At 48.6% G+C, this 91,689-nt stretch carries 96 protein-coding genes and 3 tRNA genes; 36 read left to right on the forward strand and 63 right to left on the reverse strand.

What is annotated here, in order from left to right; all coding sequences use genetic code 11:
• Nucleotides 1–65: 65 nt before the first annotated feature.
• Entirely contained in the window at nt 66–908 is an 843-nt protein-coding gene (locus tag AC3ZFK_RS01920) for an esterase/lipase family protein (protein ID WP_487541340.1), read from the forward strand.
• A 264-nt stretch (nt 909–1,172) separates the two neighbouring features.
• Nucleotides 1,173–1,499 (forward strand): HU family DNA-binding protein, encoded by a 327-nt coding sequence (locus AC3ZFK_RS01925; RefSeq protein WP_487506176.1) that lies wholly within the window; start codon nt 1,173–1,175, stop codon nt 1,497–1,499.
• Between the two features lie 45 nt (nt 1,500–1,544).
• Here the strand turns inward: AC3ZFK_RS01925 and gltA are convergent, their stop codons facing one another.
• Nucleotides 1,545–2,807 carry a citrate synthase gene (gene gltA / locus AC3ZFK_RS01930; protein ID WP_487506186.1) on the reverse strand — a complete coding sequence of 421 codons (1,263 nt, stop codon included), beginning with the start codon at nt 2,805–2,807 and terminating at the stop codon, nt 1,545–1,547.
• A gap of 170 nt (nt 2,808–2,977) precedes the next feature.
• On the opposite strand from gltA, the gene AC3ZFK_RS01935 reads away from it, so the two are divergent.
• Entirely contained in the window at nt 2,978–3,556 is a 579-nt protein-coding gene (locus AC3ZFK_RS01935) for a hypothetical protein (RefSeq protein WP_487506175.1), read from the forward strand.
• 11 nt (nt 3,557–3,567) lie between these two features.
• Here AC3ZFK_RS01935 and dnaQ read toward each other — a convergent pair whose 3' ends face one another.
• The 3 genes from dnaQ to AC3ZFK_RS01950 are packed head-to-tail and all read right to left on the reverse strand — an operon-like array spanning nt 3,568 to nt 5,319.
• Nucleotides 3,568–4,245, reverse strand: a complete 678-nt coding sequence (gene dnaQ, locus AC3ZFK_RS01940; protein WP_487506174.1) for a DNA polymerase III subunit epsilon — start codon at nt 4,243–4,245, stop codon at nt 3,568–3,570.
• The gene (rnhA, locus tag AC3ZFK_RS01945; RefSeq protein WP_487506173.1) at nt 4,242–4,676 is read right to left on the reverse strand and encodes a ribonuclease HI; all 435 of its coding nucleotides are present in this window, start codon (nt 4,674–4,676) and stop codon (nt 4,242–4,244) included. Before rnhA ends, dnaQ begins: the two co-directional genes overlap by 4 nt.
• Nucleotides 4,669–5,319: a class I SAM-dependent methyltransferase gene (locus tag AC3ZFK_RS01950; protein ID WP_487506172.1), complete on the reverse strand. Its 651-nt coding sequence runs from the start codon at nt 5,317–5,319 to the stop codon at nt 4,669–4,671. The genes rnhA and AC3ZFK_RS01950 overlap by 8 nt, the downstream gene beginning before the upstream one ends.
• A 205-nt stretch (nt 5,320–5,524) precedes the next feature.
• On the opposite strand from AC3ZFK_RS01950, the gene AC3ZFK_RS01955 reads away from it, so the two are divergent.
• Together AC3ZFK_RS01955 and asd are read left to right on the forward strand one after the other, a co-directional pair.
• A complete protein-coding gene (locus AC3ZFK_RS01955; protein ID WP_487506171.1) occupies nt 5,525–6,892 on the forward strand; it encodes a transglycosylase SLT domain-containing protein in 1,368 nt (455 codons plus the stop codon).
• The gene (gene asd / locus AC3ZFK_RS01960) at nt 6,889–7,779 is read left to right on the forward strand and encodes an archaetidylserine decarboxylase (protein ID WP_487506170.1); all 891 of its coding nucleotides are present in this window, start codon (nt 6,889–6,891) and stop codon (nt 7,777–7,779) included. Before AC3ZFK_RS01955 ends, asd begins: the two co-directional genes overlap by 4 nt.
• On the opposite strand, the gene epmA is transcribed toward asd, so the two are convergent.
• Together epmA and efp are read right to left on the reverse strand one after the other, a co-directional pair.
• Nucleotides 7,767–8,729, reverse strand: coding sequence for an EF-P lysine aminoacylase EpmA (gene epmA / locus AC3ZFK_RS01965; RefSeq protein ID WP_489433717.1), 963 nt, complete (start codon nt 8,727–8,729; stop codon nt 7,767–7,769). The two genes, asd and epmA, sit on opposite strands and share 13 nt — an antisense overlap.
• Nucleotides 8,707–9,276 carry an elongation factor P gene (efp, locus tag AC3ZFK_RS01970; RefSeq protein WP_487506168.1) on the reverse strand — a complete coding sequence of 190 codons (570 nt, stop codon included), beginning with the start codon at nt 9,274–9,276 and terminating at the stop codon, nt 8,707–8,709. The genes epmA and efp overlap by 23 nt, the downstream gene beginning before the upstream one ends.
• 36 nt (nt 9,277–9,312) lie before the next feature.
• Here efp and epmB point away from each other — a divergent pair, with 36 nt between their 5' ends.
• Entirely contained in the window at nt 9,313–10,326 is a 1,014-nt protein-coding gene (epmB, locus tag AC3ZFK_RS01975) for an EF-P beta-lysylation protein EpmB (RefSeq protein ID WP_487506167.1), read from the forward strand.
• On the opposite strand, the gene der is transcribed toward epmB, so the two are convergent.
• The 19 genes from der to AC3ZFK_RS02070 all read right to left on the reverse strand — a co-directional run bounded on the left by der (nt 10,323) and on the right by AC3ZFK_RS02070 (nt 27,154).
• A complete protein-coding gene (der, locus tag AC3ZFK_RS01980; RefSeq protein WP_487506166.1) occupies nt 10,323–11,771 on the reverse strand; it encodes a ribosome biogenesis GTPase Der in 1,449 nt (482 codons plus the stop codon). The two genes, epmB and der, sit on opposite strands and share 4 nt — an antisense overlap.
• Before the next feature lie 12 nt (nt 11,772–11,783).
• Nucleotides 11,784–12,968: an outer membrane protein assembly factor BamB gene (gene bamB, locus AC3ZFK_RS01985; protein WP_487506165.1), complete on the reverse strand. Its 1,185-nt coding sequence runs from the start codon at nt 12,966–12,968 to the stop codon at nt 11,784–11,786.
• A complete protein-coding gene (locus tag AC3ZFK_RS01990; RefSeq protein ID WP_487506164.1) occupies nt 12,968–13,597 on the reverse strand; it encodes a YfgM family protein in 630 nt (209 codons plus the stop codon). Before AC3ZFK_RS01990 ends, bamB begins: the two co-directional genes overlap by 1 nt.
• Before the next feature lie 67 nt (nt 13,598–13,664).
• Nucleotides 13,665–14,933, reverse strand: coding sequence for a histidine--tRNA ligase (gene hisS / locus AC3ZFK_RS01995; protein WP_487506163.1), 1,269 nt, complete (start codon nt 14,931–14,933; stop codon nt 13,665–13,667).
• Nucleotides 14,934–14,947: 14 nt separating this feature from the next.
• Nucleotides 14,948–16,024: a flavodoxin-dependent (E)-4-hydroxy-3-methylbut-2-enyl-diphosphate synthase gene (ispG, locus tag AC3ZFK_RS02000; protein ID WP_487506162.1), complete on the reverse strand. Its 1,077-nt coding sequence runs from the start codon at nt 16,022–16,024 to the stop codon at nt 14,948–14,950.
• Nucleotides 16,021–16,884 (reverse strand): helix-turn-helix domain-containing protein, encoded by an 864-nt coding sequence (locus AC3ZFK_RS02005; RefSeq protein ID WP_487506161.1) that lies wholly within the window; start codon nt 16,882–16,884, stop codon nt 16,021–16,023. The genes ispG and AC3ZFK_RS02005 overlap by 4 nt, the downstream gene beginning before the upstream one ends.
• The gene (locus AC3ZFK_RS02010; protein ID WP_487506160.1) at nt 16,881–17,351 is read right to left on the reverse strand and encodes a tetratricopeptide repeat protein; all 471 of its coding nucleotides are present in this window, start codon (nt 17,349–17,351) and stop codon (nt 16,881–16,883) included. The genes AC3ZFK_RS02005 and AC3ZFK_RS02010 overlap by 4 nt, the downstream gene beginning before the upstream one ends.
• Nucleotides 17,352–17,446: 95 nt before the next feature.
• Nucleotides 17,447–18,538 carry a dual-specificity RNA methyltransferase RlmN gene (gene rlmN, locus AC3ZFK_RS02015; protein ID WP_487506159.1) on the reverse strand — a complete coding sequence of 364 codons (1,092 nt, stop codon included), beginning with the start codon at nt 18,536–18,538 and terminating at the stop codon, nt 17,447–17,449.
• Nucleotides 18,522–18,950 (reverse strand): nucleoside-diphosphate kinase, encoded by a 429-nt coding sequence (ndk, locus tag AC3ZFK_RS02020; protein WP_487506158.1) that lies wholly within the window; start codon nt 18,948–18,950, stop codon nt 18,522–18,524. The genes rlmN and ndk overlap by 17 nt, the downstream gene beginning before the upstream one ends.
• A gap of 89 nt (nt 18,951–19,039) precedes the next feature.
• A complete protein-coding gene (iscX, locus tag AC3ZFK_RS02025; RefSeq protein WP_487506157.1) occupies nt 19,040–19,240 on the reverse strand; it encodes a Fe-S cluster assembly protein IscX in 201 nt (66 codons plus the stop codon).
• Nucleotides 19,241–19,350: 110 nt separating this feature from the next.
• Nucleotides 19,351–19,689 carry an ISC system 2Fe-2S type ferredoxin gene (gene fdx / locus AC3ZFK_RS02030; RefSeq protein ID WP_487506156.1) on the reverse strand — a complete coding sequence of 113 codons (339 nt, stop codon included), beginning with the start codon at nt 19,687–19,689 and terminating at the stop codon, nt 19,351–19,353.
• Nucleotides 19,686–21,560, reverse strand: coding sequence for a Fe-S protein assembly chaperone HscA (gene hscA / locus AC3ZFK_RS02035; protein ID WP_487506155.1), 1,875 nt, complete (start codon nt 21,558–21,560; stop codon nt 19,686–19,688). Before hscA ends, fdx begins: the two co-directional genes overlap by 4 nt.
• A gap of 9 nt (nt 21,561–21,569) precedes the next feature.
• Nucleotides 21,570–22,091: a Fe-S protein assembly co-chaperone HscB gene (gene hscB, locus AC3ZFK_RS02040; protein WP_487506154.1), complete on the reverse strand. Its 522-nt coding sequence runs from the start codon at nt 22,089–22,091 to the stop codon at nt 21,570–21,572.
• 5 nt (nt 22,092–22,096) lie between these two features.
• Complete coding sequence (gene iscA, locus AC3ZFK_RS02045) at nt 22,097–22,420, reverse strand: iron-sulfur cluster assembly protein IscA (RefSeq protein WP_487506153.1); 324 nt, start codon at nt 22,418–22,420, stop codon at nt 22,097–22,099.
• A gap of 29 nt (nt 22,421–22,449) precedes the next feature.
• A complete protein-coding gene (locus AC3ZFK_RS02050; protein ID WP_487506152.1) occupies nt 22,450–23,688 on the reverse strand; it encodes an IscS subfamily cysteine desulfurase in 1,239 nt (412 codons plus the stop codon).
• Between the two features lie 115 nt (nt 23,689–23,803).
• The gene (locus AC3ZFK_RS02055; protein WP_487506151.1) at nt 23,804–24,970 is read right to left on the reverse strand and encodes a cysteine desulfurase family protein; all 1,167 of its coding nucleotides are present in this window, start codon (nt 24,968–24,970) and stop codon (nt 23,804–23,806) included.
• A 23-nt stretch (nt 24,971–24,993) separates the two neighbouring features.
• Entirely contained in the window at nt 24,994–25,452 is a 459-nt protein-coding gene (locus tag AC3ZFK_RS02060) for an Rrf2 family transcriptional regulator (RefSeq protein ID WP_487506150.1), read from the reverse strand.
• Nucleotides 25,453–25,531: 79 nt separating this feature from the next.
• Nucleotides 25,532–26,365, reverse strand: a complete 834-nt coding sequence (gene cysE, locus AC3ZFK_RS02065; RefSeq protein ID WP_487506149.1) for a serine O-acetyltransferase — start codon at nt 26,363–26,365, stop codon at nt 25,532–25,534.
• A 45-nt stretch (nt 26,366–26,410) separates the two neighbouring features.
• On the reverse strand, nt 26,411–27,154 hold the full coding sequence (locus AC3ZFK_RS02070) for an RNA methyltransferase (RefSeq protein WP_487506148.1): 744 nt from the start codon (nt 27,152–27,154) through the stop codon (nt 26,411–26,413).
• A 180-nt stretch (nt 27,155–27,334) separates the two neighbouring features.
• Between AC3ZFK_RS02070 and AC3ZFK_RS02075 the strand changes: the two genes are divergently transcribed.
• Nucleotides 27,335–28,132 carry an inositol monophosphatase family protein gene (locus AC3ZFK_RS02075; protein WP_487506147.1) on the forward strand — a complete coding sequence of 266 codons (798 nt, stop codon included), beginning with the start codon at nt 27,335–27,337 and terminating at the stop codon, nt 28,130–28,132.
• 116 nt (nt 28,133–28,248) lie between these two features.
• Here AC3ZFK_RS02075 and rimI read toward each other — a convergent pair whose 3' ends face one another.
• The 7 genes from rimI to ilvB form a co-directional block, all read right to left on the reverse strand.
• Nucleotides 28,249–28,707: a ribosomal protein S18-alanine N-acetyltransferase gene (rimI, locus tag AC3ZFK_RS02080; RefSeq protein ID WP_487506146.1), complete on the reverse strand. Its 459-nt coding sequence runs from the start codon at nt 28,705–28,707 to the stop codon at nt 28,249–28,251.
• On the reverse strand, nt 28,700–29,158 hold the full coding sequence (locus tag AC3ZFK_RS02085; RefSeq protein WP_487506145.1) for a DNA polymerase III subunit psi: 459 nt from the start codon (nt 29,156–29,158) through the stop codon (nt 28,700–28,702). The genes rimI and AC3ZFK_RS02085 overlap by 8 nt, the downstream gene beginning before the upstream one ends.
• 73 nt (nt 29,159–29,231) lie before the next feature.
• Nucleotides 29,232–30,770, reverse strand: a complete 1,539-nt coding sequence (locus AC3ZFK_RS02090; protein ID WP_487506144.1) for a 2-isopropylmalate synthase — start codon at nt 30,768–30,770, stop codon at nt 29,232–29,234.
• The gene (gene pssA, locus AC3ZFK_RS02095; RefSeq protein WP_487506143.1) at nt 30,763–31,578 is read right to left on the reverse strand and encodes a CDP-diacylglycerol--serine O-phosphatidyltransferase; all 816 of its coding nucleotides are present in this window, start codon (nt 31,576–31,578) and stop codon (nt 30,763–30,765) included. Before pssA ends, AC3ZFK_RS02090 begins: the two co-directional genes overlap by 8 nt.
• Before the next feature lie 142 nt (nt 31,579–31,720).
• The gene (gene ilvC / locus AC3ZFK_RS02100) at nt 31,721–32,737 is read right to left on the reverse strand and encodes a ketol-acid reductoisomerase (RefSeq protein WP_487506185.1); all 1,017 of its coding nucleotides are present in this window, start codon (nt 32,735–32,737) and stop codon (nt 31,721–31,723) included.
• A gap of 103 nt (nt 32,738–32,840) precedes the next feature.
• Nucleotides 32,841–33,335 (reverse strand): acetolactate synthase small subunit, encoded by a 495-nt coding sequence (gene ilvN / locus AC3ZFK_RS02105; RefSeq protein ID WP_487506142.1) that lies wholly within the window; start codon nt 33,333–33,335, stop codon nt 32,841–32,843.
• 13 nt (nt 33,336–33,348) lie between these two features.
• The gene (ilvB, locus tag AC3ZFK_RS02110; protein ID WP_487506141.1) at nt 33,349–35,037 is read right to left on the reverse strand and encodes a biosynthetic-type acetolactate synthase large subunit; all 1,689 of its coding nucleotides are present in this window, start codon (nt 35,035–35,037) and stop codon (nt 33,349–33,351) included.
• Between the two features lie 201 nt (nt 35,038–35,238).
• Here ilvB and AC3ZFK_RS02115 point away from each other — a divergent pair, with 201 nt between their 5' ends.
• Together AC3ZFK_RS02115 and AC3ZFK_RS02120 are read left to right on the forward strand one after the other, a co-directional pair.
• The gene (locus AC3ZFK_RS02115) at nt 35,239–35,583 is read left to right on the forward strand and encodes a phenylpyruvate tautomerase MIF-related protein (protein ID WP_487506140.1); all 345 of its coding nucleotides are present in this window, start codon (nt 35,239–35,241) and stop codon (nt 35,581–35,583) included.
• Between the two features lie 11 nt (nt 35,584–35,594).
• Nucleotides 35,595–37,307: a proline--tRNA ligase gene (locus AC3ZFK_RS02120; RefSeq protein ID WP_487506139.1), complete on the forward strand. Its 1,713-nt coding sequence runs from the start codon at nt 35,595–35,597 to the stop codon at nt 37,305–37,307.
• A gap of 45 nt (nt 37,308–37,352) precedes the next feature.
• On the opposite strand, the gene AC3ZFK_RS02125 is transcribed toward AC3ZFK_RS02120, so the two are convergent.
• The 3 genes from AC3ZFK_RS02125 to AC3ZFK_RS02135 are packed head-to-tail and all read right to left on the reverse strand — an operon-like array spanning nt 37,353 to nt 40,816.
• On the reverse strand, nt 37,353–37,673 hold the full coding sequence (locus AC3ZFK_RS02125; RefSeq protein ID WP_487506184.1) for an HU family DNA-binding protein: 321 nt from the start codon (nt 37,671–37,673) through the stop codon (nt 37,353–37,355).
• Nucleotides 37,674–37,704: 31 nt separating this feature from the next.
• Nucleotides 37,705–39,522 (reverse strand): MFS transporter, encoded by a 1,818-nt coding sequence (locus tag AC3ZFK_RS02130; RefSeq protein WP_487506138.1) that lies wholly within the window; start codon nt 39,520–39,522, stop codon nt 37,705–37,707.
• A complete protein-coding gene (locus AC3ZFK_RS02135) occupies nt 39,515–40,816 on the reverse strand; it encodes a mechanosensitive ion channel family protein (protein ID WP_487506137.1) in 1,302 nt (433 codons plus the stop codon). The genes AC3ZFK_RS02130 and AC3ZFK_RS02135 overlap by 8 nt, the downstream gene beginning before the upstream one ends.
• A gap of 208 nt (nt 40,817–41,024) precedes the next feature.
• On the opposite strand from AC3ZFK_RS02135, the gene AC3ZFK_RS02140 reads away from it, so the two are divergent.
• Complete coding sequence (locus AC3ZFK_RS02140; protein WP_487506136.1) at nt 41,025–41,435, forward strand: HIT domain-containing protein; 411 nt, start codon at nt 41,025–41,027, stop codon at nt 41,433–41,435.
• A 2-nt stretch (nt 41,436–41,437) separates the two neighbouring features.
• On the opposite strand, the gene AC3ZFK_RS02145 is transcribed toward AC3ZFK_RS02140, so the two are convergent.
• From AC3ZFK_RS02145 to AC3ZFK_RS02185, 9 genes are all read right to left on the reverse strand, one after another.
• Nucleotides 41,438–41,800 (reverse strand): MerR family transcriptional regulator, encoded by a 363-nt coding sequence (locus AC3ZFK_RS02145; RefSeq protein ID WP_487506135.1) that lies wholly within the window; start codon nt 41,798–41,800, stop codon nt 41,438–41,440.
• A 21-nt stretch (nt 41,801–41,821) separates the two neighbouring features.
• Nucleotides 41,822–42,124, reverse strand: a complete 303-nt coding sequence (locus AC3ZFK_RS02150) for an integration host factor subunit alpha (protein ID WP_487506134.1) — start codon at nt 42,122–42,124, stop codon at nt 41,822–41,824.
• 219 nt (nt 42,125–42,343) lie between these two features.
• Nucleotides 42,344–44,728: a phenylalanine--tRNA ligase subunit beta gene (gene pheT / locus AC3ZFK_RS02155; protein WP_487506133.1), complete on the reverse strand. Its 2,385-nt coding sequence runs from the start codon at nt 44,726–44,728 to the stop codon at nt 42,344–42,346.
• 28 nt (nt 44,729–44,756) lie between these two features.
• Nucleotides 44,757–45,779: a phenylalanine--tRNA ligase subunit alpha gene (gene pheS, locus AC3ZFK_RS02160; RefSeq protein WP_487506132.1), complete on the reverse strand. Its 1,023-nt coding sequence runs from the start codon at nt 45,777–45,779 to the stop codon at nt 44,757–44,759.
• Nucleotides 45,780–45,863: 84 nt separating this feature from the next.
• The gene (rplT, locus tag AC3ZFK_RS02165; protein WP_487506131.1) at nt 45,864–46,217 is read right to left on the reverse strand and encodes a 50S ribosomal protein L20; all 354 of its coding nucleotides are present in this window, start codon (nt 46,215–46,217) and stop codon (nt 45,864–45,866) included.
• Between the two features lie 15 nt (nt 46,218–46,232).
• Nucleotides 46,233–46,430, reverse strand: coding sequence for a 50S ribosomal protein L35 (gene rpmI / locus AC3ZFK_RS02170; RefSeq protein WP_487506130.1), 198 nt, complete (start codon nt 46,428–46,430; stop codon nt 46,233–46,235).
• A gap of 94 nt (nt 46,431–46,524) precedes the next feature.
• Nucleotides 46,525–47,055, reverse strand: coding sequence for a translation initiation factor IF-3 (gene infC, locus AC3ZFK_RS02175; RefSeq protein WP_487506129.1), 531 nt, complete (start codon nt 47,053–47,055; stop codon nt 46,525–46,527).
• Nucleotides 47,056–47,139: 84 nt separating this feature from the next.
• Nucleotides 47,140–49,053 carry a threonine--tRNA ligase gene (gene thrS, locus AC3ZFK_RS02180; RefSeq protein WP_487506128.1) on the reverse strand — a complete coding sequence of 638 codons (1,914 nt, stop codon included), beginning with the start codon at nt 49,051–49,053 and terminating at the stop codon, nt 47,140–47,142.
• Between the two features lie 65 nt (nt 49,054–49,118).
• Nucleotides 49,119–49,195, reverse strand: a tRNA-Val gene (locus AC3ZFK_RS02185).
• Nucleotides 49,196–49,289: 94 nt separating this feature from the next.
• Between AC3ZFK_RS02185 and AC3ZFK_RS02190 the strand changes: the two genes are divergently transcribed.
• Nucleotides 49,290–49,376 (forward strand) — tRNA-Leu (locus tag AC3ZFK_RS02190).
• 69 nt (nt 49,377–49,445) lie between these two features.
• Nucleotides 49,446–49,985 (forward strand): hypothetical protein, encoded by a 540-nt coding sequence (locus AC3ZFK_RS02195; RefSeq protein WP_487506127.1) that lies wholly within the window; start codon nt 49,446–49,448, stop codon nt 49,983–49,985.
• A gap of 73 nt (nt 49,986–50,058) precedes the next feature.
• Here AC3ZFK_RS02195 and AC3ZFK_RS02200 read toward each other — a convergent pair.
• The 3 genes from AC3ZFK_RS02200 to AC3ZFK_RS02210 all read right to left on the reverse strand — a co-directional run bounded on the left by AC3ZFK_RS02200 (nt 50,059) and on the right by AC3ZFK_RS02210 (nt 51,571).
• Nucleotides 50,059–50,143, reverse strand: a tRNA-Leu gene (locus AC3ZFK_RS02200).
• Between the two features lie 61 nt (nt 50,144–50,204).
• Nucleotides 50,205–50,774 (reverse strand): Tll0287-like domain-containing protein, encoded by a 570-nt coding sequence (locus AC3ZFK_RS02205; protein WP_487506126.1) that lies wholly within the window; start codon nt 50,772–50,774, stop codon nt 50,205–50,207.
• 41 nt (nt 50,775–50,815) lie between these two features.
• Nucleotides 50,816–51,571, reverse strand: a complete 756-nt coding sequence (locus tag AC3ZFK_RS02210) for an FKBP-type peptidyl-prolyl cis-trans isomerase (RefSeq protein ID WP_487506125.1) — start codon at nt 51,569–51,571, stop codon at nt 50,816–50,818.
• Between the two features lie 78 nt (nt 51,572–51,649).
• Here AC3ZFK_RS02210 and purT point away from each other — a divergent pair, with 78 nt between their 5' ends.
• The gene (purT, locus tag AC3ZFK_RS02215) at nt 51,650–52,834 is read left to right on the forward strand and encodes a formate-dependent phosphoribosylglycinamide formyltransferase (protein ID WP_487506124.1); all 1,185 of its coding nucleotides are present in this window, start codon (nt 51,650–51,652) and stop codon (nt 52,832–52,834) included.
• Nucleotides 52,835–52,903: 69 nt separating this feature from the next.
• Here purT and AC3ZFK_RS02220 read toward each other — a convergent pair whose 3' ends face one another.
• Nucleotides 52,904–53,296 (reverse strand): hypothetical protein, encoded by a 393-nt coding sequence (locus tag AC3ZFK_RS02220; protein WP_487506123.1) that lies wholly within the window; start codon nt 53,294–53,296, stop codon nt 52,904–52,906.
• A 270-nt stretch (nt 53,297–53,566) separates the two neighbouring features.
• Between AC3ZFK_RS02220 and nosZ the strand changes: the two genes are divergently transcribed.
• The 16 genes from nosZ to AC3ZFK_RS02300 all read left to right on the forward strand — a co-directional run bounded on the left by nosZ (nt 53,567) and on the right by AC3ZFK_RS02300 (nt 70,052).
• The gene (gene nosZ / locus AC3ZFK_RS02225; RefSeq protein WP_487506122.1) at nt 53,567–55,864 is read left to right on the forward strand and encodes a Sec-dependent nitrous-oxide reductase; all 2,298 of its coding nucleotides are present in this window, start codon (nt 53,567–53,569) and stop codon (nt 55,862–55,864) included.
• A gap of 158 nt (nt 55,865–56,022) precedes the next feature.
• The gene (locus AC3ZFK_RS02230; protein WP_487506121.1) at nt 56,023–56,343 is read left to right on the forward strand and encodes a c-type cytochrome; all 321 of its coding nucleotides are present in this window, start codon (nt 56,023–56,025) and stop codon (nt 56,341–56,343) included.
• Between the two features lie 93 nt (nt 56,344–56,436).
• The gene (locus tag AC3ZFK_RS02235; RefSeq protein ID WP_487506120.1) at nt 56,437–57,162 is read left to right on the forward strand and encodes a c-type cytochrome; all 726 of its coding nucleotides are present in this window, start codon (nt 56,437–56,439) and stop codon (nt 57,160–57,162) included.
• A gap of 125 nt (nt 57,163–57,287) precedes the next feature.
• Nucleotides 57,288–58,499 carry a hypothetical protein gene (locus AC3ZFK_RS02240; protein ID WP_487506119.1) on the forward strand — a complete coding sequence of 404 codons (1,212 nt, stop codon included), beginning with the start codon at nt 57,288–57,290 and terminating at the stop codon, nt 58,497–58,499.
• 123 nt (nt 58,500–58,622) lie between these two features.
• Nucleotides 58,623–59,951, forward strand: a complete 1,329-nt coding sequence (nosD, locus tag AC3ZFK_RS02245; RefSeq protein ID WP_487506118.1) for a nitrous oxide reductase family maturation protein NosD — start codon at nt 58,623–58,625, stop codon at nt 59,949–59,951.
• Nucleotides 59,948–60,772 (forward strand): 4Fe-4S binding protein, encoded by an 825-nt coding sequence (locus AC3ZFK_RS02250; protein ID WP_487506117.1) that lies wholly within the window; start codon nt 59,948–59,950, stop codon nt 60,770–60,772. The genes nosD and AC3ZFK_RS02250 overlap by 4 nt, the downstream gene beginning before the upstream one ends.
• Complete coding sequence (locus AC3ZFK_RS02255) at nt 60,769–61,746, forward strand: NapH/MauN family ferredoxin-type protein (RefSeq protein ID WP_487506183.1); 978 nt, start codon at nt 60,769–60,771, stop codon at nt 61,744–61,746. The genes AC3ZFK_RS02250 and AC3ZFK_RS02255 overlap by 4 nt, the downstream gene beginning before the upstream one ends.
• Complete coding sequence (locus tag AC3ZFK_RS02260; protein WP_487506116.1) at nt 61,743–62,600, forward strand: ABC transporter ATP-binding protein; 858 nt, start codon at nt 61,743–61,745, stop codon at nt 62,598–62,600. The genes AC3ZFK_RS02255 and AC3ZFK_RS02260 overlap by 4 nt, the downstream gene beginning before the upstream one ends.
• A complete protein-coding gene (locus tag AC3ZFK_RS02265) occupies nt 62,597–63,124 on the forward strand; it encodes a protein NosL (protein WP_487506115.1) in 528 nt (175 codons plus the stop codon). Before AC3ZFK_RS02260 ends, AC3ZFK_RS02265 begins: the two co-directional genes overlap by 4 nt.
• Nucleotides 63,121–63,948 carry an ABC transporter permease gene (locus tag AC3ZFK_RS02270; RefSeq protein WP_487506114.1) on the forward strand — a complete coding sequence of 276 codons (828 nt, stop codon included), beginning with the start codon at nt 63,121–63,123 and terminating at the stop codon, nt 63,946–63,948. The genes AC3ZFK_RS02265 and AC3ZFK_RS02270 overlap by 4 nt, the downstream gene beginning before the upstream one ends.
• A 26-nt stretch (nt 63,949–63,974) precedes the next feature.
• Nucleotides 63,975–64,643 (forward strand): c-type cytochrome, encoded by a 669-nt coding sequence (locus AC3ZFK_RS02275; RefSeq protein WP_487506113.1) that lies wholly within the window; start codon nt 63,975–63,977, stop codon nt 64,641–64,643.
• Nucleotides 64,633–65,652 (forward strand): o-succinylbenzoate synthase, encoded by a 1,020-nt coding sequence (menC, locus tag AC3ZFK_RS02280; RefSeq protein ID WP_487506112.1) that lies wholly within the window; start codon nt 64,633–64,635, stop codon nt 65,650–65,652. Before AC3ZFK_RS02275 ends, menC begins: the two co-directional genes overlap by 11 nt.
• Complete coding sequence (locus AC3ZFK_RS02285; protein ID WP_487506111.1) at nt 65,649–66,071, forward strand: acyl-CoA thioesterase; 423 nt, start codon at nt 65,649–65,651, stop codon at nt 66,069–66,071. Before menC ends, AC3ZFK_RS02285 begins: the two co-directional genes overlap by 4 nt.
• Complete coding sequence (menD, locus tag AC3ZFK_RS02290) at nt 66,064–67,836, forward strand: 2-succinyl-5-enolpyruvyl-6-hydroxy-3-cyclohexene-1-carboxylic-acid synthase (protein WP_487506110.1); 1,773 nt, start codon at nt 66,064–66,066, stop codon at nt 67,834–67,836. The genes AC3ZFK_RS02285 and menD overlap by 8 nt, the downstream gene beginning before the upstream one ends.
• Nucleotides 67,833–68,654, forward strand: a complete 822-nt coding sequence (gene menB / locus AC3ZFK_RS02295; protein ID WP_487506109.1) for a 1,4-dihydroxy-2-naphthoyl-CoA synthase — start codon at nt 67,833–67,835, stop codon at nt 68,652–68,654. The genes menD and menB overlap by 4 nt, the downstream gene beginning before the upstream one ends.
• A 27-nt stretch (nt 68,655–68,681) precedes the next feature.
• The gene (locus AC3ZFK_RS02300) at nt 68,682–70,052 is read left to right on the forward strand and encodes an isochorismate synthase (RefSeq protein ID WP_487506108.1); all 1,371 of its coding nucleotides are present in this window, start codon (nt 68,682–68,684) and stop codon (nt 70,050–70,052) included.
• Here AC3ZFK_RS02300 and AC3ZFK_RS02305 read toward each other — a convergent pair.
• From AC3ZFK_RS02305 to AC3ZFK_RS02320, 4 genes are read right to left on the reverse strand one after another with little or no spacing between them, the layout of a single operon-like run.
• The gene (locus AC3ZFK_RS02305) at nt 70,022–71,008 is read right to left on the reverse strand and encodes an AMP-binding protein (protein ID WP_487506107.1); all 987 of its coding nucleotides are present in this window, start codon (nt 71,006–71,008) and stop codon (nt 70,022–70,024) included. The two genes, AC3ZFK_RS02300 and AC3ZFK_RS02305, sit on opposite strands and share 31 nt — an antisense overlap.
• Nucleotides 71,005–71,733, reverse strand: coding sequence for a bifunctional demethylmenaquinone methyltransferase/2-methoxy-6-polyprenyl-1,4-benzoquinol methylase UbiE (ubiE, locus tag AC3ZFK_RS02310; protein ID WP_487506106.1), 729 nt, complete (start codon nt 71,731–71,733; stop codon nt 71,005–71,007). Before ubiE ends, AC3ZFK_RS02305 begins: the two co-directional genes overlap by 4 nt.
• Nucleotides 71,730–72,572 carry a hypothetical protein gene (locus tag AC3ZFK_RS02315; RefSeq protein ID WP_487506105.1) on the reverse strand — a complete coding sequence of 281 codons (843 nt, stop codon included), beginning with the start codon at nt 72,570–72,572 and terminating at the stop codon, nt 71,730–71,732. Before AC3ZFK_RS02315 ends, ubiE begins: the two co-directional genes overlap by 4 nt.
• The gene (locus AC3ZFK_RS02320; RefSeq protein WP_487506104.1) at nt 72,569–73,444 is read right to left on the reverse strand and encodes a 1,4-dihydroxy-2-naphthoate polyprenyltransferase; all 876 of its coding nucleotides are present in this window, start codon (nt 73,442–73,444) and stop codon (nt 72,569–72,571) included. Before AC3ZFK_RS02320 ends, AC3ZFK_RS02315 begins: the two co-directional genes overlap by 4 nt.
• A 98-nt stretch (nt 73,445–73,542) precedes the next feature.
• Between AC3ZFK_RS02320 and AC3ZFK_RS02325 the strand changes: the two genes are divergently transcribed.
• The 3 genes from AC3ZFK_RS02325 (at nt 73,543) to AC3ZFK_RS02335 (ending at nt 75,737) form a co-directional block, all read left to right on the forward strand.
• Nucleotides 73,543–73,890, forward strand: coding sequence for a hypothetical protein (locus AC3ZFK_RS02325; protein ID WP_487506103.1), 348 nt, complete (start codon nt 73,543–73,545; stop codon nt 73,888–73,890).
• The gene (locus AC3ZFK_RS02330; protein WP_487506102.1) at nt 73,887–75,344 is read left to right on the forward strand and encodes a metal ABC transporter solute-binding protein, Zn/Mn family; all 1,458 of its coding nucleotides are present in this window, start codon (nt 73,887–73,889) and stop codon (nt 75,342–75,344) included. Before AC3ZFK_RS02325 ends, AC3ZFK_RS02330 begins: the two co-directional genes overlap by 4 nt.
• Nucleotides 75,345–75,446: 102 nt before the next feature.
• A complete protein-coding gene (locus tag AC3ZFK_RS02335; RefSeq protein ID WP_487506101.1) occupies nt 75,447–75,737 on the forward strand; it encodes a DUF2249 domain-containing protein in 291 nt (96 codons plus the stop codon).
• Nucleotides 75,738–75,741: 4 nt separating this feature from the next.
• On the opposite strand, the gene AC3ZFK_RS02340 is transcribed toward AC3ZFK_RS02335, so the two are convergent.
• Both AC3ZFK_RS02340 and AC3ZFK_RS02345 read right to left on the reverse strand, forming a co-directional pair.
• Nucleotides 75,742–76,428 carry a c-type cytochrome gene (locus AC3ZFK_RS02340; RefSeq protein WP_487506100.1) on the reverse strand — a complete coding sequence of 229 codons (687 nt, stop codon included), beginning with the start codon at nt 76,426–76,428 and terminating at the stop codon, nt 75,742–75,744.
• A 6-nt stretch (nt 76,429–76,434) separates the two neighbouring features.
• The gene (locus AC3ZFK_RS02345) at nt 76,435–77,013 is read right to left on the reverse strand and encodes a bacteriohemerythrin (RefSeq protein WP_487506099.1); all 579 of its coding nucleotides are present in this window, start codon (nt 77,011–77,013) and stop codon (nt 76,435–76,437) included.
• A gap of 152 nt (nt 77,014–77,165) precedes the next feature.
• Here AC3ZFK_RS02345 and AC3ZFK_RS02350 point away from each other — a divergent pair, with 152 nt between their 5' ends.
• Nucleotides 77,166–77,852 (forward strand): Crp/Fnr family transcriptional regulator, encoded by a 687-nt coding sequence (locus AC3ZFK_RS02350; RefSeq protein ID WP_487506098.1) that lies wholly within the window; start codon nt 77,166–77,168, stop codon nt 77,850–77,852.
• Here AC3ZFK_RS02350 and AC3ZFK_RS02355 read toward each other — a convergent pair.
• From AC3ZFK_RS02355 to AC3ZFK_RS02370, 4 genes are all read right to left on the reverse strand, one after another.
• On the reverse strand, nt 77,841–78,200 hold the full coding sequence (locus AC3ZFK_RS02355; protein WP_487506097.1) for a cupredoxin domain-containing protein: 360 nt from the start codon (nt 78,198–78,200) through the stop codon (nt 77,841–77,843). The genes AC3ZFK_RS02350 and AC3ZFK_RS02355 overlap by 12 nt on opposite strands.
• 1 nt (nt 78,201) lies before the next feature.
• Nucleotides 78,202–79,887 (reverse strand): NapC/NirT family cytochrome c, encoded by a 1,686-nt coding sequence (locus AC3ZFK_RS02360; RefSeq protein ID WP_487506096.1) that lies wholly within the window; start codon nt 79,885–79,887, stop codon nt 78,202–78,204.
• 78 nt (nt 79,888–79,965) lie between these two features.
• Nucleotides 79,966–81,594, reverse strand: coding sequence for a cytochrome D1 domain-containing protein (locus AC3ZFK_RS02365; RefSeq protein WP_487506095.1), 1,629 nt, complete (start codon nt 81,592–81,594; stop codon nt 79,966–79,968).
• Between the two features lie 83 nt (nt 81,595–81,677).
• A complete protein-coding gene (locus AC3ZFK_RS02370; RefSeq protein WP_487506094.1) occupies nt 81,678–83,423 on the reverse strand; it encodes a cytochrome D1 domain-containing protein in 1,746 nt (581 codons plus the stop codon).
• 270 nt (nt 83,424–83,693) lie between these two features.
• Between AC3ZFK_RS02370 and cobA the strand changes: the two genes are divergently transcribed.
• The 3 genes from cobA to AC3ZFK_RS02385 are packed head-to-tail and all read left to right on the forward strand — an operon-like array spanning nt 83,694 to nt 86,037.
• Nucleotides 83,694–84,500 (forward strand): uroporphyrinogen-III C-methyltransferase, encoded by an 807-nt coding sequence (cobA, locus tag AC3ZFK_RS02375; protein ID WP_487506093.1) that lies wholly within the window; start codon nt 83,694–83,696, stop codon nt 84,498–84,500.
• Between the two features lie 15 nt (nt 84,501–84,515).
• Nucleotides 84,516–84,866 (forward strand): c-type cytochrome, encoded by a 351-nt coding sequence (locus AC3ZFK_RS02380; protein WP_487506092.1) that lies wholly within the window; start codon nt 84,516–84,518, stop codon nt 84,864–84,866.
• On the forward strand, nt 84,856–86,037 hold the full coding sequence (locus AC3ZFK_RS02385) for a cytochrome D1 domain-containing protein (RefSeq protein ID WP_487506091.1): 1,182 nt from the start codon (nt 84,856–84,858) through the stop codon (nt 86,035–86,037). The genes AC3ZFK_RS02380 and AC3ZFK_RS02385 overlap by 11 nt, the downstream gene beginning before the upstream one ends.
• 85 nt (nt 86,038–86,122) lie before the next feature.
• On the opposite strand, the gene napH is transcribed toward AC3ZFK_RS02385, so the two are convergent.
• The 5 genes from napH to napA form a co-directional block, all read right to left on the reverse strand.
• Nucleotides 86,123–87,016, reverse strand: coding sequence for a quinol dehydrogenase ferredoxin subunit NapH (gene napH, locus AC3ZFK_RS02390; protein WP_487506090.1), 894 nt, complete (start codon nt 87,014–87,016; stop codon nt 86,123–86,125).
• Between the two features lie 18 nt (nt 87,017–87,034).
• The gene (gene napG, locus AC3ZFK_RS02395; protein WP_487506089.1) at nt 87,035–87,817 is read right to left on the reverse strand and encodes a ferredoxin-type protein NapG; all 783 of its coding nucleotides are present in this window, start codon (nt 87,815–87,817) and stop codon (nt 87,035–87,037) included.
• 90 nt (nt 87,818–87,907) lie between these two features.
• A complete protein-coding gene (locus AC3ZFK_RS02400; protein ID WP_487541324.1) occupies nt 87,908–88,480 on the reverse strand; it encodes a NapC/NirT family cytochrome c in 573 nt (190 codons plus the stop codon).
• A gap of 98 nt (nt 88,481–88,578) precedes the next feature.
• Nucleotides 88,579–89,016 carry a nitrate reductase cytochrome c-type subunit gene (locus AC3ZFK_RS02405; protein ID WP_487541322.1) on the reverse strand — a complete coding sequence of 146 codons (438 nt, stop codon included), beginning with the start codon at nt 89,014–89,016 and terminating at the stop codon, nt 88,579–88,581.
• A gap of 13 nt (nt 89,017–89,029) precedes the next feature.
• The gene (gene napA / locus AC3ZFK_RS02410) at nt 89,030–91,591 is read right to left on the reverse strand and encodes a nitrate reductase catalytic subunit NapA (protein WP_487541320.1); all 2,562 of its coding nucleotides are present in this window, start codon (nt 91,589–91,591) and stop codon (nt 89,030–89,032) included.
• Nucleotides 91,592–91,689 lie beyond the last annotated feature (98 nt).

Genomic DNA, 91,689 nt, shown 5'->3' on the forward strand with positions numbered 1-91,689 from the left:
TAGTCAACGTTTTAGAGCTTTCCTAAATGATTGACTTAACAGAGTAAACATATAATCATCAGGCCATGAAAATAAAGCTATTCAGTTTGCTGCCACTCTGGCTGTCGTTACTTGCAAGTGTACCGGCAGAGGCTGAGGTTGCTGTCCTGTTGCATGGCCTACTCAACAATAGCTCATCATGGGAACGCAGTGGTGCCATTGATGCACTCCAGCAGATGGGGTGGGAGCGGGCCGGGAGAGCCCAGGCAGGAGGTCCTACAGGGGTACTGATTTCACGTCCACCGCTAAAAAATCGTGGCAATCGAATCCTCTACCTTGCAGATATCCCCACACTGATTCCGCTTGAACAACAGAGCGAGCTACTGGAACAGATGCTGACCACCATATCCAACAACCACCCTGATGAACCAATATATCTGATTGGACACTCTGCAGGCGGAGTTGTCGCACGTATGGTTGTAGTAAGAAACAGAGTGCCAAACATCAACTCACTAATCACTATTGCCTCGCCCCATCAGGGATCCCCATACGCAAACTTTGCCTATGACCTTGCAACCCTGCCATTCCCCTTAAGCCTGTTACCCAAACTGATGGCTCACGACAAGTACCAGGTACTGAGAAGGTCTCGTCCCATGATAAAGGGTTTGACTCTGGCACGTCCTGGAACGCTACTGCACTGGTTAAATCAACAGCCCCATCCTGATATCAACTATTTCTCCATAATCCGCAGACAACCCCCATCAGAGGTTAATGATGCGCTGGTCCCTTTCTGGAGCCAGGATATGAACAACATACCAAAACTGCGTGGGCGCTCGGCAGCCATTCCAACTTTTGCACCACACCGTATAATCATGGATGATGGTTACCTGCTGGGTGGTCTACTTAACCGGCTAGTCACAAAAAAATAGGATGAAGATCATGTTATCTTCACACTCTCATTGCAGTTGATAGCTGTCTCCTGATGCTACCCCTGTTTTTGCCGATGCTCACCACCCATGATCGCTGTAAACTGATATTGAACAGGGTTAGATGAGTTTTTTTTTAAAATAACGAAAAAATCACTTCCCTTTTCATAACGGAGAGGACACAATGCATGCTCCTGTAGATTCATCACAATATCCTGTTGAAAATTTACCGGACAATTTTCAAACGAAAGAAGGAGAAACGCTGTAATGGCACCTAAAACTACTGCTGTAAAAGACGCATTCACCAAGGCTCAAACTATCGCTACTATTGCAGACGATACTGGTCTTTCCAAGAAGGCTGTATCTGATGTTCTGGCTAGTCTGGGAACAATCATTGAGCGTCATGTTAAACCACGTTCTGCTGGTCGCTTTGCTCTTCCAGGAATCATGACTATCAAACGTTACAAGAAGAAGGCTACCAAGGCTCGTGAAGGTCGTAACCCACAAACTGGTGAGTCTCTGACTATTGCTGCAAAGCCAGCGCATAATGCGCTCAAGATAACTCCAGCAAAAGCGCTGAAAGATATCGTGTAAGGTACTGCATCACCTTGATAAAAAAACCCGCAGTAGCGGGTTTTTTTATGTCCGTTCTTCAACCTTTTTGTAGGGACGTGGAGTAGCTCCACTATAAAGCTGGCGTGGACGTCCAATACGCTGGGATGGATCATCCAGCATCTCACTCCACTGTGCTATCCAGCCCGCAGTACGAGCCATGGCAAAGATAACTGTAAACATATTAAGCGGGATCCCAAGTGCCTTGAGAATAAGTCCTGAATAGAAATCCACATTAGGGTAGAGCTTTCTCTCTACAAAGTACTCATCTTCTAGTGCAATGCGCTCAAGCTCCAGAGCAGCCTCAAACAGTGGGGTATCCTTCTGGTCAAGCTCATCCAGCACATTATGGCAGGCTTCACGAATGATACGGGCTCGTGGATCATAATGCTTATACACCCTATGTCCAAACCCCATCAGCCTGAACTTGTCATCCTTTGATTTGGCTCGCTCTACATAAGAAGGTATAGCAGACTTTGTCCCGATCTCCTCCAGCATGTGGATCACTGCCTCATTTGCACCACCATGGGCTGGCCCCCAGAGTGAGGCGATACCGGCTGCAATTGAGGCAAATGGATTTGTGCCTGAACTTCCAGCCAAACGTACTGTAGATGTGCTGGCATTCTGTTCATGATCTGCATGGAGGATGAAAATTAGATCCATAGCTTTAGCTGCAACTGGATTCACCTTGTAGTCAACCGCAGGGGTTGCAAACATCATGTGGAGGAAATTTTCAGCGTATCCGAGACTGTTATCAGGATAGATGAATGGCTGCCCTACCGAATACTTGTAACTGTAGGCTGCTATTGTTGGCATCTTTGCAATCAGTCTGTGGGCAGAGATCTCGCGATGTTTGGGGTTCCTGATATCAATAGAGTCATGGTAAAAGGCAGAGAGTGCTCCAACTACACCAAGAGTAATGGCCATGGGGTGTGCATCATAGTGCATCCCTTCATAGAAGCGTCTGATCGCTTCGTTAACCATCGTATGCTCCTTGATAGTTTTCTCAAACTTTTCAAGCTGTTGTCCGGTTGGTAGCTCACCATCAAGCAGCAGGTAACAGGTCTCCAGATAACTGCTGTTGTCTGCTAACTCCTCAATGGCATATCCACGATAGAAAAGCTCCCCCTTGTCACCATCAATATAGGTGATGCTACTACGACAACTGGCGGTAGAGAGGTAACCGGGGTCATAGGTGAACATGCCGGTTTCGTTATAGAGCTGCTGAACATCTATTACATCCGGCCCGTAACTTCCTTCGATAACCGGAAGCACGACCACATCATCCATTTTATGATGATCATGATGGTCTCCTGACTCCACATTACGATTCAGACATATCTTCTTGTTCGTCATCAATATCTCTCCTCTATCATTATCTCTCCCCACAGTGTAGATTACTCCATAATCAGAATGACACAATTTATTACGACAGTTTTTTTACTCTTGGATCAAGCAGAATGGAAAGGTTTCTATTTGTCTATAGCTGGCTCAGCTCACTGACTGAAGGACGCTTCTTCAGGACAGGGTTCTCCAGCCTTCTCAGATTAAGCGCAATCGCACTTACGATCTATCTGATTGGTGATGCCATTGAGACCTGGCAGAAACTACTATCTGCAGACAATCAATCAGCGGGGATACTTCTTCCTGTAATTGTCCAGATTATCCTTTTTGTTGCAGGATACATGATGGTTCACCTTATGCTGTTGCGTGCAGCAGAGATTCGCTCTCTTTATGATCCACGTTATGCACTATCAGAGATCGTTACCGTACTGGCAAGACTTACTGGTGAGCTGCTATTTGTCATTACCCTGACAGTTACCATGATCACTGCGCTACAGACAATGGGGCTTCAGACCGGGATTCTGCTACCGGAACTACATAAGGTTCTTGCCCCTCTGCTCGAGCAGAGCAGCCTGGCATGGATTATAGGAACAGGGGCACTACTCGGTTTTATGCTACTGGTTGCAGGATACCTGGCAAGCGAGATTCTTGAGATGGTAATGAAGATGTCCAGAAACTCCGAACGCAGGCTATAGTCTTAATCTCATTACCAGATTTCACTACCGATCTTTTTTAGATAATCATGGTGTGCGGCCAGCTCATCAGCTGATGGCTTGATAACCCGCAAGTGGGGACGATCACTGGAGATGGGACGAATGGGCTCCACCCCGCCAAATTCTGCCAGTCCATCAAGGTCAAGCCCGGTCTGCCCTCCAGTCATGGAGAGATAGACCTCGGCCAGAATCTCCGAATCCAGCAGCGCACCATGCAAGGTACGTTGCGAGTTATCAATATCCAGACGCCTGCAGAGCGCATCAAGACTGTTTTTCTGCCCTGGATACTGTTTACGTGCCATCTGTAAACTGTCAGTAATCGTACATATCTCTTCCAGAGCTGGATGAGACGGATCCCACAACTTCAGTTCATGGTTTATAAAACCGACATCAAATGGGGCATTGTGAATAATGAGCTCTGCACCCTTCACATACTGAATAAAGTCATTTACTACATTCTCAAACCTTGGCTTGTCTTCAAGGAACTCATTGCTAATACCGTGCACCTCCATGGCTCCTGCATCAACCTCACGATCCGGCTGAATATACTGATGGTAGTGGTTGTCAGTAAGTCTACGGTTGACCATCTCAATACAACCGATCTCGATAATACGGTGCCCCTGTGACGGCTCCAGACCGGTTGTCTCCGTATCCAGTACTACCTGTCTCATAAGTTATTCGCCTCATCCATTCCCCTGTTCGCAAGCTCATCTGCAATTTCGTTTTCACGGTGGCCACTATGCCCCTTTACCCAGGCCCACTCCACCTGATGCATCTGCACCAGACTGTCCAGTTGTTGCCACAGATCAACATTCTTTACAGGTTTCCTGGCCGCAGTTTTCCAACCATTTTTCTTCCAGTTGTGAATCCATTCGGTGATGCCGCTTTTGACGTATTTTGAGTCTGTTGTAATCCGTAGTGGAACTGAACGTTTAACTGCCTCCAGTGCATGAATCACGGCTGACAGCTCCATACGATTATTGGTGGTATTGGATTCTCCACCCCACAGCTCCTTTTCCACCTCACCGTAACGCAGAAGAGCTCCCCACCCTCCAACTCCAGGGTTTCCTCTACAGCCACCATCTGTAAATATCTCAACCATAATTTCTTGATGCCACTGTGGCACGTTGTCTCCACCGTGAATGAATTCTGCTTAATGGGGTAACCCTTCTCTTGGCCACTAGCTGGTAGGCCCCTGTATTTAATCTTGACCTTCGCCATGAGAGGGTCAAAATCGGCAATATCCGTTGCTCTCTCACCTCATACCCCAAAAGAGCCAACCAATCCATGATCTTTCTTCTGGAGAGGCAGGTTGTCTCTTTACCAATACCAAGCAACCCCTGAATACTCCATGGTGAGAACCCATAAATCAGGAGCTCTCCATCTTCGTCAAGCACTCTGGTTACCTCACGCAATACCTGATGCGGATTGGCAGAATACTCCAGAACATGGGGCAGGATGACGGCAGTAAGTGACTCTGTTGCAATTGGCAACGCCTCACTTTCACCCTCCACAACAGCCCAGCTCTGCTCCTCGTAGATGGCTGTCGCCATTACAAAAGAGTGGTGAACCTCTTTCGCTTGCCTTGCAAAATTCTCCTTTGCCACCCCCAACTGCATCAGATGCATTCCATATACATTCGTTAATGCATCCCTATTCCACTCCCTCTCTTGTTGCAGCAAAAAATTGCCTGCCTCAGAGGTAAACCACTGCTCAAACTGATGACTGGAATTTAATCTTCTCAAGGCAAATATATGGAATCTGATCTGTATAAGGAAGCTCTGATTAAATCACTTCGTGACCCAATCAGATCTCCCGCACAAGTTATCCTATGGGGGAAGGGTTATGGTTCAGTATGTTACAATAACACCTGTAGAGCCCTTCCCCCAACCCCCCATCCCATTAATCTTTTTCAGAGGTGCTCTAAGCTTTGGATATAATACCAGAGCCATGACACAGTTCATAAAGGAAAAACAGCGCATTATTGGTAGAGGGATAATCTCACTACCCCTTATCCTGTTTGTGCTTCTATCTCTCTTCTCCACACTCAACAGCGCCTCTGCTGCACCATCAAGCAGCTCACTGTGGGATGAGGTGCGTAGTGGCTTTACTCTGAAAGAGAGAAAGGATCCACGCCTGATTCAGCATATTCTCTGGTTCAAGAATAATCCGGAATATCTGACCAGGGTACTGAACCGGGCCACTCCGTATCTCTATCATATTGTAAAGAGAGCAAAGAAGAGAAAACTCCCGCTGGAGCTTGTACTGTTACCGGCAATAGAGAGTGCATTCCGGGTTTATGCATACTCACCGGGAAATGCCTCTGGTCTTTGGCAATTTATTCCATCAACCGGCAAGAGCTACGGCCTCAAACAGAACTGGTGGATTGACGAGAGGCGCTCTCCGCTGGAGTCCACAGAAGCTGCCTTCTACTTTCTGCAGGATATGGCCAGAGAGTTTAATGGAGACTGGCTACTGGCACTAGCGGCATACAATACTGGTGCCGGAAATGTTCGCAAGGCGATGCGCGCCTATAACAAGGAGAGAGGACAAGTTGCCAATACCCACGTTGATTTCTGGGAACTAAAACTACCCAGAGAGACCAGGGGGTATGTTCCACGTCTATTGGCACTGGCTCGTTTCATAGAAGAGTCTGACAAGTATGGATATACATTGCCAGCAATACCAGACCATCCTCTAACCATCGCTGTAGAGACAAAACAGCAGATTGACATCTCGCTTGCTGCAAAACTTGCGGAACTCCCGCAGCAGGATATCTATCAACTCAATGCAGGACTCAACAGATGGGCAACACCACCTAATGGTCCTCACCAATTACTCCTTCCACACACTAATGCCGTTCTATTCAACGACAACCTCCAAAAGATAGATCGCAAGATGTTCACAAAATGGGATCGGCACATTGTGGCTGCCGGGGAGTCACTGAGTGAGATTGCCGAACAGTACAATTCAAATATTATCGCCATTCAGCAACGCAACAAGATTGATGGCCACACCATACTTACTGGAGATGCTCTTTTTATCCCTTCACCAATGGACCCATCCACCAGAAAACTGATGGACGACATATCCAAACACCCATCAGAACAGCCATACTTTATTGCCAAAATGGCCACCCAAACCATCACCTATAAAGTCAAACCAGATGATACCTTGAGTGAGATTGCAGAACAGTTTTATATATCCACAAAGGAGCTGATGCGACAGAATGGCATCAATGATGGCGACATCCTCAAAGCAGGAACAGTGCTTGCCATAACAATCAATGTTACCGAGACCTCACCAACCAGACCATGAACAAGCTGCTACAGAAACTGACAGATACCCTCTTCCTGCTAATAGTGGCAGCTCTTCCTCACCATCTGCTTTCACGTATTGTTCATGCAATTACCAGATCAGAAAACCGGCTACTATCACAAACACTGATTCGACTCGCCTGCAATCTCTACAAGATTGATCTGTCCATCGCTGCCAACCCTGAGATAAAAAGCTACCGCTCATTCAACTCGTTTTTTACCAGGGAGCTCAATCCAACATCCAGACCATTTTCCGGGGACGCAACAACACTAATCAGCCCTGTGGATGGAACTGTCAGTCAGCAGGGGGAGATCTGCCAGCAGGCCATATTTCAGGCAAAGGGACACAGTTTCAACCTTACAACCTTGCTTGGAGGCATCTCGGAACGTGCGACACCGTTCATGGATGGAAAATTCTCTACCATCTACCTCTCCCCTAGAAACTACCACCGTATTCATATGCCAACAGATGGCACTCTACGGGAGATGATCTATATCCCTGGTCGCCTCTACCCGGTGAATAACCCATCTACTCGTACCGTACCGGGCCTGTTTGCCAGAAACGAACGGGTAGCCACTCTATTTGATACGGCTGCGGGACCAATGGCGATGGTATTGGTTGGTGCACTCTTTGTAGGAAGCATTGAAACTGTATGGGCTGGAGAGATTACCCCACCGGGAACGAAATTTGTTCATACATGGAAATATGATGGGGATGGCGCAGAATCCATAACCCTGAAAAAAGGTGAAGAGATGGGACGCTTCAATATGGGATCCACAGTTATTCTTCTCTTTGGAAAAGAGGCCATCAATTTTGCAGACGAATTCCAAAGCGGTCTCCCCCTAAAGATGGGAGAGAGTATAGGAGGGTTTGATCAGACTGATTGATAAGGAAATGGCATTACCTCACTTATATGCTCTTTTCCCATTGATACCATCATTAGGCGCTCGACTCCCACAGCAACCCCAGAACACTCCGGCAACCCATCCTCCATGGCCGCAAGAAATTTCATATCTATTGGCACTATATCCATGCCATCCTCAGCACGCATCCCAAGTTCTCTCTCAAAACGTTTGCGCTGCTCTGCCGCATCTGTCAACTCACGGAAACCATTCGCAATCTCTATGCCATTCAGCATTAACTCAAAACGTTCTGCCACCCTTGGGTCATCCGGACTTATTCGTGCCAAAGCAGCCTGTGATGATGGATAGTGCGTAAGGAAAAAAGCGGCATGCGAAAGGCGCGGGATTACTGCCAGAACAAGAAAGTAGTCAATCCAGCCGTCCCACTCCAGATCCATCTCTCCAGCTGATGGCAACCCCATTGCAACAGCTACATCCTTAAGTTGTTCTGCTGTTGTAGAGAGAAGATCATCAATTCCCACCACCTGATGAAATGCCTCTGCAACAGTAAACCGCTCAATGGAGGGTAGATCAACAAAGTTGCTCACCAGCTCTTCTACCTCATCCATCAACTGCTCCATGGTGAAGTCAGGTCGATACCACTCAAGCATCATAAACTCTGGGTTATGATGCGGGCTTGCCTCTTCCGATCGAAACACTGGAGCCAATTGAAATATCGGACCTGTCCCTGCAGACAACAACCTCTTCATGAATAGCTCGGGTGAGGCCTGAAGGTATAGCGGTATCCCTATTGCTGTCTCGGTAGAGAAGGAGTCAATATGTGGATCCGTTGTCGCAGCAGTAGAGAGGATCGGGGTCTCTACCTCCAGCACATTACGCTCGGAGAAAAATGTGCGTATTGCACCAATAAAGGTTGCACGCTCTCGCAGCAACCCTACAGAATTATCATCATCACTCTTTGACACGAGCGACATACTCCCCAGTTCTTGTATCAACTCTGATCACCTCATTCTCTGCAACAAATAGTGGAACCCTTACTACAGCACCACTCTCCAATGTGGCTGGTTTGCCACCACCACCTGATGTATCTCCGCGCAGACCAGGATCTGTCTCGGTAATCTGCAACTCCACAAAATTTGGAGGAGTAATGGAGATGGGGTTGCCGTTCCACAATGTAACCAGACACATCTCCTGCCCCTTCAACCACTTTTCAGTATCACCCATAGCTGCATGGTCTGCTGCAATCTGTTCAAAACTATCAGGATGCATAAAATAGAACAGATCCCCATCTGTGTATGAGTACTGATACTCCTCCTCATGTACATCAGCACGCTCCAGGGACTCTCCTGACTTAAAGGTACGCTCCAATACCTTTCCGGCAATAAGTGATTTCAGTTTTACCCGATTAAATGCCTGTCCCTTCCCAGGTTTTACAATCTCGTTCTCAATAATGGAGCATGGTGCCCCATCAATCATAACCTTGAGCCCATTCCTGAATTCACTTGTACTTACTGTTGCCATAGCATCAAACCTGTAATTATTGGAAAATAGCCGACTATGATACCCGCTTCCCAAGTTATTGTGCAGTCCGATTCAACCTCTTCGTGGCAGGAGGAGATCGCTCAATCACTGCGCACAAAAAAAGAGCTTGTAGAGATGCTCGAACTATCAACAGACAACTTTTCAACAGTTGCAGATGGAGAACAGCAGTTCCCCATAAGGGCAACTACAAGCTATATACACCGCATAGAGAAGGGCAACTCTGACGATCCACTACTTAAACAGATAATGCCCTCAGTCGATGAGCTGGATATTGTGGATGGATACGGAACCGACCCGGTTGGTGATAGTGGAGCAATATGTGGCAACGGGGTTTTACAGAAATACCATGGCAGGGTTCTGCTTATTACAACCTCAGCCTGCGGCATCCACTGTCGCTACTGCTTTCGTCGTCACTACCCATATCGAGACCATACGCTGTCTGCCTCAAACGCCATGGATGCCATTGACCAGATAAGGTCAGACCATACCATCCATGAGGTTATCCTGAGCGGAGGAGATCCTCTTATGCTCAGCAACAACCGGCTTAAGAAACTAATATCAAAACTGGAGACGATTCCTCACCTGCAGACCCTCAGAATCCACAGCAGAATGGCAGTCATTCTACCGAGCAGGATTGACAGCTCCCTGCTCACGTTACTCAAGGAGACGAGACTAAAGGTGGTCATGGTCATCCATAGCAACCATCCAAATGAACTGGACAGGGATGTTGAATCATCATTGAGAGCCATTGGTGATTCAAGAGTCACTCTATTGAATCAGTCCGTGCTGCTCAAGGGGGTGAATGATCGGGTATCGACACTTGAATCACTAAGCCACAGACTATTCGAGTGTGGGGTTCTTCCATACTACCTGCACATGTTGGATCGTGTTCAGGGTAGTCACCATTTCGAGGTTCCGGAGAGTACCGCATCTCTTCTCCTGGAAGAACTTGGCAGCCTTCTTCCTGGCTATCTTGTACCCAAACTTGTACGTGAGATTGAGGGAGAGCCCAGAAAAACCCCCGTTTAACGTCTTTTTTTGGTGAAATCCTTCAATCGTTGACGTTTACGAACCTGACGATCAGTAAGCTTGTTTTTCCTTCCCGCATAAGGGTTGCTTGAGGTTCTGAACTCAAGCCGAACCGGGGTGCCATCAAGCCTGAATGCCTTGCGAAACTGATTCATCAGATAACGACGGTATGCATTGGGAACAGAACTCAGCTGATTTCCATGAATCACTATCCTTGGAGGATTCTGCCCGCCCTGATGAGCATAACGCATCTTTATGCGATGACCATGAACCAGCGGTGGCGGATGTGCGGTAACGCTCTGTTCAAGTATTCTGGTCAACTCTGGAGTCTTCATCTCTTGCGTGGCTGAGCGATAGGCATCATTTACACTATCAAAAAGATCCCTGATTCCACTACCATGTAGCGCGGAGATGGTGTGGATGGTTGCATAATCCAGGAAGTGAAGACGACGCTCCAGCTCATCCCTGTTGCGCTCACGATCTGATGGATCCATGCCATCCCATTTATTGAATGCAATAACCAGGGCGCGGCCTGAATCGATAATCATACCCAGCAGAGTGGCATCCTGATCTGTCATTCCCTCTCTGGCATCCATTACCATAATGACAACATTGGAACGTTCAATAGCCTGAAAGGCCTTAATGACGCTGAACTTCTCGATAGCTTCATGAATCTTGCCGCGCCTTCTGACTCCAGCCGTATCGATCAAAAGATACTCTTTCCCATCCTCTTCAAACGGAACTTCAATACTATCCCTGGTTGTACCCGGCATATCATATGCGAGCAATCTATCCTCACCTATTAAACGGTTTATCAAGGTTGATTTACCAACATTTGGACGCCCCACAACAGCAACTCTGATGTTTGACTGATCCTCCTGATCACTATCTACAGTATGAGAAAATGGTTTAAGAACATTCTCTACCAGACTGAATATACGATGGTTATGTGCTGCAGATATTGCGTAAGGCTGACCTAGCGCCAGCGCATGAAATTCTGCTCCAGCAATATTCTCATCCAGCCCTTCTGTCTTGTTCACAACCAGGTGGACCGGCTTTCCCAACTGACGCAGTTGACGACCAATTGCCTCATCAGCAGCTGTCAGCCCACCACGACCATCCACTAAAAAGAGAACTGCATCTGCCTCCTCTACAGCAATCCATACCTGGTCCTCCATCAGAGACTCTATCCCTTCTGGATCATCACTCAGGCCACCGGTATCAACCACCATATAACGACGAGACTGGCCATCATCTCCATCAATGAGAGCAATCCCGTATTGGCGGTCCCGAGTCAATCCTGGAAGATCGGCCACCAGCGCATCACGGGTTCCTGTCAAGCGGTTGAAAAGGGTAGATTTACCAACGTTAGGGCGCCCCACCAGAGCAATAACCGGAATTGAGGTGCGAACGGATACTTCCTCATCCTGCGGACAGTCAGACATTTAAGCTAGCCTCTAGTCCTGAGTTACTGCAGAGAGCTTTCCGCCATTGCCGTAACTGATAACCTGATTCCGAAATGGGAGCGGTGTAGCGGAGACCCCGTCAGAATCGGTCTTTACTCTGCCTGCAAAATGGCCGTCTTCACCAGAGATCCAGTGCAGATAACCCTCAGCATCACCAACCACAAGATTTGTTCCAGAGACCAGAGGAGATGTCAGGTTGCGATTCTTCAATCCATCCTGTTTCCACAGTGCGCTCCCATCCTTGCGATCAAACGCCCATACATTTCCTTCTGCATCAGAGAGAAACAGGTACGGCCCATAAACTGTCGGAGCAGTCACTCCACTCAGCTTTCTCTTCCAGACCAGATCACCCTGCTCCCCATTTATAGCAGCAAGATCCCCTTGGTAACTAATTACATATACAACCCCATCAGCAACAGCTGGGTCTGCATCAATATCGACCATGCGTTCAATTTCCGTACGCCCCCTTGGAGAGGTAACACTCTTGACCCAGAGTTCACGCCCGTCCTGCAAACCAAGTGCAACCACCTCACCTCCATCAAGACCGGCATACACTATGTCACCAACTATTACTGGAGAGCTGGTTCCTCTCAGAGTGAGAACTGGTACCTCACGCTGGTATCGCCATATCTCCAGACCATCTTCTGCATTAACTCCGACCAGTTTTCCATCCACAGTACGAACCACAACAACACCGGCAGCGACCGCTGGAGGGGAGAGGATCTCGCTTAACAGCGAAATGGACCACCGATCTTGACCACCAATTCTATCCAGAGCAACCAGATTACCTGACTCGGTTCCAACATAAACATTACCTTCTCCTGTGGCCACTCCGGTCATAACCACCTCATCAAGCTCCCGCTCCCACACAGTGCTACCAGATGACAGCTTTACTGCGCTGACTGTACCATCGACAGACGCCGCATAAACCATCTCTCCAGATATCTTGTGCTTTAGATCTACCCACAATCCATCGGTTCCAGACCCCATAGATTTGTTCCAGGAGATTTTCGGATTCACCTTTTCAACAATATCTTCCAGAGATGCCGGGGCGTCGGGATCGTCATCACCTATCCACCCACCAACCTTGTCTCCTACTGAGTTGATTGTTGAGCATCCCGCCAGTACAACACCAGCCAGAAACAGGGATAACCATCTGATCCAGCGAAGCTGCATTACTGAGTCACCTCGGAGAGCTTCATCTCAAGAAGTGCTCGACGCTGATCTGTAGAATCTGCCAATTGAATTGCCTCAACATAAGCACTCTGAGCAGCTACGTGATCTCCCTTACGACTCAATGCATCACCTTTAATCTCGCTAAAGTGAGACGCATAAATACCATGCTCCTCATCAGAGAGTCGCTTCAGTGCGCTCTCTACATCACCCTCAGCAAGGTACAACCTGGCCATTCCAAGCTGAGCCAACTGACGCGGAGATTCAAAATTACTATTTTCCAATACCCACTGAAAGTGAACTCTTGCCGCAGCACCGTCTCCTCTCTCAACCTGCAGTGCAGCCAGCCCCAATGCACCATTAGCCGCATAAATTGTTCCTGGATATTGATCCATCAACTGGTTACCAAAACTCTCTGCCTGCTCGCTCTCTTTTTGAATAAGTGCGCTCTGCATCTGCTCAAAATATTGTGATGCCGCCATCCCCTGACTATCTACATACCCACTATACCCCTGCCAACCAAACAACAAGGCGAGGCCGATAACAACTCCGGCAACCGTAGAAGTTCCGTTCTCCTTCCACCACTTTTTCAGAACCTCAATCTCTTCCTGGTCCGCTGTATTGAATTCCATCTCTATCCTCTCTATCTCATCTATCGCCTACTCTGAATTTCCGTTTTCACGAAAACCACACTGGCACCTAATTATAACGTGACAATATGTTTGCCACATCATCTACTGAAACTGTTTGTTGCTCACTTTTGCCATGCAGATCCTTAATTGTGACCATTCCGCTAGCTGCCTCATCATCACCAATAACCAGTGCGAGACGAGCACCAGATCGATCTGCGCGCTTAAACTGGGTCTTGAAACTTCCTCCACCAAGGTTGGTTATCAATCTCAAACCCGGGACTGCACTTCTGATCATCTCTGCAACACCCAGCCCGACTGATGTTGCCTGCTCCCCGGCCAGGACCAGATATGCATGCGGTTTCTCTTCGCCAAAAGATAGTGACTGCTCCCTCATCAACTCAACCAGACGCTCCAGACCTATCGCAAAGCCTACTGCTGTTGTTGCCTTGCCTCCAATCTGTTCCACCAACCCATCATAACGACCACCTGCACAGATTGTCCCCTGAGCACCAAGTAGGTCTGTAACCCACTCAAAAACTGTTCTACCGTAATAATCCAACCCTCGCACCAGCCGTGGATTAACCTCATAACCGATATTCATGCTGTCCAGTGTTGTTTTTAGTTGTTCAAAATGGAGAAGATCCTCCTCGTCCAGAGAATCCTCAAGTACCGGAGCCTGTTCAATAACACTCTGCATTTCCGGATTTTTACTATCTAGAATACGCAGTGGATTACTCTCCAGCCTGCGCAGACTATCTTTATCAAGTTTATCCTGATGCCCTTTGAAGTATTCAACCAGGATATTCCTGTAGCGCTCACGGGAGTGTGCGGACCCCAATGAGTTGACCTGCAAGGTTACGCTATCTATCCCCAACTGTTGCCAGATTCGTGCTGAGATCGCGATCAGTTCAGCATCCACATCTGGCCCTTCAAGGCCAAATACCTCTACCCCCATCTGATGAAACTGACGATAACGTCCACGCTGAGGGCGTTCATGACGAAACATTGGGCCCATATACCAGAGACGCTGTGCCTGCCCCCTGAGCAGACTATTCTCTATTACCGCACGTACACACCCTGCAGTTCCTTCAGGCCTCAAGGTAAGGCTGTCACCATTGCGATCTTCAAAAGTGTACATCTCCTTTTCCACAATATCAGTAACCTCACCAATTGAACGCTTGAAAAGTTCCGTCTTTTCAACAATTGGCATACGAATCTCCTGGTAGCCATACTCTTTTAGCGTACTACGCATCACCCCTTCTACAAACTGCCAAAGTGGAGAGTTCTCGGGCAACAGATCGTTCATCCCTCGAATAGACTGTATTTTATTGCTCATCGGTTACTACTCACCTAATTGTTACCAAGTTGTTCCCGGATTTGACGCTCCAACACATCAACCAGCTCCTCGTTACCAGCCTTATGGTCAGGAATACCATTCAGGTAGATCAGATTTGGATCACCTCCGGTTACTGCAACCTGTACCTCTTTGGCCTCACCGGGCCCATTAACTACACATCCTATTACTGCCACATTGATCGGCTCAATCACATCCTCCAGACGCTCCTCCAGCCTGTTTACAGTATCAATGACATCAAAATTTTGCCGTGAACATGATGGGCAGGCAATAAGGTTTACCCCTTTGCTACGCAGATGAAGGCTCTTCAAAATATCAAAACCTACCTTTATCTCTTCAACCGGATCCGCCGCCAGGGAGACCCTAATTGTGTCTCCAATACCCTCGGACAGCAGTAATCCAAGCCCTATCGAGGACTTGACTGCCCCACTACGCAAACCACCCGCTTCTGTAATTCCGAGGTGGAGCGGTTGTGTAATCTGATCTGCCAGCAATCGGTATGCTGACACAGTCATAAAAACATCCGAGGCCTTCAGACTTATCTTGAAGTCCTGGAAATCGAGCTTATCAAGGTACTCTATATGACGAAACGCAGACTCCACCATTGCCTCCGGAGTTGGCTCCCGATACTTTTTCTGCAGATCTTTTTCCAGGGAACCGGCATTAACACCGATTCGAATCGGAATATCATGATCACGTGCAGAGGCAACCACCTCTCGTACCCTCTCCTCCTTGCCTATATTGCCTGGATTAATCCTCAGACAGTCCACCCCAAGTTCAGCAACACGCAATGCAATCTTGTGATCAAAGTGGATATCTGCAACCAGAGGAACTGATACCCTCTGTTTTATTACTCCAAAAGCCTCAGCCGCATCCATATCCGGCACAGAGACTCTTACAATATCAGCCCCCACCTGTTGTAACGCCTCTATCTGGGCAACCGTTGACTCCACATCTAATGTATTGGTGTTGGTCATGCTCTGTACAGAGATTGGGGCATCACCACCAACCGCAACTCCACCCACGTGGATCTTGCGAGAGACTCTACGTGACACAGGAGAGAGCGATGTCACTCATTGCTCTCCAGAACAAACTGGACTGTACCATCATCATTGATGTAGTTAAGAAAATCGAATGGCTTGCCATTGAATTTAATATCAACCCTGCTGGCTCCCAAATCAACCTTCAAAGGCAGTGGCCCCTTGAAATCCTTGATAGTGCCTGCATCCAGACTTCTCTTTACCAATACCCGTCCAAGACCGTCGGTAATTCTGGTCCATGCACTATCTATATACTGAATAGTCACAACTCCATCATTAACAGCTGGTTTGGTTGGTTTCACAGGTTTGGCGGCCTCTGTTTCCGTTGCCTCCGGACCACCGCTCTCAATATTTTCTGTCGATACCGATTCAACCACTACAGGCTGCTCATCCGCGGGATCACCTCCTGACAACAGCCAGAAAACCAGAACCAATGACAATAGTATGACAACGGGTGGCAATGGATTCTCTTTTACTTCATTAACCGGATCTTTTACAAAACTTCTGCCCCAATTACCTGCCGACTCAACAATTGATCCCAGCCTGGAGGCGAGATCAAAAGATGGTCTCTCGGCTTTATCTCCGCCAATCTCTCTGGGGGGGGTGGTACCTAGTGAGGAGACATTAACACTTGTCTCTTTTGCACCTGTCTCAACCTTTAGGTAACGCGCATAGTTTCTGATAAATCCTTTGAAAAATACATCTGGAAGAGCTCTTGGTGGCTTTCTTCCCTCTTCAATGGCCACAAGAACCGACTCTTCCACCTTGAGCTGGTGAGAAACATCAGCCAGCTCGACCCCCTGCTCCAATCTGGCCTCACGCAGGCGCTCCCCCAATGGCTTCTCGAACAACTCACCCTGATCAACCACACCATTTTTGTTTTTCTCGCTCATTTCATCTCATCTCCACAAATTTCACTATTCCTGGTAGCAACATCCGGGGTTTTGTAGTCAGGATTATTGATCGCCATACCGAAGTAGATGGCCGCCTCCCGGTGACGCCCCTGACGACACAGCAACACACCATATCCATTCTGTGCCTCCGGATATGGCTTGTCCTCTCTCATTGCCCGCATAAAGTGCTGTTCGGCTCTCTCCTCACTCCCCTTTTTCAGATACAACAGTGCCAATGCATACTGTATCTCAGGATCATCCGGCTTGATTGATTGCGCCTTTTCCAGGTTAACCAGAGCCATATCCATATACCCCTGCTCCATATAAGCAACCCCCAATTCCAGCTGTAATTGTGCCACCTTTGCCGACTTTTTTTGGGATTTTATGGTTGTTGCACAAGAAGATAAAACAGTCGCTACCATTATGACAAAAACCAGCCTCAAAACCAGAGATACTTTAGCCTGCATTATCCTGAGGAACCTCTGAAAAAGCTTGATGGGAGCGAACAACCACATACTGTTATTTATATTTAATGTCATTAGCTTGCGACAATTTGTAGCGGTCAACTGTGGAGTTCAGGATTATCAGACCTTCTGGTTCGATCCTTGAACTGTCCAGCCAACTGGCCACATGCCGCCTCAATATCCTCCCCTCTGGTTTTTCTGGTGACTGTTGTAATGCCAGCCTGAATCAGAACAGAACGGAACCTGTCAATAGCCTCTGATGATGGACGTTCATACTGCCCACCAGGATATGGATTGTATGGGATCAGATTAACCTTGGAAGGCACTGTACGTAACAGCGAAACCAGTGCCGCTGCATCCTCTCTACTGTCATTAATGCCGCCCAACAAAATATACTCGATAGTAACCCGACTTCTCGGAGAACCATCGACATAACGTCTACATGCATCCATCAACTCCTCTAACGGATATTTCCGGTTGATGGGGACAAGTTGATCCCTCAGCTTATTATTTGTAGCATGGAGCGAGACTGCAAGACTGACATGACACGTCTCCTTGAGACGATCCATCATTGGAACCACTCCAGAGGTGCTAAGGGTTATTCTTCTGCGAGAGAGTCCATAGGCGAAATCCTCCTTCATCAACTCCATGGCGGAGACCACGGAGTCGAAATTCAGCAACGGCTCCCCCATTCCCATCAACACTACATTGGTGATAACTCGCTGATGTGACCCTGGGCCCTCACGCCCTAGCAGCCTGTCTGCCACCCACAGTTGCGCAATAATCTCTGCAGAAGAGAGGTTACGGCTGTAACCATGTTGTGCTGTATTACAGAATGTACAGTTAAGTGAGCACCCAACCTGAGAAGAGATGCACAAGGTACCACGCCCCTTCTCCGGGATGAAAACGGTCTCTACCGAATTCCCGTCCTCCAGTTCAAGTAGCCACTTGCGAGTACCATCAGTAGAGATGCGGTCGGCAATAACCTCTGGAATCTGAACAACAGATATATCCGTTAGCTTCTCACGCAGAGTTTTGCTCAGATTTGTCATTTGAGCAAAATCTGCAACCCCCTGCTGATGGATCCATTTCAGCACCTGAGAAGCACGAAAGGCCTTCTCACCATGCTCGGCAAAGAAGGCCTCCAGTTGTGTACGGTTTAACCCCAGTAAATTAACGGGTGCGTTCACAGACTCCCTCTGGGAAGAAATATTCGATCTCCTGTGCTGCAGTCTCAGGAGCATCGGAACCATGTACGGCATTCTCGTCCAGGGTATCGGCAAAGTCTGCACGGATAGTGCCTTCAGCCGCCTCCTGTGGATTGGTAGCCCCCATAATCTCACGATTCTTGGTGATCGCACCCTCCCCCTCCAGAACCTGAACCATTACAGGGCCAGAAGTCATGAACTCAACCAGGTCATTGTAGAAAGGACGCTCCTTGTGCACAGCATAGAAGCCACCAGCCTGCTCTTTGGTCATATGCACCATTTTCGAGGCAACGATACGCAGACCGTTAGACTCAAAACGGGAATAGATCTTGCCAATTACATTCTTGGCTACAGCATCTGGTTTGATAATCGAAAAAGTGCGTTCAATCGCCATGGGTTCTTTTCTCCATAAAAAATCGACCCGCATCAATGCGGGCCTCAGTCATAAAAATTCAGCTCAAAATCCGAGCGCAGATTTTACCACTAATCACGCTCTTCGATCCACGACATCTGAATCGCCTCCAGCACTTTTTCCCCACCATGGTCAGGGTTGTCGGAAAACCCTTCCAGCTCCAACACAAAACGGTGCAGATCAACGAAGTTAATCGTCATCGGATCCATATCCGGATAGGCCTCATCCAATTCAATGGCAATATCATGTACATCTGTCCATCTTAAATTCATCTTAAAACTCTCATTTAATAGCTCAGGAAGCTCTTATCAGGTCATCCCCGCGCAGGCAGGAGACGAAGTAACCGAGGCACGAGGCGGGCTGATTACCTGGAGACGACTACTTAATTGTTTTCAGAAACCATGTTAATAGTATATTTAGGTATCTCAACCACCAGATCCTCATCTGCAACCACCGCCTGACAACTCAACCTGGAATCAAGGTCAAGCCCCCAAGCCTTGTCAAGCATATCATCCTCAGCCTCCTCATTCTCATTCAGAGAGTCCCCACCCTCTCGAACGTAACAGTGACAGGTGGTACAGGCACAGCTTTTTTCACAAGCATGTTCAAGCTCTACATCATTCTCCAACAGCGCATCAAGTATGGTTGTTCCAATCTCCGCCTCAATAACAGCCCCCTCAGGACAGAGCTCTTCGTGTGGCAATACAATTATCTGCGTCATTTCCCCTCTCCTATCTCATCCACACTTTTTCCAGATAAGGCATCATGAACTGAGCGATCCATTCTTCGAGCCGCATAAAATTCGCTCTCTCTATTGGTTTTCTCAATGGCCTTTTCTATCTCATCTCTATTGTCACCCAAGGAGATTTCACGCAGTCTGGCAATCAACTCTTCAAGTCGGGCCCTCTCATCACCACTCAATAAGGAGTCACCATCCTGCTGGAGTGCTGCCTCTAATGCGACAATGGTTCTGTCAGCTTCCACCTGTTGCTCTCGCAACATTCTCATATCACGGTCAGCCTCGGCAAAACGGTAAGAATCCTTTAGCATACCTTCTACTTCACCATCGCTTAGTCCATAGGATGGTTTTACCTCAATCTCCGCCTCCACCCCGCTATTCTCTTCTCGTGCAGAGACAGAGAGCAAGCCGTCTGCATCAACCTGAAAAGTTACCCGTATCCTGGCCGCCCCAGCCACCATTGGTGGAATGCCTCTCAACTCAAAACGGGCCAACGAACGGTTATCCTCAACCATCTCACGCTCACCCTGAACAACATGGATCGACATTGCTGTCTGTCCATCCTTGAAAGTGGTGAACTCCTGCGCTCTGGCAACCGGTATTGTGGTATTTCTGGGGATTACCACCTCTGTCATTCCACCCATAATCTCCAGACCAAGAGAGAGTGGTGTCACATCAAGCAGCAACAGCTCACCATCCTTTTTGTTGCCAACCAGAATATCAGCCTGAATGGCGGCACCTAGAGCTACCACACGTTCGGGATCGATTCCCTGCAGTGGAGTCTGCTCAAAAAACGTCTCCATCTCTTTTCTAACCAGAGGAACTCTTGTAGAACCTCCAACCAACACTATCTCGTTAATCTCATCTCTCTCTACACCGGCATCACGTATTGCGCGTCGCACAATTCTCATGGTCTTCTTAACAACTGGCGCAACCAGCTCATCAAATTGCTCTCTTGTAAGCACCCCCTGCCACACCGCTGAATTACCATGTTGCAGAGTCAATTCAACCTCTTCAGATTTGGTCAATGCCTCCTTTGCATTGCGGGCCTCTGTCAACAGATACTGAAGAGACAAGGTCTCATCTCCTGCCTCTCTACTCATCCACTCCGCAACCAGATGATCCATGTCATCTCCGCCCAACACCGCATCACCACCAGTTGAGAGCACCTCAAAAACCCCACGGGTCAGGCGCAGAATTGAGATATCAAAGGTGCCTCCACCAAAATCATAAACGGCATGGATCCCCTCTGGCTGTGAATCCAGGCCATATGCAACTGCTGCTGCAGTTGGCTCGTTAAGCAGGCGCAACACATTCAATCCTGCCAATTTTGCAGCATCCTTGGTTGCCTGACGCTGCGCATCATCAAAGTATGCAGGAACTGTAATAACAACCCCCTCCAGATCACTACCCAGAGTACTTTCTGCACGTCTGTTGAGAACAGAGAGGATCTCTGCCGAAACCTCAATAGGGCTAACCGCACCTGCAGCTGTCTTGATTCTTGGGACTGATGATTGGGTCTCAATAAACGAGTATGGATACTGCCTTGATACGTCTTTAAGCTCTTCAACACTCTTGCCCATGATGCGCTTGATTGACACTAGTGTATTAATTGGGTCATCTACAGCAGATTCACGCGCTAAATATCCAACGGTTGGGGCTTTCGACCCTGCATGATATCTAACTACAGATGGAAGCATATGCTCTCCATTATCATCTGGCAGGGTTTCGGCAGATCCACTACGCACAGAGGCAACCAATGAATTGGTTGTGCCCAAATCAATCCCTGCTGCAAGATGATGCTGATGTGGTGCGGACGATTGTCCAGGTTCGGAAATCTGTAACAGTGCCATGGAGACCTCTTAAATTAAATCATCCAGCATGGTTTCTGCCTGATGGTAGAGACGGCTGAAGAATTGCATTCTCTGGATAGTTTGACGTGCCTCTTCATGCGAGCTCTCCCATTGCCGGGTAAATTGTTCACCCTGTTCTCTGATGCGCTCATCCATCTGCATTACAAAGCGGTCAAGAGCACTCCCTGGATCACTGCCGTGCTGGATCTCATCCAGCTCCTCACGCAGCTCCATCTGCTCCAGCAGAAACTGGTTGTCACGAAGAGTCTCTCCATCTGTACCCAGATCGACTTCATTCAGCTCCAAGAGATAACGTGCCCGCTCAATCGGGTCGCGTAACACACGGTTTCCTTCATTGATCCTCGAGGCCATCTGCAGCGAAAGTCTGCGCTCTTGTGCTGAAGAGCTGGCAAAGCGATCAGGATGAAACAACTGTTGTAGCTCACGATAACTTTCCGCAAGCCTTCCCTTGTCAACTGAGTAGCTGACAGGAATCCCAAACAGTTCGAAGTAGTTGGTTGTAAGATCCATAAGGCTCAAACATTAAAGCTCTCACCACACCCACAGCTGTTTTTTACATTAGGGTTATTGAACTGAAAGCCCTCGTTCAGCCCCTCTTTCCCGTAATCCAGCTCTGTACCATCCAGATATACCATACTCTTTGGGTCAACGATTATCTTGACACCATCCAGCTCAAATATCTGGTCATCATCCTCAACCTCATCGACAAACTCGAGCACATAGGCCATACCGGAACATCCAGATGTTTTTACTCCAAGGCGCAGGCCAACACCCTGGCCACGATTATCCAGAAAACTCTTAACCCGTTCTGCTGCTGCAGATGTCATTGTAATTGCCATCTCTAATTCCTAGTCTCTGTGGAGTGTATTCAGTGTGCCGCCCACTGTACTGTACTAAGGTCGATACCATCCTTGTACATATCCCATAATGGTGATAGCTCGCGCAGTTTATTTACATGATGAACAGCCAGAGAGACTGCTTCATCAACCTCATCCTCGGTAGTAAAACGGCCGAAGGTAAAACGGATAGAGCTATGCGCCAACTCATCATTTCTCCCGATTGCGCGCAGCACATAAGATGGTTCAAGGCTGGCTGAGGTACAGGCAGATCCGGAGGATACTGCCAGCCTGTTTAGTGCCATCATCAATGATTCACCCTCTACAAAATTGAAACTGACATTTATGTTTCCAGGAACACGGTTCTTGAGATCTCCGTTGACATAGACCTCTTCCATCTCCTTGATGCCATCAAGGAAACGGTCACGCAGAGCCTCCAGACGAACTGACTCCTCTGCCATCTCCTCTTTTGCGATACGGAAGGCCTCGCCCATTCCTGCAATCTGATGTACAGCAAGCGTTCCGGAGCGCATGCCACGCTCATGACCACCGCCATGCATCTGTGCCTCCAGCCTTACACGCGGCTTGCGTCTAACATAGAGAGCACCAACACCCTTGGGGCCATAAACCTTATGTGCCGAGAATGACATCAGGTCAATATTCATTCTGTTTACATCAATCTCCACCTTGCCAGCACTCTGTGCCGCATCTGAATGGAAGAAAATTTTGCGTTCGCGCGTTAACTTTCCAATTGCCTCCAGGTCCTGCACCACCCCAATCTCGTTATTAACGTGCATAATGGAGACCAGAATTGTGTCATCACGCAGAGCTGCCTCCAGCCTGGATATATCTATAAGTCCGTCAGACTCCGGCTGCAGATAGGTAATCTCATAACCCTCACGCTCCAGTTGGCGACAGCTATCAAGAACCGCTTTATGCTCAATTGAGCTGGTGACAATATGTTTACCCTTCTTGTGATAAAAGTGGGCAATCCCCTTGATGGCAAGGTTATCCGATTCTGTAGCGCCCGATGTCCAGATAATCTCTTTGGGATCTGCCCCAATCAGTTGAGCAACATCCTCTCTAGCGCTCTCGACCGCATCCTCTGCCTCCCACCCATAGACATGAGATTTGGAGGCCGGGTTACCAAACTTGGTATCAGCTGTAAGGTACTGCACCATCACCTCAGCAACACGCGGATCAACCGGGGTAGTTGCTGAGTTATCCAGATATATGGGGCGACTGCTGGATTGGTTATTTGATTGTGTCATCATTTATCTACTCGTAAATTTCCATATCAAGAAGCAAGCTCCCACCATGCTCTTCACAAGAGCCATACTTCTCTTTCGTTGATTGCTGATATTGTACCATTTTGATCTACTTCACTTAACCCCAGGCTGTCATACTAACGGCTGACGACTGCGATAATGCAATCTCTGACAATGCATCCAGAAACAGATCTATTTCATCTCTGGTAACTCCTCTGCAGAGGCTTACTCTCACTGCACTCTTTGCCTGTTGCCCGGAAATGCCCATAGCCATCAAAACATGGCTCGGGTCTGTTTTTCCAGCCTGACAGGCTGATCCACTCGAGAGACAAAAACCACGCTGGTCAAGCTGCATCAACATGGTCTCACCCTCAACCGCGGTGATGATCATCATTACCGTATTGGGTAATCTATCTGCCGTCTCAGCCACAATCTCTATTCCATCTATATTCTTAAGTCCGGCCTCAAGATATCTTCTTGTCTCCAACAAGCTGGCACCACTATCTTTCAGATTATTGACTGACAACAGTGCTGCAGCACCAAATCCTACTATTGCAGGGACATTTTCGGTGCCTGAACGCAGCCCCATCTCCTGGCCTCCACCATTAATAATCGGGCTCAGTTCCAGGGATGGCGCCAATATCAATGCTGCCACCCCCTTTGGTCCATACATCTTGTGGGCTGAAACAGTCATGCAATCTACATTCAGTTCGGTAAAGTTCAGTGGAATTTTTCCTGCTGCCTGACTTGCATCGACATGGACAACTGCACCAATCTTGTGAGCCTGCTCAACTACTGGTGCAATATTCTGGATCACTCCAGTCTCATTATTGGCCAACATTACAGAGACGATTGAGGGATAATTTGCCCTAATCTGCTTCAGAGCCTCATCCCCAAACAACCCATTATGATCTACCTGAAGCTGAACAACATCCCAACCACTATGCTCCATACTATTGGCAGCAGAGAGAATGCTTGCATGCTCTGTCGAGCCAACCGCAACCACCTTATTAGTTAAGTTTTTAGATGATAATGATTTGGCAATACCATGAATTGCAAGATGATTTGCCTCTGTTCCACTTCCTGTAAAAATAATTTGGTCAACCGAAACATTCAGCAATTCGGCAACCTGCGCCCTGGCCTTCTCTATCGCATTTCTGGCGATCCGACCATAACGGTGGCGTGATGATGGGTTACCCATGTTCTCGGACCAGAATGGTCGCATTGCCTCAAAAACCTTTGAGGCAAGTGGTGTCGTTGCATTGCAGTCAAGATAGAGAGCCATCGGTACATTACAAAAAGTAACTGTCAGGCTGCTGCCTCTTCTTGCAATGCGTTACCATGGCAACGATTCAACTCATGGATGCTCTTGTTCTTTGTAAGTGCACCCAATGAGATAGAAGAGAGAAAATCCTGAATCTGGTCACTAAGATCAGTCCACAGATCATGAGTCAGACAACTGTGGTCCCCCTGACAATTTCCATCACCCTTGCACTTTCTAACATCAATAGCCTCATCCACTGCAAGAATAATCTCCGAGATAGCAATATCATTGGCTCTCTGCGCCAAGCGGTAACCACCCCCAGGTCCACGTGAGCTTTTGACCAACCCCTTTTTCCTCAACTTGGCAAAAAGTTGTTCGAGATAGGAGAGTGATATCCCCTGTCGTCCAGAAATTTCAGAGAGTGTAATTGGCCCACAGCCTTCGTTAATTGCCAGATCCAGCATGGCAGTAACCGCATACCTTCCTTTTGTTGTCAGACGCATAAGGTCTCCTCAGCTTAAATAATAATAACCCAGAAAATTACTGTGGTTATATTGCTTTAACTGACTAAAAAGGTCAAGTTTATTTTGCGGCTTCTGAACTGCCTGTTAGACCACTACTATCAACTGTTACAGAACATGCGTCACTATCACAATCAACATCACAGGACTGCTTGCGGATTGAACAGGATACGTTTATTGCGGGAAGATCAACCCCCTCAACCTCACCACCAATCTGCTTGATGGCATCGCACATCTGCTCCATCTGTGAATCCATAGCGTGCACATGGTCCAGAATGCAGTTTATGGCATTAGCAACGGGATCCGGCATTTCGCTGGAGGCGCCATAGGCATCGAAACCAATCTTCTTGGCAAACTCCTCAACATGAGGATTAATTGGTTTCTTGCGCTGAATAATACGTGCAGGAATACCAACAACCGTGGCCCCATTGGGTACATCCTTGACCACAACAGAATTGGATCCTACCCGTGCACCCTCACCAAGCACGATTGGACCAAGAATCTTTGCCCCTGCTCCAACCACCACATTATTCTCAAGTGTAGGGTGACGTTTACCCTTGTCCCAACTGGTTCCACCCAGAGTAACGCCATGATATAGAGTACAATCATCGCCAATCATCGTAGTCTCACCAATCACCACCCCCATACCGTGATCAATGAAAAAACGTCGGCCAATGGTTGCGGCAGGGTGAATCTCGATTCCGGTTATCCAGCGAACAATGGTGGACAACCAGCGTGCAACCCCTCGCAATCCAACATTCCATATCTTGTGGTTAAAACGGTGCATCAATACCGCAAACACACCTGGGTATGAGATCAAAACCTCAACAGAATTTCTTGCCGAGGGGTCTCTTTCGAATACGCACTGAATATCTTCTTTTATACGCTTAAACATTGCTCGTCAACTTTCCAAAATCCCAATCAAATTATTATTGCAAGATTATACATTTCTGGAACGGCCCATATTGGAATTGATAGAGGTAAGAATACCCCTAAGAATATTAATCTCATTGTGATCCACCTCTGCCCTGTTAAACAGTCTACGCAGACGACGCATTACCTGTCTGGGGTTTTCTGGATCAAGAAAACCGGTCTCGATAATTACCTTCTCAATATGCCCAAAAAGGCCCTCCATCTCATCCGCTGTTGCCAATGGATATTGACGCACAACCTCTCCAACAGGTCGCTTTAATTGTGTACCTCTCTGCATCATCAACTCATAAGCAAGAACCTGCACTGCAGCCCCAAGATTCAGTGAAGAGTAATCCTGACTGGTTGGGATCCTCATCAACAGATTACAGCGATCCAGCTCCTCATTACTAAGCCCGGAATCTTCTCGACCAAACAGTACCGCAACCTCCCCCTTGAGAGACTCATCCATAACTCTCTCGGCACACTCCCTTGGATCAAGCTCAGGCAGATACAGGTTTCTGGGACGTGCGGTAGTTCCGATAACCAGAGAGCACCCATTCAGCGCCTCATCTACCGTTTTGACAACAGAGGCGTTCATCAAAATATCATCTGCCCCTGATGCCCGCGAGGTCGCCTCAGCACATGGAAACTGTTTTGGATTAACCAACACCAGCTGGTCAAGAGACATATTCTTCATGGCACGCGCAGCGCCTCCAATATTTCCCGGATGGGAAGTCTCTACCAGCACAAACCTTACCCTCAGGTGATTCATATCAGAATATCCATTATCAATGCCAAGAACGCTCTGATTAAGTCACTTCGTAACTCTATCAGATCTCCCCCACAAGTTATCTTATGGTGGTTCCCTAACCATACTTTACTGTTTTGAGTGGCCGATAGTATACCAGTAGAGTAAAATCCTTCTCCCTATATCACTTCTCAGGATCTTGTTATGAACCCAATGCTCAATACAGCCGTCAAGGCAGCGCGTCGTGCAGGCTCTGTAATTCTGCGCTCCATTGACAGACTGGATGCACTTAACATTGAATCCAAGGGAAAGAATGACTTTGTCTCCGAGGTTGATCGCAAGGCAGAGGCTGAAATAATAAAAATCCTTCACCAAGCCTATCCAGACCACTCTATTCTGGCCGAAGAGAATGGCTCCTTTGAGGGCAATGAGTACAAATGGATTATTGATCCTCTGGATGGCACCACGAATTACCTGCATGGATTTCCGGTTTTCTCAGTCTCTATCGCCCTGGCATTTGGTGACAACCTCCTTCACGCCGTTGTCTATGATCCGTTGAGGGATGAGCTTTTTACTGCCTCCAAGGGCGATGGCGCCATGCTCAACAATCGTCGTATTCGCACCACCAACCGAAAAGGGATTAGCGGGTCTCTGCTGGGCACAGGGTTTCCATTCAAGGACCAGCAGCATCTTGAGGTATATATGGAGACTTTCAAGGCACTATTTCCTGACAGTGCAGGAATACGTCGTGCCGGATCGGCCGCGATTGATCTAGCCTATGTGGCCGCTGGCAGGCTGGATGGCTTTTGGGAGATTGGGCTCAACCCATGGGATATAGCTGCCGGTGCGCTACTGGTCTCCGAGGCTGGTGGTGTGTGTAGTGATTTTTCCGGTGGCGCCGATTTTCTGAAGACAGGAAATGTTATTGCTGGTGGGCTGGAGGTGCATGGTGCCATCCAAAAGACGATTGCCCCGCTACTACCTAACAATCTGAAACGATAGTATAAATCCTTGCGAAAGTGATCGCAGCCTCACACGGGTAACCGTCTGTGGCCTGGACGACCACAGGCGAGCGACACAGGGATGTGCTTGAGCGTGTTGCATGGGTGAGGCTGTGATTATTTTGGTAAAAACTGTAGCGCATATATCAACGCATCCTCGCGCTTTCCGCCAGCCACGCGATAGTAGTTATCACGTACACCAATCTCGTTAAATCCAAGCTTGAGATATAGGTTCTGAGCAGAGATATTGGATAGTCTCACCTCCAGAAAAAGCATCTCAGAACCTTTGCTTCGCGCCCGCTCTATCAGCCAGCTCAACAGAATCTCTCCCATCCCTTTTTTCTGTGACTCCGGATCAATGGCGATATTGAGCAGCTGAGACTCTCCACCACCACTGGAAAGCACACCATATCCAACAATCTTGTTGCGCTGTTCCATCACTACCAGAAGTGATCCAGCCTCGATTGAGTCGATGAATATCTGTCTGGACCATGGAAATGGGTAGACCTGTTGTTCGATCTCCAACACACCCTCAAGATCTGCCTCCCCCATCTGACGAATATTGAGGTCAGCCATCAATCCTCTTCTTTACTCGCTTCAAGGCCTCCCATGCGTGCCGCTTGTCACTTTTATGCTGCATCAGGTGGGATGGGTGAAAGGTGTACTCAACCAGGGTATGGTTGATGACGTCACCACCCAACTGGATTACCGCTTGCGCCGATGATTCTCTGATACGCCCCACAAGATATTGCTGGAACTCCTGTTGAGAGAGCAGCTCCGGTTTGAGGATAGTTATCTGCTGAACCTCTGCACCACTAATTTCTATAGCCTGCAGCATGTTGTCGAGAAGGATTCTCTCCTCTCCGTCAAGCGAGGTGGTTATGACAAGTAGCGGTGATGTTGCTACTTTGCTCTCTTCAACATATCTGGAAAATTCATTGTCGTCGCTATTGGTGGTACTGTTTTCAGTACTATCTCTGCGTACCCACTGCTGAATACCCATTATATTCAAATATGGTGACTGCATATTTACTTTCTTATCATCCATACCACCCAGCCAACCAGCGCAAAAATCAGCAACAATTCAAACGCAGCAAAAATCATAATTGAGGATGTTCACGTCCTTTTGGTTCTGCAACACGGTTCAGTGCGTGGATATAGGCTTTGGCAGAAGCGATTACAATGTCGGTATCTGCCCCCTGGCCATTGATGAAACCGCCATTCTTTTCGAGCCGTACAGTAACCTCACCCTGAGCATCGGTACCCTCGGTTATGCTGTTGACCGAGTAGAGGTCAAGCTTTGCATGACTCTCCACCAGAGACTCAATAGCACCAAACACGGCATCAACCGGACCCGCACCCGTTGCCTTGGCCGTCTTCTCCTCTCCATCAACAAGTACAGTAACCTCAGCATTGGGGATTTCACCTGTCTCGGAGCAGACATGAAGCGAGATCAATCGGTAACACTCGTCAGCACACCACTGCACTGAGTCTGTCGCCAGCGCCTGTAGATCTTCATCATAAATCTCATGCTTCTTGTCGGCCAGATCCTTGAAGCGGGCGAAGGCCTCGTTCAGCTCTTCCTGAGAACCAAACTCAACTCCAAGATCACTCAGCCTGGTCTTGAATGCATTACGTCCGGAGTGTTTACCCAGTACCATACGGTTTGCCGACCAACCGACATCCTCAGCACGCATGATCTCGTAAGTTTCACGCTGTTTTAGTACACCGTCCTGGTGAATTCCAGACTCATGAGCAAATGCGTTGGCCCCCACCACTGCCTTGTTGGGCTGCACCGGGAATCCGGTGATACCGGAAACCATTTTAGAACATGGAACAATTTGTGTGGTATCAAGACGAGTATCACAGCTAAACAGATCCTGCCTGGTTCGCACGGCCATAACCACCTCTTCCAGTGATGCATTACCTGCGCGCTCACCAAGACCATTGATCGTACACTCAACCTGACGAGCCCCATTAAGAACAGCCGAGAGTGAGTTGCCAACCGCCAGCCCAAGATCATTATGGCAGTGAACCGAGAAAATAGCCTTGTCCGAATTTGGAACACGTTCAATAAGGTCGCTGATCAACCCACCAAACTGGTGCGGCAGATTATAACCAACCGTATCTGGAATATTAAGAGTGGTTGCCCCTGCATCGATAACTGCCTCCAGAATTCTGCAGAGAAAATCAGGCTCTGAACGCCCTGCATCCTCAGGAGAGAACTCAACATCATCGGTATATTCTCGTGCCCACTTGACGGCTTGCACCGCCTGCTCCACCACCTGATCTGGAGACATTCTAAGTTTTTTCTCCATATGAATTGGTGAGGTTGCAATAAAGGTATGGATTCTTCCCTTGGCCGCAGGTTCCAGAGCTCGACCGGCTGTCTCGATATCCTTCTTCAGAGCACGCGCCAGACCACAGACCGTACTCTCACTGATCGCTCCAGCAACTGCTCTAACCGACTCGAAGTCTCCCGGGCTTGCGATCGGAAAACCTGCCTCAATAACATCAACTCTCATCTTCTCCAGGGCACGTGCAATTCTTAACTTCTCATCCATATTCATGGATGCACCAGGACTCTGCTCACCATCACGCAGAGTGGTATCAAATATTATTAACTGATCCTTACTCATCACTATCTGCCTTGTCAGTTGAAAATTTATCTGTGGATTGTTCTACCACGGAACCCGAAGCTGCACGCTCCGCACGCTTCTTTCTAAGCTCCAGCAAGTTGGAGACTGGCCCCCAAATCGCATAAATCAAGAACCCTCCAAACAGAACCTGTGGTGGATCTGCCGATATCAATACTATCAACGCCACCATCAGAATCATGGCAACAAAAGGGATACGATCTTTGAGATTAAGCTCCTTGAAACTGTGATAGCGTATATTGCTGACCATCAACAATCCGGACAAGGCCGTAATCAGAGCCGCGATATAACTCAGCTCTAGCGGAACACCCTCACCGTAAAAACCGTAATCAACTGCAACCCAGACCATGCCTGCCACCACCGCCGCTGATGCAGGACTTGGCAACCCCTGAAAATACCTTTTGTCTGCACTGCTTACCTGAGTATTAAAACGGGCCAGACGAAGTGCTGCGCCTGCAGTATATATAAATGCAGCCAGCCACCCCAATTTACCCATGGCTGACAACCCCCAAAGATATACCACCAGCGCGGGTGCCACTCCAAACGAAACCATATCAGAGAGGCTGTCATACTCGGCGCCAAATTCAGTCTGGGTGTTGGTCATGCGAGCAACACGTCCATCCAGTCCATCCAGAACCATGGCAATAAAAATGGCGATAGCGGCCGCCTCATAGCTCCCTTTTATTGCCGAGATAATGGCAAAAAAACCAGCAAACAGGGCTGCGGTGGTAAACAGATTTGGGAGTAGATAGATCCCTCTTCTGCGCTGTTTTTCTACAGTTGTATTCATTCCTCCTATTATCGCTGATAGAGGCACACTGTCACAAATAAAAAAACGCCTGTACCGATTTTTATTCAGTACAGGCGTTTCTTATATGAATCCTTGTGAGGGAGATCTGATTAGGTCACGAAGTGACTTAATCAGAACTTTCCTAGTTTTTTGTCTTGTCGACGATCTTGTTCTCACTAAGGAATGGCATCATGGAGCGCAGCTGCTCACCCACCACCTCGATCTGGTGCGCTGCATTGTTGCGACGATGCGCTGTCATCTCAGGATAGTTGGCCTGTCCCTCAAGGATAAAGCGCTTTGCATATTCACCATTCTGAATATTCTTCAGAGCCTCCTTCATGGCCCAGCGACTCTCCTCATTGATCACCTCAGGACCAGTTACATACTCGCCATACTCCGCATTATTGGAAATCGAGTAGTTCATGTTGGCGATACCGCCCTCATACATCAGATCGACAATCAGCTTGAGCTCATGCAGGCACTCAAAGTATGCCATCTCTGGTGCATAGCCTCCCTCAACCAGAGTCTCAAATCCAGCCTTCACCAACTCAACCGCACCACCACACAGTACTGCCTGCTCACCAAACAGATCTGTCTCAGTCTCATCCTTGAAAGTTGTCTCGATGATTCCACTACGACCACCACCAATTGCAGATGCATATGAGAGCGCAATCTCTTTTGCATTACCACTGGCATCTTGTTGAATAGCGATAAGATCAGGAATACCGCCGCCTTTTACAAACTCACTGCGAACCGTGTGTCCAGGAGCCTTTGGCGCAACCATAATCACATTGAGATCGGCACGAGGCATGACCTGGTTGTAGTGGATTGCGAAACCGTGCGCGAAGGCCAATGTTGCGCCCTGCTTGAGCGATGGCTCAACCTCATTCTTGTAGAGCTGGGACTGAAACTCATCTGGAGTCAGAATCATCACCAGATCTGCCTCGGCAACAGCCTCAGGCACACTCTTTACTGCCAGTCCAGAGGCCTCAGCCTTGGCTGCAGAAGATGATCCGGGGCGAAGAGCAACTATAACGTCTACACCAGAATCCTTCAGGTTGTTGGCATGCGCATTCCCCTGGGAACCATAGCCGATAATAGCAACCTTCATCCCCTTGATAATGGAGAGGTCTGCATCTTTGTCATAATAAACGTTAATACTCATCTTTCTTCTTTCCCTAGATTACAAAAATTTTTAAATATAATGGTGTTACAAAACAGAGCGGCGAATTATCCACTAAAAAGCGACTGCGGACAATCAATCAGATTCTGAGGGCATCCTCACCACGGGCAATTCCGGAGACCCCGGAACGAACAACCTCCAGTATCGAGAATGGCTCCAGCGCAGATATAAATGCATTGATCTTCTCGCTATTTCCAAGCAACTCGATAACACATGCATGGTCAGTCTCGTCAACAACATCGGCATGATGCTCTGCAACCACCTGACGAACAGTATTACAATCAGCCTCAGACGCCATCACCTTGACCATGACCAACTCCCTCTCAATGTGTACTCCCTCCGTCAGGTCGACAAGGGTAACCACATCAATAAGTTTGTTCAGTTGCTTGTTGATCTGCTCAATAACCGCTTCGGTTCCAGATGTAACAATAGTCATTCTGGAGAGGGTTGGATCATTGGTGGGAGCAACTGTCAGGGTCTCGATGTTGTAACCACGAGCAGAGAAGAGTCCTGCAACCCGTGACAGTGCGCCGGCCTCATTCTCCATCAGCAGTGAAATAATGTGTCTTCTCATCGTAATACGTTCTCTATATCAGGATCATCTCGTTAAGACCTGCCCCAGCCGGCACCATCGGATATACATTCTCTTCAGGGTTGGTTATGAAATCCATAAAGACCAGACGGTCCCTCATTGCCAAAGCCTCTTCGAGTGCACCACGCACATCATCAGGATTCCTGATCTGCATTCCAACATGACCATAACTCTCTGCCAGCTTTACAAAGTCAGGCTGATGGTTACGTTCCAGCGTGACCTCGGAGTAGCGCCTCTCATAGAAAAACTCCTGCCACTGACGCACCATACCCAGATAACCGTTATTGAGATTGATAATCTTTAGTGGCAACGAGAATTCCTGACAGGTTGCCAGCTCCTGAATATTCATCTGGATACTGCCATCACCAGTTACCGTGCATACAGTAGCATCAGGGTGGGCAAACTGGGCTCCCATGGCTGCCGGAAGACCGAAACCCATTGTTCCAAGGCCACCAGAGTTGATCCAGTGACGCGGTTTGTCAAACTTGTAGTACTGTGCAGCAAACATCTGGTGCTGACCAACATCCGATACCACGTAGGCATCCCCATGAGTCACCTCATAGAGGGTTTGCAACACAAACTGTGGATGGATTACTCCACCAGAGTTGTCAAAGGCAAGACAATCCTCCTTGCGCCACTCATTGATCTCACCCCACCATGAAGCCAGTTTCTTCTCAGGCTGCTGCTGCAGAATTGTCACTATCTCACTGAGCACCTTCTTTACATCTCCTACAATAGGCATATCAACCTGTACATTTTTGGAGATAGATGACGGGTCAACATCGATATGGATAATTTTTGCCTGAGGGCAGAACTTCTCTATATTGCCGGTTACGCGATCATCAAAACGGGCACCAACAGCAATCAAAAGATCGGTATTGTGCATAGCCATATTGGCTTCATAGTTTCCATGCATCCCCAACATACCGATAAATTGTGGGTCGGTTGCCGGGTAACCACCAAGCCCCATTGTGGTATTAGTCACTGGAGCCCGCAGACGCTGCGCAACCTCTTTAAGCTCATCTGATGCATTACCAAGAATCACTCCTCCACCGGTATAGAGCACAGGCTTCTCAGCCTCAACCATCATCTCTACAGCCTGTTTGATCTTTTCATCTGGTAGATCAATGGATGTCTGGTATGAGCGAATCTCTACACTTTCAGGATAGCTGTACTCTGTCTTGAAACCAGATACATCCTTGGGTACATCAATAACTACAGGACCGGGGCGCCCGGTAGTTGCAATGGTAAACGCCTTCTTCAGTGTAATGGCCAGATCATCAACATTGGTAACCAGGAAATTATGTTTAACACAGGAGCGAGTAATGCCAACTGTATCCACCTCCTGAAAGGCATCATTTCCAATCAGTGGGGTTGGAACCTGTCCGGTAATAACTACCAGCGGAATGGAGTCCATATATGCTGTGGCAATACCAGTAACTGCATTGGTTGCGCCTGGGCCGGAGGTAACCAGCACCACTCCAGGCTTGCCGCTGGATCGAGCATAACCATCTGCTGCATGTACCGCACCCTGCTCATGACGGGTCAAAACATGCTTTACATCATCCTGTCGATAGATTGCATCGTAGATATGAAGTACAGCACCACCAGGGTAGCCAAAGATATACTCTACGCCCTCATCCCTGAGAAAATGTGTAATGACCTCTGCGCCCGATAACTCCACTTTTTTGCCTCTCAATCTACAATAATCTATCTGCTTTACGTATGATCTACACTGCTTTGATCTGCAGTCTCGCTCATAAGTTATAATTCAAATTCACGAACTGCTTATATTGCCTGTTTCAATAAACTGAAACAAGATCAAAAAGACGTTTTTTTATCAATTTAAAAATATATTTGCCATACATAACATCAGGTTATTTAAATGCCATACCTTAATATCGAGACCAATGTGTCGCTCGACCATGATGAAAAAGAGCGACTGATGGCGGACAGCTCAAAACTGCTTGCCGACCTGCTCCAAAAACCAGAGGGATATGTAATGATATCTATCCGTACCGATGCCAATCTGATGTTTGGTGGAACTACAGACCCATGCGCCTATCTTGAATTCAAGAGCCTTGGGTTGCCAGAATCATCTACCCAGTTTTTTTCAGATGCTATAACAAAACTGCTTGGTGCCAGAACAGGTATTCACAGTAACCGTATATATATTGAATTTTCTGCGCCCGCAAGACATATGTGGGGCTGGAATGGTGGAACTTTTTAAGGAATTTACCCATGCGCACATCTCAATTTCTCCTCTCCACCATCAAGGAGACCCCAGCTGAAGCAGAGATTATCAGCCACCAGCTAATGATTCGTTCCGGCATGGTTCGCAAGCTAGCCTCTGGATTATACTCCTGGCTACCAACAGGACTCAGAACTCTCAGAAAGGTCGAAAACATTATTCGTGAAGAGATGAACAGGTCCGGTGCACAAGAGCTCTTGATGCCAGTAGTACAACCAGCAGAACTGTGGGAGGAGTCTGGACGCTGGGAACAGTATGGCCCTGAACTGTTACGGATTCAGGATCGTCACCAGAGAGATTTTCTGCTTGGACCAACCCATGAGGAGGTAATTACCGAGATTGCCCGCAGGGAGATCCGCAGCTACAAGCAGCTGCCACTTAATCTCTACCAGATTCAGACCAAGTTCCGTGATGAGATCCGCCCTCGCTTCGGGATAATGCGTTCACGTGAATTCATCATGAAAGATGCCTACTCCTTTCATATGGATCAGGACTCACTGCAGGAGACCTACCAGGTAATGTATGCCACCTACTCAAGAATATTTGAGCGCATGGGTCTTCACTTCCGTCCTGTTGATGCCGACACCGGATCAATTGGCGGCAGCACCTCACATGAGTTCCATGTACTGGCTGACTCAGGTGAGGATGCCATCGCCTTCTCGGATCAGAGTGAGTTTGCTGCCAATGTTGAACTGGCAGAGGCAGTTGCCCCGACTACCGAACGCAGTGAAGCAACCGCCATAATGGAAAAAGTGGCAACTCCAAACAGCAAGACCATCGAGGAGGTTTGCAATACTCTTGAAGTTGATCCCCAACAGACAGTTAAAACTCTTTTGGTTCGTGGCACAAATGAGTCTGTCGTTGCACTGCTACTGCGAGGAGATCATGAGCTAAATGAGTTAAAAGCAGAAAAACTTGATGGCGTGGAGTCACCACTACAACTTATTGAGCATGAAGATATCCGCTCGGCTGCAGGGGCTGACGCCGGATCTCTGGGACCTGTTGGTCTGGAGCTCAAGCTGATTGTAGATAGATCGGCCGCCCAGGTTGCTGATTTTGTCTGTGGTGCAAATGAGGATGGCTACCACCTCACCGGAGTCAACTGGGGACGTGATCTTCCGGATCCATCCAACATCGCAGATCTTAGAAATGTAACTGATGGAGACCCTAGCCCTGATGGCTCTGGGACCATTCGTATTGCGCGCGGGATCGAGGTTGGGCACATCTTCCAGCTTGGAACCAAATACAGTGAGGCGATGAAAGCCAATGTGCTGGACGAAGGTGGCAAGGCTCGTACCATGACCATGGGATGTTATGGTATCGGGGTAACCCGTGTGGTTGCTGCAGCAATTGAGCAGAACCACGATGATCGTGGAATTATCTGGCCAGAGGCAATAGCTCCATTCTCTGTTGCCCTGTTGCCGATGAACATGCACAAATCACATCGTCTGCGCGAGGCTGTTGAAAAGATATATCAGGATCTACTCGACGCAGGAATCGATGTATTGCTTGATGATCGCAAGGAGCGGGCTGGAATAATGTTTGCCGATATGGAACTTATCGGTATCCCTCACCGTCTGGTACTGGGTGATCGTAGTCTGGATAAGGGGGTTATTGAGTACAAGGGACGTAGTGATCAGGATAGCCAGGAGATCCCTCTGGATGATGTAGTCTCCTGGATCATAAAAAAAGCGGCACCATAATGGTGCCGCTTTTAGTGTGTACAACTATCAGTTTCTACTGGGTTGCTATCCGTTTACCTTCTCCTTAAGACCCTTTCCTGCCTTAAAGGATGGAGAGCGAGATGCCTTTATCTGTAGCGCCTCTCCAGTCTTTGGATTTCTGCCCATTCTGGCAGCTCGGTCAGTTACCTTAAACGTACCAAACCCTGCAATCTGTACATTGTTTCCACTTTGTAGACTGTCACCAATAATCTCTACCAATGCATCCAGAACATCCTTGGAACCACTTTTGGAAACTCCGGTTTTAGCTGATAGCAGTGTAACCAATTCCCCTTTATTCATACCTTCTCCCTTATCATGGTTAGCCGTTAAAAGAGGCCATAGGATAGCACCAATAGGGCTGTCTGCAACAATCTTTTTAGTCGCAATCCCGGGATGAGAGAGCAGCCACCAACAGCCTTAATTCATCCGCTTTTACGGTACTGGAAACCGGCTCTCCAAAGAGCACCTGAACTTCTCTACGCCGCCATCCAGTTGCATAAAGAGAGCGCTCATCCATATCCGCACGGGAAAATCTGCTCCCCCACAACCCCTCTATATAGAATGGAACAATAACTGCGCCACTATCATCGACAATCATCTCAAAACCACGCCTAAACTTCCCGAGACAACCATCATGGCTAATTGCCCCTTCCGGGAATAGACAGACCAGATCACCAGACTGCAGGCACCGTTTAGCCTCTTCCAGTGGTTGCCTGCTCCTCTCTGCCGATATCGGTATCACCTCAAAAAGATCAAGAAACCACTTTAGTGATGGCTTCTGATAAATGGAATACTCCATTACAAAACGGATCGGACGTGGCGAAACAGCCTGTAACATAGCCCAATCCAGCCAGCTGATGTGATTCCCCAGCAGTAGAGCTCCTTTCTGAGAGGGAATGTTGGTTACCCCTACAGCATCAATTCTGTACCTGCATCTGAACAGCACCCTTACCAACATACGAATCAGAGAGGTGATCGTCTCACGGGGTCTTCTGATAAAAGCCACCCCAATTGCTGCCCATGCAACCATGGCAATACCCCAGAAAAGGGTTGCAGGATTAACTGTAGTCTCAAAACTTAGCAGTGCCACACCCATTGTCACCCCAAGAAACAGTAGCATGACTATATTTTGCACCCAGTTGTTTCCCGCCAGAATCCTCCCCAGACGGGAGCTCTTGGCGTAAAACTGAATCAGTGCATTAAGAGGCACAATCAACAACCCTCCAGAGACTCCCATAAGAAAAAATAGAAGAGTTAATGAGTGAAGCGACTCGGCACCAGGAACTGCACTCAAGGCAATAGCAACTCCTACAGCACCAACAGGAATCAGTCCTGTCTCTATATACCCTCTGGATAACCATGTAACCATCAAAGAGCCCAGCAGAATACCTCCACCTGCAGAGGCCAACACTCCCTGAATCACCAGGGTATTTGTCACCTGAAGTGTCTCTTTTGCAAAAGCAGGAAAAGCTGCAATAGAAACCTGTGATATTCCCCAAAATAGAGAGAGCCCCAGAATGGAGTACCAGATAACAGAGTGCTCTCGAATCAACCCTAAAGTATGGCCGCCGTGAATCTCTGGCACCACCTTATACTCCCCCTCAGGCAGATAACGTGCAATGCGCCACTCGACCAGAGAGAGCGCAACCAATAACCAACCAAGTGGTGCAATGGTCTGTAGGTAGGCAGAACCGCCATCCGGTGAAGAGTTGGTCAACATCAACTCGAACAGAAAAGAGAAGAAGAACATTCCGAGGAGAATCGCAATGATGGTAACTGCCTGTACCACACCATTGGCACTGGTTAATCCTCTCATGCCAACATGCTCCCTGATGTACCCATATTTTGCTGGTGAGAAAAATGCACTCTGGATAGCAAGCAACAGGGTCATGAAAAATGCTGCCTCAAACCATCCCTGATAGTAGCTAAGGGTGATGAGCAACGCGATAATCACGGCCACTCCAGCAGATCTTCTCATAACCTCCACCTTGGGAAGTCGGTCAGAGATAATGCCGGCAGGAGTTACCAGCAGGATGAACGGAATCAGAATAAGTGCATTAACCAGTGCAGTAAGGACAATCTGCATCTCCCCATCATAAACCTTGAAGACACTGTTCTGAATTGTGATCTTGTGGCCAAGATCAACAAACGCATTCAGAAACAGCACCCACAGGTATGGGGTTAACTTACCCATCTACAGCTTCTAGGGAAGCTCCATCAACAAGACGAATATCTCTCTGTGGATAAGGGATGGTAATGCCGGCCTTCTTAAACTCTCTCCAGATAACCAGGTTAATATCGGAGCGTACACTACCAACCCCATTATTGGGATCCATAATCCAGACCCGCAACTCCAGCTCAATACCGTTATCTCCAAACTCCATAAGACGTGCCACAGGAGCAGGGTCATCAAGCGCCCTCTTACACGCCTTTGCCGCATTAACAAGAATCTTCATTGCTTGCTCTGGGTCATCCTTGTAACTAATCTGTACAGGTAGTTTAAGACGAACCTGGTGATCGCTGTAACTCCAGTTAATCACCTCTGTAGTAATCAGGTTCTCATTTGGCACCAGTGTTTCCACCCCGTCACGATCACGCACCACCACATAACGGGCTCGCAACTCCTGAACCCATCCAAATTTATCATTGATACTGATTACATCACCAGGTCGAATTGAGCGATCAAAAATAAGGATAAAACCAGAGATAAAATTGCTGGCAATACGCTGCAGACCAAATCCAAGCCCAACACCGAGCGCACCACCAAAGACTGCAAGCGCTGTCAGATCAATACCAACCGAGTTGAGCGCAATCAATACTGCAAGTATATAAAGCGCAAACTTGCTGCTCTTGCCAATCCCTACCTTGGCTGCTGCAGTCAGATGTCTTGAGTGGCGCAGAGTGTTCTCTATCATCCGTGAGATCCATGCTGCCAATGCCAGCAGGGCTCCAACCACCACAAACAGCTTGACCACAGTTCTGAGAGAAATACGGACATCCCCAACACTGACACCGACTACATCCATCGCACGCACCACTTCTGGTAGCCACCCCAATAGATGTAGCGCAACAATTATCCAGATAGATGTACTAATCAGGTGTTCCCATGCCTTGACCAGTGGCCCGGGCTTGAATGCCCTTCTCAACAGGTAGACCATAAGTCTGATAAGAGCCAGAGAAAACAGCAGTGGAACCGCCACATTTAGGAGTATTGCAGATGTGAAGATACGCTCCACAATCACTCTGCCAACCAGTACCACAAACATCATACTGAGTGGAAAGATGATCCTCTTCAGGGAGTGGCGGGTGAAACGTCTTAAAGATTGGTAGTTACCATCGGCAACCAGTTGCAGGTAATTGGTAATATTCTTCTGGGTCCAGAATGCTGTCGCTACCGCCAGCATCAATATCACCAGTTCACTAATTAACAGTGTGGGTTGCAGACGAACAAGAAGCTCATCAAATGCCAATAGTTGTAGCTGTTCCAATCTCTCCCCCTAGCTTATGTAACTGTTATCCCGGTTTTTCGTTAGGGAAGCTCCGATTAAGTCACTTCGTGACTCAATCAGAGCTCCCTCTCAAGTTATCCTATGGAGGAAGGATTATAGTTCAGCATGTTACAATAACAACTGTTGAGCCCTTCCCCCAAACCCCCATCCCATTACGCTTTTTCAGAGTTTCCCTAGTATACCCCTCATGAACATTCACCCCAAACTAATAGAAGATACAAAATACCTGGGAAAACTCGAACTCAGCCACTGCCTGCTGATGAATGATTCCCGCTATCCATGGATTATTCTGGTACCCGATGTGGATGATGCAGAGGAGATCTACCAGCTGACAGAAGAGCAAAGCGTTCTGTTAATGAATGAATCCTGTCTGATACAGCAGTTGATAGTTGATCTGTTCCATCCAGACAAACTGAATCTGGGGGCACTGGGCAACATTGTTCCCCAGCTACATCTTCACCATATTGCAAGAGAGAGTGGTGATCCTGCATGGCCGGGGCCTGTATGGGGACACAGCCCTGCCATCCCATACTCTATAAAGAAGCTGGAAAAAACTATAAACTTAATTAAAAATAGTATAGAACTTACTGAACAGTAAGGTTATTTTGATATCGCTTTGAGAAGAGTCTCAAGTTCTCTACGGACCTCAGAGATATCTGCCTTGGCACTTACGCCCTGCCCTTTCTTTCCAAGTCTGTGGCGTGCGCCGCTTATTGTGAACCCTTCCTCATAGAGAAGACCACGAATTTTTCGAATCAACTTTATATCATGTTGCTGATAGTAGCGACGATTACCCCTTCTGGTAACCGGCTTAAGCTGGGCAAACTCCTGTTCCCAATAACGCAGCACATGAGGTTTTACCACACAGAGAGTCGAAACCTCTCCAATCGTAAAGTAACGCTTTGACGGTATCGGAGGAAGCTCGCTAACCTTTACCTCTGTTGACTCCGGATCGTGGCTCATTATCTATAGAGAAGAGTTTAGTCAGGAGAGAACTGAACTGCTGTATCCAGCAACACTCTCTTTCAACTTTAGCCCCGCCTTGAATGTCACCACACGCCGCGCAGTTATGGGAATCTCCTCACCCGTTTTGGGGTTGCGTCCAGGACGGGGAGACTTGTCGCGCAGATCGAAATTCCCAAAACCAGACAACTTAACATTCTCTCCATCCTCCAAAGAAGAGCGTATCTCCTCGTAGAACTGCTCAATCATCTCCTTGGATTCACGATTGTTCAGCCCAAGATCATTATTAAGTGCCTCGCAAAGAGATGCTTTTGTTAGAGTCATTGTGTCAGTTCCCTCGGTTAATCTGGTTCTACTAATTGCCGTAACAATATAAAATTTAAAACCTTTCGGCAACAAAAATTATGCAGAATTCGGTTAAGAAACCTCTGATTAAGTCACCTCGTGACCAAATCAGAGCTCCCTCACAAGTTATCCTATGGGGGAGAGGTTATGGTTCAGTATGTTACAACATCCCATTAAGCTTTTTCAGAGGTTTCTTAGTTAATCCCTCAATTTTGCTCCGTGGACAAGTTTCAGCCTCTCCACAACCAGGCCTACAACCTCCTCCACATCCTCATCGGTTAATGTCTTCTCCCTGTGTTGAAGGAAAATTCCTATAGCCAGGCTCTTCTGACCAGCCGCCAGATTATCGCCCTGATACAGATCAAAGAGACGCAGCTCACTCAACAGATCCCTGGACACAGACTCCACCACCGTATCCATCAAGGATTGTGCCGACAGATCCTGATCAACCAGTAGTGCTATATCCCTCCTGATCATCGGGAATTTGGATAGCTGTTCAAAACCAGGAATACTCCCCTCCTGCAAGGAGTCCAGATCAAACTCAAACAGGAAAATACCCTTTGATAATGAAAGCCTGACAGCCACCCCCGGATGAATAGCCCCCATCCACCCAATAGCCCGATCACCAACCATTACTCTGGCACTCTTGCCAGGATGAAGAACAGGGTGCTCAGCAGCAACGAACCTCAATGGATGCTCTGCACTGTCAAGAGGATCGAGCAGCGGAGATAGATCTCCCTTCATGTCAAAAAAGTCAACCGCCTCGCCGCTTGTGCCCCACTGCTCGGGGGATGACTCACCATAAATTAGCCCTGCAATCTTGCGCTTCTGCCGAAGACCGTCCTCAGAAGGGACGAAACTCAACCCCGTCTCAAACAGACGCACCTGGCTCTGTTGACGCTTGGCATTAAACCCAAGGCTCTGCAACAGTCCTGGCCAGAGGGTAGTTCGCATAACAGACAAATCATTTGATATTGGGTTGGCCAGTGCCAATGCCTCAACCTCCGGATCAAGCACCTTCTGCATCTCCGGATCCACAAAACTATAGGTAATAACCTCATGGTAACCATGATCAACCAGGGTCTCCCTGATATTTCGTAGTGCAATTTTTGACTCAGGATTCTTTCTGATCTCTGCACTAAGCTCTGGATGAGTACTAGGCAACCGATCATACCCATAAATTCTACCCACCTCTTCAATCAGATCTGCCTCAATAGACAAATCAAAACGCCACGAAGGAGAGGCCACTTTCCATCCACCCTCCTGAAGCTCAACCGCAAGCCCTAAACCGGTCAAAGTCTCGGTAACCTCATCAGTCGACAAAGTCAGCCCCAAGGTGCGTTGCAATCTATCCTTGCGTAAAATAATTGTCTCAGTCTGAGGAAGAGCAGCACTGTCTACCACCTCCTGAACAGCCCCTGCCACACCTCCGGCAATATCAACTATAAGCTGGGTTGCACGCTCCATGGCACGTTGTTGCAGCTGTGAATCGACCCCCCGCTCAAAACGGTGAGACGAGTCAGTATGCAGCCCATAACTTCTCGCCTTGCCGGCAATGGCAAGCGGCGCAAAGAAGGCGCACTCCAGGAAGATATCGGTGGTCTCATCAGCAACCCCGCTCTGTTCCCCACCCATGATTCCTGCAAGCGCAAGCGGTCCATTATCATCTGCAATCAGCAGGGTATCCTCATTCAGCTTAATCTCTTTGCCATCGAGCAGAGTCATAGTTTCGCCAGATCTGGCACTGCGCACAACCACTCCACCACTCAACCTGGAGAGATCAAATGCATGCATAGGCTGCCCCATCTCCAGCATCACATAATTGGTAATATCAACCAGAGGACCCAGAGAACGCAAACCTCCGCGACGCAGGCGCTCCTGCATCCAGAGCGGTGTCTCTGCTGCCGGATTAACTCCATCAACAACCCGCCCCAGATAACGGGGACACCCATTACTGTCTTCAACAACAACGGGGAAGGTCTTGTCTGAACCGACAGCCGCCAAATCAAACTCAACCGCTTTTACACCACTCTTGTTAATAACCCCCACCTCGCGAGCAACTCCGGAGAGACTCAGACAGTCACCACGATTAGGGGTCAGATCAACCTCTATAACCTGGTCATCCAGCCCCAGAAGATCACGAATATTAATGCCTGGAACAGTATCTGCAGAGAAACGCTCAAGAGCATCACTCTCCTCCAAAAGACCCAAGGTCCCCATGGAGCAGAACATGCCGAATGATTCTACGCCACGCAACTTTGCTCGCTTGATCTTCATGCCATCAGGAAGAACGCACCCAACCTTGGCAACAGCAATCTTCTCGCCCACAGCAATATCAGCTACATTGGTAACTATTGTCAGCAGCTCACTCTCGCCTGCCTCAACCCTGGTGATACGCAGACGGTCTGCATCAGGGTGTGGCTCCACCTCCATAATCTCGCCAATCACAACATTTTCAAAGGCAGGGGCTGCCGGTTCGACTGAATCAACCTCAAGTCCAGCCATCGTCAACTGCTCCAGCAAAGTCTCGGTAGAGACCTCTGGATTAACCCATTCACGCAACCATGATTCACTAAATTTCATAATTTATACAATATGTTGTTATATGTTTTTAATTAAAACTCTTAAGGAATCTCAGATCATTTTCGAAGAATAGACGAAGATCATTAATACCGTAACGAAGCATGGCCAGGCGCTCAACCCCAAGCCCAAAGGCGAGACCACTGTATTTCTCGGTATCTACTCCAGAGTGACGAAACACCTCTGGATGAACCATGCCACAACCCAAAACCTCAAGCCATCCAGTGTGACTACAGACACGACACCCATCTCCTCCACACATCACACACTCTATATCAACCTCGGCAGATGGCTCTGTAAAAGGGAAATATGAGGGACGAAAACGAAGCTGAAGATCATCCTGCTCAAAAAAGCTACGCAGGAAATCGTGGATCAGCCCCTTGAGATCGGCAAAACTGACTGACTCATCAACAATCAACCCCTCCACCTGATGAAACATCGGGGTGTGGGTAAGATCAGAGTCACATCGATAGACGCGCCCAGGGGCAATAATTCTCAGTGGAGGCTCTTCACTCTCCATCACCCTTACCTGAACAGGCGAGGTGTGAGTACGCAGTACACGGCCATCAGGAAAGTAGAAGGTATCATGCATTGCACGTGCCGGATGGTGCTCAGGTATATTGAGCGCCTCAAAGTTGTGATAATCATCCTCAACCTCAGGCCCCTCTGCCACATCAAAACCAACCCGACGAAACAGCTCCTCAATACGCTCAAGGGTACGGGTTACTGGATGGATGGATCCCTTATGGCGATCACGTCCAGGAAGAGTGACATCAATAGTCTCTTTTGATAGCTGCTCATTAAGGGCAGCGCTCTCCAGTTTCGCTCTCTTCTCCTCAATCTTCTGCTGCAATGCCTGCTTGGCTCGATTAACCGCCGCACCTGTCTCCTTGCGCTCTGCCGGCTCCATCCTGCCAAGAGTCTTGAGGATGGCTGTCAGCGCCCCCTTCTTGCCCAGCACTCCAACCCTGACCTGGTCAAGTGCAGCCAGATCAACAGCCTGCTCAATGGCAGACTCTGCATCCGTAACCAGGGTACTCAATTCTGTGGTCATATCTTTATCTCAGAAATAAAAAAGGGGCGGCAATCTTTTCTGCAAAAGACTGTCACCCCTTTTTATGGTGTTCAACACCGTTTTTTAAAGTGCAGCTTTTGCCTGTTCCGCAATTGCCGCAAATGCTGCCTTGTCATGAACAGCCAGGTCAGCCAAAACCTTACGGTCGACCTCGATCCCTGCCTTGCTGAGACCATTGATCATATTACTGTAAGAGATCCCGTTATTACGAGCCTCCGCATTGATACGAACAATCCATAGTGAACGAAACTGACGCTTCTTCTGACGACGGTCACGGTAGGCATACTGCCCAGCCTTGGTAACCGCCTGCTTAGCAACGCGGTAGACCCTACTACGGGCACCATAATAACCGCGCGCTTCCTTTAGAACCTTCTTATGGCGTGCACGTGCCTGAACGCCTCTCTTTACTCTTGGCATAATTCTGCTCCCGGCTTAGCTATAAGGCAGCATACGTTTTACCGCACCTGCATTGCTTTCATGAACACTTAATGGACTACGTAGCTGACGCTTACGCTTGGTCGATTTCTTTGTCAGGATATGACTACGGAAACCCTGTCCACGCTTGAAACCGCCGGACGCGGTACGCTTGAAGCGCTTGGAAGCGCCTCTCTTAGACTTCATCTTTGGCATCTTTTCACCTCTTGCTTAATAGTGAGAGCCAGGCTCTCGTTTCAAATTCTCAGCCGGTGTGCCATTGACCAGACTGAGACCAAATAAACTGTATCTACTTCTTCTTTTTGGAGATTGGGCCGACCACCATAACCATCTGCCGCCCCTCCATCTTGGGAAACTGCTCAACCTTCCCATACTCTTCCAGATCTTTTTCGATCCTCTTGAGCATCTCCATCCCAAGCTCACGGTGAGCCATCTCACGACCACGATAACGGATGGTTATCTTTGTCTTGTTTCCCTGACCTAGAAACTTCATCAGATTTTTCAGTTTAATCTGATAGTCCCCTTCACCAGTACCGGGGCGAAACTTGATCTCCTTGACCTGAACCTTCTTCTGCTTCTTCTTGGCCGCGTTCTTCTTCTTGCTCTCTTCAAACAGGAACTTGCCGTAATCCATCACTCGACAGACTGGCGGCTCCGCTTTTGGTGAGATCTCAACCAGATCCAGTCCGGCCTCATCTGCCATCTCCAGCGCCTCACTTCGTGAAACCACAACCGACTCTGATTGGTCTGCCCCAAATACACGCAACTGGGATGTTGTAATCTCCTCGTTGATTCGATGCTCTCTTACCTTCTCTGGCATCCGGCCTCTAGGGCCTCTTGGCTGAAGTGCGATCTCAAGTTCTCCTGTTCAAAAAATAAAAACCATGGGGCTGTGCACACAAAACTACTGTTTGCGTCTCTCCACATCCTCTCTCAGACGCTCAATAAACGCCTCAATAGATAGTGTACCGAGGTCTTCACCACCTCTGGCACGGACTGCGACAGCACCCTCTTTCATCTCACGATCCCCAATCACCAAGATATAGGGGAGACGTTGCATGGAATGCTCGCGAATTTTAAGTCCTATCTTCTCGTTTCTCAAGTCCGATTCGACCCTAAACCCTGCATTATTCAACTGTTTTGCCACATTTTCCGCAGTTTCGCGCTGATGATCCGTAATATTGACCACAACAGCCTGCAGTGGGGATAACCATACCGGCATCGAGCCTGCGTACTCCTCAATCAAAATTCCAACAAAACGCTCGAGCGAACCGAGGATTGCACGGTGCAACATGACCGGACTCTTCTTCTCACCATGCTCATCAATATAGGTGGCATCCAGTCGGCCAGGCATTGAGAAATCAACCTGAATGGTGCCGCACTGCCAGACCCTACCAATACAATCCTTGAGCGAAAATTCGATCTTTGGGCCGTAGAATGCCCCCTCACCTGGCTGCAGTTCCCAATCCAGCCCCTTGGTATTGAGCGCAGTCTCTAGTGCCTGCTCGGCCTGATCCCACACCTTATCACTACCAACCCTCTTCTCTGGGCGGGTGGAGAGCTTGATCAATACCTCCTTGAAGCCAAAGTCCTCATAGACCTCAAACAGCAGATCCATAAAGGCCGCCACCTCAGACTGAATCTGATCTTCTGTACAGAAGATATGGGCATCATCCTGGGTAAAGTTGCGAACTCGCATCAACCCATGCAGGGTGCCTGATGGCTCATTGCGATGACAGGAGCCAAACTCTGCCATTCGCAACGGCAGGTCACGATAACTGCGTAGCCCCTGATTGTAGATCTGCACATGGCCAGGACAGTTCATCGGCTTGATTGCATAGTCACGATTCTCGGAGTGGGTAGTGAAGATCATGTCACCAAACTTGTCCCAGTGGCCCGACTTCTCCCACAACACCCGATCAATCACCTGCGGGGTATGGACCTCCTGATACCCGTGGTGGCGCAGCTTCTCACGCACATACTCCTCCACCTCACGATAGATCGACCACCCCTTGCTGTGCCAGAAGACCATCCCTGGCGCCTCCTCCTGGCTATGGAATAGATCGAGCTTCTTGCCAATCTTGCGGTGATCACGCTTCTCTGCCTCCTCCAGCCGATGCAGATACTGCTTGAGCTGCTTCTTGTCTGGAAAGGCGGTACCGTAGATGCGCTGCAACATCTCATTGCTGGAGTCACCACGCCAGTAGGCGCCGGCCAGCTTCATCAACTTGAAGCCGCCCTTGAGATGTCCAGTAGAGGGGGCATGGGGACCACGACAGAGGTCGATAAAATCCCCCTGACGGTAGAGCGAGAGGGTCTGATCAGCCGGGATATCCCGAATGATCTCAGCCTTGTAGGCCTCCCCCTGCTCCTCAAAAAAAGCTACCGCCTCATCACGCCCCATCTCGGAACGCTCTATCTTTATATTCTGCTTCGCCAGCTCAGCCATCTTCTTCTCGATGATCTTGAAATCATCCGGGGTAAACTTCTCATCACGAGCAAAATCGTAGTAGAAGCCGTTCTCTACCACTGGACCAATAGTGATCTGGGTCTCTGGAAAAATCTCTTTAACTGCCTGCGCCAGAAGATGTGCTGTGGAGTGACGAATAATCTCCACCCCCTCCTCATCTCTACTGGTAATCAGGGAGAGAGAGACATCCTCTTCAATAAGATAAGAGGTATCGACCAATTGATCCCCAATCTTTCCGGCCAGGGCGGCTTTTGCAAGGCCCGGGCCAATATCAGAGGCAACATCAAAAACAGTAACTGCTTGGTCAAAACTACGTTGGGAGCCGTCGGGCAGGGTAATCAAAGGCATTATCAATCTCCAGTGGCGACCCACACCAAAGGCCGCATGTTAATAATAAAAAATCTTAAAAAATTTGGTAGGCGCGAGTGGATTCGAACCACCGACTTCCACCATGTCAAGGTGACACTCTAACCAACTGAGTTACGCGCCTGTAAAGTCGAATGGGCATTGTACAGTGCAACCATTCATTGTCAATAATCCCGTTGTATCATCAACACACTGCGCCTATAATCCGCACCCTCAATGCCGAGGTGGCGGAATTGGTAGACGCAGCGGATTCAAAATCCGCCGGCAGCAATGTCTTGGGGGTTCAAGTCCCCCCCTCGGTACCAAATTTGTATTAAACCCCGCATGGTGGTAGCTTCTGTCAAATAACAGAACAATAAACTGAGGAGCCTGCCATGAAAAAAACCAACAAACTCACAACCGCACTTCTGCTTGCAGCAGTTGCCAGTTTTACCACCAGCGCAAATGCCTTTGTCGATCCCGAGGACTGGAAGATGGACAAATGGGGCGGATGGGACAAGTGGGATGGCCCGCCTGAGGCTCGCGAATGGAAAAAAGAGTATTGGGGGCAAGATATGAAGCAGTGGGGTCCAAGCGGATGGCAGACCCCCTGGGGATCACAGCCTGGCTGGGGCGGGGGCAGCCCGTGGGGTGGCCGTGGTGGTGGCATGCCTTGGGGAGGCGGTGACCGTGGCGGCTGGGGTGGAATGCCCTGGGGTGGTGGAAACAATGGAGGCTGGGGCGGCATGCCCTGGGGAGGCAACAGAGGATGGGGTCAGCAACAACCTTATGGGTATGGTCCGCAACAGGGCTGGAGTGCTCCTCAGCAACCACCTGCAGCGGATCTGACTGATCGCTACCCAAGAAGGCCGAAGGGTGAGGAGGCTGATAGTTCTGCCGAGACAGCAACAACAGGTGACGCTACAACAGAGTAACTACAACCTGACAGGCTCACAGCCGGTAGAAATAAAAAGGGGCAACCAACAGTGGTTGCCCCTTTTTTATATATGGTGCGAGCGGAGAGACTCGAACTCTCACACCTTGCGGCACCAGAACCTAAATCTGGCGTGTCTACCAATTCCACCACGCTCGCAAAAGTGTGGCGCATTTTATACGCTCAGACCAAAAAATACACTGTTTTTCTCTCTCCTGAATTACATCTTTCTTGAGATAGTAAACGCCCCTCTCAGGTCTCCTGGTTTAAAGCCGGTTGCCTGATCAAGTGGATAGTGGCTACGAATCTTCTCCAGAACCTTCGGTGCAACCATATCGCCATGACATACCATGCATGGCTTACCCGCGGGAATAGCCTTCATGTAACGGAATGTCTTGCCACCACCACTATCAACAACCTCGTAGTAATCCATCTTCTTGAGGTCTTCACCAGCAGACTTGCGAGCCTCAAATTGCTGCAGCACCTTGATCTCCCACGCATCCGCCTCATTAACAGGGTTACGCAGACGCAGACTGGTTCTGCCAATATCGTAACCGAGGCGCCCTGCCTCCGCCACAGTCAATGGCTGGGCACTGAGGTTACAGGCCTCAATAGCCTTGATTGGTCCACCAGCTTTCATCGCTCCGACAAGATTACCCTTCAGAGTCTTGAATAGTGACTTAACGGCAGCACGACTCTCATTTACATACTGATCGGTTCTGTCTGCTGATGCGGCCAACGGCATAGTAAGCATGCCTGCAACCAGTGTTGCTGAAATTGTTCTCTTCATAATTACTCTCCTTAATTATTGTTTCTACAGGCTATAACACTCTATGGTTTTACTACTGGATACCCCTTCTTGATCCAGTCAGTAATACCTCTCTTTACATTATATACATTCTTCCAACCCATCTCCCCTACCAAAGCCTGAGCCAGACGAGCTGTCCTGTTTCCGGTACGGCAGATAATGATGACTCGATCATCTGCCTTGAAGCGTTTCAGGAATTTCTCGTTAAACTCAGGATGGAGACTGCCGCGTTTGGTAAAGGCTGTAATCATTTCTGACTCCTCGACAATACCTGTCTTTTTCCACTCCTCTGGTCGGCGGATATCTACCAGCACAATATCGTCCTCTTTCAACAACGTCTGTAACTCTTCATTGTTGATATCTGTATAGCTCAGGATATCTATCAGCTCCACATCAAACAGCAGGGTAGAACTCGCAGGAATTGGCCCCATTGAACGGCTGCCATACCCCATCTCTGGCGGAATCACCAGCTTGCGCTGCTCTCCGCGCTTCATCCCCTTGACACCATGATCCCACCCTTTGATCACATTTCCAGCACCCAGAGTAAAGCTGAAAGGCTCGTTACGATCATGACTGGAGTCAAATTTGGTGCCGTCAGTCAGGGTTCCTGTATAGTGAACAGAGACAATATCACCAGGCTTGGCGCCTGCTCCGCTACCATCCTTTAGCGTCGTCATCTCAAACCCTGGGGAGACTGCAATCTCTTCTACAGCATTACCACTGTCGGAACACCCAGCCATTGCCAGAACCAAAATTGATGCTGCTACCGTTCTAAACATATCTCTTCTCCATAAAAATTGAATGCGGAGCATTCTATCCTCTGAACCGAGGTTTGGGTAGATGGTATTATTGCAATCATGACTACTATTGGAACCCCGCTCTCATCTACATCAACCCGTGTCCTGCTTTGTGGAAGTGGCGAACTTGGCAAGGAGGTAGCCATAGAGCTGCAACGCCTTGGGGTTGAGGTTATCGCTGTTGACCGCTATCCAAACGCACCGGCAATGCAGGTCGCCCACCGCTCCCATGTTATCTCCATGCTAGATGGCTCAGCTCTACGAGAGGTTGTTGAGCAGGAGAAACCAGATCTTATTGTCCCCGAGATCGAGGCAATAGCAACTGATACCCTGGTTGAGCTTGAACATGAGGGCTTTACCGTAATACCAACTGCCCGGGCCGCACAACTGACCATGAACCGGGAGGGAATTCGTCGTCTAGCCGCCGAAGAGCTAGGAATAGAGACATCCCCATACCGTTTTGCAGAGAGCAGAGAGGAGTATCTGGAGGCAATCAGAGATATCGGAATACCCTGCGTTGTCAAACCAATCATGTCATCATCCGGCAAGGGGCAGAGCACAGTTAGGTGTGAGGATGATATAGAGTCATCCTGGAACTACTCTCAAGAGGGAGGTCGTACTGGTGCTGGGCGAATCATAATTGAGGGATTTGTCGATTTTGATTACGAGATAACCATGCTGACTATTCGTCACAATGATGGCACCTCATATTGCCAACCAATAGGTCACCGCCAGGAAGATGGAGATTATAGAGAGTCATGGCAGCCACAACAAATGACCCCTGATGCCCTGGCAGCTGCCGAAGAGATGGCAAAAAAGGTTACTGATGCACTGGGTGGACGTGGCCTGTTTGGGGTTGAGCTATTCATAAAGGGGGGCCAGGTAATATTCAGTGAGGTCTCTCCCCGCCCCCACGATACCGGTCTGGTTACCCTTATCTCACAAGACCTCTCCGAGTTTGCTCTCCATGCCCGTGCGATCCTTGGGCTTCCCATACCGAACATTCATCAACATGGACCATCTGCATCAAGCGTCCTGCTTGTAGAGGGTGAATCAGACGAGATCTGCTACCAGTGCATTGAATCTTCCATGGCTGAATCTGACACTCAACTCAGACTGTTTGGCAAGCCTGAGGTAAGTGGGCGACGCAGAATGGGGGTTGTGCTATCACGTGACAAATCCACAGACCAGGCACGGGAAAAGGCCAACCGTGCAGCCTCTTCCATTGTTATAAAAACCCAGTAATAACAACCAGACACATAAAAAAAGCCGTTACACGTAACGGCTTTTTTGGGTCAATATATTTCCTAAACACTACTCATCCAGATAACAACGTCCCTCATAGGTAGTGTTCTTTCTTGGACGACTACCCAGCTCCTTGTGGCGAATCTCTCCGCGCACAATACCTGTACCTGCCTCAATCATGCTTTTCTCCAGAGTGACCAATTCACCATCCAGTTTGCCTCTGAGACGGTAGATCGAGGCCTGCGGGTTGATTACCCACTCCTCATAAATGACATAATCCTCATCATGTTCACTGACACGCTTGTCACGGAAATGGTTGTCAGGTACCGAGACCTTGACATCAGCATTATGAGTCACCTCGCCTGAATAGCTATCAATCTCGTCCAGATCACAACTCAACTGGGTATCAGCATAGGCACCAAAGCTGCCTGCCAACAAAATTGCTCCAATCACTTTTTTCATTATTGTTCTCTCCGTCGGTGGTTTTTAAAGCTGTAGCGACCAACTATAACTGAACGGTTGAATCCTGCAACATAAACACTCCGTAACAGAATGGTGTAATGCTGTGTTCAGGCTATATTAAACAACCAAATTGATCTAGGTCAAAGTGAGTTGGTGCTCTAATGTATTACTCTCACGGGTACTAAGTTCAACTTAGTTTTGAAATCATGCGCCCAGATTTCTCTCCCAGGAGATCGAGGCGATAAAAAAACAATCAGGAGTCAACAACTTATGTTTAAAAAGACACTCACAATGGCAATGGCCATCGGAATGTCGCTCGGAACCGGAAGTGCAGCGTGGTCATCCGCGCTGGACGATGTGATGGAGGCCCGTGGCCTTACACAAAAGGATCTATTGGCGGCAGCAAAAACCTACACCCCTTCTGGAGGTCGTGATGAGTATCTCGCCTTCAGTTCTGGTGGTCAAAGTGGTCAGTTAATTGTCTACGGAATTCCCTCAATGCGTATTCTCAAATACGTTGCGGTATTCACCCCAGAGCCGTGGCAGGGTTACGGCTTTGATGATGAGTCCAAGGCAGTCCTGGCTCAAGGAAGAATCAACGGTAAGGATATCAACTTTGGTGATACCCACCATCCAGCGATCTCCGAAACCAACGCTGAGTATGATGGACAGTATCTATTCATTAATGACAAGAACAACCCTCGTCTGGCGGTAGTTGATCTACATGATTTCGAAACCAAACAGATTGTAGTCAACCCACACTTTAATAATGAGCATGGTGGTGCATTTGTAACTCCAAATACTGACTATGTAATTGAGGCAGCCCAGTACCCTGCACCATTTGAGGATGAGTATGTACCTCTGGAGCAGTTCAATGACCGCTATCGTGGCGGTGTTACCTACTGGAAATTCAACCGTGAGATAGGTCGCCTTGATCCATCTCAATCATTTACAGTTGAGATGCCTCCATACAGTCAGGACCTCTCCGACTTCGGCAAGTTTGGTAGTGATGGCTGGTCCTTCACCAACTCATTCTGTTCCGAGCGCTACGTAGGCGGTATCGAGAAGGGGCGTCCTCCTTATGAGGCAGGCTGTTCGCAGAAGGATACTGACTTCCTCCATGCAGTTAACTGGAAGAAGGCAGTAGAGCTCTACAAGGCCGGCAAGGGTAAATCAGTGAATGGCATGGATGTGCTCTCCATGGAGACCATGGTTGAGAACAATGCTCTATTCCTGGTTCCTGAACCAAAGAGTCCTCATGGTGTTGACGTCTCTCCTGACGGCAAGTTCATGATCGTATCCGGCAAGCTGGATAGCCACGCATATGTATACAGCTTCGCGAAGATGATGGCTGCACACAGTGCCGGTAAATATGAGGCTCGTGATGACTATGGTATCCCCATTGTCTCTCTGGAAGATGCTTTGGAAAGACAGGTACAGGTTGGTCTTGGGCCACTGCATACGCAGTATGACTCCAAAGACTGTACTGTCTACACCTCTATCTACGTAGACTCTCAGGTCACCAAGTGGAACTACTGTACTGGTGAGATTCTGGACAAGCTCTCCATTCACTACAATATTGGCCATCTGATGACTATGGAGGGTGACTCTGCATCTCCAGACGGCAAGTATCTGGTAGCACTGGACAAGCTGGCGATTGACCGATTCAATCCTGTCGGCCCACTCCATCCACAGAACCACCAGCTGATCGATATCAGTGGCGACAAGATGGAGCTGCTCTATGATATGCCTATACCACTGGGCGAACCGCACTACGCGGTTGCGATTAAGGCAGACAAGCTTAAGCCAGCTATCCGCTACAAGTCTGGTTGGGATAGCCGCTCCGACAAGCGCTCTCCTTACAAGACCCGTGCTGGTCGTGAGAAGACATCTCGCACCTGTGATGGTGACAACTGTACTGTTGAGGTATTTGGTACTGTGATCCGTTCACATATCACTCCAGAGACCATTGAGGCCGAGGTTGGTGACAAGGTAATTATTCACCTTACCAACCTGGAGCGTGCTGAGGATGAGACCCACGGTTTCGCAATCAACGGCACCAATGTAAACCTCTCACTGGAACCAGGAAAGACTGTATCTGCAACATTCATGGCAGACACAGAGGGCGTATTCCCCTACTACTGTACTGAGTTCTGTTCAGCACTCCACCTTGAGATGGAAGGCTATCTGCTGGTCAAACCCAAAGGCTACAAGGCTGTAGAGGGTGAGATTGTTGATGGTACAACCTATAACAAGGCAGACTATGACAAGCAGTACCAGACCAATCTGGATACGCAAGCCATTATCGACAGTGTTGTAGGTTATATCACCAGCACCAACTTCAAGGACTTCGCACCAGTAACTGCACTGGTTGAGGATGCCGTTGATCAGTTGGGCTTTGCTGCAGCATGGCAGAAAAAGGCAGAGGAATCTGCAGCTGCCAACGACTTCCAGAATGCAACTCTGCAGGCTGGTCAGTGGTGGCAGTACCAGGTGAAGGCTGCGGACATTGGTCTGCGCGCCAAAACCTACCTGGAACAACACGGTGCGGTTGTGCAAGCTAAATAATGCGCAACTAACACACTGTTAGTCCTTAAGGGGAGAGCATTTATTGCTCTCCCCTTTTTTAATAAAAATTCCTTGAAAAACTGTTCTGAAATAGTTTGGAAATAAAGTTTGAATAGGATCTAATGCAGTTTGACAATAATTGAACAGAGGAATAGATAATGAATATTAGTAAAACTCTCCTGGTAGCAACATCAATAGCCATGTTATCTACAATGGCTACAACAGCATCGGCAGATGGTGCAGCACTCTATGAGAGCAAGACATGCTGGGCATGTCATGGAAAGGATGCACAGACCCCTGTACTTCCTACATACCCAAAACTGGCTGGCCAGAGCAAAGAGTATGCTCTTAATCAGATGAAGGATATCAAGTCCGGAGTTCGTAATAACGGCGGTGCTGCCGCCATGCAAGGTGTAATGGGGCTGGTTAATGAGACAGAGATGGCAGAGATTGCCGAGTGGCTATCAACCCTGAAGTAAAAAGAGAGCATTGACACAGATCAAAGCAAAAAATGGCTCTATCACATAATCTATAGAACGCCTGAATAAACAGAACATAGTGGAGAGATATTGATGAAGAAAATTACGGCAATTGTGGCTGGGGTCGCATTTATTGGAATAGGAGTTAACGCCTCGGTATCAGCCGGTGGACAGGTTACCGATGTAAAGGACTGGAATACCGGTGAAGGTGAGCAGAGTGTTGCAATGACACTTACTCCTGACCGTGAGAATGGAATCGAGGTATACGAGGTCTGCTCTGCATGTCACCTTCTGGAGGGGTGGGGGATGCAGAACGGAACATTCCCCCAACTGGCAGGACAGCACAAAAATGTACTGATCAAACAGTTGGCAGATATTCGTGCCCTGAATCGTGATAACCCAACAATGTACCCTTTTGCCCTTCCTGAGTCGATTGGTGACGAGCAGGCAATTGCAGATGTAACCGACTACATCGCCAAACTGCCAATGAACCCGGACAATGGCAAGGGTGACGGAACAGATCTTGCCCGAGGCGAAGAGCTCTACAAGAAAAACTGCACACAGTGTCATGGTGACAATGGTGAGGGCAACCAGGAGAAGTTCTATCCCAAGATCCATGGGCAGCACTATGCCTATATGTTGCGTCAGTTCGAGTGGATTCGTGATGGCAAGCGCCGTAATGCCAACCCTGACATGGTCAAGCAGATTGCCGAATTCAGTGATGCAGATATGAAGGCGGTTATAGACTATACATCCCGTATCCCTGTACCTGCAGAGGATCTGGGGGCTGTTGGCTGGATCAACCCCGACTACGACTAATGTTTGATTCACCCTCCCCTACAGGAGGGTGAATCCAGATTTTCTCATGGAGGAGTGAGTAACGACGTATAGAACAAGACAGGGCAATAAAACCAGACAACAAAAGATATAAGGGTTTTTACAACATGAGCACTACCAGCACAAAACAGCACTTTATTATCGGCACCCTCTCCATGGTTGCCATCGGTCTGCTGATCTCCATCTTCTATAGCCCGGTTTGGTGGGTATCACTAAAGGCGCCGCAGTATCCAGAAGCTGCATTCCCTCAGGGGATTCGCATCCACTTCCACGTCAATGGTGTCTTTAATGGTTGCGAGAAAGTCGAGACCGAAGAGAAATTTGAGGAGGAGGCTCTCAACTGCAAACATGAGATGGACGCCATCAACCACTATGTGGGAATGTATCCAATTGCTGCCGGTGCCCCGGTAGAGCGTGCGGTATCTCCATTTGTATTTGTTTTGCTTGGGCTGATGATTATCGCCTTTGCCATACCCAATAATCGACAACGTATCATGCTGATGGGGGCTGGTTCCATTGTAATAGCTGGCTGGGCATACACCACCCTTTACACCGAAGGTGGATTGAATATGCAGTCTTCTCCCTATCGTGACGACTTGATGAGCACCATGCAACTAAATCCTGAAGAGATAGAGAGCTGGAGCGGAACCCAGGCTATCGAGGCGAGTTATGAAGAGGCCCTGGCACGCTACTTCCCAACCATTGGGGTGGATTGTGACAGTTATGCAGAAAAGATGACCTATGTTGACCTATATGCAACTCAGGAGCGTCCTTTTGAAGATCTGAATGATCTCCTGGTCAACGCTGGTGCGACCCCTGCCGTCATGTCCACCTTCCATGAAATGTACAAGATGATTCAGAGTGACTCATCCATGACTACCGAACAGCAACAGAGTGAATTTATGTCTCGTTGCGGGATTATGGCAGACAAGGTAGGAATGACTGATATTGAGCGTACCGAGCTAATTATGACCATTACCAATATTGTCTTTGGCGGACTGCTGGCTGCCATGGCACTGATTATAATTGGCCTCTGGAAGATGGAGAAAATCTTTACCTGGATACTGATTCTTGTTCCCATGGCACTGCCAATATTCTTTATTATGGATTACGCCGGATGGCTCTGGTGGTTTGGTCACAATCTGAGTGAGATGGGTGCATTTACTGTAAAACCATTTATGCCAACCGTATTTGGGGTTGGCAAGGTTGCCCAGTTTGCCACCTACTCATACCCAAATTATGGTTTTGGACTAATCATGCTCAACTCTGTAGTTCTGGCTGCAGTTGCACTGATTCGCCTGAAATCATCGCACAATTAAAACCGATCGATTTAGTCGAAGTCCGTAAACGTGAAACAAGTGATGGTGGAGAGCTGGAACCGACCTCATCTCACTACACGCTGGTTACTGTTAACAGCATTAACTGTAACTCTTTCTGTGATCATGCCTCAGTCTAAGGCTACAGATCTTCCCTCCTTTCAGGATCTTGTAGATGCCACCCCAAAGGGTGGTCTGTTGACACCACCAGCAGGAATATATGCTGGTCCCGTCACCATTGAGACCCCTATCACCATTGATGGAAAGAATGGGGTTACCATTGATGCAGGTGGAAAAGGAAGTGTAATTTACCTGGATACTGATGGAGCAACTCTACAGAATCTCCGCCTAATCAATTCTGGCGGTTCTCATAATGATGTAGATTCCGGGGTTCAGGTTAAGGGAGACTTTAATGTAGTGAAGGACAACTCCATAGAAGAGTGTCTGTTCGGGATCGACCTGAGCCAATCAAAGAACAACATTATTCGTCGCAACAAAATCAGCTCTAAAAGTGATCGGGCTCTTGGTCTTCAGGGGGACTCGGTCCGACTCTGGTATAGCTTTGATAACCAGGTCACCGATAACATTATTACCAACTCTCGAGATATGGTTGTCTGGTACTCGAAAGACAACACCATTGCTCGCAACAGATCATCCGGTGGACGCTATGCTCTCCACTTTATGTACTCACAGGGAAATCTGATTGAGGAGAATGAGTATACAGACAACTCTGTAGGTATATTCCTGATGTACAGTGATAGTGCAGTAATCAAAAACAACTATATAGCCCACTCTCAGGGGACAACAGGGATGGGGATAGGGCTCAAGGAGACCAGTGACGTTAAAATCACCGGCAACAAGATTCTATACTGTGCCACCGGCATCTATAGTGATGTATCCCCATACCAACCAGATACCATCAACCTGATGGAGGACAACCTGATTGCCTTTAATGGCATCGGTATGCTCTTCCATACCCCGTGGTGGGGAAATGTTGCGCGCAATAATAGCTTCAAGGACAACATCACGCAGGTGGCTGTCGATGGAAACGGCGGTGCCACCAAAAATGTGTGGGAAGGAAATCACTGGGATGACTATGAGGGATTTGATCAGAATAGTGACGGCACTGGAGATACGCCCTACGAGCTCTACGCCTATGCTGATCGACTCTGGATGGACCGCCCTGATGCCCGCTTCTTTATGGGAACACCACTTCTTGCATCACTTGATTTTCTTGAGCAGCTTGCCCCATTCTCTGAACCAACACTACTGTTGAGGGATGAAAAACCACTATTGGCATCCCTGGATAGCCGTATACTAAACAGTGAAAATCGTGTTGCCGAGACAACAGCAGAGCTGAACGATTTAATAGAGGAAGCTACAATTGAAGATGAAAAACAGGCCAAAAAGGATTGGTCATCATCACTAAGACTACTTGAGAATAGCCTGCAATGAGCGAATCAGAGAAGAGACCTAAGCGTCTATCAAGAAAAGAGAGGGAGCGTCGAGAGTTCATGAGAACCTCAGCCATGGTTGTTGGGGTTACAGGATTCTCATTACTTACCCTGCTACCCACAGTAAGCAATACTGCCCCTAGATTACGCCCCCCCGGCGCCCTCGATGAGAAGGAGTACCTGGCCTCCTGCATCAAGTGCGGGCAGTGTGTTCAGGTATGTCCGGTAGAGGCCATTGAGTTGGCAGATATTTTTGATGGCCAGGGTCAGGGGGCAGCCTATATTGATGCCCGTGACCAGGCTTGTGACTTCTCCTGTGATGGCTTGCAGTGTGTTCTGGCATGCCCAACCGGTGCACTGACCCATGAGATCAACTACTCCCATGAAACCAGGATGGGGATCGCGCGCCTTGAACTGCCAGATGAATGTCTTGCGATGAAAAAAGAGGGGTTCAGGGGGATTACCCGTGGGCCCGAGTACAACGGCAAGCTTCGCTTTGACGAGATTGACCGCTGGGAGCCACAACAACTTAATGAACAACATTTTGATCTGCCACTCTGTGATCTTTGCGTTCGCCTCTGTCCAATAGAGATACGGGCCAACCAGTGTGATGCAGGTAAACCACCGTCCGGAGACAAGAATCAGTGTCCTCCACACCGGGCAATCATGCTTTCCGTAGAGAAGAAGCCAGATGGTGGCCTGCGTTACCGCCCTACCGTGCTGGAGGGATGTGTAGGATGCGGAGTCTGCGAGATGGTCTGCCCAACTGCTGCTCCATCAATTGTCATAGATGAGAGAAAAGTGTGGGAGGATGTCGCATGAAGATCGGCAAGTATTGCGTCAACATAATGATGGGGAAAAGCCCCGCCAAAACTCCTCCTGAAAAAATTTCTGCCGCGGCGCAAGAGCTCCATGAGCGCAAGAGAAAAAATGGCGATATAGATAAGGTAAAGGCACGTGAAGAGCACCAGATATATCGTGAAACTCACAACAAAAAGTGGCGCAAAAGACGCTGGACCACTCTAATCCTGATTAACCTCCTTTTTGTCGTCTCCTATACGCTGGATATCCAGGTATTGGAGGGCGCACTAACTGCATCCCGTTTTCTTGGATTCCATATGGCTGACCTAAACTCAGCTCTGCAGGTGATGCTCGCCTTCAAGACAGTTGTAATCAACCTGCTTATTGGAACTGTCACTATCCTTATCCTCTGGCTATTATTGGGCGGACGCACCTTCTGCTCCTGGGTCTGCCCATACCATCTGCTCTCGGAATTTGCCGAGATGATCCATATTAAACTGGTTGAAAAGAAGATAATCAAAAACCATCTCTTTAACCGTAAGGCACGCCTCTACCTATATATCATCTTTATTGCCCTGGCACTTGGTACCGGTTACACGATTTTTGAGGCGATCTCCCCCACGGGAATTCTGAGTCGAGCACTGATTTATGGCCCTACAGTTGCGCTGCTCTGGGTACTGTTTCTGCTTACTGTAGAGATCCTCTACTCGCGCAGAGCCTGGTGTCGCTATGCCTGCCCTATCGGCCTTACCTATGGCTTTGTTGGTATCTTCTCCCCATTGAAGATCAACTACAATGTTGACGCCTGCCACCATGAAGGAGACTGCCGCAAGGTCTGTCTGGTTCCACATGTGCTGGAGTGGACAATCAAGGGACGTGCACCAGATGTGAATGTGGGCATAGGTCCCGACTGCACCAGGTGCGGCATGTGTGTAGATGTCTGTCCAACAGACTCTCTAAGCTACCACTTCAAAGGGCTGAGCAAGAAAAAATGATCATCTTGCAGGGGGTATCAAAGAGCTTCAGACGCACCACAGTTCTGCAGGAGCTTGATCTGGAGATCAAGACTGGTGACAGGGTTGCCCTTATCGGCTCCAATGGTGCCGGCAAGACAACTCTGATCCGCTGTCTGCTCGGTGAATACAGCTGCGATGGAGAGATCACCCTTGATGGCAAGAGCCCTCGCAAGGAGAGAAAAGAGGTTCTCTCACGGATAGGATTTGTACCCCAACTCCCTCCACCACTAAAGATGCCGGTTCAACAACTTCTCGATTTCTCTGCCAGTGTCTGTGGGTGCTCCACAGAAGAGATGGCATCAGTAGCTGAACAGTTGGGGCTCGGACTGGATACCATCAAAAAAAGGCCATTTGTAAAACTCTCTGGCGGGCAGAAACAGAAACTGCTGATTGCCATAGCGCTTGGGCGCCCTACCAATCTACTCATAATGGATGAGCCGGCTGCCAACCTTGATCCTGAGGCCAGACATATCCTCTTCTCCATGCTTGAGAAGAAGAGAAAAGAGACCGCAATGCTGATCTCCAGCCATCGACTTGATGAGGTTGCATCACTGGTAAACCGGGTGATTGAGCTGGATCGAGGCAAGGTAATTCTGGATGATCGAGTTGATGATAGTGTTGAGCTATCCAGCCTGCTCAACTGCACCATCAAGACCACTCGTATCGAACCAGCATTTTCTGCCGCCATCAGCTCATGGGGATTCAGCAACCAGGACTCTGAAACAGAGTGGACTGGAACTATTCCAGGACCAGATCGCCTCCGTTTTCTGGGAGTACTTTCACGCTATGCCGCCTTGCTGGCAACAGTCAATATCGAGGAGAGCAGACAGTGAGATGGGCAACCATAAACTCACTGAAGATGGCATCTCTGGCCCTATTGCTCTCTCTTGCTGGTTGTAGCGGTGATCCCGCAACAGGCCCGGTTGATGTCACCTGGGATCGCGACAATTGTGATCGTTGCATGATGGCACTTAGTGATCGCAACCACTCTGCCCAGATTCGTGGTGGCAAACACCATAAGCCATATACTTTTGATGATATAGGCTGTGCTCTACTCTGGCTCGAAGAGCAGCCATGGAGAGATGACCCAAAAACCGAGATATGGGTAAACAACTATCAAGATGGAGGGTGGCTAAACGCCAGAGAGGCACAATATGTAAAAGTTACCCATACCCCGATGAATTATGGCTTTAGTGCGCAACCCAAAGCCACTCAGGATTCAGTCGGCTTCCTGGAGATGAGAAGTTCTGTCTTCAGTCAGGAGGAGAGCTACTATGCCTCACTAAAGGCTCGTCTTGCCCACCGTGCCGAAGAGGCCAATCGCCCCAAACAGCCACAGGATGGTAGCAAACCATGAAGCACACCTTGATGACAGCAAAGGCAGATATCTCCGAGTCACTGCGTAGCAAGTGGTTCCTTATATATTCAATTGTCTTTGGGGGAATTATTGCCCTGCTATTTGCCTTTGGATTGACTGAATCCAGAATAATGGGGTTTGTCGGACTCTCCCGCCTCCTGATTACATACATTCAGCTATCAATGGCTATTCTCCCGATATTTATTCTGATAACCACAGTACGCTCTGTCGCCGGTGATCGTGATGCAGGAATCTTTGAGTACCTGCTCTCACTACCCATATCTCTCTCCTCATGGTTCTGGGGAAAGATGTTTGGTCGCTTTACCGTAGTCTTCCTTCCTGTTTTCCTTGCCATGGCAGGGGCAATTGCATGGGGAGTTATTCAGGATATGGAGATTCCATGGTCCATCTTCCTCTTCTACACAGCCATGCTCTTCTCTCTATCGTGGTGCTTCCTTGGTATTGGGATGCTAATCTCCACCATTGCCAGGTCACCAGATGTGGCTCAGGGTAGCGCCTTCATGATCTGGCTCTTCCTGCTACTGTTTCTGGATCTTATTCTGCTTGGCATAATGATTCAGCAACAGATCCCCTCGGATACTATTGTTGCCATCGCACTGAGCAACCCACTACAGGTTTTTCGTACCGCATCGATGCTGCTGTTTGATCCTCAGCTTGTTCTGCTCGGCCCCTCAGCCTATCTCATTCTCGACCATTTTGGCGAGTTCTGGTATCTGGTATGGGCTATGGCATACCCTCTTGTACTAGGTACAGTCGCTGCCTCTGTCGGATATATGCTGTTCCGCCGTGGTGATCAACTTTAGCAACTCTACCATCCTGAATACCTGCCATGGAAGGAATCAAACAGACATTCAGAGCAATGGCCATTGTGGTTGTATCAGGTATCTCATCTGCTGCAAATCTTGAGATTGGTGAGGAGATCAACGAGGTATGTGCAGGCTGTCATGGTGAATATGCCGAAGGGGGCAAGGAGGGAGAGTATCCCCGTCTAGCAGGACTGCCGGAAAAATACATTGCAGAGGAGCTACGTCGTTTCAAAAGTCGTGAACGTCTCAACCACCCCATGATTCCATACACCAAGGAGCGAGAGCTGCCGGAGGAGGATCTGCTGGATGTATCTGCATACCTCCCGACCATACAACTCTATTCAAAACTTCCGCCAATAGATGAAGAGAACTTTGATGCCTATGAACGTCTGCTACTAAGTAAGAAGCTACTCACCATACCCAGGCTCGAAGGTGATGTGAATGCAGGAGAAAAGCTCTACAACCAAGAGTGTGCAAGCTGTCATGGCCGTCATGGGGAGGGGAAACCTAAAAAGAGTATTCCTCTACTAACTGGACAATATAGTGCATATCTATTGAAACAGATCTTCGCCTACAGGGATGGCAACAGGGTTCATGACAATGAGGAGACAAATGAATCCCTCTTCAACGAGTATAGCGAGGAAGATATTCACAACCTGCTGGCCTATCTATCCATCCTGGATGATGATTAATTCACTCTTCATCCTCCCCTATCACTTGCCACTCAGGCATCCATGGGTAACTAGCCATGGAACCATCAACAATCGTGCAGGTTTTCTTGTAGAGATAAGTGAGCAGGATAGCGTAGCAGGGCTGGGAGATGCGGCACCTCTACCAGAGATGGGTAGCGAATCACTGGAACAGTGCCGCAAAACTCTGGAGCTATTAAAGGAAGAGGCAGACAACATCTCTGTCGATGACCTGCTGGCCAGACTTCCAGATCTACGCAACACCTCTCCTGCAGCCTGTTGTGGGGTAGAGTCTGCCCTGATTACAATACTGGCGAAAAGATGCGGCCTGACCCCAGGCAGCTGGATATCCCCCAATGCCACCAATAAAATCAGGGTCAACCACCCTGCCGGTACTCTTGCCAAAGCAACAGAACCAGTTGATGGTGAATCAGTTATAAAGGTAAAGGTTGGCCTGTCATCTATTGATGAAGAGGTTGCACAACTGTACAGCTTAGCTGCAACACTGCCACAGCACACTGAAATAAGGCTTGATGCAAACCAGGCATGGAGCATAACGGAAGCATCTCAATTTATCTCTGCCATTCAAGCGCTACCCATGCCCATAAATATAGAGTCTCTGGAAGAGCCACTTAAAAACCCCACCCTTGAGACTATTAATAAACTACAGAGAGAGACACCCTTCCCGCTGGCACTGGATGAATCAGTGTCTGACTTTGGGGTTGAGACATTACTAAAAAATGAACAGCTCCAGCGTGTTGTCCTTAAGCCTGCTCTGATGGGAGGACCATATACAACTTTCAAGATTGCCACTCAGTTTAAAGAGAGAGGGGTTGATGTCATCATCACCTCAGCACTGGAGAGTAGCGTGGGCATAATCTCGGCAGCATACTGTGCTGGAGCTGTTGACCCGGAACAGAGACATGCTCACGGGCTTGCAACCTCATCACTGCTAGCAGAAGATCTTATGTTGGCTCTACCGATAAAAAACGGGATACTGACCCTGCCATGAATAATTTTTTCTCCTACCCCCATAGAGTTCAACTTCACGAGATTGATGGCGCCGGCCTGCTCTTCTATGGAGAGCTCTTCAGGCTGACCCACAATGCCTATGAGGAGATGCTATTCAGCAACAACCTGCCTCTTCACAACATTATTCAACAGAGAGGAGAGGCCATCCCTCTGGTCCATGCCGATGCGGATTATCACCAACCGATAAAACTTGGTGAAACCCTTACCCTTACTATTCAGGTGACAGCCATTGGCAACCACTCATTTACCCTGAAAACCCTGACGCATGGTTTTGATGATGGCGGCAAGCCACAACTCAAGGCCACAGTTACAACTACCCATGTAACCACCTCTATTGATAGTGGAGAGAAGATACCCCTCCCTGATGCTCTCAGAGATATTTTGCAGAGATATGAGTGATATAGGTGCTATAAACCTGCAGTGGTCTGCCACCCTGATACAGGCTCTGGTGGATGGCGGCATAACCCACTTTGTTATCTCACCCGGTTCCAGATCAACTCCTCTGGCTCTTGCTGTAGCTCGTCACCCCGATACAAAATATTGGGTCATCGTAGATGAACGTGATGCAGCCTTCATGGCACTTGGACAGAGCAAAAAGAGAGAAGTCCCAACAGCTCTGATCTGCACCTCTGGAACTGCGGTTGCAAACTGGCTCCCTGCCGTTATTGAGGCATACCACTCATCCACCCCTCTTCTGCTACTCTCTGCAGATCGCCCACCAGAACTTCACAACTGTGGGGCCAACCAGACCATTGCCCAGAACAATATCTTTGGGGAACAGGTTAGTGCCAGATACACCACCCCTCCCCCGGATGAGATAGATGATCCAGTTACTCAGCTGACAGAGCTGGTTCCACAGATGATTGAGTCAATGGAGAATCCGGCACCGGGGCCCGTCCACCTGAATATCCCGTTTAGAGAACCACTTCTTGCCCGCAACAGCAAGCAGATCAAGTGGCACAATAGTGGCCTGCAATATGCCGCCAGGGACCATGCTGATAACACCATCCCTGTTATTGACTACCAGGAGATATGCCAGGAGGTCAGTGGCAAACCAGGGGTTATCTTGTGTGGAGAGTCACATTATCCCAAGGGCTTCAATACAGTACTGAACCAGCTTGCCGAGAGTCTTGGGGCTCCAGTTTTTGCAGACCCACTCTCCAACCTGCGCTGGGGAGATGACGACAATCAACTGTTCTTTACCCACTACGACGGAATCCTCCGTAATGAGAAGAACCGCAGGTTATGTCGTCCAGAGTGGGTTATCCAGTTTGGTCGTTTTCCGCTATCGAAAGCGGTAGCTACTCTGCTACAAGAGAGCCTGCCAAAACGCTACATCACCGTGCACCACAAAACTGTCTGGAGCGATCCACTATCACTATCCAATACAAAAATCTCTACCTCCCCTGCAACCTTCTGCCAACAGTTACTACAGTATGCAGACCCCAACCCTACAGACAATCTCCCCGCTTCGCCTTGCGGGTGTCCCTCTGGACGCCCACAGCCACAGGCTGGTAATAGCCATCTTCATACACTAAAAGAGAAGGAGCGGTTAGCGGCAGAATGGAGAAGCAACCCTGACGACCTGAGTGAAGATCAGGTAATCAGGACGCTAAACCGACAACTGCCTGGCGGCACCATTCTGTTTAGTGGAAACTCCATGGTGATCAGAGATATCGATGGTTGGATGACTCAAAGAGAGGAGCCTCTAAAACTGTTTGCAAATCGCGGGGCCAGCGGGATTGATGGCAACCTTGCCACCGTCTGTGGCATTCGTGCAGTTACAGACCCCGACACCCCTGTTGTTGCACTACTAGGTGACCTTACCCTCTTTCACAATCTGAACGCCCTCTATCTGGCAAAAGAGCTGGAGATGGATCTGACAATTATTGTGATCAATAATGGTGGCGGCAACATCTTCAGCCATCTTCCCCCAGCCCAGCTACCTGAATTTGAGTCACTTTGGCTAACCCCAACTACGGTAGAGTTCAAGAGAGTTGCCGCCCTCTATGATATCCCCTACAGAGAGGTAACAGATAGAGATGGCCTGGCACTATACCTGGATGAGGTGCTCCAACAGCCCCATCCCAAACTGATAGAATTGACCATTGATCGCAATATCAGCAACCGTAACCATCACCAATACTGGGAGTCACTACATTGATTGAGTGGATAAGAGATATCGATTCCAACTACCGGGATATCCTCTACGATAGTGCAGAGGGGATTGCCAAAATCACCATCAACCGTCCCCAGGTACATAACGCCTTCCGCCCGGAGACTGTAGAGGAGATGATAGATGCATTTCACCGCGCACATATGGACAGTGAGATAGGAGCCATTATCCTGACCGGTGCAGGAGAGAAGGCATTCTGCTCAGGTGGTGACCAGAAGATTCGTGGCGCTAGCGGCTACAAGGATGAGAGTGGTGGAGAGCATCTCAATGTACTCGACCTGCAGCGTCAGATACGTACCTTGCCAAAGCCGGTAGTGGCGATGGTAAATGGATACGCCATAGGTGGTGGCCATGTCCTCCATCTGATCTGTGATCTCTCCATCGCATCCGACAGTGCCATCTTTGGACAGACCGGCCCCAAGGTCGGAAGTTTTGATGCAGGTCTTGGAGCGGGTCTGTTGGCACGCACCGTAGGGATGAAAAAGGCAAAAGAGATCTGGTTTCTCTGTCGTCAATACAGTGCCGGGGAGGCACTGGATATGGGGCTAGTCAACCGTGTTGTCCCCGCTGACAAGCTGGAGGAGGAGAGCATCCGTTGGTGCCAGGAGATGTTGCAGCACAGTCCAACAGCACTACGTCTTCTCAAGGCTGGATTTAATGCAGATACCGATGGGCTTGCCGGAATTCAGGAGCTGGCAGGTAACGCCACTGCCCTCTTTTACATGTCAGACGAAGGACAGGAAGGCCGTAATGCCTTTAATGAAAAACGTCCGCCAGACTTCACAAAGCACAAGCGAAGAACCTAGTCCAGGTTTTTACTTAGACAACACCCAATGATCAATAAGTTAAAACATGAACTTAATCTAGTTTATAATAACAGTGACAGCCAAATTGATCAGGTTATCAGCATCATTCTGCCATTCAATGAGCGCCCATTCACTGCCCCACCACCCCTAAAAAATGGTATCTACTGGAGGAGCCCACGTGAAGGGGTAAGGCTGCTCGCACTGCAGAGCGGATGGCAGAGAGAGCTGAGAGGGAGAGAACGCTTTACCGAGGCCAGGGAACAGTTTCTGCAACTCACAAACTCATGGGCTGTTTTTGACCCGGAAGAGACCGGAGCCTCACCAAGAACTCTGTTTCATTACGCATTCCATGAGGATGATCCAATGCAGAATGAGTGGCACGGGTTCCCCAACACCCTACTTATGCTGCCACGCGTTCAGCTCATCAACCAGAGCGGGAGACAGAGTGTCATTTTTTCACACCAGAGAGAGGGGATAGCAGAGGAAGAGATCCTGGAAAACTGGCAGGAGGATATCAACCAGCTGAGAGAAATTCTAGATAACCACCCTCCTCCAGGCGCCCCATCAACCATTACTCCGGACAACAGCCTTGATTCGGCAGATCAGATTTTCAGGGATGCTATTGAGACCATTTACTCCAACACAATCGAGAAGCTGGTAATAGGAGAGCAGCAACGGTTTCACTTCTCCAATCCGATAGGCACAGAGCGAACCCTGAAAAAACTGGAACGGAGCAGCCCATCAACCGCGCAGTTCTCGTTCTCCATAGAAGGGAGACATTTTATTGCCGCACCTCCTGAACGCCTCTTCTCCAAGCGAGGAGCCGACGTGGAGTCTGACGCCCTGGCAGGCACCCTTCCCCGGGGCAGCAGTGAAGAAGAGGAGAGTATGCAGGAACAGCTCCTGCTCAAGAATCCCAAGCTACGTCATGAACACCAGCTGGTGGTTGATGCTGTCGGCAGTGCACTGCTACCACTCTGTGAGACCGTAGATATACCAGCCACGCCAACCATTCACAAGCTTGAGAATATTCAACATCTACTGACCGCGATCAAGGGGAGGCTGAAAACAGAAGACGGAAGAGACAGTACCTCCATATTTGAGCTGATTGAGGCCCTTCACCAGAGCCCTGCAATCTGTGGAACCCCAAGAACAGCGGCTCTCCAGTGGCTAACTGAACACAACAACAGCTACCGTGGCGGGTATTGTGGTGGTGCCGGCTGGATTGATCCTGATGGAGATGGAGAGATCCATGTGCTACTACGCTGCGCAATGGTTGAAGATGAAAAAGCTATTCTCTACGCCGGTGCCGGCATTGTTAAGGGGTCAGTTGCTGAAGACGAGATAGCAGAGATCGGACTAAAGATTCAGGGTATGCTAAACGCACTCTCTGCCTGATTTTTTAACCACTCTCGATCCAGCTTGCCCAGACGATTGCGTCTTAACTCGGAGACCAACAGCAGTTCTCGTGGGCGCAGACCAGATGGAATATTCTCTCTCATCCAGCCAGCCACAATGTCCTGATTCATATCACCAGCTATAACTGCAACAATACGCTCACCCCACTCCTTGTCAGGAACAGAGCCTACACCCACATCTTTTACCCCTGGTGCAGAGATCATCAGCTGCTCTATGGTTACAGGATCAATAGTCACGCCTCCCGAGATAATCCGACAGTCCAGCCTTCCATAAACATGAAGGTGACCGCTGTCATCAACTGCCCCATGGTCAGCGGTTACAACCTCATGATCACCCAGCAGCTGATCACTCCTTATCCTGATCTCACCCTGCCCCCCTATGGTTACAGAGACTCCAGGCAGAGGAGGACCTACATCACTATCATCCCATGCCGCAATATTTTCACCAGAGAGTCGCAACATGGTGATCCTTGATGCAGTCTCTGTCAGCCCATAGGAGACCACAATGGGCCACCCCCTCTCTACAGCACGCTGGGCCAGTGACTTTGGCAGATGGTCTCCACCGATCAGTACCGTCTTTAGATATGTAGGGGCGGGCTTATCTCCAAAATAGTCCAGCAATTTCGAGAGCATTACCGGAACCAGTGAAATATGAGTAACAAAGTGCCGCTTTAGATCACCATAAATTTTTTCCGGGTCAAAGCCCTCATGAAGCAGCATGGCGGCTCCTGCCTCTTCACAGCGATACTTGATAGAGAGACCACCAACATGGTTCAGTGGCAGACAGTTAAGCCAGCAGTCACCAGACTGAAGATCCTCCAACGCTCGCCCCATGCGGGCACTGGCTCGCAATCTCTCTACAGAGAAGCTGACTTGTTTTGCAACACCCTCGGTGCCACTGGTCTCCAGGGTGATATCTACTTCATCAACACTCATTTCTCACCAGTATGAATGGCGGCAATTCCAAAGGTGAGGTTTCTGTAACTGACATTGGTGAATCCTGCCTGCTCCATCATCCTCTTCATCTCCTCCTGATCGGGGAAGCGGCGAATTGACTCCACCAGATAATTGTAGGCGATTGGCGCCTTGGCCACCCATGCTCCCAGACGTGGGATCAGATAAAAGGAGTGGAGATCATAAAAAGGCTTGATCAACCAGTGGGGTCTGGAGAACTCAAGGCAGTACATTTTTCCACCAGGCTTTAACACACGATTGATCTCACTCAGAGCTTGCCCCATATTTGTCATATTGCGGATACCAAAGGAGATGGTAAGACGATCAACCGAGCTGTCAGGCAGGGGTATGGACTCCCCTGTTCCCACCCGGAACTCGACTCCCCTGATACCTCGCCTCTTCCCCTCTGCCATCATCGCCTCACTGGGGTCTATTACAACAACCGTACGCCCCTCTGCCGCCATCTTCTCGGCAATGTCGCCGGTACCACCAGCCAGATCGACTATCAGCTCAGCGCTCTGTGGGTTGACCATCTTTACCAAACGACGCTTCCAGAGGCGGTGGATACCAAAGCTCATCATATCGTTCATCAGATCATAACGGGGGGCGACCGCCTGAAAAACGGCACGTATCTTCTTTTCACGCTCCTGCTCATCAACCCTGGAGTAACCGAAGGTCTGCGAAAGCTGCTCTCCCTTGTCACTCATGGCTCAACCACTCTTCTCAGATCTGCGAGGGTACGATGAACACCGTGACAGCGAGCACAGACAGCAACCCCCACCTCACCCAGTTTTCTCCCAACCCCTTCGGGATTTTCGGCCAGCAGAACCGATAGCTCCTCCAGCAGGAACTCTGTCTCCTCACCAAGAATGCGTTCACGAGGTTGTTCATCACGGTGGCATCCGCTACAGCTCTCACCCAGATCAATTACCCTGATTGAGAACATCTCAAGATACTCCGTTGCAGCAGTTTTGCGACCATCCTCAACCGCTATCTTGAAACGGTTCATGGAAGTTGTAAGGTTATTCATTGTCTCTTTATAAGATAGATCCTCCATGGTCTCACTATCCTCAACCATCACCTTCTCAAAATCCGGGGTTCTGTATAGTGCCGCAGTAACTGCACGATAGTCATCATGGCATGAGCTACAGGTCATCCCCACCTTTCTGAGTGCCCCACCCATAGCCTCCCAATCTCTATCTCTGATCACCTGCTCAAGTCGATTAATCCACCCTGGCTCAATCTCGTCACCCCACTCTGGAACCATCTCGGTGATACTTCTGTAGTCCTTGATAAATTGTGAGCCCCACTTGTCCAGCAGCTTCTCATCCTGCAGAGCCGTATACTCCTGGATTGCCAGCATAGCGCGGCGTAGACGGAACATGGTATGAAGCCATACCTGTCGCTTGTTTTGTGGCTTGTACCACTGGGCAATGGATGTTGGGGGGAGCAGAACTGATGCCTCATGCTCCTGACTGTGGGTGTCGGCAAGAGAGAGGGGTGAGAGTAAAAGAGCGGCTACAATGGCTATATTTTTTATTTTCATAGGTAAAGTCCAAACATCATCAATATCCCGAACAGAAGCTGCAGCTGAGCCGTCTGCGCCAACAGCTGGTTTAACCCTCGACCGTGAGGGAGAAGATATATCTTTCTCCCCAGATAGAGTGAAACCGGCAGTGCCGGCATCATAACCCAGATCAGTAGCGGCTTCTGAAGTTGTTCAGAGAGCACCAGCAACACCAGAAATGGGGTCAATAAAAGCGTGAGATAGAGAACCCTGGTGAGCGCTGCTCCAAGAGTGACTGCCAGGGTATTCTTCCCCACCGCACGGTCAGTATCAATATCCCGATAGTTATTTACAACCAGAACTGCCGCCGCCAACAACCCTATGACGGACCCAACCAACAGTGCTGTAGAGCTCCACTGCAGAGTGATGAGATAGGTAGTACCCATAACTGCAACAACCCCAAAGAAGAGAAAGACAAACAGCTCCCCCATAAATGTGTAGGCAATGGGAAGTCTGCCTCCGGTATAGGCGATCCCTGCGGCAATTGATGACAACCCGATAAAGATGATTGGCAACCCACCAACCACAACCAGGGCCACACCTATTACAAAAGCACCAAAAAAAGAGAGAATCGCAGCCTTTCGAACACTGCCCGCACTCAACACCCCTGCCGCTACCATCCGCTTTGGACCCAGACGGTCTGGCCCATCTGCCCCACGCTCTGCATCCCCAACATCATTGTATAGATTTGTTCCAATCTGGATAAGAAGAGCAGCCAGAAGGACAAGGGAGAGTAGTAGCGGTTTAAATAGAGCGCTCTCTGTATGGGCTACCACAGCCCCCAGAAGAACGGGAATTACCGCCATTGAGAGGGTTTTGGGGCGTACAGCCTGTAGCCATGGGGAGCTCATGAATATCTACTTTTGATCTTGATCAACACGATATCAGTCTCGCATTTGGTAAGATTGTCTGCAAGTAACAACTCCTCAACAACCGATAGTTCACCCCCATGAAAAAAAGATACCTTATACCTTGTCTTGCACTGCTGACTGCACCAGCTTATGCCGTCAGTGACCAACAACTTGAGAGAGTGAAGCAGCTGGGTGAGCTTAACGGTATTGCTCTTAATTGTGGATACATCGATGAGACCCGTAGAATGAAGCGGTCCATGGTTGCAACGGTCCCCAAGATCAGGGTTATCGGGATAGCTTTTGACGAGGCAACCAACAAATCCTTTCTCGCCATTATAAAATCAGGAACCCAATGTCCCAGTGAAAAAGAGCTCAGTCAGCAGGTTGATAGCAGTATTGAGCAGCTGGAAACAGGATTTCTGAACCATCAGGAGAAGCTGTTTTGAGACTGCTCTCCATCTTTGCACTACTGATCTTCTCTTCAGCTACCTGGAGTGGTGAGCCGCTCAAGGTTGTCACTACCATAAAACCAATCCACTCAATTCTCTCTGGTCTACTGGCAGATACACGCCCACCCGAGCTACTTGTAGACAACCAGCAGTCGCCATACACGGCAACTCTCTCAAAATCCAAACAACATGCTCTCAGAGATGCAGATATGGTTGTATGGATAGGGCCCGAGCTGGAGCAGTTTATGGTTAATCAGCTAGAGCTGCTTGGCCCAAACACCACCCTCTTTACCCTGCTCGACAATGAGGAGATCAAGGTCCTTACATCACGCTGGAACAAGGAGAGGCGTGATCCATTCATCTGGCTTGATAGCCGCAATATTCTCATCATTACCGATGAACTTGCCAGGGCGCTGACAAAGCTTGATCCAGAACGTAAGTCACTATATGAAAACAACCGTCGCAATCTATTGAGAAGACTGGCTGAACTGGATCGTCGTCTGGAGTATGGATACCGTGGATTGAAGAGCGGCATTGGAATGGCCTACTATGATACCTTGCAGTACTTTGAACAGGCATATGCACTAAAAATTCGAGGGGTAGTTGCAGAGTCCCCAATGACACCAGTCAGAGGGCTCTCATTTCTGCAAAACAGAGCCCGGCTCAAGAGCGGTGACTACAGCTGTCTGTTGACTGAACAACAGATTGATCCAGATGCACTATCTCTGCTTACCGATGGAACCACTCTAAATATTGGTCTACTGGACAGTTTTGGATCAAGGATAGAGGCTGGAGAAGACCACTACTTCAAGTTGATGGAGCATAATACAGTCACCATCAAACAGTGCCTCAAGTATGTGGATGACTCAATTGTAGAGGAGTCTGCAAAAGAGGTGGCTAAAAACAGCGCCCAAGACACTACACCGTCCAGCTATATTGGCGGCAAATTCATGCTACGTGATCATCACGGCAAACTCTTTACTGATCAGGATATGTTGGGGAAATTTCACCTGGTCTACTTTGGATACACCTTCTGCCCCGATGTCTGCCCAACCTCACTACTCACCATCTCTTCAGCACTAAACAGGATAGGGGATGATGCAGAGCAGATTCAGCCATACTTTATTACGGTTGATCCTGCCAGAGACACCCCTGATGTACTAAGCACCTATGTTAACTATTTTCACCCTGCCCTGACAGGACTAACCGGCACTCAGGCCATGACTGACCGAGTCGCCCGGATATATAATGTGAAGTATGAGAAGGTTGTGGACGAATCGAGAGATCCTGAGCAATACATTATGGACCACTCCTCAGGGGTCTTTCTGATGGCTCCCAATGGTGAATTCATAACAAAACTGGCTCATGGCATATCAGCCAATGATATGGCTGCCCGGATCAGAGAGATTTTGTCAAATCCCCCAAACCCCCATCCTATTAAACTTTTTTAGAGATTCCCAAGTATTGATCCTTACGACTGATCCTTGCGACAGTAATCGCAATTATTAATAGCTATTTACTATAGAGGAGAAACCGTAGGATAATGCCACTCAATGAGAAGCAATCAACCTATAGCCGTTATTGATGTGCGCGGACTAAAGTGTCCCGAACCTTTCAAGCAGGCTACATCAATGGCAATGACACTGCAGCCAGGTGACTCATTCCAGCTCCATATCTCTGTTGAGCCACACCCACTCTACGGCCATCTTAATGAGCTTGGGTTTACTACCAAGACGGAGACAACAGCAGATGGTGATTTTTTGATAACCATAGCCATGCCTGAAAAAGCTGCCGACAACAGTAAAGAAGTTTTCAACGTCAGATCAACCTGTCGCCCCCGATAGCAGATTAAAAATCCGGGTTCTTCCAACCCTCTGGTGCCATATCCTCTGCAGGCGGCCTGATTCTGGAGATATAGTCCGCCAGGATTGAAAGCTCGGCATCCTTCATCTTGCTAACCCTGCGCATCATCTCGCTATTGGCATTGCGTCTCTTGTCATCACGGATCCACTGTAACTGTCTCAACAGATAGGCATAGTGCTGCCCTTGAAGGCGGGGGAAATATCTACCCGAATCTCCACCACCATCACCACCATGACACTCGGCACATTTTCTGAAATATGTACGTTCTGCCTTACCCAGTTTGTGTCCCGGGCCAACGCCAGGGGTCGGGGTCATAGGTAACGTCTGGATATAGGCAGTTACATCTGCAATTGCCTGGGGGCCACCCATCACCTTCTCCTGGGCTATTATCAGCATGGATGGATTATCCCGATTGCCTGCCCTGATATCGGCAATCTGCTTGATGATTACACTGCTATGCTGTCCCGCCAGTTGTGGATAGCTGCCATCAATAGTTCCCCATGAGTTAATCTGGTGACAGACAACACAGAGTCTAAAAACCTCTCTGCCCGACTCCACGTTTGGGGTGGCTGCCATTGCAAGAGTAAGCTCATTATCCAGCGGTGCATCAGCATAGATCGCAAAGGAGAGGAGTAGTGCACCAACCCCAAATAGCCTGCCTGGATATCTCATCTAACTCTACTTCACTCCACTGGATATCAGGAATTGACCAAGCTCTTTATCGGTACGTACAATATGGTCAAGCAACCAATCCTTCAGGAAGTGGTGAATCTCTGTACTGAGCTCCTCCTGACCATCCAGATCCCCTGTATATTTACTACTAAAGGCCTCCACTTTATCCACCATATCCCTGTGCTGTTTCATATGGGCATCAATATCAGTCCAGTTGTTATCCCGCATCAACCCCTCCTCGCGCTCGAAGTGGTATTTGGTATATTCGATCAGCTCCTCAATGACACCCTTCACATACCCCTTCCCCATATTATAGTGAGAGGCACTGACAACCTGGTTTAACAGCCCAACCAACTTCTGGTGGTCATGGTCAATTAATTTGACACCAACCTCGTACTGGCTACTCCACTCTATATACTCCTTGCGCACACTGCGTTCATGAAAGTATGGGATCAATGCCAGAATAACCAATATTACCCATGGAACCGGATTACCCGGGCCAAATACCACGAACCCCAGAAAGACAACTACCAGCGCTATAATGATTAATGAAAATAGCGCAAACATAGAGTAACTTTTCTTCATAAAACTCATTCCTCTCAGGGGTTAAACAGAACTAACCATAGTGTACCTAAGATACCATTTTTTGTGATTTGATTTACATCAAAACCTTAACAAGCCCAGATAATACCTATACACTATAGCGAAAATTATAAAACACAATTACCAAATAACCTATGTCTCTATCCACTGTTTTTGAGCGTGAACTTCGCCGCTCTCCGCTTTTTGCCTCTCTCACCAAAGAGTCCATGCAAGAGATGTTGGAGACATCCGAACTAATCAGAAAAAAACCAAATGAGACCCTGTTCCTTAAAGATGAAGCAGCAACCCATTTCTTTATCGTAAGAACCGGCACCATTCGACTTTATCTACTAGCCCTCGACGGCGGTGAGAAGACGGTAAATATTCTCCAGGCTGGCCAATCCTTTGCTGAGGCGATGATGTTTATGGATGGTGGCACCTACCCTGTCAACAGCCAGTTCCTGGAGAGTGGAGAGATCTTTGTTTTCAACAGTAAGATATACAAAAATATCTTGCGCTCAGATCCGGACACTACCTTCTCGATCATGTCTGACCTTAGTATGCGACTACAGAGTTATGTACAGGAGATAGATGGCCTATGCCTGCATAATGCCACCCACAGATTGATAAGCTATCTGCTCACCTTCATTCCTGCCGAGGACAATGAAGGCACCTTTCAGTTACCGACCCAGAAAAGTGTAATTGCCTCCAGACTCTCGATTCAGAGAGAGACCTTCTCTCGCATTCTTGGGAAACTGAAAAAGAACAAGATGATTGAGGTTCATGGCTACGAGGTCCACATCCTCAATGCCGAGAAGATGCGAGAAACCCTAGATGAGTGATTTCACCTTCACAGCTCCAACCATTTCCGAATGTGGGCCACACATATAGTTGTACACCCCTTCTTGACTGAAGGTATGCTCCCAGCTCTCCCCAGGAAAGAGATACTCTGAATTAACCGAACCACCGCCACCATCACCATCAAGTTTTACCGAGTGGTACTGTCTCTTCTCACGGTTAATCCAGCGTACTGTATCACCGGGATTAATGGTCACAGTTTGTGGTTGGTATCCATAATTAATGATCTCAATCTCAACCACCTTTGGCACAGGCAGATCATTTGAACATCCTGAAACAAAAAAAAGGCCTCCCAGCAGAAGCATGAGAGGCCTGTAATTAATAATTATCATCTCACCATTTTACAGCATTGATCTCCGCTTTTGGGTCATCAAACCCAAGCTTGTAACCAAATGAGACATGGTGGAAGCGTCCATTGGTGTAGTCATCATGGATAGCAAAACCAAAATTATAGACTTGGTCCAGCGCCAGTGACAGATCATCTGCATCACCGGAATTCAGCTTACGCTTCATCTCTACCACCCAGTTTCCCTGGTCATCTCTCTTGCCCTCAAACTCAAGGTCATCACTGTTACCACTCATATCACGGCTGGCCAGGATCATTCCATCTTCTGCCTGGTTGCTGCCAGCCTTGTAGCGCACAAGATCCATGATCTTTTTCTGATCAAGTGCAGCCTTAATCTCTTCAGGCTTTCTCAACTTGTCCCAGCCACCACGCTTCTTGCCACGACGCCCCTTGACCTCAATCTTGGTGCGTGACTCCTTGGTGTACTTGGTTACATCTGTACCCTCTGGCTGATGGGGCATGCCATTGGCATCATGGTGACAAGTTCCCCAACATCCTGAACGGTCTGCAAACTCTACTTGATCGGTCGCAAACATTATCGCCAGCTTGACAGGGTTCTCGGGATCCATCCGCTCAGCCTCAACAACCGACTTATGCCCCGCTGTATGGTGGTCAACATCATGCCAGGTAAACTGCATGTATAGATTATCGCCATCATGAGCGGCCTTCACCATGACAGGAACTCCACCCCGCTTGCCAGCAATCGGAGTTGGCTCCATCGCCTTCTCATGCGTGCCACCAACTATACGGTCGCCCATAATCTTGGCCTCTTTGTCATGACAGGTAACGCATCGATCTCCACCCTTTTTAAAGGCATTTGCTCCACCGTGATCTGTTCCATTCAGCACCCACTCTATGGATGTCTGGCCAGGATAGATGAGGTGAATCTCTCGTCCCACAATAGTCTCCCAATTACCTGCCTGGGCCGAGGCTGCTGCCTCTGCTGCTGCCTCTGCTGCTGCCTTCTCTGCTGCAGCCTTGGCTGCTGCCGCAGCTACCGGATCCAGATCAGCCAGCTGGAACAGTTTTGCCTCAGGTTTCGCCAGTGACTCATCAGGGGCCTCCATCGCCTCCTTCTCTTCATCACTCAACAGCTTATGAACCCCTTTGTGCGCAATACCCTTATGGCAGTCGATACAGGTCTGTCCTGACCTGAGCGCATTGGTATGTTGATTCATCGCACGAGGCTTCTGCATGTCTCCATTCATCGCCTCAAAATTGTGACAGTTCCGACACTCTCTGGAGTCAGTACTCTTCATCGAACGCCATACATTTTTTGCCAACTGCAGACGTTTTGCATCAAACTTTTCAGGGGTATCAATAGTCCCCAACATCTTGTGTAACACCTCGTTACTGGCCTCAATCTTTCTGGCTACCTTATGTATCCATGGATCAGGCACATGACAATCCGAACAGGTTGCCCGTACTCCAGTACGATTCGCATAGTGGATAGTCTTTTGGTACTCCTTGTATACATTGTCCTCCATCTCATGACATGAGATACAGAACTCCAGGGTATTTGTTACCTCCATTGCCGTATTGAATCCACCCCAAAAGATAATTCCAAACAGGGCAAACACCAGACCACCTCCAAGTGTCGTATTGAGGATCAAACGACGCGAAAACAGCACCTTTATTCTCTCTTTGAAACTTGGTCTTTCAGGAATCGGCATTAAAGGCTCCTCAGGCAGTACAAATAAATTATATAAAAAAACCGGCACCTGATATGCAGGTGCCGGCCACTACTCTACTTAGGTTACGTGGTTAGTTCTACTATAAACGTTGAACTTACCGGTTGGTGTGGTCAGCCCCTTGATACGAGCCTTCTCTTCAAGAGTATCTGCATCGTAGACTACGATCTCACCAGTTGGGTTAGAGTTATCTGTACGGTTCCAGACAGATACCCAAGCCTCACTTCCATCCTTGTTAAACTCAATATGGAGTGCCGCCTTGCCCTGCTCTTCAGTTACCCGGATAGTCTTGACGATCTCGCCGGTCTCCTTGGAGATAACCTGTACAGACTGCTGTATCTCAGGCTCAGGGTTCTTGACCTGATCTGCCCATACATACTTGGAGTTTGGATGGGTACGGATAAATGCACCTGCTCCATCAGTCTCAATCTCACGTACGATCTTCCAGGCCTTGCTTGGTGTACCGGCTGGATCATTACCCCATACAGTTACCATACCTGTTCCCAGATGGACCGTAGCACCTACAGGACCATGTTTTGGATCATCCCAGTTTGCACCAGGGCCAGGGTGTGGCTTCTTGCCAGTGGTATCAATCATCGCCTCAAGCTTGCGGGTCTTGGTATCTACTACAACCATCTTGTTGGATGCATTTGCCGCAATCTGGAAGTAACGTCCGGTTGGATCAAAGAATCCATCATGGAGGAACTTCGCGGAGTCGATTTTGGTAATCCTGAGATTCTCGATATCACCGTAGTCAACCTGCCACATCTGCCCCAGCTCCTTGACCGCAACCAGGAAGGTTGGCTCGTTTGGAGTGGTGTAGACCGCAGCTACACGTGACTCATTTACATACTCACCATCAACATTTACCCCACGAGTGGATACTACCTTCAGTGGCTCCATGGTAACAGCATCGGCAATTACGAAGTGTGGTGGCCAGTAGCCTCCACCAATTACATATTTACCATCTCCAGAGATCGCAACATCACGTGCATCATATGCAATCTGGGTCTTGGCAACCAGCATGCTTCCTGGGTTCTGCCACAGATCGATCTTGCTCATTACGCCATCACGACCCATTGTGTACCAGAAGCGTCCGGCAACACCGCCAACAGGATGCTCGGTCTCATGGTGCTCGGTAGCCTTGATTACGTGTACTGCGTAACCAGTGTCAATATGGTCGATAATCTCTTTGGTATCACCATCGATTACTGCTGCCTTACCAGCATCACGCTCGATAACTACGAAGAAGTTCTCCCAGTTACGTCCATGTAGTGGCTTGGTTGGATAGTCCTTGGGATCAATAAATACCTCGGTACGCTCCTTCATCATCGCCAGTGACATCTCTGGTGGAATTGGTGGCTCCAACTGAATGTAGGTGGCCATCATTGAGATCTCTTCCTTGCTGAAGATATCATCAAAGTTGTTCATTCCACCGTCTGTTCCGTAAGTCAGAATCTTCTCCAGACGCTCCTGACCTAGCTCACGAGTATCTTTTGGCTCCAGACTCTTGCCTGTCGCCCCTTTTCTCAGTACACCGTGACAACCTGCACAGCGCTGGAAGTAGAGCTTCTTGGAGTGCTCAAAATCAGCCTCTGATAGTGATGGCCCAGCACTTACTGTAGTGCCAACCCCTCCCATTGCAACACCTACTGCAAGACTTAATGCAGTCAATGATAATTTCTTCATCTTTATAGTTCTCCTAAACAAAACAAAAAACCTCCTCTTGTAAAAAGCCCCTTTCACCAGTCAGGTTAAAGGGGCCTCTCTCATCAAGTTACGTGGTTAGTTCTACTATAAACGTTGAACTTACCGGTTGGTGTGGTCAGCCCCTTGATACGAGCCTTCTCTTCAAGAGTATCTGCATCGTAGACTACGATCTCACCAGTTGGGTTAGAGTTATCTGTACGGTTCCAGACAGATACCCAAGCCTCACTTCCATCCTTGTTAAACTCAATATGGAGTGCCGCCTTGCCCTGCTCTTCAGTTACCCGGATAGTCTTGACGATCTCGCCGGTCTCCTTGGAGATAACCTGTACAGACTGCTGTATCTCAGGCTCAGGGTTCTTGACCTGATCTGCCCATACATACTTGGAGTTTGGATGGGTACGGATAAATGCACCTGCTCCATCAGTCTCAATCTCACGTACGATCTTCCAGGCCTTGCTTGGTGTACCGGCTGGATCATTACCCCATACAGTTACCATACCTGTTCCCAGATGGACCGTAGCACCTACAGGACCATGTTTTGGATCATCCCAGTTTGCACCAGGGCCAGGGTGTGGCTTCTTGCCAGTGGTATCAATCATCGCCTCAAGCTTGCGGGTCTTGGTATCTACTACAACCATCTTGTTGGATGCATTTGCCGCAATCTGGAAGTAACGTCCGGTTGGATCAAAGAATCCATCATGGAGGAACTTCGCGGAGTCGATTTTGGTAATCCTGAGATTCTCGATATCACCGTAGTCAACCTGCCACATCTGCCCCAGCTCCTTGACCGCAACCAGGAAGGTTGGCTCGTTTGGAGTGGTGTAGACCGCAGCTACACGTGACTCATTTACATACTCACCATCAACATTTACCCCACGAGTGGATACTACCTTCAGTGGCTCCATGGTAACAGCATCGGCAATTACGAAGTGTGGTGGCCAGTAGCCTCCACCAATTACATATTTACCATCTCCAGAGATCGCAACATCACGTGCATCATATGCAATCTGGGTCTTGGCAACCAGCATGCTTCCTGGGTTCTGCCACAGATCGATCTTGCTCATTACGCCATCACGACCCATTGTGTACCAGAAGCGTCCGGCAACACCGCCAACAGGATGCTCGGTCTCATGGTGCTCGGTAGCCTTGATTACGTGTACTGCGTAACCAGTGTCAATATGGTCGATAATCTCTTTGGTATCACCATCGATTACTGCTGCCTTACCAGCATCACGCTCGATAACTACGAAGAAGTTCTCCCAGTTACGTCCATGTAGTGGCTTGGTTGGATAGTCCTTGGGATCAATAAATACCTCGGTACGCTCCTTCATCATCGCCAGTGACATCTCTGGTGGAATTGGTGGCTCCAACTGAATGTAGGTGGCCATCATTGAGATCTCTTCCTTGCTGAAGATATCATCAAAGTTGTTCATTCCACCGTCTGTTCCGTAAGTCAGAATCTTCTCCAGACGCTCCTGACCTAGCTCACGAGTATCTTTTGGCTCCAGACTCTTGCCTGTCGCCCCTTTTCTCAGTACACCGTGACAACCTGCACAGCGCTGGAAGTAGAGCTTCTTGGAGTGCTCAAAATCAGCCTCTGATAGTGATGGCCCGGACGCAGCCACCTTGACTGGTGCTGCTGGGACAGGAGCCGGTGCTGGGGCTGCTGCTGGAGCCGGTGCTGGTGCTGCCGTTTTTGATGCGCCTGAATCACCAGAGTCACCACACCCTGATAATCCCAGAGTAATGGCTATTGCCAGACCCAGGGTTGCACCCCTCTTGAAACTCCTCTTCTTACCATCAATCATCTTGGATATCCCTCTTTACAATTTACAGAAGTTAAAACAGCAGGTAGAGAACAAAGATAATTCCCATTCCTGTTGTCAGGTTTTTTCACACGCCACTAAGGATCCACCAAAAGTCACCTGCAGTTCATTGATCTAGATCAAACCACAAATTACTAATATAAATTAACCCTTCCGAGTGCGGTTACAGGTATCCATTCTATGAAGATAATGGAGCATTGTTATTGATATGAATCAATTACGGAGACTCTGTTATCTACTACATTTGCCTATATGAACAAGAGTATTAATAGAGAACCGGTAGTTTCCCTGATTGGTGCCGGCCCTGGAGACCCAGACCTACTTACAATCAAGGCATTACGACGTATTGAGCAGGCTGAGGTAGTAGTTCATGACCGTCTGGTAAGCCAGGAAATTCTTGATCTTATACCCCAGGGGGTGCCACGCATATATGCAGGCAAGAGTTGTGGCAAACACTCAATGACCCAGGATGAGATAAATCAGACCCTGGTTAATCTTGCCAAAAATGGGCGTAGTGTTGTTAGACTCAAGGGAGGTGATCCATTTATCTTCGGTCGTGGCAGTGAGGAGGCTCTTGTTCTCAAGAGAGAGAAGATCCGATTTGAGATCGTCCCGGGAATCACCTCTGGAATTGCCGCCTCAGCATATGCCGGGATCCCGGTCACTCATAGATCACTCTCCAGGGGAGTTCTATTCGTTACCGGGCACTTCAAGAATGATGAGGCTGTTGAGCTGGATTGGAGAGGAATGGCCAACCCGGAATTAACCCTTGTGATCTACATGGGGCTGCATAATCTATCCATGATTGCTGACAATCTAACCAGACATGGACTCTCTGCCGACACCCCTGTCGCTGTTATCGAGAACGGCACATCTAGGGAGCAACGCAAGGCTATTGCAACCCTCCACACCATTGAAGATGCGGTCAAAAGAGAGGGGTTAAAATCCCCTGCCCTGATTGTTGTAGGCAAGGTTGTAAAACTCAGTGACGAGCTTGACTGGTTTGGGATGGTTGATGAAGAGTTGAACCCATCTGCCACCACTTCCCTGCATGGCTAACAGGCTGTATTGTGGATGAAATATCTATCTCTCCTGCTGATTCCACTCCTCATCACAATCTCTCCCGTATCTATTGGGGCTGGAGATAACAGCTCAGATAATGGCCTGACTGAAAAGAGGAAGGCCGAGATTGCCCATATGGTCAAACAGGATTGTGGCTCATGCCATGGCCTGACCCTAAAGGGAGGATTGGGCCCAAGTCTGGATCCGGTCCGGCTCAACCTATACCCTGAGAATTTTCTGGAGATAACCATATCTCATGGCCGTCCCGGCACTCCAATGCCTCCATGGGCCCCTATTTTAACCGGCAATGAGATCCACTATATTGCTACACATCTACTGCAAGGCACCTGGTATGAGAAATAACCTGTTGATACCAATAATTATCCTGCTGGGAACTATTCATACCTCACTGCTCGCCTGTGAGACCAGAGGAACCGGCGACCTTGGCATAATAATCGAACGTGCCAGTGGCTCTGTGCAGATAGTCGATACCACAGAACGTATATCACTGGGAAGAGTTGAGGAGCTTGGTGACCTCTCCCACGCCTCCGCTGTCTACTCTCGCGATGCACGCTACGCCTTTATCTTCGGTAGAGATGGTGGCCTCACCAAGATTGACCTGCTCTGCAAAAAGATAGAAAAACGTATTATTCAGGGCGGCAACAGTATTGGTGGGGCAATTTCTCAGGACGGCAGATGGGTTGCTGTATCAAACTATGAGCCTGGTGGTGTACGCATTTTTGACAGCAAAACCCTTGAGCTGGTAGCAGATATCGAGGCAACTGCACTCTCAGAGCAGAAGAGGTCTCGCACGGTTGGTCTGGTAGATGCCCCCGGAAACCATTTTGTATTCAGTCTGTTTGATAGTGGCGAGATATGGCTTATCAAGATGAGTGATGATGGCTCATCATCCATCAAAAAATTCACCGATATCGGCCGACAACCATATGATGGATTGATTACTCCTGATGGCCGAATCTACATTGCCGGGCTGTTTGGCGAGGATGGGCTCGCCCTGCTCGATCTCTGGCACCCGGAAAATGGGGTGAAACGTATTCTTGACCACTATGGACGTGGCGAACAGAAACTCCCGGTATACAAAATGCCTCATCTTGAGGGGTGGGCAGAGGCTGGAGATAAAACATTTCTGCCAGCTGTGGGCCGTCACGAACTACTGGTTGTTGATAGCGGAAGCTGGCAAGAGAGCGGACGAATTCAGGTACATAGCCAGCCCGTATTTGCCATAAGCCGTCCGGATGGCCGTCAGATCTGGGTAAATTTTGCATTCCCGCACAACGACACCCTGCAAATTATTGATGCAGAGAGTCTGAATATAATCCACCAGATGCACCCAGGCAAAGGGGTTCTGCATATGGAGTTCACCCCCAGAGGTGAAGAGGTATGGGTTTCAGTGCGTGACAAAAACTTGGTAGAGATCTATGACACAGAGACATTTGAGCTACTGAAGAGCCTGCCAATGGAGAGCCCCAGCGGCATCTTCTTTACCAACCGTGCCGGGCAGATCGGGCTTTAGCCTAGATTCAACTAATAACTGCAACATCCCTTAGAATGGCAGCAGGAACATAATGTTTTAAGAAGATATTAATGCAATATATTACTTATAAATCATACTGTCTGTTGTTAAATCTACTCCCAAAACTAAACACATCTGGTCCACATATATCGATACAGCGGCCACAGTTGGTGCACTGAGAGTGATCAATGACCGGGCTCTCTCCACTCTCCCCCTTGAGTGCCGGCCTTATAACCTGAGGCTCCGGGCAGACAGCAAAACAGTCCATACAGTCGTCACAGGCAGCGCGCTCTGCTGCACGTACCCGTAGCAGGCTGAATTTTCCCAACAGACTGTAAAAAGCACCCATAGGGCATAGGTGACCGCACCACCCATTACGACTCCAGAGTAGATCGTAGAAAAAGAGAGTAACCACAATAATCCAACCCATTCCAAAACCATAGAAGATACTTCGCTGCAACAGAGTGACTGGATTTATCAGTTCCCATAACATAATACCGCTGAACATGGCTATGATCATCACCATCCCAAGAATCCAGAAGCGAATATTGGGGGAGGAGTCACATTTTTTCTTTATCCCTAGTCTGCGCCGTAACCAGCCCGCCGCATCGGTCACCATATTCATGGGACAGACCCAAGAGCAGTAGACTCGTCCACCCACTACCAGGTAGAAGATTGTCACAATCAGAGCGCCAACCAGGGCTGTTGCCTCAAAGGCCTGTCCTGCAAACAGAGTCTGCAGGTAGATGAAGGGATCAGTTAGTGGAATTGTATCCAGCACTACACTGGATGCCAGGTTGCCCTTGATGATCCAGAACTCCTCTTCCAGCCTCCCCAAAAACCAGATTGAGGCTAATGGACCGAGCAGAAACAGCCCTATAATGGAGAGCTGGGATATCCTCCTCATTAGTAGCCACTTGTGGGAACGGATCCACCCCTTCTCTTCGATTGCTGCTGCGCCAATCTCCTTACGTGCCATTTTACTCTCTCTCCTTGATCATCTGTCCGGCACCTCAATCAGACCCTCGCCCATTAGCTCATAACTGAACCCCTCAGGGAGATTGTATTTATGCTCAATATCTGGGGTAACCAGAGCCTTGCCTGCCTTCTCCTTTTCATTCCATCCCAGACGATAGTGTTCTCCCATCTGCCCCTTAGCTATAGTTTCAGGAAGTACTTTGATTGCTGCCACAGGAAGTGGGCAGGCATGCTCACAGAGACCGCAGCCAGTACAGCGGCCGGAGTGAACTGTGGGAACAAAAATAGTATGGGTGCCCGTACGAAGATTGGGGATCCGCTCCAGACTAATGGCCTCATCCATAACCGGACAGACCCGGTAGCAGATATCACAACGCAGCCCCAGAATATTCAGGCATGTCTCGCGGTCAACAAGAACTGCTATCCCCATCTCTGCTTTTTCAATATCCTCCATATCCCTGTCCAATGCTCCAGTCGGACAGTTACGGACACAGGGAATGTCATCACACATCTCGCATGGTATTTCACGTGCAACAAAATATGGAGTGCCAAGAGCAACCCCCTCCTGAAGTTCGGCAAGGTGAAGAATATCGTAAGGACAATCACTTACACACATCCCACAACGTGTACAGGCCCCAAGAAAGCTCTCTTCCGCAATTGCCCCTGGCGGCCTGATGGCATAAGCTGGCATTGATGCAGCCTGTTTGCCAAAGAGGCTTATAATTGCCCCCAGCAGGGAAACTCCACCGACCACTCTTCCACTTTCGACCATAAACTCTCTACGGCCCAGACGTTTCCCCATTGTCACATTAAAACTCCTTACCTGTTACATCCCTCCTTACCAGCTATTCTTTCACTGAAATATTTCAATAGTATTTCATCCTGTGACCCCTCAGGAGTCATCCTCTGCAGGGTCATACCCCTCAGGCAGGCGATGTGCGATTCCCTTGTGACAATCGATACAGGTCTCTCCCTCTCCATGAGTCTCCTCATTATCCGGATCTCTGTTCTCTATCGCCTCATCATGACGGTCTGCACTACGCTCTTCCTGTTTATCAAAATCCATGTAGTCAAAGCCGTGACAGTTTCTGCACTCCCTTGAGTCAGTATCTTTCATTGTTTTCCAGACATTTTGTGCCAACTCCATCCGTTTCTCTTCAAATTTCTCTGGAGTATCTATAGTCCCCATCATCTTGTGGTAGAGCTCATTGGATGCCTTGATCTTGCGTACTACTTTATGTATCCACTCTTTTGGAACATGACAGTCCGGACAGGTAGCACGAACACCAGTACGATTGGAGTAGTGGATAGTATCCTGATACTCCTGATAAACATTCTCCTCCATCTCGTGACAGGATATACAGAATGCCTCAGTATTGGTTGCCTCCATGGCAGTATTGAAACCGCCCCAGAAGATAACGCCCAACACACCCCCAGTCAGTAATAATTTTGAAGACTTGTTCATAGCCTGGTTTTCCTTATCTATTGGTAATTTGTCTGCTAAAAAAACCGGCGAACCAGGATTATATCTATCCTGGTCCACCGGCTGTTACCTGCTACATCCTAGTCAGATCGATCAACGGTCTCAAAAGTGTTGGCAACCAGTGGTGTCAACTTCTTCTGTGTCGCATGGCACTGGCTACAGAACCAACGTCGACTAGAGACCTTTTCAAGAGCTTTATCCTCACGGGTCAAGAAATGGCTGTCACCAACTTTGGGAGATTTCTCCTTCACATAAGTTGCAGCACCATGGCATTTCAAGCAGCCATTGTTCTTGATACTGATCCGATATTTGTCCACATCATGAGGAATCATTGGAGGCTGTTCTGCCCAGGTTCGGGCAATACCACCAGAGACCTTCTCTATCTTTGCCCTCTTGGTCTTCTCCGCACCTGCATCCAGAGCGTTTCCACCACGAAGTGAACTTACGTCTGCACCAGCAACACCCACTACAAAACAGGAGAGTGCAACGCCAGCAATTAGTTTAATTGATTTTTTCATTGTCTTCTCCCTGTTATGCCTTGACCACTTTAACTGCGCACTTTTTGTAATCCGTCTCTTTCGAGAGTGGATCAGTGGCATCCAGTGTTACCTTATTAATCAGACGTCCGGCATCAAACCATGGCACAAAGATCAATCCCTGTGGTGGTTTGTTACGACCACGGGTCTCAACCCTGGCCATAATCTCCCCACGACGACTAACTACCTTGGCATACTTGCCTCGACGCAGCTTGCGCTTCTTGGCATCTTTTGGATGCATGTAGATCACTGCGTCCGGCATAGCCTTGTAGAGCTCAGGTACACGGCGAGTCATGGAAGCAGAGTGCCAGTGCTCAAGAACACGCCCGGTGGATAGCCAGAGATCGTACTCTTTATCAGGACTCTCCGCAGGTGGCTCATAAGGTGCAGTAATGATATTGGCCTTGCCATCTGGCTTACCATAGAATTTAACACCAGCACCCTTGGGTACAAGAGCATCGTAACCTTCACGATATCTCCAGAGCGTCTCCTTGCCATCAATTACCGGCCAGCGAATACCACGGGATGCATGGTAGTCCTCATATGGTGCCATCTCATGACCCTTCTTTGGACCCTCAAACTGGAAGCGACGGTACTCTTCGAAAAGACCTTTCTGTACATAGTACCCAAAGTCCTCCATCTCATCATTACCGTAGAGATTACCCTCTGGATCCTTGACCTCCTGAGCAGGGAACTTGTCAACCTGACCATTGGCATAGAGCACATCATATAGGGTCTTACCCTTGTACTCAGGTGCTGCAGCCAGAAGATCCGCATCCCAAACATCATCAGTCTTCACATACTTGGCAAATTCCATAACCTGCCAGAGATCTGATTTTGACTCACCAGGCCCCTTGGTCTGCTGACGCCAGAACTGGGTACGACGCTCGGAGTTGCCGTATGCACCCTCTTTCTCCACCCACATTGAGGTAGGTAGAATCATGTCTGCACCCATCGCAGATATCGTTGGATATGGATCAGAGACAGTAATGAAGTTATCAGGATTACGCCATCCAGGCAGAGACTCCTCATTGAAGTTTGCTGCAGCCTGCAGGTTGTTGTTACACATAACCCAGAAGCAGTTCATCACACCATCTTTAAGTGCACGATGCATGGCAACTGCATGGATCATGGTCTTGCCCATTGGCTTGCCACTGATGTCAGTCTGGTCAGCACCATCGGTCTTGCCATTGGCTCTTGGGATGGTACCTGCCGGCAGCTTCCATATCTTCTCGGCAAACTTACAGTGCGCATCCTTCTTGACCACATAATCAGCAGGCAGACGGTGGGTAAAGGTACCAACCTCACGTGCAGTACCACAGGCTGATGGCTGTCCGGTCAGAGAAAATGGGCTGTTGCCAGGCTCTGAGATCTTGCCCATCATCAGATGGATGTTATAGACCAGGCTGTTCATCCAGACACCACGTGTGTGCTGATTCATTCCCATAGTCCAGAATGAGGTGACCTTCTTGTTGGGGTCAGCGTAGAGTTTTGCCAACTTCTTCAGTCTGGTTTTTGGTACGCCAGAGATCTTGGAAGCATGCTCCAGGGTATATGGCTCAACAGACTTTGCATACTCCTCAAAGGTGATGCCAGAGAGCTTGCCGCCCTTTCCGGTTTTTGCCTTCTCCAGAGGGTGTGATGCACGCAGACCATAACCGATATCAGTTGGGGTCTTTTTGAAGTTTACATTCTTATCAATAAATGCCTGGTTGTAGGCCTTGGTCTGAATGATATAGTTGGCAATATAGTTGGCAATTGCCAAGTCAGTATTGGGGATAAAGATAAGCTCATTATCAGCCAAGTCACAGCTACGATGTCTGAAGGTAGAGAGCACATGAACCTCAGAATCCTTCTTGCTCAGACGGGTATCAGTTAGTCGTGACCAGAGAATTGGATGCATCTCAGACATGTTTGAACCCCAGAGTACAAATGCATCTGCATGCTCAAGGTCATCATAACAACCCATTGGCTCATCAATACCGAAGGTACGCATAAATGATCCCACAGCCGATGCCATACAGTGACGGGCATTTGGCTCAAGACTATTGGAGCGGAAACCTGCCTTGAGTAGCTTCTGGGCGGCATAACCTTCCCATATGGTCCACTGACCGGAGCCGAACATACCGACCCCTTTTGGTCCTTTCTTACGGGCAGTCACCCACTTCTCAGCCATGGTCTTGAAGGCCTCATCCCAGGAGATCTCCTCAAATTCGCCATTCTTGTCATATTGGCCATTGGTCTTGCGAAGCAGTGGCTTGGTGAGACGATCCTTTCCATACATAATCTTGGAGAGGAAATATCCCTTAATACAGTTCAACCCCTTGTTAACCGGTGCATCCGGGTCACCCTGGGTAGCAACCACCCTGCCGCCCTTGGTTCCGATCAATACACTGCATCCTGTACCACAAAAACGACATGCCGCCTTATCCCAGCGAATACCGTCCTTGTCCATGCCATCCTTTGCCTGGGTGACGACAGGAATGGTGATCCCTGCAGTTGCTGCTGCTGCAGCAATTGCATTGGTCTTGATAAAATCTCTTCTATTCATACTCATCTAGACTACTCCTTGCTCTACTTCAAATTCTTCATAGTGGTGGTAAATCATTGAGGCATTCAATACACCATCTATACTGGTAAAACCATTGACTGTAT

It is taken from the genome of Candidatus Thiopontia autotrophica (assembly GCF_982804495.1).

What these genes read in the sequence shown, in the direction of transcription:
- AC3ZFK_RS01920 (WP_487541340.1), top strand. Translation starts at nt 66, where the DNA reads ATGAAAATAAAGCTATTCAGTTTGCTGCCACTCTGGCTGTCGTTACTT.
- AC3ZFK_RS01925 (WP_487506176.1), top strand. Translation starts at nt 1,173, where the DNA reads ATGGCACCTAAAACTACTGCTGTAAAAGACGCATTCACCAAGGCTCAA.
- gltA (WP_487506186.1), bottom strand. Translation starts at nt 2,807, where the DNA reads ATGGATGATGTGGTCGTGCTTCCGGTTATCGAAGGAAGTTACGGGCCG.
- AC3ZFK_RS01935 (WP_487506175.1), top strand. Translation starts at nt 2,978, where the DNA reads ATGGAAAGGTTTCTATTTGTCTATAGCTGGCTCAGCTCACTGACTGAA.
- dnaQ (WP_487506174.1), bottom strand. Translation starts at nt 4,245, where the DNA reads ATGAGACAGGTAGTACTGGATACGGAGACAACCGGTCTGGAGCCGTCA.
- rnhA (WP_487506173.1), bottom strand. Translation starts at nt 4,676, where the DNA reads ATGGTTGAGATATTTACAGATGGTGGCTGTAGAGGAAACCCTGGAGTT.
- AC3ZFK_RS01955 (WP_487506171.1), top strand. Translation starts at nt 5,525, where the DNA reads ATGACACAGTTCATAAAGGAAAAACAGCGCATTATTGGTAGAGGGATA.
- asd (WP_487506170.1), top strand. Translation starts at nt 6,889, where the DNA reads ATGAACAAGCTGCTACAGAAACTGACAGATACCCTCTTCCTGCTAATA.
- epmA (WP_489433717.1), bottom strand. Translation starts at nt 8,729, where the DNA reads ATGTCGCTCGTGTCAAAGAGTGATGATGATAATTCTGTAGGGTTGCTG.
- efp (WP_487506168.1), bottom strand. Translation starts at nt 9,276, where the DNA reads ATGGCAACAGTAAGTACAAGTGAATTCAGGAATGGGCTCAAGGTTATG.
- epmB (WP_487506167.1), top strand. Translation starts at nt 9,313, where the DNA reads ATGATACCCGCTTCCCAAGTTATTGTGCAGTCCGATTCAACCTCTTCG.
- der (WP_487506166.1), bottom strand. Translation starts at nt 11,771, where the DNA reads ATGTCTGACTGTCCGCAGGATGAGGAAGTATCCGTTCGCACCTCAATT.
- bamB (WP_487506165.1), bottom strand. Translation starts at nt 12,968, where the DNA reads ATGCAGCTTCGCTGGATCAGATGGTTATCCCTGTTTCTGGCTGGTGTT.
- AC3ZFK_RS01990 (WP_487506164.1), bottom strand. Translation starts at nt 13,597, where the DNA reads ATGGAATTCAATACAGCGGACCAGGAAGAGATTGAGGTTCTGAAAAAG.
- hisS (WP_487506163.1), bottom strand. Translation starts at nt 14,933, where the DNA reads ATGAGCAATAAAATACAGTCTATTCGAGGGATGAACGATCTGTTGCCC.
- AC3ZFK_RS02005 (WP_487506161.1), bottom strand. Translation starts at nt 16,884, where the DNA reads ATGAGCGAGAAAAACAAAAATGGTGTGGTTGATCAGGGTGAGTTGTTC.
- AC3ZFK_RS02010 (WP_487506160.1), bottom strand. Translation starts at nt 17,351, where the DNA reads ATGCAGGCTAAAGTATCTCTGGTTTTGAGGCTGGTTTTTGTCATAATG.
- ndk (WP_487506158.1), bottom strand. Translation starts at nt 18,950, where the DNA reads ATGGCGATTGAACGCACTTTTTCGATTATCAAACCAGATGCTGTAGCC.
- iscX (WP_487506157.1), bottom strand. Translation starts at nt 19,240, where the DNA reads ATGAATTTAAGATGGACAGATGTACATGATATTGCCATTGAATTGGAT.
- fdx (WP_487506156.1), bottom strand. Translation starts at nt 19,689, where the DNA reads ATGACGCAGATAATTGTATTGCCACACGAAGAGCTCTGTCCTGAGGGG.
- hscA (WP_487506155.1), bottom strand. Translation starts at nt 21,560, where the DNA reads ATGGCACTGTTACAGATTTCCGAACCTGGACAATCGTCCGCACCACAT.
- hscB (WP_487506154.1), bottom strand. Translation starts at nt 22,091, where the DNA reads ATGGATCTTACAACCAACTACTTCGAACTGTTTGGGATTCCTGTCAGC.
- iscA (WP_487506153.1), bottom strand. Translation starts at nt 22,420, where the DNA reads ATGGCAATTACAATGACATCTGCAGCAGCAGAACGGGTTAAGAGTTTT.
- AC3ZFK_RS02050 (WP_487506152.1), bottom strand. Translation starts at nt 23,688, where the DNA reads ATGACACAATCAAATAACCAATCCAGCAGTCGCCCCATATATCTGGAT.
- AC3ZFK_RS02055 (WP_487506151.1), bottom strand. Translation starts at nt 24,970, where the DNA reads ATGGCTCTCTATCTTGACTGCAATGCAACGACACCACTTGCCTCAAAG.
- AC3ZFK_RS02060 (WP_487506150.1), bottom strand. Translation starts at nt 25,452, where the DNA reads ATGCGTCTGACAACAAAAGGAAGGTATGCGGTTACTGCCATGCTGGAT.
- cysE (WP_487506149.1), bottom strand. Translation starts at nt 26,365, where the DNA reads ATGTTTAAGCGTATAAAAGAAGATATTCAGTGCGTATTCGAAAGAGAC.
- AC3ZFK_RS02070 (WP_487506148.1), bottom strand. Translation starts at nt 27,154, where the DNA reads ATGAATCACCTGAGGGTAAGGTTTGTGCTGGTAGAGACTTCCCATCCG.
- AC3ZFK_RS02075 (WP_487506147.1), top strand. Translation starts at nt 27,335, where the DNA reads ATGAACCCAATGCTCAATACAGCCGTCAAGGCAGCGCGTCGTGCAGGC.
- rimI (WP_487506146.1), bottom strand. Translation starts at nt 28,707, where the DNA reads ATGGCTGACCTCAATATTCGTCAGATGGGGGAGGCAGATCTTGAGGGT.
- AC3ZFK_RS02085 (WP_487506145.1), bottom strand. Translation starts at nt 29,158, where the DNA reads ATGCAGTCACCATATTTGAATATAATGGGTATTCAGCAGTGGGTACGC.
- AC3ZFK_RS02090 (WP_487506144.1), bottom strand. Translation starts at nt 30,770, where the DNA reads ATGAGTAAGGATCAGTTAATAATATTTGATACCACTCTGCGTGATGGT.
- pssA (WP_487506143.1), bottom strand. Translation starts at nt 31,578, where the DNA reads ATGAATACAACTGTAGAAAAACAGCGCAGAAGAGGGATCTATCTACTC.
- ilvN (WP_487506142.1), bottom strand. Translation starts at nt 33,335, where the DNA reads ATGAGAAGACACATTATTTCACTGCTGATGGAGAATGAGGCCGGCGCA.
- AC3ZFK_RS02115 (WP_487506140.1), top strand. Translation starts at nt 35,239, where the DNA reads ATGCCATACCTTAATATCGAGACCAATGTGTCGCTCGACCATGATGAA.
- AC3ZFK_RS02120 (WP_487506139.1), top strand. Translation starts at nt 35,595, where the DNA reads ATGCGCACATCTCAATTTCTCCTCTCCACCATCAAGGAGACCCCAGCT.
- AC3ZFK_RS02130 (WP_487506138.1), bottom strand. Translation starts at nt 39,522, where the DNA reads ATGGGTAAGTTAACCCCATACCTGTGGGTGCTGTTTCTGAATGCGTTT.
- AC3ZFK_RS02140 (WP_487506136.1), top strand. Translation starts at nt 41,025, where the DNA reads ATGAACATTCACCCCAAACTAATAGAAGATACAAAATACCTGGGAAAA.
- AC3ZFK_RS02145 (WP_487506135.1), bottom strand. Translation starts at nt 41,800, where the DNA reads ATGAGCCACGATCCGGAGTCAACAGAGGTAAAGGTTAGCGAGCTTCCT.
- AC3ZFK_RS02150 (WP_487506134.1), bottom strand. Translation starts at nt 42,124, where the DNA reads ATGACTCTAACAAAAGCATCTCTTTGCGAGGCACTTAATAATGATCTT.
- pheT (WP_487506133.1), bottom strand. Translation starts at nt 44,728, where the DNA reads ATGAAATTTAGTGAATCATGGTTGCGTGAATGGGTTAATCCAGAGGTC.
- pheS (WP_487506132.1), bottom strand. Translation starts at nt 45,779, where the DNA reads ATGACCACAGAATTGAGTACCCTGGTTACGGATGCAGAGTCTGCCATT.
- rplT (WP_487506131.1), bottom strand. Translation starts at nt 46,217, where the DNA reads ATGCCAAGAGTAAAGAGAGGCGTTCAGGCACGTGCACGCCATAAGAAG.
- rpmI (WP_487506130.1), bottom strand. Translation starts at nt 46,430, where the DNA reads ATGCCAAAGATGAAGTCTAAGAGAGGCGCTTCCAAGCGCTTCAAGCGT.
- infC (WP_487506129.1), bottom strand. Translation starts at nt 47,055, where the DNA reads ATGCCAGAGAAGGTAAGAGAGCATCGAATCAACGAGGAGATTACAACA.
- thrS (WP_487506128.1), bottom strand. Translation starts at nt 49,053, where the DNA reads ATGCCTTTGATTACCCTGCCCGACGGCTCCCAACGTAGTTTTGACCAA.
- AC3ZFK_RS02195 (WP_487506127.1), top strand. Translation starts at nt 49,446, where the DNA reads ATGAAAAAAACCAACAAACTCACAACCGCACTTCTGCTTGCAGCAGTT.
- AC3ZFK_RS02205 (WP_487506126.1), bottom strand. Translation starts at nt 50,774, where the DNA reads ATGAAGAGAACAATTTCAGCAACACTGGTTGCAGGCATGCTTACTATG.
- AC3ZFK_RS02210 (WP_487506125.1), bottom strand. Translation starts at nt 51,571, where the DNA reads ATGTTTAGAACGGTAGCAGCATCAATTTTGGTTCTGGCAATGGCTGGG.
- purT (WP_487506124.1), top strand. Translation starts at nt 51,650, where the DNA reads ATGACTACTATTGGAACCCCGCTCTCATCTACATCAACCCGTGTCCTG.
- AC3ZFK_RS02220 (WP_487506123.1), bottom strand. Translation starts at nt 53,296, where the DNA reads ATGAAAAAAGTGATTGGAGCAATTTTGTTGGCAGGCAGCTTTGGTGCC.
- nosZ (WP_487506122.1), top strand. Translation starts at nt 53,567, where the DNA reads ATGTTTAAAAAGACACTCACAATGGCAATGGCCATCGGAATGTCGCTC.
- AC3ZFK_RS02230 (WP_487506121.1), top strand. Translation starts at nt 56,023, where the DNA reads ATGAATATTAGTAAAACTCTCCTGGTAGCAACATCAATAGCCATGTTA.
- AC3ZFK_RS02235 (WP_487506120.1), top strand. Translation starts at nt 56,437, where the DNA reads ATGAAGAAAATTACGGCAATTGTGGCTGGGGTCGCATTTATTGGAATA.
- AC3ZFK_RS02240 (WP_487506119.1), top strand. Translation starts at nt 57,288, where the DNA reads ATGAGCACTACCAGCACAAAACAGCACTTTATTATCGGCACCCTCTCC.
- nosD (WP_487506118.1), top strand. Translation starts at nt 58,623, where the DNA reads ATGCCTCAGTCTAAGGCTACAGATCTTCCCTCCTTTCAGGATCTTGTA.
- AC3ZFK_RS02250 (WP_487506117.1), top strand. Translation starts at nt 59,948, where the DNA reads ATGAGCGAATCAGAGAAGAGACCTAAGCGTCTATCAAGAAAAGAGAGG.
- AC3ZFK_RS02255 (WP_487506183.1), top strand. Translation starts at nt 60,769, where the DNA reads ATGAAGATCGGCAAGTATTGCGTCAACATAATGATGGGGAAAAGCCCC.
- AC3ZFK_RS02260 (WP_487506116.1), top strand. Translation starts at nt 61,743, where the DNA reads ATGATCATCTTGCAGGGGGTATCAAAGAGCTTCAGACGCACCACAGTT.
- AC3ZFK_RS02270 (WP_487506114.1), top strand. Translation starts at nt 63,121, where the DNA reads ATGAAGCACACCTTGATGACAGCAAAGGCAGATATCTCCGAGTCACTG.
- AC3ZFK_RS02275 (WP_487506113.1), top strand. Translation starts at nt 63,975, where the DNA reads ATGGAAGGAATCAAACAGACATTCAGAGCAATGGCCATTGTGGTTGTA.
- menC (WP_487506112.1), top strand. Translation starts at nt 64,633, where the DNA reads ATGATGATTAATTCACTCTTCATCCTCCCCTATCACTTGCCACTCAGG.
- AC3ZFK_RS02285 (WP_487506111.1), top strand. Translation starts at nt 65,649, where the DNA reads ATGAATAATTTTTTCTCCTACCCCCATAGAGTTCAACTTCACGAGATT.
- menD (WP_487506110.1), top strand. Translation starts at nt 66,064, where the DNA reads ATGAGTGATATAGGTGCTATAAACCTGCAGTGGTCTGCCACCCTGATA.
- AC3ZFK_RS02300 (WP_487506108.1), top strand. Translation starts at nt 68,682, where the DNA reads ATGATCAATAAGTTAAAACATGAACTTAATCTAGTTTATAATAACAGT.
- AC3ZFK_RS02305 (WP_487506107.1), bottom strand. Translation starts at nt 71,008, where the DNA reads ATGAGTGTTGATGAAGTAGATATCACCCTGGAGACCAGTGGCACCGAG.
- ubiE (WP_487506106.1), bottom strand. Translation starts at nt 71,733, where the DNA reads ATGAGTGACAAGGGAGAGCAGCTTTCGCAGACCTTCGGTTACTCCAGG.
- AC3ZFK_RS02315 (WP_487506105.1), bottom strand. Translation starts at nt 72,572, where the DNA reads ATGAAAATAAAAAATATAGCCATTGTAGCCGCTCTTTTACTCTCACCC.
- AC3ZFK_RS02320 (WP_487506104.1), bottom strand. Translation starts at nt 73,444, where the DNA reads ATGAGCTCCCCATGGCTACAGGCTGTACGCCCCAAAACCCTCTCAATG.
- AC3ZFK_RS02325 (WP_487506103.1), top strand. Translation starts at nt 73,543, where the DNA reads ATGAAAAAAAGATACCTTATACCTTGTCTTGCACTGCTGACTGCACCA.
- AC3ZFK_RS02335 (WP_487506101.1), top strand. Translation starts at nt 75,447, where the DNA reads ATGAGAAGCAATCAACCTATAGCCGTTATTGATGTGCGCGGACTAAAG.
- AC3ZFK_RS02340 (WP_487506100.1), bottom strand. Translation starts at nt 76,428, where the DNA reads ATGAGATATCCAGGCAGGCTATTTGGGGTTGGTGCACTACTCCTCTCC.
- AC3ZFK_RS02345 (WP_487506099.1), bottom strand. Translation starts at nt 77,013, where the DNA reads ATGAAGAAAAGTTACTCTATGTTTGCGCTATTTTCATTAATCATTATA.
- AC3ZFK_RS02350 (WP_487506098.1), top strand. Translation starts at nt 77,166, where the DNA reads ATGTCTCTATCCACTGTTTTTGAGCGTGAACTTCGCCGCTCTCCGCTT.
- AC3ZFK_RS02355 (WP_487506097.1), bottom strand. Translation starts at nt 78,200, where the DNA reads ATGATAATTATTAATTACAGGCCTCTCATGCTTCTGCTGGGAGGCCTT.
- AC3ZFK_RS02360 (WP_487506096.1), bottom strand. Translation starts at nt 79,887, where the DNA reads ATGCCGATTCCTGAAAGACCAAGTTTCAAAGAGAGAATAAAGGTGCTG.
- AC3ZFK_RS02365 (WP_487506095.1), bottom strand. Translation starts at nt 81,594, where the DNA reads ATGAAGAAATTATCATTGACTGCATTAAGTCTTGCAGTAGGTGTTGCA.
- AC3ZFK_RS02370 (WP_487506094.1), bottom strand. Translation starts at nt 83,423, where the DNA reads ATGATTGATGGTAAGAAGAGGAGTTTCAAGAGGGGTGCAACCCTGGGT.
- cobA (WP_487506093.1), top strand. Translation starts at nt 83,694, where the DNA reads ATGAACAAGAGTATTAATAGAGAACCGGTAGTTTCCCTGATTGGTGCC.
- AC3ZFK_RS02380 (WP_487506092.1), top strand. Translation starts at nt 84,516, where the DNA reads ATGAAATATCTATCTCTCCTGCTGATTCCACTCCTCATCACAATCTCT.
- AC3ZFK_RS02385 (WP_487506091.1), top strand. Translation starts at nt 84,856, where the DNA reads ATGAGAAATAACCTGTTGATACCAATAATTATCCTGCTGGGAACTATT.
- napH (WP_487506090.1), bottom strand. Translation starts at nt 87,016, where the DNA reads ATGGCACGTAAGGAGATTGGCGCAGCAGCAATCGAAGAGAAGGGGTGG.
- napG (WP_487506089.1), bottom strand. Translation starts at nt 87,817, where the DNA reads ATGGGGAAACGTCTGGGCCGTAGAGAGTTTATGGTCGAAAGTGGAAGA.
- AC3ZFK_RS02400 (WP_487541324.1), bottom strand. Translation starts at nt 88,480, where the DNA reads ATGAACAAGTCTTCAAAATTATTACTGACTGGGGGTGTGTTGGGCGTT.
- AC3ZFK_RS02405 (WP_487541322.1), bottom strand. Translation starts at nt 89,016, where the DNA reads ATGAAAAAATCAATTAAACTAATTGCTGGCGTTGCACTCTCCTGTTTT.
- napA (WP_487541320.1), bottom strand. Translation starts at nt 91,591, where the DNA reads ATGAGTATGAATAGAAGAGATTTTATCAAGACCAATGCAATTGCTGCA.